Below are 112,335 nucleotides of genomic sequence, written 5' to 3' on the forward strand. Positions count from 1 at the left end.
CCTCGGTAGCGAGCTGCTCGAGGAAGACATCGACCTCAGCGGGATCGTAGCCGCGCTTGGCCTCGGAAAACGTCTGAGCCTGAATGTCGGCGGGTGTGATTGCCATGAGCACTCCTTTTCATCGCACGCAGGACCTTGCCCCGCTTGCGCCTAGACACTGCATCCTAAACGATTATACCTATTACCAGCCGCGACACGAGATTCAACGCAAGAACCGCAATAACGGGAGAGAAATCGAGGCCGCCCATCGGGGGGATAAACCGACGGAAGAGGCCCAGATAGGGCTCGCAAAGCGATTGAAGCACCATGCCGATATCGTGCACCAAGCTACCCTCGCGGATCGGGAACCACGAGAGCAGGATGTAGACGATGATGAGCATCTCGTAGAAATCGACGAGCGTTACGACGAGCTGCGCGACCGAGTAGGCGTTCAAGGTGAAAGTCGGAATCGTCAAGCACCCCCGCCTATTTGAGGAAACCGTCGTCGCGGAGCTTGGTCAGATCGGAATCCTTGACCTCGCAGCCGGCGGGCAGCACCATGAACACGCGGTCGCCCACCTCCTTGACGGAGGCGCCGAGGCCGCAGGCGAAGCCATAGCTGAAGTCCAGCACGCGCTTGGCCACCTCGGTGCGCACGCCCACGAAGACAAGCGCCACGGGCTGCTTGGTGCGCACGCGACGCACGACGGTCTCAACGTCGTCGTAGCTCTCCGGGCGCAGCACGTATGCCGGCAACTGGGGAGTCGCGTTCAGGATAGAACTTGCATGCCGGTCGATGGCAGCAGCTTCGGGAGCCGGGGCGGCCGCAGCGTGCTCACGCACCGAGGCAGCATAGCTCGAGGGCGTATCGTAGGCCCCAGGACGATAGGAATCCTGGCTCCGGGCGGGAGGATTGTACGTGGTGGCATGACGGTCCGCATCGCCCACGAGCTGGCCTGAGCGCGTGTAGACCGCGACGGACTCCGCCTCGCCGCGACGGGTCTGCCCGAGCATGCCGTTCGAAGACTCTGCGGGCTGCGCGGCATAACCGCCGCTATAGCCCTGCGCACCATAGGCATCTTCCGCGGTCTGGTAGTCGTCCTGATAATCGCCGTCATAGTAATCGTTATAGCCGTCACCCTCGTCATAGCCGTCTTGGCCGTAGGAAGCTTGACCTTGGCCGAAGGGGAGCCGACTCTTGATGTCGTCTAAGAAGCCCATCTCTCAACCTCTCTGCATGCTGCGATTCGTGTACGGTTGCAGGTCTGAGTTGGCCTGACCTGCTTATCGTACCAGAACTGCCCTATTCTAGGCCCTTGTACCCCGCAAGATGCGGCAACGATTCCTAAAATACCCCTCCTAATGCAATGTTCACACTCATGCTGGGCCACATGCGCATGCGCCCGCGTGCAAGGAGCGGCTATGCGCCTAGGCGAGCGCGAAGGACGGATCGAACGCGACCCTACCGAGCCTGATGAGCGTGGACCCTTCCTCGATAGCAGCCTCGAAGTCCTCGCTCATACCGCAGGAGAGCTCGGCAAGATCGACCGAGGGGTAGGATGCGGCCAACTCGTCGCGCAGGTCGCGTAGGCCGGCAAACGTCTCGTGTGCGCAGCGAGCATCTCCGCGAGGAGCCATCGTCATGAGACCGGTGATGCGAATGCCCGGGAGCTGCGCAAGCTGGGAGAATGCATTTCGCAGATCATCGGGGGCAAACCCCGACTTCGAGGCCTCGCCCGACACGTTCACCTCGATGAGAACCGGCTGCGGGCCGGCCAGCTCCCCCGCCTCGACGCGGCGTGCGGCACGGGAGGAAACCGCCTCGGCGAGGTGAAGCGAGCTGATGGAATGGATGCACGCGGCGCGACCGAGCACGGCGTTGATCTTGTTGGTCTGCAAGTTGCCGATCATATCGAACCTAAGCTCGCGAGCATCGGCACCGGCAACGCACCCGTCCTCGCCGGCGAGCACGGAGAGTCCCTCAAGCTTACGCACGAGCTCCTGAGGCCGATTCTCGCCAAAGAAGCGATACCCCGCATCGATGGCGGCGACCACCTGCGGCACGTCGACCGTCTTGGAGACGGCCATCACCTTCACCGAGCCGGCCTTGCGCCCGCTCTGTGCAAGCGCCGCATCGACCCGCTCCATGATCGCCTCGCGCCGACGTGCGACGGCCTCGCGATACGCATCTAGCTCAGACATACCATGCACCTCTTGTCGTCGATAACCTCCCCATACTACCGCAGAGCGCGACCCTGCGAAGAGGATCGCGCTCGAACGCGCAATGTTTACGGTTTTGAGGAGCACCGCCTCCGCATGGAGGTACGCGCGGCGTCTGTTCGGCGGGCGAAGCACTCAGGTGCTTACTCAGCCGGCATGGCTCTTGCGGCGCCTACTCAGCGGACACGACCCCTGCGACGCCCTTGATGAGCTCGCGCACGCGTGGATCGAGCTCGTCGCGCGGGATGCGCGCCACGCAGAGCGCATCGGATGCTGGATCGAGAAACGCGCCCTCTCCCGCCGGAACCCTCATCCCCTCGAGCTCGTCCTCATCGAAGGTGGCGATTTCCATCTGGTTCCACCGCTGGCCGGTGAGCAGGAACAGGATGCGCGCGGCTGCGTCGATGCTGTACTGCGCGCACCGGTCGAGATAGCGCGACGCCATGATTACGCGGCGCAGGTCGTCGTATGAGCTGTCGTCGCTCCCCTCGCCGAGATCGATGGCCGACATGCGATTGTACGAACGGAAGAACTCTTCGTAGATGCCGTGAGCAGACTCCTCCTGCTCGCTCAGCTCGCGCAGAAGGCCAAGGTCGTTCAGCACGAGCACCGAGGCGGCCGTTCCCATGACCCTATAGACGGTCTTCGCCTCTTCCTCAACGAGCTCGATAAGCTCTGCCGGAAGCTCGATATCGGCCGAGACCCGCAGCTTTGCCGCACGTGCGGTGCGACGGACCTTATCGCACATGCGCTGCAGGCAGAAATCGGTATAGATGATGGTCTGGAGAAGCCTGAAATCCGATGCGACCGGCCCTTGGGTAGCAATGAGGTTGTAGCAGACCGCCTCGAGGTTCGCGCAGCGCGCATCGATCTGATACGTCTTCTCCCGCGTAGCGCCCGCGAGCTTCTTGTCTCCCGAGATGAATGCGCGCACGGCATCGTGGAGGGCGAGGTCGATCGTCTCGTAGATCGAGAGCATCTCGTGGCGTGCCTCCACGAGCTGGCGATGGTACAGCTTTCGCATGGTCTACTCCTTACAAGCCAAACCGAATACAAGCAGGTCAAATACACCAGGGGCGGCAGCGCGGCCCGGCTCGCGTAGCGAATCGCCGCAGGCGGGCATGGCGCAATGCCCCCACCTCACTCTACGTGGCGCATGTAAGGAATGTGTAAGGAGCCGTTCGGCACCCGGCAAACGGTCGGGGGCACCGGGTCAGCGCATCACCGCGACCGCAGCATGACGCCCGCAGGAGCCGTTCTCGGCACGATAGGAGTAGAAGCGGTCGTTGTGGCGAACGGTGGAAAGACGCGTATCAAGAACGGACCCCTCCGCCAAACCGGCACGAACGAGTGCCTGCGTGATGGCGCGCGAAAGGTCGAGCATCCGCGGGCCCGATGGGTTGATATCGGTGAACCGCTGGGAGAACTGCTCGATAAGCTCAGCGGAGACCTCGTACTCATCGCCCAGGATGTGCGGGCCAATATATGCACGCATATCGCTCGGTGCGCAACCCGTGGCCTTGCCCAATGCACGCGCCGCCGTTCCGGCGATTTCCGCATACGTACCCCGCCAGCCCGAATGGACGACGGCGAAACCGCCCGGGCAGACAACGATCACGGGAACGCAGTCGGCAAAGCACAGCAGCACCGGTACGCCCGGAACGGTGCACACGACGGCATCGGCGCCCGCAGCGGCCTCAGCGCGAGCCTCACCGAGCGCTGCTGCATCCGAAGAGGACACGGTCACAACACGGTCGCCGTGGATCTGGTTGGGAACGATAAGGCGGTCGAGCGCCTCCTCGCATCCGAGCGCTGCAAGCACGCGGCGCCGGTTCTCCTGGACCGCCTCGGGCGCATCACCCACATGGCTTCCCAAATTCAACGAGGCGTAAGGGGGCTTCGAAACTCCGCCCGTCCGCTCGGTGAATCCGAATGCAACCGGGCCTTCGAGGGACCCCACCAACGCAACGCCCGTATCGTCTACCAAACGTTCAAGCTCCTGCATAGCGCCTCCCCAAGCGCGAGTCCCTGTGTTCTGTTCATTCTACATGCCATCCAGCGCGGCGGCCCATACGACATCCCGCGCAGACTTCTACAAGGCAGCTCACACGACATCTCTTGCGGCGACCTACGAGGTAGCCTGCATGGCACCTTATGCGGCGGCCTACACGACATCCTGCATGCCGAATTACGCAATAAGGAGAGAAATTTCGGCTCTTATTGCGTAATTCGGCATGCAACTTTGAAATAGGATCTCTCTCGCGCCCGCCGAGCTCGTTCTCCAGGCGCGTTCGTGAAGCTCGTACGCCGGGCTCTTCCGTCCGCCAGGCCTGTTCGTCAAGCGTGCCCGCTGGGCTCGACCGCCGGCATCTTAGTCGCTCTCGGGCGCGCCCGGTTCCCTTGGGAGCGCAAGGCCATGCCTTTGCTCGATACGAGAAGCGCCGAGGCAATCAGCCCCGGCGCTCATGCAATGCAACCAATTGTGCCGATGCAGACGAATCCGCCCGAATCCGCGATGCAGGCTAGAAGTTGCCGCGCTTCAGGAAATCGGGAAGCTCGAACTGGTCGTTACCAAAGTTCGGAACCTCGGTGCCACCGATGGTGCGCGTCGAAGAAGGCTGCTTGCTCTGCTGAGCGGGCGCGGAAACAGGCTCGCTCTTCTGGGTGCTTGCCTGGAAGAGCTGGTCCTGACGGCCCACGTTGGCATCGGAGAAGCCGGTGGCGATGACGGTGATGCGCACCTGATCGCCGAGCGACTCGTCCACCACGGTACCGAAGATGATGTTCGCCTCGGGGTCGACGGCGTTCGCCACGAGGTCGGCGGCGTCGTTGATCTCCTGGATGCCGAGGTCCTTGGAGCCGGCGATGGAGAGCAGCACGCGCGTGGCACCATCGATGGAGCTCTCGAGCAGGCGGCTCGAGATGGCCTGCTGGGCAGCGTCCACGGCGCGGTTGTCGCCGGAGGCGGTGCCGATGCCCATCATGGCGGTACCGGCCTGCTTCATGATGGTCTTCACGTCGGCGAAGTCGAGGTTGATGATGCCGGGCACGGTGATGAGGTCCGTGATGCCCTGGGTGCCCTGGGAAAGCACGCCATCGGCCGTGGCGAAGGCCTCGAGCATGGTGGTCTTCTTCTCGGCGATGTCGAGCAGCTTATCGTTCGGGATGACGATCATGGTGTCGACGCAGTCGGCCAGGGTACGGATGCCCTCCTCGGCGCTCGCCTTGCGCTTGCGGCCCTCGAAGGTGAAGGGCTTGGTCACGACGGCCACGGTCAGCGCGCCGATGTCGTTCATGGCGATGTCGGCCACGATGGGAGCAGCGCCGGTTCCGGTGCCGCCGCCCTCGCCGCACGTGATGAACACCATGTCGGCACCCTCGAGCGCCTCCTGGATGTCGTCGCGGCTCTCGTCGGCAGCCTTGCGGCCGATCTCGGGGTTCGCGCCGGCGCCCAGGCCACGCGTAAGATCGGTACCGATGTGGACCTTGATGTCCGCATCCGAGATCGCGAGCGCCTGCGCGTCCGTGTTGATGGCCACGAACTCGACGCCGCGGATACCCTCCTCGATCATGCGGTTGACCGCGTTGGTTCCGCCGCCGCCGACGCCCACCACTTTGATGACGGCAAGGTAGTTGCTGATCTCGCTCTCGTGCATGTCGGTCCTCCGAATTCGGACTGCGGTTCCGGGTTAAACTCTAACGTTCAAGTTTACATTAAACGTCGAGGTAAATCGGCATATCTTTGCACAAAAATGCAGTTGGAGTCAAATGGACGGAGGCGAAAATATGAAGCTCGCTGCATATTCGCAGGTCGGGCGGGGTGACATCATGCAACGCGGATTTCAGGGTGCGTGCTCGACGCGCAACGCCCCTCTCACAGAACACCACGGAGACACGGACGGGTCTGGGCGCAGCGCGGGTCACAGGACGGCGTTCAGAGCTTTGATAGACGCTCATCGCACCTGCTGGGCGTTTCTTGCGCCCAGCGCGGACACCCGGCTCCTCCCCGGGCGTGCTGCGGCAGCCCGGCGCACCCCGCACGGACACCCGGCTCCTCCCCGACGTGCTGCGGCATCCCGGGCGCCCCGCATGCACCGCAGTAGCCCAGCGCTCCCAGAGTGCACACGGACGCGAGGCTCCTCCCTAAGCGCTCGGCGCGCTACGGTATGTCGGGCTCTCGGGGTTGCGGACATCGATATACGTGATGCCCTGCACCTGGTCGAGAAGCCCGGTAACGACCCGCTCCTTGAGCGAGACGTCGGTAGGCTCCCCGAGCGCGACCTCGATGCCATTCGAAAGGAAGACGGAGATGGCATCGACCGACTCGAGCGACAGGTAATCGATCTGCGCGAGGAAGTCGCTTGAGAAGCCGCTTACGTACTCCAGCCCCGCCGTGATGACATCCGAAGAAACCTTACTACCTTCTGAGGGTTCGACATCGGATGCTATGTCGGTGAAAAGCACCGCACCGTCCTGGCGTGCAAGCGCCAGCGCGGCGTTGAGGCCGGTTAAGGTTTGCGTACCGTCGGCGGCACTGCCATCGGAGCTCGAAGCGTTATCGGCCGAAGCTGCGTCGGAGCCCGAGCCGCCATCGGCTGAAGCCGTATCGGAATCTGTGGAGGAGCCGCCCTCGGCATCACCGGCTGCATCCGAATCTGAAGATGCTCCGGAGGCATCCGCGCCGTCACCGGACGACGAAGCGTCGCCATCCGTGCTGTCAGAGGAAGCCGCATCGCCGCCCGCACCGTCAGAAGAAGCAGACGCGTCTGCCGAGCCATCGCTCCCCTGCTGCAGGCTTGCCTGCGTGCCCGCCGTGCCCGAAACGACGTTCCCCTCGGCATCTACCGTGACCGACAGCGAGATGGGCGCGATCCAGGTACCGCTCGCATCGATTGCCCAGGCAACGTCGCTCGAGGTGATATAGGCGATTGCAGCGACCTTGTACTCAACCGGCGTGATGGTGATCGTATGCGGGAACGTGCGCTCGATCTGCACGCTCTCGACCCAGGGATTCTGCTTGAGCGACGCCTCGATCGCCGATGCATCGTAATTGAAGAGCGTCGAACCCTCGGGAACGTCCACCAAACGCTCGACCGTATCCTGCGTAACATGCTCGCTGCCGTTCACGACGACTTCCGTCACCGAGAAGATCGGCGAGTTGGTAACGACCACCCCGCCAACGACCAGCACCAGGAGCACCGCAGCGACCACCGCCACGATGCGCCCCGGAATCGCGACAGCAGGAAGCTTGATGCGACCGAGCGCGGAGGCAAGGCCTGCACGCCCCTCGCTCGCACCGCTGGAAGCGCGCACGGCGCCGCGCTTCGCAGTTCCAGAAGGCTTCGGTGAGGGCTTCAAACGAGAGGCGCCCGAAGCGCCGAGCTTGGAACGAGATGCGGGAGACGCTGCCGCCGGCTGGCGCAGCGGTTTGCGCCCCGCAGCAGGACGCGACGAGACGGACCCCGCAACAGAGCGCGACGAGGCCTTCGCCGCAGGCTTGGGGGCAAGGCGTGACGCTCCCGCCTGCCGAGCGGCGGCCTGTGGCTTGACGGAAGCCTTTTGCTTGCCAGCTGCTCGGGTACGCGGGGCCGCGGAGGGCGAGCTCGCCTGGGCACGGGGGCGCGCAACGCCGCCCTTGCCCCCTGCTCCCATGCGGGGAGCGGAAGCCCCACGGGCAAAGCCGCCGCCGGTAGAGCCCGACCGCTTTGAGACGGGCTGCTTTGACGCGCGGGAAGCGGGGCGCGAAGAAGGCGAGGGGGCCTTCGCGCGCGCCTTCGATGAGCCCGCTGTCGAGGCACGACGGAAGGTCGGCTTCGACGCATTAGAAGCCGAGGAACTTGACTTCCGTTTGGAGCTCAACGCCATACGTCTCTTGAACCTTTCCGCGCACTGTTCGAATCACGTTAAGGACGTCCGACGCCGTAGCCGCGCCCTTGTTCACAATAAAGTTAGCGTGAACGGGAGACACTTCCGCGCCGCCCACGCAAAAACCCTTCAATCCACAATCCTCGATCAGTTTGCCCGCGCTCCCATCGGGAGGGTTGCGGAACACCGAGCCGCACGACGCCGCGGCCATGGGCTGCGTGCGGCGCCGCCGCGAGAGATAGCGATCCATCTTGGTACTGATGTCCTGCTTCGATGCGGGCGTGAGGCCGAGCGTCGCCTCGAGCACGATCTCTCCCGCAGGCAGACTGCACGAGCGGTACCCCCAGGCGATCTGGTCGTGTTCGTAGCGGCAGATCCCCGTACCAGGCCGGTACGTCATCACGCTCTTCACCACCGAGCCGATCCACTCGTCGCGCGTTCCCGCATCCATGTTGATGGCGCCGCCGAGCGTGCCGGGAATGCCCACCGCGAACTCGAGCCCCGAAAGGCCCCTCGCGTAGGCATCGTTCACCACGCGCATGAGCACGGTCGCGGCACCTACCGTGAGCGTGCAGCCGTCCTCGGCGATGACCGTGCGGCCGAACTCGCGCCCCAGCATGATGACCACCCCGCGATAGCCATCGTCGGAGACGAGAATGTTGGACCCACGCCCCATGACCACCCAGGGCACGCCTTCCGCGTTTACGGTTTCGATGGCGCGCCTCAGCGCATGGTAGCTATGGCACGTCACGAGAAGCGACGCGGGCCCGCCGATGCGGTAGCTCGTATGGCGCGCGAGCTTCTCGTTCTCGAGCACGTCGGTATCGAGCGCCCCGATGAGCGCCATAGAGACGTTGAAGAGCCCCATAGGGCACTCACTACTCCTTGTTGGTGAGGTAGTCGATGAACTCGGGGCCCACCGTCGTCACGTCGCCTGCGCCCATGGTGATGAGCAGGTCGCCCGGCTCCACAATATCGCTGAGCGCCTCGAGAAGCTGCATGCGGCCGGGGACGTAGGACACGCTCTTTCCAGGATGGTGTGCGCGCACCGTATCGGCGAGCATCTTGCTCGTCACGCCGGGAATGGGCATCTCACCCGCGGAGAAGACGTCGATGAGCACGAGCTTGTCGGCATCGGCGAACGCGTCGGCGAAATCGTCGACGAGCGCCTGCAGGCGGGAGTAACGGTGCGGCTGGAAGACCACGTCCACGTTCTTGAACCCAAGGCCGCGCGCCGCAGCGAGCGTCGCCTTGATCTCGGTGGGATGGTGACCGTAATCATCGACCACGGTGATGCCATCGATGTCGCCCACGCGGGTGAACCGGCGACGCACGCCGGCAAACCCGGAAAGCGCCTCGGCGGCAGCGTGCGCATCGAGTCCGAGCACCCATGCCACCACGAGCGCCGCGGTAGCGTTGAGCAGATTGTGCGTCCCGGGATTGCTCTTGATAACCACCTCGTGGGTCGCGCCGTCGGGAAGCGTTACCGTACAGGCACCCTCGAGAGCATGCTCGTGCGCATGCGGGGTGCAGACGACATCATTCGCCGCATCGGTGCCATACGTGACCACGCGACGGCCCGTCGAGCGGGCAAGCTCGGCAACATGGGGGTTGTCTCCGCAGACGACGACGGTACCCTCCTCGCCCACGAGCGACATGAACTTCGCAAACGTCTCCTCGATCTCCTCGAGCGACGAATAGTGGTCGAGATGGTCGGCCTCGATGTTCGTCACGACCACGACATCGGGATCGAGATAGAGGAAGGAGCTATCGGACTCATCGGCCTCGGCAACGAAATACTCACCCTGGCCGTTCCGCCCGTTCGTATCATAGCCCTCGACGATGCCTCCGATGAGGAAGCTCGGGTCGAGCTTCATGCGGTCGAGCATCGTGGCGACCATGGACGACGTCGTCGTCTTGCCGTGAGTCCCGGCAACGGCGATCGTCGTGTACCCCTGCCCGAGCTCAGAGAGCATCTTGGCGCGCGGCCACACCGGAATATCGAGCTCTCGCGCGCGCATGAGCTCGGGGTTGGTCTCGGGGATGGCGGTGGAGACGACCACGACATCGGGTTTCACGGCATCGATGGTGGCGGCGTCGTGACCGATATGGATATCAACGCCCGCGCGCGTGAGCTGGCGAATATAGCGCGAGGTCTTGAGGTCGGAACCGCTCACCGCATAACCGCGCTCGTGAAGCACGAGGGCGATGCCGCTCATGCCCGCCCCGCCTACGCCGATAAAATGGACGCGGAACGAGCCGGGGGCTTTCGGGGTGTCTACCATGTGGGGTTACTCCCTCTCTCTGGTCTGTAGTTCGACCCATTGATTGTAGGTGACAATCGCCGCCATGACAAAGGCGACACGCGACGCCCACGCCCGGCGGCACGATATGCGCCGGCCACGCGCCGCACCGGGATATCGCTGCGCGAGCTGAATCGATGCAGAGCTGCCAGCGCCCGCGTGGAGCGAGAGCCTGGCGAGACCCTATGCGAGCGCCTCGAGGGCGTCGGCGAGGTTCTGGGCGGCACGGTCCTGCCCAAGCCCCTGCGCGGCAGCGCGCATACGCTCGCGGCGGGCGCCGTCGGCCAAGAGGCCCAGCAGGGTGTCGGCGAAATCCTGGGAGTCGATCTGGGCATCCGGGCAGAGAAGCGCAGCTCCCGCGTCCACGAGGTAGCGAGCGTTCGTCGTCTGGTGGTCGGCGGTTGCATGCGGATAGGGAACGAGCACAGCGGGCACCGCAAGGGCAGCGATCTCGGCGATCGAGGACGCACCGGCGCGAGAGAGCACGAGGTCGGCCGCGGCGAGCACGTCGCCCATATCGTCGATGTAGGGGCGCACGCTGTAACGGGCGGCCTCCTCGGGCGCGAGCGCAAGCGCACGCACGGTATCGTCATAATCGTCTGCACCGGTGGAATGGAGCACGTAAACGTCGTCCCGTGCCAGCAGGTCCCGCTTAAGCGATATCAAGCGCTCGTTGAGGTGATGCGCGCCGAGCGACCCGCCGAAGGCAACGAGGAGCGTCGCGCCGTCTGGGACATCGAGCGCGGCGCGACCGCGCGCACGATCGCCCGCGAGCACCGATGCACGCACGGGATTACCGGTGAACTTGATGGCGGAAGCCGGCGCACCATGCTTCTCGAAAACCTCGGACACGCTCGGTTGGGCGATGGCGATGAGTGCAGCGCCTTTCGCCGACTGCTTGTTGGCAAGTCCGGGAACAGAGTTCTGCTCATGGAGCGCGTAGGGTATGCCGAGCTTGGCGGCGGCGCGCACGAGCGGCAGCTCGATATAGGCGCCGAACCCGATGACCACATCGGGGCGAAGCGATGGGTCGCGCTTGAAATCGCGCACGATGCGCCCCTCCGCGCGCGCGAGGTGCATAAGCGCGGTGATGAGCGTCCAGGGCCGTTCCCGGTCGAAGCCCGTCACGTGCACGGGCGTGAAGTCGAACCCGGCCTCGGGCACGAGTGTGCCCTCGAGCCTGCGGGACTCGCCGTAGAACCGCACCGTGTGCCCGCGGCGCCGGAGCTCCTCTGCAAGAGCGAGAGCGGGGTTCACATGCCCGGCGGTGCCGCCTGCGGCAATCGCTATGTTCAGGTTAGCGGCCATGGGGCCCCCTTCTCTTCGATGAGTCATCGCCACCATCATAGCGCCTCTGGGGACCGCGCGAGCGCAAGCGGTCGGCGGGATCTGCCCCAAGGTTCACACGCTCATAGGATCCACCGCGCTCAAAGGATTGCGTCCTGCCCGAAGAGGGCCGGGTGTTCCGAGTGGCGCGGTCTGCCGCACCGCCGCCGCGGCTCGCGGAGCCCGTGCGGCCAGCGCGTCCCTCCGAGCGCCCCATCGGCCGGGACCCTTCACCGGGGGCAACAAAGCCGGTACCGTCGACCACGCTGAAGCCTTCATGCCGGCGCGAGGAGCGCGGGCGGGCGGCGCCAGCGGTGCTCCCCTCGATGGCTCCGGAATCGCCGCCATCTGCCTCGGGCGCTCCCTCCCCCATCACGCGGAAGCCTGCGCGGCGGGCGTCGTAGACCGTCTTTGGATTGCTTTCCAAAGAGACGCGCATGATGAGCCCGGCAAGCGCGAGCATGCCGATCATCGCAGAACCGCCATACGAGATGAACGGCAGCGGCTTGCCCGTCATGGGCGTGACGCCCAAGATGCCGAGCATGTTAACGAGGAACTGGATCATGAGCATGACCGAGCAACCGGAGGCGATGAGCCTTCCCTGAACCGTGGGCGACTGGCTTGCGATCTTGAGACCCGCATAGATGAGCAGGGCGAAGACCGCGAAGAAGATGGCGACGCCCACGAACCCGAGCTCCTCGCCGATGATGGCGAGGATGTAGTCGTTGTGAGCCTCGGGGAGGTAGTTGTACTTCATGGTCGAGTTGCCGATGCCTCGGCCGAAGATGCCGCCCGAAGCGAAGGCCATGATGGCGAGGGTCGCCTGGTAGCCATCTCCGTACGGGTCGGCCCAGGGGTCGCTCACCGTGAAGAGGCGTGCGGCGCGATAGCTCGACGAGAAGATGAGCGCGAGCGCCAGAAGGCCGCCGATAAGCACCACGAGCCCCAGAAGCTTGTAGGAAAAGCCCGCGAAGTAGCACATGACGAAAACTGAACCCGCGATGATGAGGCACGACCCCAGGTCGGGCTCGAGGATGATGAGGATGAGCGGCACGGCCACGCAGATCGCCAGGAACTTGATCATGGTCCAGGTGTCGATGGATTGCTCCTCGTAGTACTCGTGCAGAATCTTGGCCGCCGTCATGACGACCACGCTCTTGGCGAACTCCGAGGGCTGGAGCTGGCCGATGAGCGGCAGGCTGATCCAACGGGTGGCGCCACCCACGTTCCTACCGAGGACGAGCACGGCGGCGAGCAGCAGCATCATGGCCCCCCACGCCCACCACGCCAACGGCGAGCGCATGGTGGCGAGCGATATCCGCGAAAGCCAAGCCGCAAGCGCGAGTCCAGCCAGGATGAAGATAGCCTGGCGCTCGAGGAAATAGGTCGAGCTGCCGTATTCACTGAGCGCCTCGACAGACGAGGCCGAGTACACCATGAGGAGGCCGAACGCGAGAAGTGCCGCGAGGCATACGATGAAGACGAGCCGGGGGCGCATGATGCGCGCCGGCACGCCAGCGATGAGGCGCTCTCCGAGCGCGGAGTGCTCCCCCGCCTCCCGGCGCGCGCGGCCACCCATGCGCCCGTGGCGCCGGGAGCGCTTCTCATCCGACGCATCCGCCGATGCACCGGTTTGCTGCCTTGGTTCCTCTGCCATTACCGTCCCTATCGGTCTTGCCGTAAAAACACCTTATGCTGACTCGGCATCCCGCCCGAGTGCCGCCACGAGCTCCTTGAAGGCGCGCCCGCGCTCCTCGAAGCCCGAGAACTCGTCAAACGAGGCACAGGCGGGAGAAAGCAGGACCACGTCGCCCCGTTCGGCAAGCGAGCGGGCCACATCCACGGCGTCAGCGAGGTCCTCGGCCTCGGCAACGTCGATATCATGGCGGCCGGCTGCCTCCACGAAGGCGTCGAGGAAACGCTGGCGGGCATCGCCGAAGCAGACCACAGCCCTCACCGTGGAATGCACGACGTCCTCGACGAACTCTTCGAGCGGTGTACCCTTGTCGCTGCCGCCGAGCAGCAGCACCACGGGCTCGTCGGGAAAGGCAGTGAGCGCCTTTACGACGGCATCGGTGTTGGTCGCCTTGGAATCGTTGATGTAGCGCACGCCGTCGATCTGCGCGACAGGCTCGATACGATGCTCGAGAGCCGTAAACGAGACGAGCGCCGCGCGGACGTCCTCGTCCGAAGCGCCGACCCACAGCGCAGCTGCAGCCGCTGCGAGCGCGTTGAGCTCGTTGTGCGCGCCCCGGATGCGAAGCTCGGCGGTGGGAACCAAGCGGTGCTCCACGCCGTTCAAGCGCACCACAAGCACGCCTTCATCGCAAAACGCCGCCGAGGCGGCCCCGGAATCATCATGCGAAAGCTCGCAGACGGCAGCACCCGTCGAGCGCGCCGCAGAAAGCGCAGCTCGGGCGCCCGCGTCTTCCACGCACACAACAGCAAGATCGCCGGGTTCCTGATTGGCGAAGATCTTGCGCTTAGCGGCGGCATAGGCGTCGAGCGTGCCGTGCCACGCCAGATGGTCGGGCGTGATGTTCATGAGCACCGCGACGCGCGGATGTAGCATGCTCGTCGTTGCCAGCTGATAGCTCGAAAGCTCTGCAGCGAACCAAGAGCCGGGAGCGCGGTCGTCCACGGCAGCGATCGGCGCCAGGCCGATGTTGCCCACCGCGACCGAGGAACGGCCGGACTCGCTCAAGATATGGTTGACAAGCGAGGTCGTCGTGGTCTTGCCGTTGGTGCCGGTGACAGCGATCCAGTGCTCGGGCGAGAGGCGCCACGCAAATTCGGGCTCGCCCATGATGGCAAGCGCATGCTCGCGGCCGCGGGCGAAGAACGCGGAGAACTCCGAGATACCCGGGCTCGCCACGCATATATCGTAGCCACCCTCGACCAACTCTGTCCCGAAGACGAAGCGCACCCCTGCGGCCCCGAGCGCATCCGTTTCGGCGGAGGGGGTAGAAGCCGCCCCGCCATAAACGGTAACCGAGCGCACGCGCTCACCAAGGTGCGCCGCGCCCCAGCGGGCAACGGCCAGGCCCGTAGACCCGAGCCCGAGTACAAGCAGGTCGAAGGTTTCTGGCAGCAGCATGAAGAACCACTATCCCAACTGGAAGAAGACCGCGAGGCCAAGCGCGCCGAAGGCGGCCGCGATGATCCAGAAGCGGATGACCACCTTCGTCTCGGCCCAGCCCTTCTTCTCAAAATGATGATGAATGGGCGCCATGAGGAAGACGCGCTTGCCTGTGAGCTTGAAGCTCACGACCTGGATCATGACAGAGAGCGTCTCGATGATGAAAAGCCCGCCCACGATGAGCGACACGATCTCGGTGTTGGTCATGACGGCGACGCAGGCGAGCGCCGCGCCGAGCGCGAGCGAGCCGGTGTCGCCCATGAAGATGCTCGCCGGATAGCAGTTGAACCACAAAAAGCCGAGGCAGGCACCCGCGCAGGCGGCACAGAAGATGGTGAGGTTCGAATCGTTGCAGATGAAGCACACTGCAGCCATCACGAGCATCGCGATCATGGACGTTCCGCCCGCAAGGCCGTCTAGGCCGTCGGTGAGGTTGACCGCGTTGGAGAGCCCCACGATCAACAGCCAGGTAAAGATCATGTAGAGCCACGGGATATGGAAGGGTTCACCGGCGATATCGACTGTCGTGGTGAGCACGCCGAGGTCGACGGAAAGGCCTCCCGGGAACCGCACGACGGGCTCGACGCCGCACCAGTTGATCGAAAGAAGGCAGAAGAGCACGCAGATGAGGGTGAGGCCGATCATCTTGGCGTGCGGGGTGAGGCCAAGGGAGCGCCCGTGGGTAACGGAGGTGAGGTCGTCGATAAGGCCGAGGACTCCGGTAGCCAGCGTGGCGATGAGCACGAGGGCAAGCTCTGCGGTGAGCCTGCCCATGACGAGGCAGGTGATCGCCAGGGCGACGAGGATGACGACGCCACCCATCGTGGGGGTGCCCTGCTTGATGAGGTGCTGCTCGGGGCCGTCGGCGCGCACCTGCTGTCCAAAGTGCTCGATCCTCATGACGCGAATCCACAACGGCATGATCACCGCGGCGATAACCGCTGCGACAGCGAGCGAGATGAATGCCTGATAGGTTGGATAGGCAGCGTTTCCGAGCATTAGCAGACCTCCTCGACGAGGCGATCGAGCCCCAGGAAGCGGGAGCCCTTCACAAGCAGCGTATCATCGGGGCGGAGCGACTGCCGAACGAGTTCCGTAGCGCGTGCGGTATCGCCGGCAATCGCGACGGAGCGGGCGGGCATGCCCATGAGGCGCGCCGCAGCGGCCATCTCCTCTGCGCAGGCCGTGCCCACGCACACGAGCAGGTCGGGCTTCTTCGCTGCCGCATAGGAGCCTACGAGTGCATGCAGGCGGGGCCCTTCTTCTCCAAGCTCGCCGATCTCACCGAGAACGGCGATGCGGCGGCCGGAGACGGGAAGCATCTCGAGGAGGTCGAGCGCCGCAGCCGTGGACTCGGGGCTCGCGTTATAGGTGTCGTCGATTACGCGGGCACCGCACGCGGCACGACGGAGCTCCTGACGGCGGCCGGTGATCGCCAGGCGCTTGAACGCCGCCTCCATCGTCGCGGCATCGATACCCAGGCGCTCCGCAAGGGCGGCGGCGAGCACGGCATTGGAGACCGATTGCGCCCCGGTAACCGCCAACGTGATGCGCGCGGACTCACCGGAGGCGAGCAGAAGGTCGAAGCTCGGATGGCCCTCGACGTCCAGCTCGATATTCGACGCGCGAACCTCGTCGTCTGCGCCCGTCCCGGCAAGGACCACCTCGACCGCCGCAGGAAGGGCGAACTCGTCGCGAATGAATGGCGTGAAGTCGTCCTCGCCCGAAAGCACGAGCACGGGAGCGGTACCGGGCACCCCGGCCTCGGAGCCGCTTGGCACGGGCCTCATGCCCGAGACGATCTCTGCTTTAGCGCGCGCGATGTTCTCACGGCTCCCCAGCATGCCGATATGCGAGGTGCCCACCTTGGTAATCACCGCCAGCGAGGGCTCGGCACATGCAGCAAGGCGCTCGATCTCGCCACGAGCGTTCATGCCCATCTCGAGCACGAGCACCTGCGTATCGCGCGGAGCACTCAAAATCGAGAGCGGCAAACCGATCAGGTTGTTGTAGTTGCCCTTCGTGGCCCAGACGCGGAAGCGAGCGCCCAGAAGCGCCGCCAAGAAGTCCTTCGTCGTGGTCTTGCCAATCGACCCGGTAACGCCCACGACGGTACAGGCGAGCTCGGAACGGTAGACATGGGCAAGGCGCAGGAGGAACTCCTGGGCATCGTCCGCTACCAGTACGGCGCAACCGGCCGCTTCCGCCTGCTCGAGCAAGGTGTCCTCGGGCGTCCGGGTGAGCACCACGGCAGCCGCGCCCGCACTCACCGCCTGGGGCGCGAAGTCGTTCCCGTCAACGCGCTCACCAGAAAATGCCACGAACAGGCCGTCGCGCTCGACAAGGCGCGAATCGATGAAGCAACCCCGGCAGATACGGGCGGGGTCGCCGGCAACAACGCTGGCACCCGTAGCTCCCGCGATAGTCTCTACGGTGAACTCAAACATGCAATCCCCTCAATCGAGTTCCATCAGCTGCGTATTGTACCGTAGCGACCAAGATGCCCGGGCGCGCCGGCGCGGAACGCACAAGGTGTGCAAGCTCGAGCGCGGACCACCTCGCCCCGAGCGCAGCCAAGCTCGTGACACCCGGCGGCACCGGGCGCGGCCGCACACTCACTATGAACGCGTTCGCTTGACGCCCAGCACCGAAAGCGCTTGCTCCATGATGGTCTTGAATGCCGGCGTGGCGGCCGAGGAGTGGTACGGCGTGCCGTCGAGAGTGATGTAGGCAAGGGCCGCCGGCTCGCTTGTCGGGGCGAACCCGATGAAGGACGACATGTAGTTACCCTTCTGATAACCACCGGACGCGTCTGCGCGCTGGGCGGTACCGGTCTTGCCCGCAACGTCATACCCCTCGATCGCAGCCCCTGAACCGGTTCCCTCGTCCACGACGGTGATCATCATCGATTTCACGAGCTCGGCCGTCTCGGCGCTGATGGCGCTCGCCTCCCCGTCGCTCCAATCGAGCTCCTCGCCGTGCTTCGACTTCAAGAAATGCGGGGTCGTCATGACGCCGCCGTTCGCAATGCCGCACACCGCCCGGGTGACCTCGATCGGCGAGACGGAAATGCCCTGCCCGAAGGACATCGATCCCAGGCTCGAACCGTCATACTCGCTGCGCTCGCGCACGATGCCGGTGGACTCGCCCGGAAAATCGATGCCCGATTTGGTCCCGATGCCGTAGGCGTCGAGGTACTCGGCGAAGTTATCCGCTCCGATCTTCTGGCCCACGAGCACCATGCCCGTATTCGAAGACCTCCGCATGATCTCGCGGAGCGTCATGGTCATGGCATAGTCGCGGTCGTCGATGTCGTTCACCCAGTCGTCGCCGACCTTGACCTCGGCCGGAACGTCGAAGGTGGTGTCGGGCGTCATGAGCCCCAGATCGATGCCCATGCCGCTCACCAGCGTCTTGAACACGGAGCCCGGCTCATAGGCGTCCGTCACGACGCGCAGGTTCATGTCGGCGGAGTTCGTGTTCGCCAGATCGGTCTGGTCGTACGTGGGGCACGAGCAGCAGGCGAGGATCTCGCCCGTCGCAGGATCGCATACGATGGCCGATCCGTAATCCGCGCCCGAGCTCTCGACCGCGTCGGCAAGCGCCTGCTCCGCGACGCTCTGTATGTTCACGTCGAGCGTGAGCACGAGGTCGGTGCCGTCTTTGGCAGACACCTTCTCGTAGGCGCCGCCCGCGATATAAGAGCCATCACGGGCCCGCTCGCGAACGATGGAGCCGTTCGTGCCCGTGAGCACATCGTCGTAGTAGCTCTCCAAACCGGAGACGCCCTCGTTGTCTATGTTCACCACGCCGAGCACCTGAGAGGCGAGCGTGCCGTACGGGTACACGCGCTTCATGGTCTGCTCGAACTCGATGCCCTTGATGCCGCGCTCCGAGAGCGCATCGGCGATATCCTGGTCAACCTGGCGCTTGATGTAGACGAAGGTTGTGTCGCGCGTGACCTTCTCGCGGCACGCCTCCTCGTCGACGCCCAATAGTTCGACGAGGGCGCTCACTGCCTCGTCGGCATCCTCCACGAGCTTGGGGTTGGCGTAGACGTTCTGGCACTCGACGCTCGAGGTGAGGACGTTCCCGTTCCGGTCGTAGATGGTGCCACGCTTGGCGAAGAGGGTCTGGCGCGAGAGGCGGCGCTCGTCGGCGCGCTTCCGGTACGTTTCGGCGTTCACGATCTGGTAATCCGCGAGATTCCAGAGGCCGAGTGCCATCCCCAGGCCGAGCGCCCCCATCACGACGGCGCGTCGCGGGATTCCCTCGTGGTCAAGGTCGCTATGAAGCAGGTCGACCTGCGGGCGCGTGCCGCGGGGAGGCCTTCCGGAACCTCCGCCGCCCCGGGTGCCACCCCGTGCCGGGCCGAAGGCATCGGAACCCGAGCCGCCTCGCGCTGGGCCGCCTCGCATCATCCCGCCTTCATGGCGCACCGCGCCACGGGGGGAACTGCCGCGGGGAGAACCGAAAGCCTGCCCTGAACGACCGGCATGGGAACGGGACCCACGCTGCGACGCATCGCGCGGGGCCCCTCCCCGAGACATCGATTCATATCCTTGATTGAATGCATCACGACGCGGACGCGACGAACCTCTGCGGCTGTACCGCCCGTCGTCTCGTCCGCTCCCGGTATACCGGTCGCGCGCCATTGCTACCTCCCGGGACCTATTGGGCTGCGTCGGCGCTCGATGCCCCGGACGACCCTGCATCTGCAGCATCGGTGGCTGCCGCGCCGGCGCCCTGGTCATCGGTTGAACCCGCCTGCGCGGAGGCATCCTGGCTCAGATCGAGCACCGTCGTGTCCTCCGGCTCGACCATGCCGAGCGTTCCGGTTGCAAGATCGCGGATGCGCGTATCGGCTCCATAGACCGAGTTCATGACCTCAAGATTCGAGCTCTCGTCCTGCGCCGTCTCGAGCGAGCTGTTAAGCGCGGCGTTCGTGTTGAGCACCGATGCCGTAACGCCCGCGATGGCGACGCGCGCGATGCCGATAGCGAAGAAGAGCGCGACGAGCACGCAGAAGACCTTCACCACATGGGTGAAGACAGGGCTCACGACCTGGTTAGCCTCGCGGCCCTCACCTGTATAGACGTCGAAGCGCGGGCGCTCAGCGGGCGCCGCGCCCGTTTCGGGGCGAGCTGCCGGAGCTGGCATCGCCTCGAAGTCGTAGGCATACGCCGCATTGGAATCGTAGTACGCCATGGTACGCATGCCTCCCATCCCGGTGCGTTAGTGGTGCGTTTACGGTACGTTTCTGGTGCGGTGCGGGATGGAACCTAAGATAAGCGGGCGTTGCGCTCACAAGCGCTCGGCCACGCGGATCTTGGCAGATCTCGCTCGCGGGTTGCGCCCGACCTCTTCGGTCGTGGCAACCAGCGGTTTTCTCGTCAATACCTTGAGTGTCGGCACGTTTCCGCACATGCAGACCGGAAGTTCCGGCGGGCAGGTGCAGCCCCGGCTCCGCTCCTGGAAGACGTGCTTCACGATGCGGTCCTCAAGCGAGTGGTACGAGATGACGCAGATGCGCCCTCCCGGATTGAGCCAGCGCACCGCTGCCTCGAGGCCGCGCTCGAGAACATCGAGCTCATGGTTGACCTCGATGCGTATCGCCTGGAAGCTCTTGCGCGCGGGGTGATGCCCGTGTCGGCGCGCCGCCGCGGGAATCCCCGCTTTGATGGCCTCGACGAGCTCTCCCGTGGTCTCGATGGGACTGAGCTGCCGACGGCGCACGATCTCTCGCGCGATCTTGTCGGCGAACTTCTCCTCACCGTATACGCGAAGGATCCGGGCGAGGTCGGCTTCGTTATAGGTGTTGATGACCTCAGCTGCGTTTAAAGGGTTGTTACCCGGGTCCATACGCATATCAAGCGGGGCATCCTCGTGGTACGAGAAGCCCCTTCCAGGGATATCAAGCTGCGGACTCGAAACGCCCAAGTCGAAGAGGATGCCATCGATGCCGGGCACCTCGGCCCGGCACAGAAGCTCGTCAAGGTCACCGAAGTTCCCCTTCAAGAGCTTCAAGGGCACGCCCGGCGCCTCTGATGCAAGGCACGTACGGGCGGCGGCGAGTGCCATGTCATCCTGGTCGATGCCGATGAGGAGCCCCTCCTCGCCCACCTGCGCGGCCATCTTCACAGAATGGCCGGCGCCGCCGAGCGTGCAGTCGCAGACGGTGGAGCCCTCGCTCAGGCGAAGCGCTTCGAGCACTTCCTGGAGCATGACGGGTTCATGCCGATATTCAGGTGTCAACGTAGCCATGTCCGTTTGCTCCCGGTTACTCGTCGAAGAACAGGTCCTCGTCCCCTTCATCATCCGCATCGGCTTCAGCCCACTTCGCGCGATCCCAGATCTCGAGATGGTCCCAGTTTCCGACCACGGTGACCTCGCGATTGAGGCCAGCCTTCTCGCGCAGCGTCTCGCTCAGACCAATACGCGAAGCGGAGTCGATATCCATCGGCGTCGCCCGCGCCATGATCTTGCGCATGAGCGCCTGATCCTCGCGCTTGCGGGAATTGAAGCCTCCGCGCTTTTCGAAGAGGCCCAGTGCCCAATCCTCGAACTTCTCGTTCGAGAACACGTACAAGGCATCGACGTCCGGTGCAGGCAACACGTACACATGCTCGCCGAGCTCAGAGCGAATGGCAGCAGGCAGGGATAAGCGGCCTTTGGCATCGAGATTGCGCTCGAACGTCCCGGCAAACATCTCTGCTGCGCCCTCCTCTCGGTTACTCGGTTAGGGCTCGTACGGGGAACCACCCCGGCTGTCGACGCATTCAATAGTATGGTTTGAAGCGATTTTTAGCAACATTTTTTCCCACTTTCTCCCCCACCGGTTCCCACGCCTCCACCAACGGACACCGGCTCCCCAAATGGGGAACCAACCTGAGCACGACATATTGTGTTTGGATGACAGCGGGCGCCCTACCGCTTGATGGACGAGCGGCAACCCTAACCTTCAACCTCACCTTGAGGCGATTTTTCCGCACGATGGAGCGGGCGTGCGCAAGATATGAAGACCGCAGGTCGGCTGTGAAGCTTGCACTTCCGGCTCTTCTCGCACCGCCCGGGTGTCCAGCGCAACGAGACAGATTGACCCGGCACGACTGTCTCGTGAGACAGATTGAGACAGATTGACCCGGCACAACTGTCTCACTAGGCGCGGGGATGGGCGGCGAGGTAGACCTCCTGCAGCTGGCTCCGGTCTAGGTGCGTGTAAATCTGCGTGGTCGAGATATCGGCATGCCCCAAGATCTCTTGCAGCACGCGAAGGTCGGCGCCGCCGGCGAGCAGGTGCGTCGCGAATGAATGCCGAAGGGTGTGCGGATGCAGCCCCTCGATGCCAACGAGGCGCCCGTAGCGCTCGCACGTAGCATGCACCGACTGCCGGGAAATGCGCCCGCCGTTCTTGTTGAGGAACACGGCAGCACTGCCGCGTCGCGCGCGGTCATGCGCCGCGAGCTCCGCCCTCGGGCCCGCGAGGTATGCCGCGAGCGCAGCACGCGCGCTCCCCACGATGGGCACGACCCGCTCTTTAGACCCCTTGCCGAACACGCGCATGAACTCATCGTCGAGATAGAGGTCGCGCAAATCGAGGCCGCAAAGCTCGCTCACCCTCAATCCGCAGCCGTAGAGGACCTCGAGCTCAGCCCTATCGCGAGCACCCGCCGACGTTGCGGGGAACGGCTGGTCGAGCAGGGCGCGGGCATCTTCAACGGAGATGAAGTCCGGCAAGCGCTCCTCTTTTTTGGGCAAACGCACCGACGCCGTGGGATGCGCGGTCGAGAGCCCCTCGCGCGCCATGAAGGCATGGAGCCCCTTGACGGCGGATAGGGCGCGCACGATCGAGGCATCCGCGTAGCCAGCATCTCGCCGCGCCGCCACGAATGCATCGATATCGCGCTTGCTCACGGCATCGGGCTCGTCTATGCCCCTCTCGCAAAGGAAGCCCAGATACGCCGCGAGGTCGCGCCGATAGGCGGCGAGGGTGTTCTTCGCCAGATTCCGCTCGACCGCCAGCGAGGTGAGGTACTCCCCCGCCGCCTGTTCGAGCGCAGACGGCGCCCGGCCCGCCTCGCTGAAGGCGGAACCAGGCGCCGAACCGACGTTTCGCTCGCTATGTCGAGGCGCGACCAACGCCCTACGCCACGGGGGCGTTCTTGGGCGTGACGTCCAAGCGGTCGATGCCCTCGTGATAGCCCACCGCGGCGCGCGTGAACTCGCGGAAGAGCGGCTGCGGGCGCGTGGGGCGGCTCTTAAACTCGGGGTGCGCCTGCGTGGCAACGAACCACGGGTGTACGTCGCGCGGCAGCTCGATCATCTCGACCAGGCGCTCATCGGGCGAGATGCCCGAGATATCGAGCCCAGCCCCCTCGAGCTCATCGCGGAAGGCGTTGTTGAACTCGTAGCGGTGGCGGTGGCGCTCGTACACGAGCTCCTCGCCATAGGCCTCGCGCACCAGCGAGCCCTCGGCAAGCTTTGCAGGATAGGCGCCCAGGCGCATAGTGCCGCCCTTCTCCGTGACGTCCTCCTGAGAGCTCATGAGGTCGATCACAGGGTGCGCGCACTCGGGCTCGAACTCGGTGGAATTGGCGTCGGCGAGGCCCGCCACATCGCGCGCGAACTCGCAGACCGCGACCTGCATGCCCAAGCAGAGGCCGAGATACGGGATCTTGTTCTCGCGGGCGAAGCGGGCCGCGCAGATCTTGCCCTCAAGACCGCGCACGCCGAAGCCGCCGGGCACCACGATGCCCGATGCATCGCCCAGCACCTCCTGGCACGAATCCCAGGTAAGCTCCTCGCCATCCACGAGCTCAACGTCCACATGGCGGTCGTAGAAGACCCCTGCGTGGCGGATGGCCTCGATCACCGAGAGATACGCATCGGGGAGCTGGGTGTACTTGCCCACCACGGCCACCTTTACGGCATCTTCATGATGGTTGGCGTGGTTCTTCTTCTCGAGGAAGGCATCCCATTCGCTCATGTCGCGCTCGCGCGGATCGAGTCCCAGGCGCTCGCAGACGCGCAGGTCGAAGTCCTGCTCGGCAAACATGCGCGGCACATCGTAGATGGAGGCGCAGTCCTCGTTGGTGAACACGCAGTCCACATCCACATCGCAGAAGCTCGCGATCTTAGCGCGAATGGCATCGTCGATCTCGTGGTCGCTGCGCAGCACGATGATATCGGGCTGAATGCCAAAGCTGCGAAGCTCCTTCACGCTATGCTGCGTGGGCTTGGTCTTGACCTCGTGGGCGGCGGCGATGTAGGGCACGAGGCTCACATGGATGTAGCAGACGTTCTCCGCGCCGGCGTCTTTCTTATACTGGCGAATGGCCTCCACGAAGGGCTGGCTCTCGATATCGCCGATCGTGCCGCCGAGCTCGGTGATCACCACATCGGAGCCGGTCTGCTCCTCGATGCGGCGGAACTTGTCCTTGATGGCGTTCGTGACGTGCGGAATCACCTGCACGGTGCCGCCCAGGAAGTCGCCGCGGCGCTCGCGATGGATGAGCGAGCGGTAGATGGCGCCCGTGGTGAAGTTGGAGTCGCGGGTAAGGTTCTCGTCGATGAAGCGCTCGTAGTGGCCAAGGTCGAGGTCGCTCTCATAGCCATCTTCGGTCACGAAGACCTCGCCGTGCTGGAACGGGCTCATGGTACCTGGGTCCACGTTGAGGTACGGGTCAGCCTTCTGCATGGTGACCTTGTATCCCCGGCTCTTGAGCAAGCGGCCGAGCGACGCGGCGGTGATACCCTTTCCGAGCGACGAGACGACGCCACCGGTCACGAAGATGTGCTTAGTCATTATGTTGTACCTGCGCTTCCCGTAGTAGAACCTCGGCCGCGCACGCGGCGCTCTGTACGGGATTCCATAGTAGCACTAGCCTCTGCGCGGCGGCGCTCCGGAACGGAATTAAATCAGTCGAAACAACCGGGTAGCCACACGGTCAACGAGCGCAGGGCTATGGGAAACGAGCACGATCCCCATCGACCGCTCGCTCGCGATGGCGACCACCTCGCGCCAGAGCTCCGCCTGCGTCACCGCGTCGAGCATAGCGGTCATCTCGTCGCATACGAGGTAGCGGGGCTCGGCGATGAGCGCCCGCACGATGCAGAAGCGCATGAGCTCACCGCCCGAGAGCTCGTGCGGGAAGCGGTCGAGCCATGCCTCGCGGATTCCGAAGCGCTCGAGCAGGCCGGTGTCGCGCACGGCTTCGAGGCGCGCGGCGGCGGAATGCGCGGCGGCGGAGCGTGCGACGCCAAGGCTCCCCGCCCCGCTGGAACCACTTGCACGGGCAGCTGCTCGCGGGGGCACCCCTTCAGCCAGGCTCCTGCCCAAACGCAAAAGCGGATCGAAGGCCTGTTCGGGATGCTGCCAGATAAGCTGGACAGGCCGGGGGCCGCGCAGGCGGGAACCCCGCGAGCCGGAAGCTGCGGGCACACGGTCGCAAGCGCCCTGGGCGCGCGCCGCAGGCACGCCATCGCAAGCAGCACGTGCGCCGCACGCGCGCACCACAGGCACGCCGCTGCGGGCGGCGCGGGCGCGCGACAGCTCAATGCCATCGACGAGGACGGCTCCGGCATCTGGGCGCAGATAGCCGGAAAGCACCCGGCAGAGCGTCGTCTTGCCCCTGCCCGAGGGAGCCGTGAGCGCCACGCGCTCGCCCGGATCGACAACCAAGTTCACGTCATGAAGAATCGGCCGGCCCGGCACGTAGGAAAACGAGATATCGCGCGCCTCGAGACTCATCGCTCTCCCCCCTCTTCGTCTAACGCAGAAAAGCCGTGCTCCGGCATAGCATGCCAAAGTGCGCGCGAGAACGGGTGCGCGAGCAGCTCGGGAGCGGCAAAGCTCGAGCAGGCGGTCTCCTCGACCACCGTTCCGTCGCGAAAGACCGCCACGCGGTCGGCAACACTGAGCGCAAGCTCCAGGTCATGCGTGATGAGAAGCACGCCACCTCCCCCGTCGGCAAAGGACCGAAGGTCGTCGAGAGCATGGACGGCAAGATCCATGTCGAGGCCCGGCGTGGGCTCGTCCGCCACGATAAGCTGCGGATCGTCCATGATCGCGCAGATGAGCAGCACGCGACGCGCCATGCCGCCGGAGAGCTCGTGCGGGTACATGCGCTCGACCTCCACCGCCAACCCATAGGCGCGGAAGAGCTCGCGCATGCGCTCCATGCGCTGCCTACGGCGCTCCCTGCCCGCTCGGCCCCGGCCGCAGGCACCCACCACCTGCTCGCCCACGCGCATGAGCGGGTCGAGGTTGTTCACGCTTTGCGGCACGAGTGAGATGCCGTGCCCGCGTAGACGCGCAAGGTCGGCGGCGTCGCAGCGCTGTCCCTCGAACCACATGGCTCCCGTCACGCGCGCATTGGGCTCGAACAAACCCATGATGGCATCGGCCAGAAGCGTCTTCCCCGAGCCGCTCGCCCCCACGAGCGCAAGCATCTCCCCCTCATGCACCGACAGGGTAAGGTCCTTGATGACGGGGGCGTCAACCTTCTGCGCCCGAAAATAGGGTGCGGCGGGATCGTACATCTTGAACCCGACCGAGAGATGCTCGACGGAGAGAAGGTGCCGGCCCTGCGGATGCCGCGAGCCCGAGGCATGACGATGGTGATGATGGAACTCTGCATCGGTATGCATCAGCCCTGCACCCCCTCGGGCGACACCATGCGCCGAAGCAGCGCGCCGGCGCGATCGAACATGAGCACCACGGCGAGGAGGGCCAGACCCGGGAACACCGCGAGCCACCAGGCGCCCGAGGTGAGATAACCCATCGCTTCGGACAAGATCACGCCGATGGCGGGCTGCTCGGGCGACAGTCCGAATCCGAGGAACGTAATCGAGGCCTCGTGCAGCACGGCATGGGGAAAGAGCAACACGAGCCCCACCAGGTACTGCGGAAGCACATGGGGTACGACGTGCGTGAAGGCGATGCGCGTAGGCGATACGCCGAGCGCGCGCGAACAAGAGATATAGGGCTGCTCACGAAGCTGCAGGATCTCGGCGCGCAGCACGCGGGCAAGGCTCGGCCAATGCGTGACGGAGATGCCAACCATGACCCCGAGCGCCCCGCGACCGAGCGCATAGCTGATGAGGATGAGAAGCACCATATGGGGGATGCCCATCGTAAGGTCGATGAGCCAGCTCACCACAGCGTCGACCCGGGACCCACCGAGCGCGGCGGCAGAAGCGAGCGCGAGCGCGATGACGGACGAGACCGTCGCGGCGACGAGCCCCACGACAACCGAGGTCGAAAGCCCTGCAAGCGTGCGCGCGAGCATGTCGCGGCCCATCCAATCGGTTCCGAAGGGGTGGTCGAGCGAGGGGGCAAGGTTGCGCGCATCGAAATTCGTCGTCGAGGCGGCGTCGGCAAGCATGATACCCGCGATCACGACCGCGCAGAGCGCAATCGCAACCCCCGCCGCCATGACGAGCATGGCGCGCCTGCCGCTGAGCGCCCCCGTCGCCGCCGACTCGTGGAAAACGGTGAGCGACGGGTGGTCGTGATCTTGAACGAGGCCGGGAGCATCCGCCTCAGCCTGCCTGCAACGCTGTGCCTCGCCGTCTTCTCGCACCGTCATCGCACCTCCTCCCGCACGCGCGAACCCAAACGCGGGTCCACCGCGCCATACAGCAGGTTTGCGAGCGCGTTGCCAAGAAAGACAAGCGCGGCCGTGGCGAGCGCGATGCCTACGAGCAGCGGCGCGTCTCCGCCAAGGCCCGCCGTGACAGCCGCCTGCCCGAGCCCGGGATACGAAAAGACCTGCTCCACCAAGATGGAGCCTCCCACGATCTCGCTCACCTGGGAAAACTGCAGTGTAAGTGCAGGAAACACGAGGTTGCGCAGGCCGTGGCGAAAGACGATGGACCGAAGCCCCTCGCCTCGCGAACGCGCGAACCGCACATAATCGCTCCCCAGCACGTCGATGGTCTTCTCGCGCGTGTGAAGCGCCACGTTGGCTATGCCTGTAAGCGAGAGCACCAGCGCGGGAAGCACCATATGGTAGAGGCGTGTGGTGAGCGGCACCGCGCCCGTAGAGCCGATGGGAACCGAGAAGCCCAGGGGAAACCACCCGAGGTAGACGGCGAACACCATGAGCGCGATGAGCGCGAGCCAGAACGTCGGCGTGGCCGAGAGCACGTAGCAATACCCTCGCACGAGCCGGTCGAGCCAGCTGTCCCGAAGCGCGCCGGATGCGATCCCCAGCACAAGGCCCACGGCGCCCGCGATGATCCACGACGCCGCCAGAAGCAGCGCGGAGCTCGCGAACCGCTCGCCCACCACCTTGGCAACCGGCTCGTTGAAGCGAAGGCTCTCGCCAAGATCTCCCTGCACGGCATCGCCCAGCCACGAGAGATAGCGTTCAACGACGGGCGTGTCGGCGTCCCACCGCTCCGCCAGCTGCTCCCTGCGGTCCGGGCTCATCGCTGCGTATGCCGCCTGTCCCACATTGGCCTGCACGGGATCGATGGGCGAACTTCCCACCAAGAGGAAGGTCAGAAAGCTCACCGCCAACATGAGCAGCGCGAAGCGCGCAACGCCGCGAGCGACCGAGCGCATCACGACCATTCCCAGCGGTCCACGTTGTTCACAAGCGACCATCCGTGCCCATGGGGATGCGGCTTCTGGTCTGCCACGACGAGCCCCTCGCGCTTGAAGTAGAGATGGTCGACGTTGGCAATCCACGCCCACGTTGCAGCGCCCTTGGGCGCGAAGCCGTTCTCGCCGTCCCAAGCCGCGAGCTGCCAGTACGTGTAGGAATCCTCGATGTTCTGCTGCGTCAGCGCCTCGTCGAGATGGGCATCGATCGCCGCGTTCTCGTAGCACGCGTAGTTACCCCAGCCCGTAGAGTAGTTGAGCGCATACACCTCGATGGGCGAGTTGGAACCCCACCCCCAGAGGACCGGCTGCTCGTACTGGTGGCTGTAGATCTCGTCCCAGCTGCCACCGCGCGGGCTCGCATCTATGCCAATCTTGGCAAACTGGTTGGAGAGTTCGTTGGCGATCGCCTGGCGCGCCGAGTCGTCCGAGGAGTACCAGATATCGAACGCAGCGCGCACGCCGTCCTTCGCGCGCACGCCATCGCTGCCTATAGCCCAGCCGGCATCGTCGAGCAGGCGCGCGGCCAGGTCGCGGTCGAGCTCGACCTTCATGTCGTCGCTCGACCACGGCATATCGTCGCTTACGCTGTAGGCAGGCTTGCCATAGCCCGAAAGCACGTTCTCGATTACCGCATCGCGGTCGATAGCGTAGGTGAGCGCGCGGCGAACCGAGAGGTCCGAGGTCACGTCGTTACCCATGGCGTAGCTCGTTCCGCCCTCGGACTTCGTGCCACCGGCAGGCTGCGTGGGCAGCGAGATACCGCGTGAGTCGACCGTCGCATAGCTCACAAGCTCATAGCCGTCGAAGCTCTGCTGGGCGTGCGTCGCGTAGGTATACGCGATGTCGACCTCGCCCGCCTGCACCGCCGCAAGCGCTGCGTCCTCCTCCATGAACACGACGACCACGCGCTCCATGAGCGGCGGCTCGCCGTAGTAATCCGGGTTGGCGCTGAAGATCGCCTGCTGGCCGCGATCCCAGCGCTCAAGCATGTAACGGCCCGACCCTATGGGAGCGGAGCCGTATCCATCGCCGTAGGCGTGCTCCGGCACGATGCCCAGCACCGCAAGGGTGTACAGGAGCGCGTTGTAGGGCTTGTTGAGATGGAGCTCCACCACCGTATCGCTCACGGCAACCGCCTCGTCCACCATGGAGAGGTCGCCCTCGAAGGTGTCGCTTTGGATCGCGGAATTCACCGTGAACGCCACGTCGGAGGCGGTGAGCGGCTCCCCGTCGGTGAACGCGACATCGTCGCGAAGCTCGAAGGTCCAGGTCAGCCCATCGTCAGAGCAGCTGTAGCTCGTCGCAAGGTCGTTTACGAACTCGAGGTTCTCGTCCGTGGTGATGAGCGTCGACTGGATGAGCGGCTCGTGCACGTGCTCGCCGCACCCCCATGCCACAAGCGGGTCGAACCCTGCCGCTGGCTCGCTTCCCGCGTTCATGGCGACGATCACCTGGCTAGAAGCGCCTTCGGAACCAGACCCGGAGGGTGTAGAGCCGCCTTCGCCCGCGCCCGCCGTGCAGCCGCTCAGCAACGCCGCAGCGCCCGCAGCACCTGCACCCGCTATAAATCCACGACGCGACAGCATGCCGCTGCCGTGCGCCTCTTCGTTTATCATGAGCATGCTCCTCAGCTCCTCTTGGTAGTTCACGTAGACCGAGTGTTACGAATTGCTCCATTCGTGTTACTCTTGCTCCATCCTACCACATTCGCTGGAGGCATCCCAGCCGCCGGCATCACGCGCGCAGGCGGCAACGACAGCAAAACGGGTTTGCAAGGCCCTATACATCGAGATAAGCAAGCAGGTCGTCGCGCTTATTGGAAACCAGGCCATCGACCGTTGCATCGAGCGCGCGCCTAAGCAGGGCGCCGATACGGGGGCCGGGCGCCACACCAGCAGCGATGAGGTCCGCCCCGCTGAGGGCCAAGGTTCCCACGCTGTATGCCTCGTTGTTAGCAAGCAGCTCGCGCACCATCTCGCGCATGCGCTCGATATCCTTCACGTAGTAGAAGCACGACGGAGCCTTTCCGAGCGTATCGGCGCGCTTGATATCGAAGAGCTCGTTCATAAGGCGCGGCGTATCCAGGCCCGCCCCCGCGAAAAGCCCCATAACGCGCAAGAGGTCGCTGCGCTCGGCGCTCATGGGCCGGTCGTGATAACGAATGAGCAGGCATGCGTCGCGCATGACCTCGCTCGGGCACGCAAGGCGGTGCATGATCTCTCGCGCCTGCTCCGCCCCGCGCTCGGGGTGCCCGTAGAAGTGGCCGCACCCCCGGTCGTCGAGCGTGAAACATGCCGGTTTGGCGATATCGTGCAGGAGAGCCGCCCACATGAGCGAAGGCGATGGGGCGGCCTCGGGGCCGGCGCCATCCACGCTCGAGAGCGAGAGCTCGCCCGCCACGGTAAGCACGCGGGCGATATGGTCGTATACATCGAAGGCGTGATAGCGGCTATGCTGGTCAAAGCCACGGCAAGGTCCCAGCTCGGGAATGGCCGCGCACATGATGTCGGGATACCGGAGCAGGGCATCTCCCGCATGGCCGGTTGCAAGGATGCCATCGAGCTCCCAGCCCACCCGTTCGCGTGCCACCGCGTCGAGGAGGGGCGCGCACGAGGCGAGTGCGGACGCCGTCTGGGGCTCGACCACGAAATCGAGACGGCAGGCAAACCGCACGGCGCGAAGCATGCGAAGCGCGTCCTCTTCGAAGCGCCGACGCGGCTCCCCCACCGCCCGGATCATACGGCGGCGAAGGTCTCCCACACCGTCGTATACATCGAGCAGGCCGCGCGTTGGATGCCACGCCATCGCGTTGACCGTGAAATCGCGGCGGGCAAGATCGTCCTCCACGCGCTGCGCAAGACGAACAGATTCCGGATGACGCCCATCGGTGTAAAAGCCGTCGAAACGATACGAGGTTACCTCGATACGCTCTTTGCCCCGCACCGCCGTGATGCCGCCGAATTTGATGCCCGACCGAACAACTTTGAAGCCTTCCGCTTTGAGGGCGGCTTCACTTTGCTGCCAGGTTCCCGAGCAGCAAATGTCCACGTCGTGGCACGGAGCGCCTCGCAGCGCGTCGCGCACCCAGCCGCCCACGATCCACGCCTCGAGCCCTGCTCCCTCAAGAGCGCGAAGCACCTCGAGCGCCGTTGCGGGCGCAGGCGTTCCGTTCAGGGCAGGCTGCTCGACGGCAATGCTAGGCGCCGCGCCGGTATCGATATGTAAGCACTCGTCCATTACACCCCATTCACGTTAACAGGTACAGTATACGGTGCCGTGGCGAATTGGGCGCTCATCGTTTTGCGCTTCAAGTACCCCGCGCGCGGTCTCATGCGCCACGACCTGCACCCACTCGTCCTAGACCAGTTACCGAGCGTACCGACACAGACGCCAAAAGAAAGCCCCCATGCCGAAGCACGGGGGCATCGAACATCCTCAACGAGGCGTTAACGCGCGAAGACGCGTCAGCAGGTGCTAGCGCGGAAGCTTGCGGACGGTCACGCGCTTGCTGTACTCGTCCACATGGCCGAAGTCGCCCAAACCGACGCTCTCGGCAACGTTCGCGCCCGTGGCCATAGCGAGCTTGAGCGCCTCCTCCACGTTGTCGCGATCCTTGTACCACTTGAGCAGGAAGGCAGCGAGGGTGCAGTCGCCGGCGCAGACGGAAGACACGAGCTTGATGTTGAACTCGCGCTTGGCGTACCAGATGTCCTCGCCATTCGAGAAGTAGGCGCTGCCGCGGCTGCCCATGGTGAGCAGGACGTTCTGCACGCCGGCCTCGTGGGCGAGCGCAAGGGCGCGACGGGCGTCGTCGTCGGTATCGATCTGGACACCGAAGATCTCGCGCATCTCATGATGGTTCGGCTTGATGAGCAGCGGGTGCGTGGAGCAGAGCGTCTTAAGCTTGTCGCTCGAAAGGTCGAGCACCACGTCGGCACCGCGATCCTGAGCATGCGCCACGACCTTGTCCAGGAAGTCCTTGGAGGCCTTCGGGGGCAGCGAGCCGGAAACAATCAGGCAATCGAGGTCGCCGGTGGAGTCGAGAATGCGGAAGAGCTCCTGCTCGTTCTGCGGGGTGATCGCGGGGCCCGGGTTCAGGATGCCGTGCTCGGACTGGCCGTCGTTGAAGTAGGAGTTGATGCGGGTCACGCCATCAATCCAGACGGGGCGGCAGAGGCAGCCCATGTTCATGGTCTCGTCGACCACGTACTTGCCCGTGAAGCCAGCGAAGAAGCCGAGCGCCACGGAGTCGACGCCGAACTTCTTGAGCGCGAAGGACACGTCGAGGCCCTTGCCGTTGGCGGTATAGCTCGCCGAGAAGGAGCGGATGTTCTCGTTCGGAACAAGCGGCGGGCAGGAAACGGTCATGTCGACCGCGGGGTTAGCAGTCAGCGTATAAAACATAAGACAGCTACCATCCTTTCATACTAATGCTGCATGGCGCATAGCTTAGGCGCGCCATGCAGCAAAATCAAGCGTCGCGACCCGGATGCTTACCGAGACTTAACGCAGCCGTGCACGGTGGTAGAAACGCAACCGGATGCGGGCAGGCAACAAGCCTAGCGCGCGGCCTCGGTGAGCGCGGCCTTGACCTCTTCGGCGGTCTCGAGCTGCATGACCTTCGCCTCGAGGGCGTCGGCGTCGGCCTTCGTCCACTGGGAGATGACCTTGCGGGTGCGCAGGACGCTCGGCGCGGAGACCGAGAACTCCTCCATGCCCCACGAGATGAGGAGCGGCGTGAGCAGCGGATCGGCAGCAGCCTCGCCGCACATGCCCACCATGATGCCTTCCTTCACGCCAGCCTGGATGATGTTCTTGATGGCGCGCAGGACCGCCGGGTAGTACCAGCTGTAGAGGTAGGCGACCTTGTCGTTACCACGGTCGGAGGCCATGGTGTAACCGGTGAGGTCGTTCGTGCCGATGGAGAAGAACGCGGACTCCTTGGCGAGTAGGTCGGGGATGTTGGCGGCGGCGGCCGTCTCCATCATGATGCCGACCTCGATGTTCTCGTTGAACTTGTAGCCCTCGGCGCGCAGCTCTTCCTTGCACTCCTCGACGAGCGCCTTGACCGAGCGAATCTCCTCGACGCAGGTGACGAGCGGCACCATGATCTTGATGTCGCCGAATGCGCTCGCGCGGAGAAGCGCGCGCAGCTGCACCTTGTACTCATCGGGGTTGTCGAGGCAGTAGCGCACGGCGCGATAGCCCATGAACGGGTTATCTTCCTTCTGGAGATTCATGTACGGAATCTCCTTGTCGCCACCCACATCGAGCGTGCGGATGATGACCGGAGCGCCCTTGAGCGTGACCGCGGCCTTGCGGTAGGCCTCGAACTGCTCGTCCTCGGTGGGGAGCGACGTGGCGTCCATGAACAGGAACTCGGAGCGGAAGAGGCCGATCGCCTCGGCGTCGTGGTCGACGGCGCCCTTGGCGTCCTCGGGGTTGCCGATGTTGCAGGCGAGCACCTTCTTCTCGCCGTCGGCCGTGACCGTGGGCTTGCCGCGGAAGGCCTCGAGCGCGGCCTTCTCGGCCGCGAAGGCGGCGGCGCGCTCCTGGTAGTCGGCAAGCTGCTGCTCATCGGGCTCGTTGATCACGTGGCCGTTGATGCCGTCGACAATGGCGACCATGCCGCTGTGGAGGGCGCCGCAGGCATTGGAGACCGAAAGCACCGCAGGGATCTCGAGCGCGCGGCAGATGATGGCGGAATGCGAGGTGCGGCCGCCGACCTCGGTGACGACGCCGACGACGTTCTCCTTGTCGATGGTGGCCGTCATGGACGGGGTGAGGTCATGCACAACGACGATGCTGCCGGCCGGAAGGACGGAGAGGTCGACGACCTCGCGGCCGAGGAGCTCGGCCAGGATGCCGGTGCGGATGTCGGCGATGTCGGCGGCACGAAGGCGGAACATCTCGTCGTCCATGGAAAGGAACATGTTCTCGAACATCGTGCTCGTCTCGACGAGGGCCTGCTCAGCGCAGGTGCCGCCGTCGATGGCGGTGGTGATGCCGTCGGTCATGCCGGGATCCTGGGCGAGCATGATGTGGCCGCTCATGATCTCGGCCTCGTTCTCGCCCACGGTGATCTTCATGCGGTCGGCCTGGGCCTGGGTCTTGGCGCAGAAGGTATCGAGGGCGGCCTGGTAGCGAGCCTTCTCGGCAGCGGTGTCCTCAACCGCATGCGGCTCGAAAGACAGGTCGGGCTCGGCGGCGACAACGACGGTACCGATACCGATGCCCTCAGATGCGTTAACTCCCTCGTACATTTTTATCCTCTCTCCATTGCCGCGGGCGTGGCCGCGCGGCATGCGGATATGTGAAAGCGCAGGCACCGACAGGGCACCTGCGCTCACCATATGAACTCAGTTGTTGTGAGATCCGTTCAACACGAGATGGACGGCAACTGGGCTACTCGCCAAGACCGCTCTTGATGAGCTCGATGGCGGTGGTGAGAGCATCGGCCTCATCGGCGCCATCGCAGCGGATCTCAACCTCGGTGCCGCAGGGGATGCCAGCGGCCATGAGGGCCATCGGGGACTTGCCGTTGACCTCCTTCTCGGGGGTGACGACGGTCACGTCGCAGGCAAACTTGCCCATGGTAGAGGCGAAGAGGCCCGCGGGACGCATGTGAAGACCCTGGGGGTTGACGAGGGTAACCTTCTCAGAAACCATACTTGTCTCCTTTTTCTGGATGCCCACGGCGGGCCCACCGCCATGGGGTACATCAACGACTCCCCTAGTGTACCCCATACCGCGCCAGTTGGTATGGAAAAACGGATGAGTGGTTTGGGATGTTGCGGGGCGGGTGCCGTGGCGGCCTATTAAGCTGCCTCACGCCTCACCCTCGGTCACTACGCAAGCAAATCCGATATATCAAGCAAGCCGCTCTTTCCGTGTTTCTTGTGGTACGCACCGATGCACCATACGAGTTCGTCGACATCGGCCCAGTATTTCTCAAGCTGAGCAAAGCTCTTGCTCAGCCCCAATTCCGCCTTGCAGAACTGGCTAACTTTAAGCTGCTTATCTTTCCGTCTCGCGGCATCCCATCGACTTTCAGCGTCCTCCTTTATTACGGCAAGCATTTCAATTTCCGGCCTCGTTACAAAATCAAAGGGAATAACGCGCCCATGATACGATCGATCGGCCTTTCCCGTTTTTGCCTCTTTATCAACAATGCGTGCAAGAACAAGCTTGCCATCCCCCGCTTCGGACGGATAGTCGTACCGAAGGAATCGCGCGATAATGTCCGCCGGCTTCCTCAGCCTCGTATATAGCTCAGCAGTTCGGCTGTCCTCGACAAGATAATCGCTCTGCGCCAGCAGTCTCTTCCCTTCAATAAGGCGCTTGACCACGACCGCCTCGAACGAGCCCTCGCAGCTAAGCAGCACGTAGTGGCTCGCCAGCTGACTTCTGACATAAGATCTATCCACGGACTTCCTCCTTCACATAATCGCGAAGGCCTCTGACCAAAGGATATGAGGGGTTTGTTCCCCGAATGAGGTTGGAAAGCAACACCTCGCTTTTCTTGTTTTCTATGCGATGCATTCGACTCGAATACTTGATTACGCTCGTTTTGCACTCTTGGTCTCTTACGAGTAAGCACAGATTGTCTTTCCGATGGAGTGTGTCTAAGAGCTCGGGATAGTGCGTAGTAAAGACCAGCAAAGCTCCTCGTGGATTAGTTACCGGTGATGCAAACAAATCGAGGATGGTCTCCACGAGCGTCTTATTGAGGTTGTTTTCAATCTCATCGACAACAAGATAGCTTCCCTCCCTGAGTACCTCAATGGCATTAGACACAAGCTCGGTGCCCACAACAGTGCCCGCGGAAAGCATCCTTGATGCTGCGGCCTTGCTCACAGAGCGCTCCGGTCGACCTTTAAATTTGAGACGGTACACGTCCGCTTCGTCATTCCATATAAGATGCTCAACGCTCGGATCAAACGCCTGGACAATCGCAGTGGGAAGCGTGCCAGAAGCAAGGCCCCCCACACGCGTCCGAACGTTAGTTTCGGAGTCCATCACGGTCCTTGCAATGCTCACCCCGTCTCCAAGGGCATGCAGCACGTCTTGCGACAGGGAGCTTTCACCGGAACGCGTCGCAATAAGCTCGCAATGAGATCTGAAGTCGCCGAATGTTGCAAGCTGCTTCTTCGGCAGCCTTCCCTTCTTGCGTCTCCAAAGCTCTTCATCCGTAATACGCGCAGCAACGCCATCCCCCTCGTCAAATAGCTCAAAATGAGACTTAAGGTAGTACAGGCCGCCGCCACTCCAAAAAATAGACTGCACGGAAAAGGATTTCTCGAGGCAAGCAGGAAAGGCGGTTATCTCCGGACCAACGCCACGCGCAATATATCGACCTTGTAACGCAGCAAGCGAGAAAAGCAGCAGTTTGAGCAGCGTTGTTTTTCCAGAAGCGTTCACGCCACCAATTCCGAGCAGATTGAGGGAGTACAACGAAGGGATATTCCCAACCCTTGTCACCTCAACAGGAGATCTTGAATCGTCCGCTAGCACCCGATCGGTTGCGTACAAATCGATAACGAAGCTTGAATCGGAAAAAAGGGAGTCTCCCTGAATGCCAAGTTTTAGCAACCGCATTACTTCACCTCCGTTTTCAGTCTTAAACAGACTTCTTGTTTAAAGTATAGCGATTGAGGCGTGCAGCGGAAAGAACAACCTGTTCATAACGAGAGATTCGAATCATGCTTTAAAACCCGATTGCTTGCCAATAGCAAAAAAGCGGCTCGAGACATCTCTCAAGCCGCCCTATTGATAGCCGGTGCGCCCAGGGGGATTCGAACCCTCGACCTTGAGATTAGAAGTCTCCTGCTCTATCCAGCTGAGCTATGGGCGCATGCGTGCTAGCGCATGGATGATTATAGCCTATGGACGAGGGCGCAACGAAGACGGGCACGAATCCTATCAAGCACAGTGCTGGAGCCGTATCGCTCAACTTGCGAATCAACGTTTTCGAATCGGTCATGCTCAAATCTGTTGCTGGCATGCTAGCGCGAGGCGCGCCACTCATGCGCCCGCGAAAGCATCCAGCGCATGCCGAGCACCGCGAAGAATATGAACAGCGTAGCCGATGAATAGAGATACCGTGCCCTCGCCTCAAACAGTAGCTCGAAGACGATAAGCATGAGCATAGCGAGCGAGATGACGAACGTGAACGTCATGAGGCCATGCGCCATCCCGCTCTTTCTGTTCAGGAAAGAGTGGGTGCAGCTGGAAATAAGCCCGACGAAACAACATGCCAGCACCAGAATCCAAACAAATTGGGCATAGGTGCGCCATAGGTCATAGTTGGCACCCTCGGGATAATAGAAGGAGCGGACCAAAGATGCGAGCGCACTATCAGATTCAGGGGGCAAATAATCAAAAAAATGTCCCTCTTGGCCCCATGCGAATGTACCGTCGTTGAAATTCGTCATAAGTTTGTCACCGAACAAACCAGCAAGTCCAACAGGCCCGTATTCCTTGACACGATCAATGACGACCTCGAGATTACCACTTGAACGAGACGCTGGATCGTCGAACGATCCAGAGAATGTTACATCCTCTTCCCAGTAAACACCTCGAGAATCGGGGTTCATGCCCATCATCAGGAAATGCGTCATTCCAAATTGAGCATCCTCATCAAGCTGAGAGGTCCACGGAGCAACAAGCGCACCTACAAGCGAAAAGGCGACCAAGCCACCAACCAAAAGGGCGACAAGCGAGGCACTTGTCTCCCCAACGCATTCTGCACGACGCTCCCGAACAGCGCGTACGATTGTGAATCCGAGCCGAACGAGCAACAAGAACCCAACCGCAAACAGCATGAAAAGAACCTGAGGTTTGATCTTGTAACCAAGCACGCCAACAAGACCCATTAGGGCAAACAATACGACCCGCTTCGCGCCTTTGGAACGATGGGCGGAAATGAACAGGTACGCAAGCACAGCAGGAACACAAACGACGATCGCATCAGAGTACATAATCCCCGCCCAAGGCGAGGTCCATATCACAAGGATACAAAGTAGAAAGCCTGCCAGGCCCCAAGTGCGCGAGGTAGCCATCGACAGAGTTCGATACACAAACCACATTGCCAAAGCGCAGGACACACAATTGAGAATCGAGAAGATAAAAACGAGTCCATCAAGGGTAGAAAAGCCGAGTGCCAACGCGATGCGTCCACACTGCCCCGCAATCCAGAGCAGAAAGAGGTTATTCGGATACCTCGAGAGATAGCTTGTAATGGAAAGCGCCCCATCATTCGCTATATTCCAAGCTTCGGTTACTATAACTCCCGAATCCCAGCCAGTCACAAAAGCGTAGTAGCGGCAGAGCCGAATCTGCACCACCAGCAGCAGCAAACATGCAATACCAACCGCAATATCGATGGCTTTTGGTCGATGAGCAACAAAAGCTGCCAAGCTCTTGCCAAGGCGCCCTGAGCACACCGCCACGATAAGGGCAACGAATGCGCAAGCTGCAATCAGCAATGCCCAGTTCGGCATCAAGAACACAACTTTGCACATGTACGCCATACCGCCGGCAAGAATCACCATGCCGAACAGGGCTACGCCGATAGCAAGCGCGGCAGCACCCTCCGACAGCATACCCAATGTGCAAAGTGCACGTGTACCAGGAGCAGAGCTCAAGGGCTTGGCATGCTTGCCCAGCCTCGTCGACGCCATTACTCAAGCACCTCATCGACGATGTAGCGGGGACGCCCTTTTGCCTCCAAGTACGTCCTACCAACGTACTCACCAACGACGCCCAGCGCAATCATAATTAGACCGCCTACGAGCCAAATCGAGACAATCAAGCTCGTCCAGCCAGCCACAACGCTCCCCATGATAAGGCTCGCCAGCGCATAGAGAATCATTACCACACTCACAATCACCGCTAGGACGCCGATGAGTGTAATCAGGCGAACGGGTGCAATTGAAAAGGACGTAATGCCTTCCAGGGCGAACGAGACCATCTTCTTAAGCGGGTATTTTGACTCGCCAGCGAAACGTTCGCCACGTCGGTAATACACCTTAGCAGTCGCAAAGCCCAGCGAAGGAACGATTCCACGGAGAAAGAGGTTCGTCTCCTTGAATTCCGAAAGCGCCCCAAGCGACCGCTTGCCCATGAGCCGGTAGTCAGCAGAATCCGATACCATCTCAACGCCTAGGAAGCGCATCAAGCTATAGAACGCCTCCGCGGTAGAGCGCTTGAAGCGCGTATCGGTATCACGATTGTTGCGAACACCGTAAACAATCTCCGCGCCCTCAGCATGGCGCTCGATCATTTCGTCGATCGCGTTGATGTCGTCCTGTAGGTCCGCGTCGAGCGAGATCGCGCAATCGCATCCCTGTCGGTAGGCATGCATGAGTCCTGCAAACAAAGCATTCTGGTGGCCCGCATTATGTGCAAGCTTGAGCCCGCAGAACACCCCGGGGGCCGCCGAGACTCCGTTGAGATTCCCGTCATGCAAGGCTGCGATTTGACGCCAGGTGGCATCGCTGCTGCCATCGTCTACCAGCAGGATGCGACTCCCGCCTGAAACCATTTCTCGTGCAATCAGGGAGTCCAGCTTGGCAGCAAGACGTTTGCTTGTTTCAGGAAGCACTTCTTCTTCGTTATAGCAGGGCACAACAATCCAAAGCAACGGTCTCATCGCGCTCAAAGCGCAGGTCTTCCCAATCGCCGAATTCCCATTCACGATATTTGACACCCTCTCCTCAAACATTGAATGCGACCCTTAGCAAGACGCATCCACAATGTGAATCATTGTACAGCAGACAGTTTGTTTACTCCCCCAACCCGAAATACGCGCTCTCGGGATCAAACGCCGGGTTGCCATAGGGGTCGCCCTCGGTGAAGACGCTTGGCCAGGCTTGGATGAACATGCCCTGCTCGCGCTTCCAACGCACAAGCTTCTCCTGGTCAGCCAATTCACGCCCCCGCGAAGTGAACTCATAGTGATAGAGCTCAGTATACGGCGTGCAAACAACGAGATATCCGGCCTCGCGCACGCGCAAGCAGAAGTCGACGTCGTTGAACCCCACGGCAAATGCCTCGTTATACCCGCCCACCTGCTCAAACACAGAACGGCGAACCATTTGGCAAGCCCCGGTCACGGCGCTGAAGTTACTGGGGCGAATCGCGCGTCCGCGATATCCCCCGCGCTTGGGCGGGAAATTCTGGTTTACATGCGCGCATGCCTGGCCCGGTCCAATCAACATTCCGATATGTTGCGTCAACCCATCGCGGAAATATAGCTTGGCGCCAACAACGCCCACCTCGGGACGCTGGAGGTAGCCGAGCATTTCCTCGATGGCATCTGGGCTGATAAGCGCGGTATCATTGTTAAGCAGCAGCAAATATTCACCAGAGGACGCCGCAACGCCGAAGTTGATGAGAGACGAGTAGTTGAAACCCTCGCCCTTCCATGTCACGATGCGCACGCGACCAGCACCACGCTCGATCAGGCGATCGTAGCAGGCAAAGGTCTCGGGCTGCTCGCTGTTGTTCTCAACGATTACGAACTCAAGATTATCGTAGGTGGAATGCTCCAAGAACGACGCAACGCATTCCTCAAGCATATCCGCATGATCGCGCGAGGGGATCACGACACTCACCAACGGATGCGGCTGAGGGAGCTCGTAGCGAACGCGATACACGAAAGGCTCGCCCGCATCCTCAACGGTAGCTGCAATGCCTCGCTGGACAAAGTGCCGCTCTAAAGCAAGGCGTCCGGCCGTATGCGCATACGGCTTGCTCTCCGCAGAATCCCCCGCCGTCGAACCGGCATGCATGCGCCAGTGGTAGAGAACGCGCGGAATGTACTTGAACTTCGCACCGGCGGCAAGCGCGCGAAGCGTCAGGTCATAGTCCTGCGCACCTGCCACATCGACCGATGAAAGCCCGATCTGATCCAAGAGCTCGGCACGCACCGCCAAGAAGTGCGTCACGCAGTTGTGGCTATAGAGCAAGTCAACATCAAGCGCACTCTTAATGACCGGCTGACAAAGCAGGCCGTCCTCACCGATGTGGTCCTCATCAGAATAGAGAACGCTTATTCCTGGATCAGCCTCCAGCGCGGCGACATAGCAATGAAGTGCATCGGGCTCAAGTAGGTCATCATGATCCAAAAACGCAATGAGCTCACCGCGGGAGGCTTCGATGCCCGCGTTTGTGTTGGAAACGATGTCGGTGTTCTCAGAGGAAGCAATAATCCGAATACGATTATCGGATGCCTTAGCAACCGCCTGGGCAACCACACCGTCCTCGGGAGACCCGTCCACCAAAAGGAGCTCCCACCGCGCATAGCTCTGAGCCAGCACGGAATCAATCAACTCAACCAGGTAGCTTCCATTCGAACGGAAGCAAGGCACCACAATGCTAACCAGTGGGGACAGGCCACGCTCCGCCGCTCGCTGCGTGGCAAGCTGGCCCGGTGTTGCCCGATGCCGCTCAAACCACCGGCGATATACCTCATCATCTGCGCAGGCATCGCTCATGTAGGCATCAGAGGCACCCCGAAGCGCATTGAAGAAGCGGCCGTCGAGCGAGCAAAAACCCGACGCAACGCGCCCAGATGAATCCTTGGCAACAAGCACGAAGTCTCGCGGAGAACCCTTTACAAGCACAGACAGGTACAGACGATGCAGTCTTACGCCATCCTGTGTCAGCAGCCCGGGCTGGTACTCAAATACATGCGAAGTGAACTCAAGCGGCTCGCCGTCAGCGCCATACACGGCAAGCCCGGGCTGGGCGTCTGCATCGCCCTGCCAATCAATCCGGATACGCCAGACATCGTCCTCAGCACCCTGAAAACCGTGGTCAAACGCAAGGCAGTACCTATCAGCACAATAATCACGATCAAAGTCACGAATAGCGGCGCAGAGCGACAGCTTGGTTCGATACGCAAGAATCGACGCCACCTTAAGAGCATCAAACCGCACGGGGAACGAATCGATGACAGTGCCATGCTCTAGTATCTCAACACGGGCAACCCGGCTGTTGAGAAACGGCATAACGAGGACTTTATACGCGAACGAGGCGTCGAGACCAAGCTCGCGAACCTTCCGATACTCCAAAGCAAACAACGATGCCGGAAGCTCTCGCTCGCCCACCAGCAAGCGAGCGGAGCACGCGCCCTCCCCCTGCGACGCAGGAATACGCAGCAGCGAATACACCTTTCCCGCGCTCCGGCAGGAAACCAGCCGCTTAATTCCCATGCGGTCCCCTTAGCAATCGCTTTGCCGCTCGTCCAGCGGCGCGCTTCCTTCCATACCGATAGCGATCAAACGCAAACATCAGGCGCTCACGGTGCGCCGCGCCCTTCAGCTCGCCCACATCAAACGCAGCGTCGATCAATGCGGAAACCGCTTGTGGCATATCGGCTCGCGCCGCGTCAAGCAGTTCTCGATACGGCGCAAGCATTTGACCCGTTGAAGCAAAGATCTCGTCAGCGGATGCAGGGGCAAGGTCGAGCGCATCGTACAAAACAAACGTGCAGAGCCAGAACGCCATATCCGCGGCATGCTCATGCAAGAATCCCGCCTGCTGCCAATCGGCGAAAATGGCACCGGCAATCGTCACGTGTTCCATGAGGCGCTTCCCGGGCGTAGCGCGCAAACGGTCCATCAAGGAACCTGGGCGGCTCACGCGATAGTCATACAGCTTGTCAGAGATAAGCGCCGTCTTGCTCGAGCGCGGATACACCGCAAACGCAAAGACCTGGTCCTCGCCAAAGCGAAGATCTTGCTCAAAGGCGATGCCAGATTCACGCAGGAAATCAGTCCGGCATGCCGTACGCCAAGAAAACGGCAGCGAGCTCTCCCTCAGGACTAAGTCCATGCTGAATGCATCGTACACCACGTCCCTTGGGCTCAGCACATGCTCGAGCCACGGGTAGCCGTCCTCGGCCGGATACGGATTGGCGCCAAACGTAAGCACGTCAGCACCCGTCTCATCCAAAGCAGCAACGATGCGCTCGCAAGCATTCGGCGTGTAGCGATCATCAGAATCCAAGAAGCTCACGTAGGGTGCCGAAGCGGCATCAATGCCGGCATTGCGCGCAGACGATAGCCCGCCGTTCGGCTTATCGATAATACGGATACGTGCATCGCGATCGGCGTACGAAGCAAGCACGCTGCGCGACCCATCGGTCGAGCCATCGTTTACGCACAGAATCTCAATGTCGGAAAGCGTCTGCACCTCGAGCGAATCAAGGCACCATGGGAGGCAATCTTCCACGTTGTACACGGGAACGACCACAGAAAGCTGCGCCATTACGCTCGCCCCCGGCTCTTTTCGGCAAGCACCTTCGCAACCAGGCGCACCCCACCCAGCCGATAATAATGCTTGAAGGTATTCAGCTTACCCGGCTTCATGAGCTCATCGTGCGCCGCACCGAAGCCCTTAGGGTCGCGAATAAGGGCATGCAGGTCCGCTTCCGTCCAAGCCGGGAACAGCGAGAAATCAATGTTCCCCTGCTCAAGATCATAGGCAAACTCCTGCGAGGCGCGCTCTAAGAACTTCGTCCCCAGCTCCGGCGCAAGGCGCTCATAATTCCACATGTAGCTGTCGTACTTCATACGGCTCTTGATGGCCTCAAGCCGCTCGCGCAGGTCAGGATGCTCACACAGGAACCGTTCAATTTCGGCGTACTCATCGCAAACGCAATACACCTTGCCAGGCGAATTAACAGATGATGCCTCGTTATCCTGACGATAGCTCAGCACAGGCTCATCAAGGAACACCGCGCGCTTGGCAAGCGCCAAGGTTTTGAAGCTGAACGAGCAATCCTGATACGCAGCGCCCGGAGTCTCCAAAAACCTCACACCATGCTGCAGCAAAAACTCGCGCTTATACACCGCAGACCAGATCGATGGCTTCTGATAGAAGATATCCGGTTTATCGAGTGGGCAATAAGCGCCAGCAATATCTGCGCTAACGACCTGTCCGCGCTCGCGACGCTCGGATGGAACAGACCAATAGAACCAGAAATCGGCCTTCGCCATATCCGCCGAAGCGTCCTCCGCGGCACTCACCAGATGCCCGAGCGCATACGGCTCAAAGAAGTCATCTGACTCCAAAATACCAATGTAGGTTCCACGCGCCTCGTCCAATCCGCGGTTCATCGAAGCGCCGTAGCCGGAATTCTTCTTATCGATGATGCGGATGCGCTCATCACGCGCGGCATACGCGTCGAGGATCTCTGGCGAGGAATCCGTAGACCCATCGTTGATGCAGATGACCTCGATATCCGACAGCGTCTGCGAAAGCGCCGAATCCAAGCATTGCTCAAGATAGCGCTCAACGTTATACACAGGTACGAGCAAGGAGACCTTAGGTGTCTGCATCGATGCCATGCGTTCCTCCGCCTCATTCACAGAAACGGGCCCGGATACCATCCGAGCCCGCATACGTCCATCAAACTATATGCTTACTTGCTTGAAATGAGGCTCATATACTCCTTGAGCTCCTCGTTCCAAGCGGGTGCAGCGTAGCCCGTCGCTTCGATTTTAGCAAGGTCGAGCGCGCTGTGGACAGGACGGGGCGCGATGGGCCTGCTGGCGCTCGCGTAGTACTCCTCGGTGGAGACGGGTACCACGGCGGCACCGTTGCCGTTGCGCAGCTCGAACACCCGGCGGGCCACCTCCGCCCAGCTCGCGGGCTCGCCGGAGCCGGTGCAGTTGTAGGTGCCATAGGGCGCGGAGCTATCGAGCAGATGGAAGATGGCGCGAGCCATGTCCGCCGTGAAGGTGAGGCGGCCGATCTGGTCGTCTACCACCGTGACGCGCCCCAGCGCGTCCTCGGGGTCGGCAACGCGGTCGGAGAGCCCCGCCATGGTCTTCACGAAGTTCCTGCCGTCGCCGATCACCCAGCTCGAGCGGAGGATGTAATGCGCGGGGCAGCCGGCCACGGCGATGTCTCCCGCCGCCTTGGACTGGCCGTACACGCCGAGCGGGCTCATGGGCTCATCCTCGGCGTGCATGTCGCTCGAGCCGTCGAAGACGTAGTCCGAGCTCACGTGCACGAGCGTGATGCCGTGCTCGGAGCAGGTCCGCGCGAGGAGCGCGGGGCCCGTCGCGTTCGCCTTCCAGCAGGCGATACGCCCCTCGTCCGTCTCGGCCCGGTCGACCGCCGTGTAGGCGCCGCAGTTGATAACGGTCCCGTAGAGGCTCCAGTCGTACTGGCCGTAAGCCGCCGCGTCGGACATGTCGAAGGTGTCGATGTCGCAGTAGTCGAAGGTCGCCGCGAGGCCGCGCTCCTCGGCGAGCGCGCGCACGGCGCGGCCGAGCTGGCCATTCGCGCCCGTCACGAGGGTGCGCTTCGGCTGCATGGGAACCACGTCGCGGAGGTACGGATGGTTCTTGTCCGCCTCGGAGATCTCGCACTCATCGAGCGGGATGGGCCACTCGATGGCGAGCTCCGGGTCGGCGAGGTTCACGAAGGTGTAGGTCTTCTTGAGCTCGGCGGACCAGTGCGCGTCCACCAGGTAGGTGTAGGCGGTGCCGTCCTCGAGCGCCTGGTAGGAGTTGCCCACGCCGCGCGGCACGAAGATCGCCTTGGAGGGATCCAGCACGCAGGTGTAGACGCGGCCGTATGTGGGGCTGCCCGCGCGCAGGTCAACCCACGCGCCGAAGACCGATCCCGTCGCGACGGAGATGAACTTGTTCCACGGCTCGGCATGGATGCCGCGCGTGGCGCCGGCACTCAGGTTGAAACTGATGTTGTTCTGCACCCAGCGGAGGTCCGGGAGCCCCAGGCCCTTCGCCATCTTCTCGCGCTGCCAGTTCTCCTTGAACCAGCCGCGGCTGTCGCCATGCACGGACAGGTCGAGCACCTTGAGGCCCTCGATGCCCGTCTCCTCGGCTCGAAGCACCTTTTCGTACTCGATATTCGCCATAACTCTCTACCTCCATAAGCTGGCACGCATCGCTCAAGCATAGCCCGCTGCGGGCGACCCGCCCGTGCACTCATCCCCACGATGCGGCGGGCGGGTCATCCGCAGCGGGCTCATGTCTTCCCTACTGGCTACTGCCCCTGCGCGGCGTACTTCGCCTCGGTGGCCTCCTTGGCGGGGCGCCACCAGGCCTCGTTCTCGCGGTACCAGGCAATCGTCTCGGCGAGGCCCTCGGCGAAGTCGGTATGGGCCGGCTCCCAGCCGAGCTCGCGGCGGAGCTTGGTGGAGTCGATCGCGTAGCGGCGGTCGTGGCCGGGGCGGTCGCGCACCCAGTCGAAGTCGTCCTCGTCGCGGCCGAACGCCTTGAGGATCTCGCGAAGGACGGTGATGTTGTTCTTCTCGCCATCGGCACCGATCAGGTAGGTCTCACCGATGCGACCGCGGGTCAGGATGGTCCAGACGGCCGAGCTGTGGTCCTCGGTGTGGATCCAGTCACGGACGTTCAGGCCGTCGCCGTAGAGCTTCGGGCGCACCCCGTCGATGATGTTGGTGATCTGGCGCGGAATGAACTTCTCCACATGCTGATACGGGCCGTAGTTGTTCGAGCAGTTGGAGATCGTCGCCCTCACGCCGAAGGTGCGGTGCCACGCGCGGACCAGGAGGTCGGAGCTCGCCTTCGTGGAGCTGTAGGGGCTGCTCGGGCGGTACGGGGTCTCCTCGGTGAAGCGCGCCGGGTCGTCGAGGGCGAGGTCGCCGTAGACCTCGTCGGTCGAGACGTGGTGGTAGCGGACGTCGTACTTGCGCGCCGCCTCGAGGAGCGCGTAGGTGCCCTCGACGTTGGTGCGAAGGAAGGGCTCGGGGTCCGCGATGGAGTTGTCGTTGTGGCTCTCCGCCGCGTAGTGCACGATAGCGTCGTGCCCGGGGACGAGCTCGTCCAGGAGAGCGCGGTCGCAGATGTCGCCCACCACGAGCTCGACGCGGTCCTCGGGCAGCCCAGCGATGTTCTCCGGGTTGCCGGCGTAGGTGAGCTTGTCGAGCACGGTCACGTGCACACCGGGGTGGCTGTTGACGACGTGGTGCACGAAGTTGCTGCCGATGAAGCCGCAGCCGCCGGTGACGATGATGTTCTTGGGCTCGAAGGTATCCTCAGACATGATTCTCCCCTGTTAGTTACTTTCATCTACATAAACGTAGCCAGCATAATCCTGACGCTGATGGAATATGCAAACGATGTACACCGTATCTTCCTTCACCAGATATAGAACCACATAGCTCATGATGGCAAAAGACCCATAGCCCGCCTCAGCCAAACTGGTATCGGGACAGAGTGGCCGTGAGAATGGAAACAGCTGGATGCTATGCGCTCGCGCGTCAAGTTCGTCCATGAACTTCAAAGCAGCTGCCGGCGAGCCCGCGTCGCGAGCAAGATAGCGTACGATGTCTTCTTCATCGCGTCGAGCAGATTCCAATATCTCGAGCTTATAGGCCATACTTCTCCCTGAGTTCACGAGAGAATGTATCGTAATCGCTATACTTACCCTCAGCCAGTTCTCGCTCTGCCTGGAAAACAATATCGTATAACTTCATACGGGCCAGCTCCTGCTTGATGCCCTCGTAGGCATCACTCGTCATGACCACGAACTCGTCTCGGCCGTTCTTCGTAACGGTTACGGGACCGTCCGCGTTGCGGACGGTCTCGCTGAACTTTGCCGTATCCTTCATGTCGCGTACGGGAACGCAGGTAGCCATAGGAACCTCCTCGTCATTGTGGCCTTATTGTACCACGCTCGACGAAAAGCTATTTGAGTGACTGCTTGACGTACGCCCCGTCGGCCACCTTGCGCAGATGCGCGCCGTAGACGCTCTTGCCGTAGCGCTCCGCACAGGCCACGAGCGTGTCGCGGTCGATCCAGCCGTTCTCGTAGGCGATCTCCTCGAGGATGGAGACGGGCGTGTCCTGAGCGCGCTCCACGGCGCGCACGAACTCGCCGGCTTCGTAGAGCGACTCCATGGTGCCGGTATCGAGCCAGGCGTAGCCTCGCCCGAGGGTCACGACGCTGAGCGAGCCGTCCTCGAGGTACATCCGGTTGAGGTCGGTGATCTCGAGCTCGCCGCGCGCGGAGGGCGTGACCCGCTTGGCGCGCTCGGCAACGTCGCCCGGGTAGAAGTAGAGGCCGGTGACGGCGTAGCTTGACTTGGGGCTCTCCGGCTTCTCCTCGATGGAGACCGCGCGGCCGTCCGAATCGAACTCCACGACGCCGAAGCGCTCGGGGTCGTCCACGTGGTAGCCGAAGACGGTGGCGAGGCCCTTCCCCGCGTTCGCGACGGCGCGGCGAAGGTGCCTGCTGAGGCCGTTGCCGAAGAAGATGTTGTCGCCGAGCACGAGGGCGCAGGGCTCACCCGCGATGAAGTCCTCGCCGATGAGGAAGGCCTGGGCGAGACCGTCCGGCGAGGGCTGCTCGGCATAGGAGAGCGAGATGCCGAAGTCGGAACCGTCGCGCAGCAGGCGTTGGAAGTTGGGCAGGTCCGTCGGCGTCGAGATGATAAGGATGTCGCGGATGCCCGCCATCATGAGGACAGAGAGCGGGTAGTAGATCATGGGCTTGTCGTAGACCGGCAGCAGCTGCTTGCTGGTCACGAGCGTGAGCGGGTACAGGCGCGTGCCCGAGCCGCCGGCGAGGATGATGCCTTTCATGCGAAGCCTTTCGTTCGAGAAGCCACGAAAACTGCTCTAATCATAGCCGCATCGCGCCCACCCGTTCACTCCGTATGCAATAAATCAGGCTTCCTCGATAATCCAGCCATCAGCGGAGACTCTCGGACAACCTATGACTCACCTCACGGTTCGGTATGCCAAGCGTATAAACCCGACTTTCACGATCATACGCCTTAATCGTCACGTACCCGGTCTGGTACAAAATCGCCAATGGAGAGGACGCTGCCTCTATAGGGACGTCGAATTCAGAGGCAAGGACATCTCGCTCCTGCAAGTCGGCAAGCTGCCAGCCTTGCGAAGAGATAAGCTGGAGCAAAAACGTCGGGGTGCCGGAGGCATACCAATACGACCCAATTTCCCCTTGTGCAAACGCATAGAGCAGACTGAACGGATTGTAGATGTCGGGCGAGGGTTCGCAGAAATGGTATCCGTCGTAATGGTCTTTGAGTCGAACCGCAACAGAATTGGTTTGCTCCCCCATCCGCTCTGCCAGCAACGCAATGTCTTGCTGCATCTCGCCCATCAACTCGTCCTGCGTTATGCCGCACAACGCCGCATAGGCGGGCTCCCTGCTTATATCACGCAAGTTATTAAGTTCGCTGAATATGCCCAGCTGGCTAAACTTCGTTATGCCGGTAAGAAACACAAATCGCAGGTGCTCGTCGCACGCCTTGAGCGGCATGAAAAACTCGCGCATGACCTCTCGAACCGGCTCGAGTAAATGAGGCTCATCGATAACGTTGAGCAAAGGGGCGTCGTATTCATCGACGAGCACGACAACACGGCAGCCACTCTGTTCGTGGGCGCGCTCGATGAGCGAATGCAGGCGGCCGCCGAGTGTGGTCGCTCCATCGGTGCCAAACCGTCGCTCCAGACGCTGCAGAGCCTCCGAGAGGCCGGCTCTCAGCTCATCAACGCTCTTTGTCTTGATAGTGCTCAGGTCGATACGAAACACCGGATACGAAACCCAATCGCTTTCAAGCGCGGCGACCTCGAGGCCTTCGAACAGCTCCTTTCGCCCCTCGAAGTACGACTGCATGGTAGAGACGAGTAGCGACTTACCAAACCGACGGGGACGGCTCAAAAAGAAGGCCTCCCCGCTTTCGTGAGCAAGGCGGTAGACGAAGGCGGACTTGTCGATATACACATACGACTGCTCGCGAATCTCGCTGAACGTTTGAATCCCCGCGGGATAACGTCGCTCCGATGTCACGGCCATTGGTAACCCGCCTTTCCTTAGAGCCTTTCGTTCAATATAAAGTGTTTGCATGATTCGGTGCAGCAGCGTTGCAACCCCCAGTTCTAAGCGATCTATTTACCTCCACGCTTTTCCCGAAATCATTTTACTTTCATTTTATGTTCTACGTATAATGAGAGTGAAACGATGGAGGTGGTCCGTGGACACTAAGATGATGGCCGACATTACAATCGAGGTTTTCGGGGATACTATTGAACTAGGAGACCCCTCGTTCATTGTGGCAAAAATACCGCGCATTGCATCGGAGAACTTTTACCTCAGAGACGCATGGCTCGGCGATGAGAAAGAGAATGCCTTCATCGCTGCCATAGCGACGGATTACCCCTCCCTCATTAGTTCGAGAAACCTCGTGGCAGCAATAGGTGCCATTGATCCCAAGCCTGTCGTCATTTGCCTCGAATCCATTGACTCCGGCCTTCGAAACGCATACTACAAGGAGGGCATATCGTTTGCCTCTGAGGATGGAAACGCTTACCTGCCTTTTCTTAAGATACAGCAAACCCCAGCCGCAACGCGACGCAAACCGGAACCCCTCTCACCGCAGGCGCAGCGAATCGTTCTCAATCTCATCGCAGGTAGGTGGGATGGCCATTCCGCATCGGAGCTCGCTGAACTTACCAACAAGAGCAGAGCAAGCGTTACCAAGTATCTCAAGGAGATTGAAGCGATCTGCCCTTCTCTCTTGAAAGCCTCATGGCGAGTCCGCGCGCTCGGAAACCCTGGATATTCAAAAGACGAGCTACTCGACATGTTTGAGCCTTATCTCAAATCCCCCATTAAAAGGGTAATTCGGCTTTCGCATCCGACCACCATCGATGAGCTGCAGGCCCTGCAACCAAAGTTCACCGGAATGAGCGCACTGCCGTTTTTCTCTGATTTGGCGCATGACACGTCGCAGATAATGATCATGATTGACCAAGAAGGCGCAGCTTCGCTACAAGCAAAGATGGGAAGCGTGTGGAAAGAAGTCGCCTGGAATGAAGAGCCTGCGTTCGTCATCGAAGAATGGACGTACCCCCTCGATGCCACATCGGATCGAAGCACCGCCGCAACGGGGCTCGCGTGCGTTGACCCCTTTTCACTCTACGCAGAACTTATCAATGATGAGCACGATGACCCACGCATACACGATGCAATCGATCAATTGAGGGAGCAGCTATGCCAACAGTAAACGGAATCGAGGCGTTTAGGGACGCCATGGCCAGCCATAACGACGAATACGTCCTCATCGGAGGCGGAGCATGCAGCATCCTATTCGATGCGGTGGGCGATTCATTCTGAATGACGAAAGGCCTCGACATTATCGTGCTGACCGATGTCAGAGGAGGCAGCGGATTCGCGGGCGACCAGTAGACGTTCCTCAATTGCGCACAGCGATAAGGCCCCCTCTAAAAACTATGAGTTCTTCGAAAGTGAAAACTGAGATTTCCATTCTTCAATTGCGTCAAGGGGTAAATCGATGTGCGTTTCCTGGGGAGAATTAATCCACTGCTCAAGCGCACCAGAATGAATCTTTGAGCGTTCGAGCACCGGAAGATTGGTATCGGCACCAATCTGACGAGCCCGGTTGTCCACCGTAATAACAAGCGTCCTATGCGCTTTGTTCAAACAGCGAATACCAGCGTGAAGTCGCGTGCCAACGTAGTCAAGATCAGGGTCAGCAAGCACAGCGTCAAGATCACGAATACTCGGTCCGATGAGTTCGAATTCATTCAAATCAACAATTTGACTCAAGCACCAGTCAATGTCATGACTGCCCTGCACCCAGATCGTAACGTGTTCATATTCTTGTTGAAGAATCTTCAACATTTCCAAGTCTTCTTCTGGAGAGAAGCAGTAATCGGTAATAGATGTCAGGACCCGTCTCCCCTTCTTCTTTGGTATCTGTGATAGCAGCTCGGGCGTAAGGCTCCACATGGTTGGACATGCAGTATTGACAACATTATTGAAACCGATGCTGTTCAGATATTGTTTTGCCCGTTCGTCACGAACAGAGTGCAGCATGTTTTGAGAAAGCAACGTATGGTAAAGCAGCTTGGTATACAGAGACGACTCTTGTTCAATGCCCACATCAGACAGTCCTGTCCCGAGCAGGCAAACGTTCTGATAACTGTGCAGATCATTCGGAAGCGCCCATTGGACCTGTTCTTCCATATTTTTCCAAATGATATTTGTTCCGCAAAGAATCTTGACCTTGTCCGCCAGGCGCTCGCTTTCCTCCACGTAATAGTGAGTGGGGATTCGTTTGAGCCCTACCCCTCCCCAGAGGGAAAAGCACACGGAATCGCAGGCTTGCATGATAATCTGGTCACCGCTGTTCTCACTGCCAAGAGCAGTGTCAAGCAGCACAACATCAGCGGCAGAAGCATACTCCGCACGCCTTCGGCGCATTCGGGCGCTGAGAACCCTATGCCATCTTGATATTCCGTCCCGTTCCATTCTGCCCCTAAAAGTCGAATCTCCATCTACGGTCGGCAAGCTAAACTTAACCCTAAGGACATGCCTCAATGCGACCCGAGCCGTAAAGCACCGACTTCGATATGATATTTGTTAGAGGGGTCTACGAATAGCCGGACGTGAAAAGACCATGACGCTTGAGAGGTTGAAATGGAAGGGAAGAGAATCGCCTGGTGCACTCCGCTGCCATCAAAAGGAGCAGGGGGCTTCAGAACAATCATTCAGAATGCACGCGCACTTGAGCGTTGCGGCTGTACGTCCGACTTCTACTTCATCCCGAATTTAAACAGGCCTGCAGACGAGAACCAGATAAGAGAATGGCTAAAAGATTGGTATGACTATGAGCCTGATCACGTTTACTCTGGGGAGGTCTACTTCGCGGAAACATACGACCTCGCCATAGCAACAGCGTGGGACACAGCAGCTTTTGTCGCTGATCAAAGCTGCAAACATAAGGCCTATTTCGTCCAAGATTACGAACCTATGTTTTTCCCCGTTGGTACGGAATATCTAGAGGCTCAAGAATCCTATTCGCTTGGACTCACCCCTATCACCATTGGTAGATGGCTGGCAAGACAGTGCCAAAAGATGTGCGACAAAGAGCCATTTGTTACCGATTTCGGTGCTGATCTATCAGTTTATCGGCAGCTAGACACTTCAGAAAAAAACTATGCTATTTGCGCAATTTACCAGCCAGAAAAGCCCAGGAGAGCAAGCACCCTCCTCCTAGAAGCCCTTGCCATTGTTAAAGACATGTGTCCGGAGCTTACTATTTACCTCTTCGGAAGCGAGCAAGCTCTACCAGCCAATTCACCTTTTGTTAACCTAGGGATTCTTCCTATCGAACAATGCAACCTGCTTTACAACTCTTGTTTGTGCGGTATTTCGATGAGTACATCAAATCCTTCACGTATCCCCTTCGAAATGATGGCATCAGGCCTACCTGTCATAGATTTGTTGCTCCCAAACAACCTTTTCGATCTGCCTTCTTCGGCAGTCAAGCTTACAAAACCAAACGCCGCTTCGCTAGCAGGGACGATAGTTGATTTGCTTAAAGACAAGCAGCAACTAAAGGAGATGTCGATTGCAGGCCCAGCATATATGCAAAGTAGAAACATTGAATGCGAGGGGATTCAGTTTGCATCGGCATGCAAATCAATTCTTGAGGATGCCCCCTCCACCCATGTTGAGTATCAGCCAATTAATCGCGATGTAGAGTCCAACGCAAACGAAATAATGAATATCCTTGCAAGAGACAAGCGAAGGCAAGTGATAAAAGAAGCCGCGGTCCAGGCCCGACCCGCCTCATGCCCGAGCAAGCAACTGCATATCTCACTTACAGGAGTTAACGACCACCCGCTAGAAATAAGAGTAGCCTGTTGGAGCGACCCCCTTCAAAAAGATATTGTTTGGGAGTACATGACCCCTCATGAGGAAAAATGGGAATGCAACGTTCTACTTTCAGAAATGAAAAGCCAACCGTCTCTTTTTCACTTTCATTTCTATATCAAACATAGCGACAGCAAAGAGCCGGAATTTTTTGTCTCATTTGATAAGCCGTTGATTTTGCTTCCTGTAACAGTAACATCGAGAGAGGACTTTCCCACTGAATGCAGGATACCAATTGCGGGCAGCTCGAACCGAATGGAGTGCACCCTGAAAGCAATTTGTCCACAGCTAGAACACGGAAAGCGAGCGTCGCAAAAGGAGCAGGATGACACGCTCCAGCCGCACCGGAGCCTTTCCGGCGCAATGCGTCACGCGGCACGAAGCCTCTTCGGTCGCAGAAGATAGACCGCATAGCTTGCTTTCAAATTCGGCACCGCCGATCAAAGACCGACGGTGCCGATTAAACTAATTGAGCCCGCCCAACCAGTCTGCCGCGCGTCAGCGCCGGACACAAAACAAGCATCCCGATCATTTTTGTAGAATCAGATCCTCGATTTCAGAAATAAAAGGATACGGATCGGGGCACTCAAGGTAGCTCTTCAAGACGTTTCCACACGTCGCCTCGCTTTTGAAATCAGAGCAGATGTCATGAAGCGCGGAAGACACTTCATGAGGTGTCGCACGATGCAAGGAAGTAATATTAGGGCTAAAGTACGACAAATCCTTGCAATCGTATTGATTAGTCACCACTTGGACCCCGAATGCCGCCATCTCCAAAGGCGGATAGCTTGGATGAGGGGAAACCATCAGCGAGAGTCCAGCATAGGACTCAGAAAGCAGGACAGCATAATCATCAAGGCTCAATTTACCTACGGAAGATAAGTACCGGCCTTCGGCGAGAAGCACCGGCGGATGTTGCTCGCCAGCAGACAGGAAATCCCACTGCTTGGCAGTTTCATCCGTTTTAATCCAACGACGCAGGGACTCGACAACAAGCTCAAAGGCATTGCGCGGCGTGCCGGGCCTGCCGTATACGAGCACTTGCTTGCGCTTTGCCACTAATCCGTGATGCTCACTAAGCTTTTCGGCCAATCTCTTATTAAGAAATGGGTCGAACACGTACTCTCTCTCGAAAGATATATGATTGTCAGCAAAATAGCTTTTAAGCTCTCGTGAGTTAAAAACGGCAATAATGGGAACATCGCTTTGATAAGTCGACTTAGCCAGCACGTATTCTGACGACCACGCATAAAAACCTGGCTCATAATCCTGAATGAGATAAATCAAGGGGTTAGTTTTGATGCCATCGCACAGACCCTGCTGACGCAGCGCCTCATCTTGGAAGCAGTAAGCCGACCACCAAGAGGTAGCAATGAACCAATCATTCGCTGACACAGGAAGGGAGCTGCGCTCGCGCTTGCTCGCAGCAACAACCTGTTTTGGACAATCCGAATCATTCCCCAGCTCAATAATAGAGTAGTCTGGAAATCGCTTTGACACGTCACCGGAACGGGGGATACTGTCGAGAACTATAATCCGTGCGTCTATATTCGTATCAGAGATAATCCTTTCAAAAAAATTGAGCGCAGTGGAGATGCCTCCAAAAACATCTTCTTGATTAACCGACGGAATCAATAAGTTGAGCCTAGCTGAAACAGGCCTCGTGGTTTTAACGAAGCTAAGGGGTCGAATTGCTGAAAGCTCCACCCACATATCATCGCGCGCCTCACGCACCATTCTCTCTTTTCTAGAAATGACACGAGGCTCACACGACAGGTAGTCGAGATTGCGGTTATAGTAGGGATCTCCAGAAGCAAGATAAGGGCGATACATTGCTTTAGAGAGTCTAAAATCGACCTCAGGAATATCTTTGGCATCACGGGTCTTTGACTCATAGTGAGTCAATCTAACCTGAGAATCATATAGGTTTCGCATCCCGAACTTTGTCGCGCGAAGACAAATCTCAACATCGCTTCCACAGACGATGAATTCTTCGTCAAAACCACCAATCTGGTTGATAGTATCGCGTGAAAGAGCCATACAGGCACCGGTAACTGCGGAAACATTACGCGAAACCATAGGCGATATATAGGGGTTGCCGTTATGAACCGGCGGCATTCCCTTGTAGACATGATCTGCCCATCCACCCATTCCAATTACGACGCCAGCATGCTGGATTGTTCCATCAGGATAGAGCAGGAGCCCACCAACCGCTCCAATTTCTGGCCGCAAGGCATTTTCAACAAGCCTTGTAAGCCAATCACGTGTCTGGATTGTCACATCGTTATTCAAGAAGACGAATACGTCTCCGGTTGCCTCACGAATCCCGTGATTATTGAGCTTCGACCAATTAAATTGGTAATGCGCAGGAATAACGCGTAGATTATCGTGTTTAGACTGAATCTCATCAAAGTATTGCTTTGATTGCGGATCAACTGAATTGTTGTCTAGAATGATAATCTCGAAATTCGAATAATCGGTCATCTCGAAAATACTCGAGATTGCCGCATCCAGGTCATCGATATGATCCTTGGTCGGAATAATAATGGACGCTCTGGTTTTCTCCGGGATAGGATATCGGACATCATAGACGAACAGGTTTTCCGTCTCGCCTACACGGCACTCCCCCAAACCATACCGCTTGTTCAAGTAATCTTGAATTGCGGCTTGGCCCGCGATTTGGGCATACGGTTTCGAATCGGGATTGCTCGCCGTTGAGCTCTCGATAGCCCGCCACGAATACAGCACTTTAGCAATGTGCTGGATAGATTGCGTTTTAAGCATCATCCGCAATAGCAAATCATAGTCCTGGCTGCCATTATATTCAGACCGAAAACCACCCACTTCGTTGAATAGGGAGCGACGGAAGGCAAGCAAATGGCCGACGTACATTTGCGAGAGGAGGAGATCCGGCGACCAATCAGGTTTATGCAAGACGGCCACACGCTGATCGTTCTCGTTTATCACATCGTTATCGGAATAAATAACATCCGCATGAGATACTGATGCGCAAGCAAAGAGCTCCTGAAGTGCGTTTCGTGCGATCATATCATCGTTGTCCATAAGGACAACGTAATCACCGGAAGCGAGAGAGGCTGCGGCGTTTGACGCTTTGGAAATACCCTGGTTCTCATCAAGAAGAGTGACTTTGATTCTGTCAGATTGCTTTAAAAGCAGATACTCCCTTATTCGATGATCAGAGGAGGCATCGTCAGCTATGCACAGCTCCCAATTGCGGTAAGACTGATTCTCAATAGATTCAACTGCCTTGCTGAGCCATTTAATATCAACGTTATACACGGGCATGACGATTGAGAACGTCAAATCGCCCTCAATCGTACCAGGCTCGGGCGCATCTTCTGGAACGTCGACATTATTAAGCACGAGCTCTTGATGGAAACGATCGTGCAATCCCACCAGCCCATATTTAACGCCATACTTAGCGGCCTTTATGAAGCTACCCGGCTGATTGGAGGCCAGGTTTAAAAGGCGTTTCGCTGTATCGATTTTGCTCATCAACAACTCCAAATATGCTCTTAATGTAAATCAAACGCCATAACTATATGACGATTTTGGCATCATCACCAACAGACCCCAGAACTCCTTTGGGAAAGGATAACTCATGTCGATTGATGAGGCCTACATCCGAAAAAGCAATGATTTGCAGAGGGCAGTTGCATAACACTTAATTTGCATTTCTATACCATAGCCAAGCGTTCTGTCCTGTTTCCCGCTTCAGAACCAGGTGATTATGTAAACGTTGCAACTGAAGCTAATCGACGCGAGGCATGCAAGACATTCGGTCGCCCGCCGTCTCTGCTAGAATGGCCTCAATTATTCCCGAGAACTTGAGGTATTTATGGTAATCGAGTCTCAGCACTCTTGGAAATCTTTTTCCTTGCAGGGTTTTTCGAAGAGAGAACGCATGGCTGCGATATTGCTTGGCGCTTTGACGGCTATAGCCATCGTAATCTGCGCTGCATCACATGATATATACGCGGCAATCTTTTATGCCCTTGTGCTTATATTCCTTTATTCCGCTTCAATAAGAACGTACTGGCTATACTCCCATCAACTTTTCCAAACGTATGGAGCCTCTAAAACCCGCAATATCTTCGTCGCGATCCTTGCCATTTCCATTTTGCTTGGAGTGGTTTTAGAAGGATTGACTCTGATCGGAAGCCCTCTCTCTTCGCCCCCGCAATTGCCCAGTTGGAATCTTAAGCGTCTTGTCGCTTTCTTTTCGCTGTGCTTTTTCGTTAGCACCTACGCATTCGCTCACTTCCTCTCGCAAACAAACAATTACTCCCAGGCCAGCATCTCAAAATGTAATGTATCGTCTAATTTCAAAGCGCCATTAATCGCCGCATTTCTTATTGTTGTCGTTGCTGCCGCAGCGCTGTTGTCGGGCATTTTCCCATGGAGGCTATCAGAATCGGTTAATAGGGTATTATTCTTAGCAATTTGCATCCTAGTTGTTGTCATAACTCTAGTTATGCTTAAGCAGAAAGGGTCGAATCGCCCTGAACTCATCTTCTTGACTGTAGCTCTGGTGAGCGGGACCTTTTTGTGTTTTGCCCTTCCCCCAGTTACTGCCATCTCTCCAGACGATCAAATTCACTTTGATCGAAGCCTCGGACTTTCCTATCTTGGAAGAAGCGAATACTCCGACTCAGAAATCCAGCTTGCCAACGTTCCTTGGGTAATTGACAGCGTCGTCCAATTTAATGATTTGGACAAAGTAATTGACGAATTGGATTCCAGCCATTCGAAGGCTATAGAAACCGGTAACCTGCACGCCCTTGATGGTTTCTATTCGCCTGTCGCCGTATCCTCGCTTCTCAACATTGCCTTTATCGGATACATTCCCTCAGCAATAGGCCTATGGCTAGGTCGTTTACTCGGCCTACCGCTAACAGGCATAGTTATATTGGGACGATGGGCAAACCTTCTTTCATACTGCGGCGTCTTTTATTTTGCAATTAAGAATATTCCGAGCAAAAAGACACTTATGACAGTTATAGCGCTGCTGCCAACCAGCCTCTATTTGGCTTCAAATTATTCATATGACCCCTGGGTGATTTCCATGTTGGCGCTAAGCTTCTCAAATCTTTATAGGGAACTCTCAAAAACAGATAAAGCGATAACTCTTGACGGTGTTGCCACCGTCTGCTTGCCCATGTTGCTCGGTCTTTGCCCCAAGGCTGTTTACTTCCCCGTCATTGGGCTATTGTTCCTTTTCCCAACGTCCAAGTTCCCCTCCCCATCCCACCGCAGAGTCTTCTTTGCAGGCGTGGTAATCTTTGGGGTTCTAGTTGTCAGCACATTCATATTGCCGCTATTTTTCTCTTCTGCTGCGATAGCAGGAGACGCACGTGGTGGAACAGATGTTAATTCTGGAGAGCAAATTGCGTTCATAATAAGTCACCCGATTGACTTTATAAAGACGCTCGTGGCATTTCTAGTCGACTACATCTCGCCCATTAACTCGGATCAGTATTCGATATCCTACTTTTATATGGGCACCCTTAGCACGGAGGTCAGGTGTTTTGCAACAATCCCGTTTGTCCTACTAATAGTCACAGCGCTCTTTGATGGACAGGGGACAACTAGACTTAACGCTGGTGCCATCGCATGGGTCCTGTTTATCGTTGCCTGCACTCTCGGTCTCGTCGCCACATCTTTATATCTTTCATTCACTCCAGTTGGGCTCAACTGGATTAATGGATGCCAAGCCCGCTATATACTTCCGGTACTATTTTTGCCGCTCGCTCTTATCAGAACAAGCAAGTCGGATACCAAAGGGGCTAAACCCGTCTCGATTCGGCATGCTCCGATTTTGACTGTGGGTGCATTATCGATAATATGCAATTTGGTTCTTGTTATCGCTCCATAGGAAGACCAATGAACTGTGGTTTATGAAGCCCCACCGGAATCCATAAATCACAGTTCTCAGCAATAGGAAATACGGCTCGCCCATCATCGAGTTAGTGAAGAACCAACCCGTACCAACTTTGACATACACACACCCTTTGCTACAAATCTCACTCTCTTTAAATTCGATGAAAGCAAAAGATGGCCCCTAGACATTGCATATGCCATCAAGTTATTGCAACGATTCATCGTCTCTCAATGCAAGCTCTTGAACAAGCAAATTGAACTTATCTCGCAGCTGAGCAAGCTTAACCGTCGTTGAAAAATCATGCATTACCATGAGTGCAATAACTGCGAGAAATACTAAATTCGAGGGTGATTCGAACCCAAATAAACGAGAAAGGGCGTAAGCGATCTGCGGAAAGACAGCAATTAGCACAAACCCAAACGCTAGCAACAGCCAGAATACCGAATCAAGAACTTGAAGTTGAGACTTTCTCAACTTCCTGACAATAAACACCAAAACCAAAGCTGCAGCCGCAATTAATAGAGCGCGGAGAGTAAGAGACATTGCCATCACCTAAACCACTGAACGAATAGAATCGAAACGCAGGCTCGAACCATATATGCTACGGATTTGGATAAGTTGAGGTAACTCTCCCCTGCTTGACGTTCTCTCATCTCAACCTGCACCTCACCAACCTTCGCCCCCTTGCGAATCAAGTATGCAAGCGACTCCGGTTCGGGGCTCAAATCTTTACTTGCTGCAAACTCCCTGATCATTCGGCTGTTATATAGCCTTAGACCAGAAGTTGGGTCCCTCACAAGATTCCCAGTGGTCAACTTAATGAGGGCTGTAATAAGACGGGATCCCATCATACGAGCTGAGTGCTCTTTCTTTTTCTCAACATAACGAGACCCAATAACAATATCCAAGTTGTCTTGAACGGCACGCTCTAACAATGTTTCCAAATACTCTGGTCGATGCTGCCCGTCAGCATCAAACTGAACAACATATTTATAGTTGTGCCTCAGGGCATACTTCATGCCAGTTCGAAAACCTTGAGTTAGTCCAAGATTAACGGGCAAATCAATAAAGCAATAACCGTTTTTTATGCAAATCTCACGCGTTCCGTCAGTTGAACCATCATTAACAACAACAAAATCAACGTTTTCTGTTCTCTCAATCAGCTCCTGAACCGTCGCCTCAAGAGAGCCTTCCTCGTTATATGCAGGAATAATTGCCAATAAACTGCTATTACCGCTCAAAATACTTCTTCCCTCTATTCCCTTCGTGCTTCAGCTACAAGTCTCTTCCAGCCGAATCTACAACAATCAATTTACTGTGTTCAGCTTCTCACTCGCCGAATAAACACGGTTCACCAATCGAGCGATTGACCTTGGCCAGAGCATTTCCAGAATCGAAAGAGTTTCTGCAGTCCGTATATCGTCCTCTAAATTCCTAGACGTAGCGGATCCAAGATATATTCTATGACCAACGAGGCGCTCCTTGATGTAAACAAAACGCCCGCTACAAGAAGCGAGATTAACCCATGTTTTATAGTCGCAGCTATCTTTCAAGGTCGTATCGAACACCGAGTCGCCAAGCAGTTCTTTATTAAGCGTGACGGCTGGGCAACAGATAGGACATCCGAATCTGAGTACGCTCTTCTTTATAAAAGACAATTTATTGAGACTAGATAGCCGAAAAGGATGATTCATTACTCGCTTTACACGTAACATCAGATTAGATTGCACAGGGCGGTCGTTTCTTATCTCATAATAATCTGAGAACGCAATCAAAACGTCCCGTAGTGGATACGCATTAAATGCAGAAAGAATCTCCTCCAAATAGGTTGACTCATAATTATCATCTTGGTGAACAATGGTAACGAGTGGCGTGTTTGCACAGTTATATCCGTAATTCCAGTCATCGCCAGCATAATGAGGCGATGGATTGACCACCATCTCGATCTGATGCTTATTGCATATGGCGCGAATATACTCATTGGGAGTCGACGTTGACACCAATATGGAGCTTTTAGTCGACTGCCGCTCTAGAGACGAAATCGTCTCTTCCAGATAATGATTTTCCTTATACGCACAGACAACAAATGTGTGGTCTGAAGCAGAATAACCTGCAGCTGTAGAATTCATGTTACCAATTTGCCTTAACCATAATCTGAAGAATCTTAGTATTGTCTCCCCATACACCCGGAGAATCATACGGCCTATCAGGATACGCTCCATACTCTAGTGAGATGCGCAGATGATTATCAGCGATGAAGCGTTCCATTCGCTCACCAAGCGACATCGGTGTCCCAGAACAGCAGTTAATTATTCCCAATACGTCATCTTGTAAAATCGACGCAACAATCTGCTTGGCCAGCTCTTTTACATCGAGAAAGTCGTATTTGTTCTTACCTGAAGTGAATGGAAACGTCTCCTGACCGGCAGCATCAGCACGCAGAAGCTTTCCGAACACAGACTGAGATCCAAAATCATCTCCTGTTATATAAAAGCCCCGAAGCCATTGAGCCTTAACGTTCATTTCGTCAGCAAGAAGCAGAAAAGCCTCCCTCAACGAGTTTTTAGCAATCCCGTAAAGGCTCTGGGGGGCACATGGAGTACCATCCGTAATTGGGCCCTCCCAGTATCCCACCTCATGCATACTTCCCATGACTGCAATGTGCGGAACTCCCTCATCCATAAGGAGCTTCAAAAATGCAAAGTGCGATGATAAATCAATCATATGGGATGGATGGTTGTGGAAAAACCCATTCCTCCAAGCCAAGTGCAGGCATACGTCAGGCACGCACGGAAGGCTATGCAACCAAGAGCCAGCATCAGCGAAACTGCCCACGATATAGTTCACATTAGACAGCTTGCGATCATTATCTATTTGGGTATCGAGCGCATACAGGGTTACCCCGGCTTCCTGCGCGAGAACTCGAACCACATGCGAACCAATATAACCAAAGGCCCCGGTTACCAATATATTTTTCACCTATAACCTCCTGCCCATTTTACTCTGTAAATCGTATCGTAATATCACCGTCTGGCACCTCAGGTGATTGCAAAAACAAACAAACACAAAAGCGGGAAGTCATGAAGAACCTCCCGCTTAACCTTTAACAATTAGATGTATGAACTATCTACCTACAGCTCGACCATCTAAATGTAATCTAACCGATGAACGGACGCAAAACTCCTCTTGGAGTCCCATTCCTATACACGTTTGTAATATGCACATCTCCATTTGCAGCTTCAATTATCTGGTCATTTCCTAAGTAAATTGCAACATGTCCAGGCCAGCTCACAATATCGCCCCTTTGACGTTGGGAGAAGCTCAGCTTCTGGAACTTGCCGTTATTCCACATGTAGTTAGCATATGCACTATGCCAACCACCGGAGAGACCAAGATAATAATGATCCCATGGATTCATTGGAGAGAGATCCATGCCAGTTGCGTACAGTGCTTGCATGACCAGTCCCGCGCAGTCAACACCAACACCAGGTGCGCACGAGTAGTCCCATCGATACGGCGTACCAAGATAATCCATAGAACGAGTGATCATGGCGTTGATGCACTCCTGCTTTGTGGCCTTATAAGAAATCGTCGACTCGCTTCTATAGCCAAAGATTCCCTCGCCCTGATGTGGAATGGCAACCGACTTGTTAGATACCTGATAATACCCAGCAGGATTTTGGAAGCCGATGTAAGGATATGTCGTCAAGCTGGCATTAATTGTCGAACCAGGGGCCTTACTCCCCTTTGGCAAAGCAATCATTTCAACGGACTGAACCTGGAGACTCAAGTTGGTTGTTCCAGCAAGAGCTCCATTTTTAGCCCAGCCCAGCCATCCAAAATCATTTACATAGACCCGGTACCAGATATCAGCGTAATTCTGTAAATCACCAGTAAAGCTCACCTTGATTCCCGAGAAGATAGCAGACTCAGAAAATGGGCCTGCATCACCACCGTCGACTTTTTGGTCGGTCCAACCATTTCCGGCAGCATATCCTTGAAACTGAACCGAGCCAGCCACAGGAGAATCCACAATCGATACGCTCAACGCATTAGCACCGCAGACGATAGAGCCGTTCCACGTGGATGCCTGTGCGCCATCAGAAGCGGCAACCCAGCCGCCTCCACCTTTTCGAACCGAATAACGGATCGACACGCGGTCTAATGCGGTCGACGCGGAAGCATACAACTTGGTGGACCCCGCATAAGTCGCCCACGTTCTCACATTATAGGTACCCCACTCGCCAAAGTCAGCGCCGGCCCGGACGTTCGCCGCCCAGGAGCCGTCTGCCTGCCTCTCGGCCTGGTACCAGCGGGAGGAGCCGGAGGGGGCGACGACCTCGAAGGCCACGTTCTTCGGGCTCAGCGTCCACCCCGAGGCAGCGAGCTCGAAGGAGGCCCCGGAGGCGGAGGCCTCGACTGAGGGCTCCGCCTCTTCCGCCGTCACGCGCGCAGACCCGTAGGACGCCGTCGAGCGCCCGTAAGTAGCGAACACGGTCGCGGTGTACTCCCCCCATTCGCCGAAGTCCGCGCCGGCGTCGGCTGCGGCCGCCCAGGACCCGTCGGACTGGCGGTACGCCTGGTACCAGCGGGAGGCGCCGGAGGGGGACCTGACCTCGAAGGAGACGTTCTTCGCCTGGAGCGCCCAGCCCGAGGCGGAGAGGGCGATCGAGCCGTCCTCGATCGAAGCGGACGCCGAGATGTCGCCGGCCGAGAACTCAGCCGAGGCGGTCGCCGTGACCGACGTGAAGCCGCCGAGCGTCGCCCAGGCCCTAGCGCTGTAGGAGCCTACCTCCCCCATGTCGGAGAACGCGGGCACCTCGGCCGTCCAGGAGCCGTCTTCCTGCCTCTCGGCCTGATACCAGCGGGAGGCGCCGGAGGGGGCGACGACCTCGAAGGAGGCGTTGGAGGGCTCGGCGCTCCAGCCGGAGACGGAGAGCTCGAGGGACTCGCCGGAGACCGCCGCGGACGCCTCGACGTCGCCGGCGGAGAGGGAGGCGGAGCCGTTTGCCATAACGCGCGTAGATGATCCGTAGGTGGCCCAAACCTTAACGCTATACTCACCCCAAGCTCCAAAGTCCTTCAAGGCCGAAATACTTGCCGTCCAGGAGCCGTCGGACTGGCGGTACGCCTGGTACCAGCGGGAGGAGCCGGAGGGGGCGACGACCTCGAAGGCCACGTTCTTCGGGCTCAGCGTCCACCCCGAGGCAGCGAGCTCGAAGGAGGCCCCGGAGGCGGAGGCCTCGACTGAGGGCTCCGCCTCTTCCGCCGTCACGCGCGCAGACCCGTAGGACGCCGTCGAGCGCCCGTAAGTAGCGAACACGGTCGCGGTGTACTCCCCCCATTCGCCGAAGTCCGCGCCGGCGTCGGCTGCGGCCGCCCAGGACCCGTCGGACTGGCGGTACGCCTGGTACCAGCGGGAGGCGCCGGAGGGGGACCTGACCTCGAAGGAGACGTTCTTCGCCTGGAGCGCCCAGCCCGAGGCGGAGAGGGCGATCGAGCCGTCCTCGATCGAAGCGGACGCCGAGATGTCGCCGGCCGAGAACTCAGCCGAGGCGGTCGCCGTGACCGACGTGAAGCCGCCGAGCGTCGCCCAGGCCCTAGCGCTGTAGGAGCCTACCTCCCCCATGTCGGAGAACGCGGGCACCTCGGCCGTCCAGGAGCCGTCTTCCTGCCTCTCGGCCTGATACCAGCGGGAGGCGCCGGAGGGGGCGACGACCTCGAAGGAGGCGTTGGAGGGCTCGGCGCTCCAGCCGGAGACGGAGAGCTCGAGGGACTCGCCGGAGACCGCCGCGGACGCCTCGACGTCGCCGGCGGAGAGGGAGGCGGAGGTCGAAGTAACTGAAATCGTAGTAAAGCCAAATGTTGCCCAAACAGAAACCGTGTATGTCCCATATGAGCTGAAGTCTTTGACTACACTAGGGTTAGCCGTCCACGACCCGTCAGACCGTTGATAAGCCTGATACCATTTCGTAGTTCCTGTCGACGAGGTAACAGCAAAGGCCACATTTTTAGGCGCAGTCGTAAAGCCAGATGTTGACAATGAAAGAGCATTACCGTTTGCCTGTGCCGAAAGCGTAACAGAGCTGCAATCCGGCACCCCATACCACCAGTTAAGATCTACGTTCCCCGATATACCAGAAACGCTTCCCGTACTCGTATACTGCCACATTGAGTAGCTTCCCGTATATGTACAGGTAGAGTTATACTGGGCCACCCAACGGTCCCACTTATTGAACGTTGAGCTTGTCAGGTAGTTGCGCCACCAGTTTAAGTTTGCGTACACGCCAACGGTGTATCCATTTGACTCAAGAACGGAAGCGAAGGAGCTCGCCATATCCGCAAATGTCTGCGCCCCACCCTGGATTTCACGATAATTGTTGTTATCGTCAACACCAGCGGGACGATGAGTGCTCGGATTCTCGTTTTCAAGATCGTAGTAAACAGGGAGTGACAAGTCGCTTGGGCTCACGCCAGCCTGCTGAAGGCGCGTAACCGTCCCCTGGCCTTCAAGTTTCGAACTTGCAGCATCCCACGCGTAGCTGTAAACGTAAACTCCGAATGGGACTCCATTTGCTTTGCAGCCTCTAACGTTGTTTACAAACTGCTTGTCAAGTGCAGAATCGCCATATCCCACGCGCAAGACAGCAAAATCAATACCGGCAGCTTTTACCTTCGCCCAATCAATGGTTCCATTCCACGTACTTACGTCAACGCCTTGGGCGCTTGCCCCAGACGGAGGAGTACTCATCGAATATAGCGAGACACCAGGGTTGACGTCAGTGCGGACAGTACCGTTTTCAAAGCGCCATGAATTCGCCATTGATTCATCGGCGGACAGCCCGGTGCTTTGGCTTGTCTCCTCATTGGCGGACTCTTCCGCGTCCGCAGCATTATCAGAAGCATCGTTGGAAGGCAGGTTCTGCACACCTGCATCTACGCTCGCCGACGAACCGTCTGCGCTCGCAGAATCGTCTGTGGAGTCATCCGCATCGCTTGAACCCTGGTCATTGGGTGCAGAGTTGCCGTTGTCACCCAATGGGCTCTCAGACCCATCAGCCGGCTCGCCAGCAGAATCTGGCGAGCCGGCAACCGAAACATCTTCCTGGCCCAAGGTGCTTGCATATATCGCAATCGGCTGCATTATCGACAGCCAACACAGCAAGCCAGCTAGAAAAGCGGCAACAATCCTCTTGGATCGCAGCATCTAAACCTCCAACGCCCTTAATTGACGCAGCGACATTCGCGCCTGCATCGTATTGTACAACGAGCGAGTTTAGCCCCAAAGGACAATGGCTAAAATGAGTTTAATCCAGTAGCATGATTTATTTTTGATCGAATAACGCCCGCCACGCTTGTCGCACGCTGAACAATTGAGCGACGATAAGGAAAGCGGACCAGCAGTTCCTCTATATCGGCCTCACTGGAAGCAAGTAATGACATGAACTCATCCCTATTCTCCCCAGCATTCGCTGAAAATTCCAATGACGGGTTCCCCCGCTTGATATCGTTGTAAGCAACCACAAAGCAAGACAGACTACTGCCTACCTCTTTGATTGCCTTGGACCCACGTTCTGTATGCACCACGACAGCAGAGGTTCCGTCGCTCCACTTTGCCATGGGCTTCAGGCTCCAAATACCCCAAAAATCGCAAAGCGTTATATCGCTTCCGCAGCAACATTTTGCCTTGCAGGAAAAACAGGATGGGCGCAGCGAATCGTTGCACAAAAAAGACTTCATGTACCAATCATTAGCTGCTAGGCGTCTTTTCGTTCTGCCGTTGCCATATACATATACACTGAATATGACGACCAACCTGTCGATTTATCGCGGAAGCGGACATCGACAAGCTTTTCATGGCACGTATCCTCCTGATAGGCTTTCCATAGTCTCCACAGCTTAGGCGATGGTACTCCGTGACAAACGACTTCAGCCAAAAGGAGTTCTGGAACATCAGCAAGTATGCCTAGAAAGCCACGCAAACCGGCAATTTGGCATGCGGTGCCGGAAAATAATACGCGTCTATGCTCGTCAAGCGCCTGCCGTATCGCAACATAAATCCAGCTATCAATGGAGCTCTGCACGTATTTGGAAGACTGCAGACGGGGCAAATCGCCAATAGAATCAATTAAAATGTGCCGAACCGTTAAATCATTATCGAAAGCAGCACCGACTACAACGCCACCCTGCTCAAGAACATTCCGAGCGAGCATACCGAAAACTCCGCCAGAAGAAGACCGAGCAAGCTCCTTCCTATCTTGTGCAACAGCCCCGCAGCACGAAACAACTTCGTCCTGCTTTCTCAGGTTAATGGCGGGACAAGTGCGGTCGCACAAATGGCAGTGCAAACACCGCTCTGCATCAATCACAGGATGGATGAATCCCTTTTCATCCTCCTGCATCTCAATGCAGGAGGATGGACAGGATGCAGCACATGCACCGCATCCAAAGCATTTCTCGCCAAGCTCTGCAATTCTAGCTGTGGGCTTCATGCGCACTTCCTAAATTCCGTTAGCTAATACCTCAACGTCAACACCCGGCATGCTCTGGCGAATATGCTCAGCGAATCGGCGCCTCTCTTTAGCTAGAACCGAATCTATCGCTTGCATGCTAACCGTCGCCTGTCCGTCAAAACACTCGTCGCCGAAAACTGCGTTCTGCAGTCCAAACGTCTGCGTAAGCGTTGCGAGTCTGGAAAACAGATTTGAATACCCCCCCTCGACGAAAAATCGTAACTGGAGTGCCCATCAATATCGAAAACACCGAAGCATGATACGAATCTGTAATAACACGCGCCGCACCATCAATCAGCGCGATAAACTCTGCGGGCCCCGCATCAACTTCGCCGTCGCGCGCCTTATCACTCAACGAAATCTGAACGGCATCAAGCTCGTCCAAAACTGCCGAAATGTAGGCATCCTGCTCTACCGATCTATCGCCTAGCAAGTAGGTGAATACATAAGGCCGATCCGGGACCATTCTTCCACAAGCGACCGACCTCCATGAATTTGCTGTGACCACAAGCGTTGGATCAACAAGAACGGTAGCATCCTGGCCCGTAAGTTGCTTAATGAGCTCTGCTCCATCTCTCTCACGAACAGAAAGTCTGTCGAATCCACGCAAACCCCGAGATATTTGACGCCTAGCATAGGGTGAAGAAAGGGAGCTCATCCCGATGCTCGGGGACAAAGCAACGCGCTGGTCCCGCTCAGCAAATTGTAAAAACATCCAGCGATAACAGTCGACGTAATTTGGATTCCAGACCTGGTCACTCCCTACAGAAAAATAATCAAATTTCTTGCGTAACTGATCAAGCGGCACGTCGACTGAACGCGTTGGAATGAGGGCAGAAAACGATCTTAGTTTTTCAAAGCAAGTGCAACGCCACCGAGTGGTACGCCTCGTAGGGCGTCCTCCATCCGAGGCGCTCGCGCGGTCTGCGGTTCAGCTCATCGTACACCATCTGGACCTCCGCCTCCGGCACGGCGCCGAGGTCGCCGCCCTTCGGGAAGTACTGGCGCAGCAGGCCGTTGGTGTTCTCGTTGGTCCCGCGCTGCCAGGGGTGGTGGGGCAGGCAGAAGTAGCACTCCGCGCCGACGGCCTCGGTGAACAGCGCGTGCTCGGCGAACTCCTTGCCCCGGTCGAGCGTGACGGTCTCGCAGGGCCTGCCGCGCATCGCGGCCACCATCGCCTCCCTGACCGGGCCCTTCCGCTTCGACGCCGCCTTCCCGCCGGCCAGGAAGCCCGTGGCGCGGTCGACCATGGTGACGAGGCACGCGCCGCCCGCGCGCCCCGCGACGGTGTCGCCCTCCCAGTCGCCCACTCGCGAGCGCCCGTCGGCCTCGGGAGGGCGCTCCGAGACCTCGTGCGATATCTTGATCCTGCCCCGCCTCTCGGAGCCGTCCCGGCTCCTGCGGCGCCTGCTGCGGCGCCTGAGCCTGGCGGACGCCCTGCGGCCCCCTATGCAGCGGTCGAGCCTGCCCGCGGCGACCTCGCGGTAGATCGTGGTGTCGCTGACGGCGAGGTCGGGGCGCTCGAGGAGGATCCTGCCCTCGAGCTGCTCGGGCGACCATCGCCCCTCGAGGACGCGCGACCTGACGAGCTCGAGCCTCTCGGGGTCGTCGAGCAGCCGGGGCCTGCGGCACCGCTCCCTGCGCGCCTCGTAGCGGCGCTGCGCGGTCGAGGCCCGGTAGAAGCGCTCGCACGAGTTGCGCCGCAGCTCCCTCGACACCGTCGACTTGTCCCTGCCGATCTCGCGCGCTATCTCGCCGACGCGGCGCCCCTCGCGGCGCATGCACATGATGTCCTCGCGCTCCCCGATGGTAAGATGCTTGTACCGGCCCACGGTCGCCTCCTGATGATGTTGTCGTCGCAAGCACCATCGTATCAGGGCGCCGTGGGCCGTCCCAGTTCGGGGCCGTTGCACTTGAAATGAAAAACTAAGATTGAAAGGAAGCCTTTCGCTCTGCGCTCATGCGCTCTTCAGGATGGGTAGCCTCGCGTGGAAGCAAAAGGTTTGCCGCAGTGTTTCGCAACGCAGCAGGAAAATCGACCCTGTCGTACACCAAAGTCTCTTGATGACACCCAATTGCACCATATATTTTTGACACAGCATAGTTCTGCAGCCTATTGCCAAAGTTAAAATTGCCGACCATGGTAACGATACCAACAGATGCACCCATACATTAACCCCCGAGTCATTTTTGGTTTCCCAACCGCGTATTTGCGTCCTTTCTATGCCTTTCTCCTATAATCGCGATAGAGCAAAACGAGCATGAGGATGGCTCCTGTGCCATAAGCAGCAATTCCGCAATAGCTCACTCCATTCATTCCAAAAACACTGACCATCGGCACAGATAAAAGAAGAGATACTGCCGTGGCAGCGATATTGCCAGCCAGACTAGCCGCATAGTCGCGAATCGCAATAAGCAAGTCGTTGGCAAAAAACGAGAAGCCCGTAACAAACGTGCAGAGAACGGCAGGGATTAAGAGGAGCGAATAATCCGCCATATCGGCCCCAAAAATTAGCTCGAGCGCGAAACGGCCAAATACGGCAAACAAAGCAATGCAGGCCACGCCAACGAAAACAATGCCAACGACGACCCTCTCAATGAGGCGCTTGGCAGACCTCTTGTCCTTGTTGTATTTCTCTGCAAACGTACCTAACAGGGGTGTATATATAAATTGAGCCCCAACCTGTACCACAGTAGCTGGAGAGGCAACAGAGGAATATATTCCCAACGCAGAAGCGCCGAGCGACACCGCAAGATATTGGCGCGGAACAGTAATAACGGCGCTTGCGCAAACCGTAGCCATCACGATAGGAAACAATCGAACGAGCGTATTGGCAGCCACACGCAGCTTAATGACAGGGCGCAGGGAACAAAACTGCCGCGTTTTTGGAATATCCCAAAACAACCCAACGGCGACATTAACGGCCAACAGCCCAGACGCTGCAAGCAGCAGAGAGTTTGTCAGCAACAGCGCAACGCAAAACGCTACAAGCCCAAATACTCCTTGAAGAGCATACGAGATGCCAATATAGTCCATGCGCATGGCTCGCTGGTCAACCGCATGAAGACCCTCTAAATACGTAGCAACCAGTTGCGAAACAAGGTACATGCTGATTACGGGCAGCGCGGTCATCGTACATGTTAAGGCCGAATAAACAACACCGCCCACAAATGAAGAAAGCATCGTGATTATGCGCAATCCGAGGTACTCACCCACACTGCGCTCACCAGATACGTCCGTCACATGAATGGTACGAAGTCGATACTCAGCGAACGGGATCACCATGTTGCAAACCGACATGGAGAGCGAGAGAACCCCCGCAGCATCAAAGCCATGCGAAAGGCGCACCACAGCGACCGTAAGCAACCAGTTACATACAAGCCGAATCATCGACCCGCATGTGTTTAGAATCATGTTTTGCTGCAGAGATAGTCTTTTGACCACAACTTCAACCCTTAATATGTACGTCTCCCTGATAACAACAACGATAGCAATCGTATCAAGCTCGACAGTAAAGAGATAAACAAACACCTCAGGTCAAAAACAACACACTAGGCTCGACCGACGATATGCCGTAAAGCCTGAACACTCAGTACGCTAACTGCATTTCTCCCAACGAAGCGTTTCAAAATTGTACTGTTTGATAATCCTTGCCGGACTTCCAGCCAAAATGCAGTAATCCGGAAAACGCTTCGTTACAACCGCGTTTGCCCCTACGATACTCCCATTCCCCACGCGCGAGCCCATAAGGACACAAACGTTTTCTCCGAGCCAGACGTTGTTACCAATTTCAGTTGGACTTGTAACCAGCCTCCTTTTTTCAGGATGCGTCGAGGGACTCTCTGCAACCGTATCCCCATGGCTGCAATCGGATATAAAGATATGAGAAGCAAAGAGACAATTATTGCCGATACGCACTTGCTCTGCGGCAGCGATGTGAACGCTGTCGCCTATGTGACAATTCTCGCCGATAATCAGCTTAGGCATCGTATCGCCTTTTTCTCCAAAGGTCTCAAGCCTGCAGCGATAACCCGTACGAAATCCCTTGCCCCACGTAATGCGGGGCAGACCACGAATATATATCGGCCTCCGCAGCAACGATGCATTGCGGTAAAACACCCTCGTTACGACTAAAGAGTACGCCGTCTTCACTAATTCGCTGAAAGAGTAATAGTTATCAAAAACATACATGGCTGGCCCCCTACCTTTCATGGGCAACACATTGCAAAAAGAAGTCGTCGCAAAGAGGGAGCTCTGGGGCATCGTACCTGTTGAGCAGCTTCAAGGCAGGTTTATAAAAAGGCGACCTCGCAACCATATCCCGTACCTTGAATCCTAAAAGAGCACGAGATAGGTTGGTCCCAAAAGGCCGACGTCTAGCCATCTCTTGATACAAATGCATATGATCAGAATAAAGACGTTTTCTAGAATCGGCGCTGCCGCTTGTAGAAATACCGGTCCCCCACTCATACCAGTAAATAGGTTTTTCATAATGGAAGATCGGATATCTTCCCAATGCTAGGACTGTAGTAAAGTCTTGGCAGTAATCCACGCCGTAATCTTCACTCAACTCAATTAGTAAACTCCGATAGATGTCTGTCTTATAGAATTGAGCGGGTGCTGGAATCCAGTCGGCAGATTCCATCTGAGCCTTTAGAGCCTTTGCAGCAGCTGTGTCATCAGATGCTGCCGGAAAGACAAGAAGCTCAGGATGCTGGGGTGCCCGGTAATCCGACTGGACATATGACCCGTTTTCAATTTGTCGAAACCTGACTATATCGCCAAAGCCCACGCTAGTATCTTTATCCCGGCAGAAAGCAAGGATGTCACGCAGCGTATGGGCATCGTGGAGAATATCGCCAGCATCTATGGTCTTCACATACGGTGCGCGAGCCTGCCCCAAGGCATTTGCTAAGTTGCGCACTGTCTTTAGATTGGTCTTATTTCGAATCAACGTATAGTCTGAAAAGCCGTGTTCTCGAAACAATCGTTGATATTCATCTGAATAATCACAGCGGGAGTTATCGTCAGCAATTATGAGCTCAAACACCACATCGCGCTGAAGCAAGGCAGACACTATACTGTGTCGAATGGTTTCGAACGACTGATTGTAGGTCGTTATGACAACGGAAATATCCAAAGTTAACCAGCTCCGTGATACAGCGTTCTACAGATAGGCAAGTAAAATGATATAGGATTTTATCAAAGCAGAGTGTTGAGGTTGTGCGTAGGCAAATCGGAGATTTTGTCTGCCAGGAATCGACCTGGCAATTGTTCAGGGGGTCTGGATCATTCTGCCTCGCGATGCGAAGTGAGGGCGAAAAGCGCCGGATTCCCACCACGACGAAAAACTCTTGCTACAGCACGCTACTTTGCCGCACCGACACTATGACCTCTCGGATGCTTTCTCGACCATATGCTGCCAATTTCGAATATGGCTCGCCCATCCGGCGACGGCACGGTTTGCAGGGGATAGTGGGCTTGTCGCTAACCGCAGACACGAGCAGGCGTCTCCGCGCACACAATCCCCTTCGCCCGCAGAATAGGTGACTGGCACCCTTCTAGACGCAACAGCCGGGTTCGAATTACACCAGTCGCTTCCCATCGGACAAGCTGCAGAGGTCTATCGACCCGACAATCCGTGAGGTCAAAAGTCGCAACGGTCGCGTTCGCCCTCACCGCATGGGGCCTCATCTCCTATGTTCTTACATGGGCCCTTCGGAGCTCCGGACACGAGACGCTCGTCCTTGTCGTTGGCATCCTCCAGCGTTTTGTCCCCACGGTCATGATTCCCGGATCGGGGTACTTCGCGTATTTTTGCCTCGGCTATTTCTTTCGGCGGTTCGCGCCAAGTACGTCGGGCGCCACGCGCAAGAAGCTTATCGTCATTGGGTTGTGTGCCTGGGTAATCGATGTTGCCTGCACCTACTTTGGCGTCGACCGATTCGACCCGAACTTCCCATGGCTCTTCACGACTATCGCCGTGCTGTTTTTGTTTGACCGCATTCGCATTACGAATGTAGGCGCACAGCGCGCCTTTGCATGGACCGGACGGCGCTCGTACTCCATCTACCTGCTTCAATACACGGCAATCGCAATCGTCGCGCCATTTGCATACGATACGCTGCTCGCCGGCGGCATTGGTGGCCTCATTGCTCCTATTCGACTGCTTGTGTGGGTTGGCGTTGTTGTGGGGTCGTACGCGCTGTCACTTGCCGTGGCGTCTCTGGTTGATGCGACGCTGCTCAAGCTGGTGCAGGTGGGGTATGACGGTGTGGCGAAGCGGGTGCTGCGGCGAATTCAACTAGTACGCTAGCAGGTGCGTTTCCCCAAGCTCGATATAGAAAGATATGCCGACTAAAGAAAGCAAAGTGCTTAAGACGGGTTCAACTGGTGCCTTCGAGCAAAGTACTTATTCCAGCACAAATACAATTATGCCAGCATGGCTATGCGAACCCTTGAAACAAAGCAACGCTCCTCCAAGATGGAGAGGCCAGCCAGACACAACCTACCACGGAGGAATCGCAGATGCACTCTGTGATGGTGCAAAAAAACGAAGACGTTTGTCACCGATGACACGAGCGCGTCAATCTCGGCTTCAGTCGTCGACGTGCCCGCGCCTTCAAGGTTCGACGCTCGCTGTTCCAGCCATGCAACACGGCGACAAGGTGTCAGCTCAAGTCGACGAGGTAAGCCACAATGAATCGCTATCCGAGAACTGAGAGCAATCTCATGTCGCGATATCCGGGGAACTCAGTATCACTGCGCATGGAGCCTGTGTGCGCAGCATACCCTTGCTCAAAGCGCATGAGGCAATCGCAATGGATGGCCTCGGTGACTGCGCGCCGCGCTACCAAAATAATCGAACCGGCACGAACGGACTCGACACGGTCAACGCTCCGTAGGATAGGGTGCGCTCGTTACGCTCGCGATTCAACAGGGTTTCGATTAGACGCACCCTGCGCTACCTACGGCAGATCTACCGAGAGGATTGAGCTGAAAACTCAAATGCACCACACGAGATATTATTGCGCGACCATGTCGTCGTCGGCCGATGCGGGACTCACCGTCGAGCGCTGAAATCCTAAGCCTGATCACTTTAAGAAACCTAGCAAACAAAGGAAACCGCATAGGGTTTATCGCGCTAAGCTAACGGAAACATAGAGCATTTATCATCATCGCCTGGCTACTTAATTTGAATGTGTGTAGAATAACCAATCTTCCCAAGCTAAGTGGCAATTAATACTCCTGTCCCGTCGATGATACGCTCGGCCAGACAACGAATGAGCGGAATTTCTTTTGACAAATCTGACTCGTGCAAAAACGGCCTATAAATACCTCCCCCTCCTTGCTTGCTATGAATAATCGCGTTCCTGACTTTGTATATTCTGTTGGCGATCAGCTTTATTACATCAGCGCTGTCCCAATCTATTAGAGGAGCGCTGGGCTCAAACACAACGTGAACGGACCTGTAATAATCTTTCCAGTCAAATTCATCGCTCGCAAGACCGGATAACAACTCAGAAATATCAAGGTATTCTTGCAGGAGAAAAACGAGCTCATTCTTTTCATTGCCATAGCCAGCTTGCTGCTTGCCTCCCGCCTCCTTTTCAATCATTTTAACTATTTCAAACAGGCAGTCTTCATCGAACGAAAAATCAACTGCAGCAAGTTTGTCGCGCAGCTTCTGTGTCACGCCACGCTTATATGCCAAATTGAAAAAACGTTCGAGCACATGATAGAAGGAGAGAAAACGAACGTAGGGGTCTTCGGATGAAAGCGCAAGACGATAGTAATCAACTGCTTCTTTATCGTATTTTTTACGTGGCGGGGAATCTAGCGTTCGTCGATGTGTGACACCAGTCCTCAAAACGCGGCGGTATAGAAACTCGTCGGCGTCAGTCACCCTCCTAATCGCTTCATCATTGCAGTACATATATTTGAACTCAAAAGCAGTTGCCCGATCACGGGCTGTAGATATATTACTTCTACGAGAGAAATCGATTCCAATGCTGCGAAGGCCGACGAGGTAGGGCAATAATACCCTCCAGTCTCCATTGCAAGCAGAAAAAATGTCGCTGTCGAATCTTGGACAATCAAAACGATAGCGCATTCTATGCATTTGAAACACATAGCGACTTGGTGAATGAGGATGCGGCCGCTCATCGCTGCCTCTCAGATACTTCAATATGCAGAAAAGACAGTATGTAAGGCTGCTAATACCAATCGAATATGTCACTTCTCCATCGTCAAGCGCCTTTCGTTCCATATATCTACAAGCCCTTCTCGCAGGCCTAGGAGATTCGATATCGGCGTAGCACTCATAGTGTTTTTTCTCTGAAAACAGTTCCATGCCGCTCGAAGAATATTGCGCTTTTTCTGCAGCAAGCAATTCTTTATCAAGTTCATCGCTAGATATTAAAACCTCGGCCGATTCTAAACTGCCATATGAAGAATTCCTTATCCGGCGAGAGTCAAGATGGATCTTGCAAGAAAACAATCCATCCTCCCCAGGGAGGTCATCCTTAATTCCAAAATATGACAAGACGAAACTCCTTGCTCTGCCATGCAAAGCATCGATTGATTTCGCGTCCTCGCAATTATCCACGCTCACGACACCCCTTACTCAGACTTCGCTCAACGCCTCGCATATCACAGATAGGAGACAGACGGCTTCTATCCTAAGCCATCGCCATCTGATTGAGTGGCATGGAAACACCGAACGATACTGTTCACTTTGCGCTAAACCTCCGTTAGCATAACGCGAATGCGGCACAACTCCTTATATGTCTGCGCACCCCTCTACGATTGATTGTGTTTGGTCCAGCCAACCTCATTTTACTTCGACCTACTAACCCCGTAAGCCTCCACCGTAATCACAATATCTCATTGAATCGATTTTATCGATTCAATGAGATAAACTATCAGATATGCCCAAGAGCAAGGAGGCTGCATGCTTATTAAACTTTCTTGCAATAATTTCCGCTCCATCGGAGTCGAGCCCATCGAACTCGACATGGTTGCATCAACAAAAATCAAGATGCACAGGGACCACATGCGTCCTCTTCACGACAACGCATATGCCCTGAGAAACGCCGCGATCTACGGCGGAAACGCTGCCGGAAAAAGCAACATCATTCGCATCCTTTCGCTTATGCAGTCCGCCATCACAGCCGGCTCCATCCCCCAAGAGGCTGCTCAGGAATACTGCCGTGCGGGCGCGGGGCTCGCGGACCAGGAGTCTGTCTTTGAGCTTCAGTTTGAAAAAGACGGACAAGTATTTGACTACGGCTTTAGCTGCATACTGAGCAAGCTGAGCATCCAGTCTGAATGGCTCTATGATTTAGGCGATGCACCACGCTTGCTCTTCGAACGTTCTTCGGATGGTTCCGCCTCCTTTGAAAATGCTTCCAACACCGATGAAAGCGATCGAGAGGGGATGCGCCTCAACATCTATGCTTCTGATTTTGCCAGTCAGGCAAGACAGAATCCCTCGCTTCTGCTGCTCAGCACCATTGGACGCGGCAAGCCTTTTGAGCCAGGCTCTCTATTGGAAAGCTTTGCCCGAGCGTGTAGCTGGTTCACTGAGAACCTTCTCATCATTGTTGCGGGACAGCCCTCCCCTACCTCTGAATTTTATCGAGACAGCGCAACGCTTGATCAAGTAGCAGAGGTTCTCGCCTCTTTCGATACCGGCGTATCGGCGCTGGACAAACAACCCATCAGCCTTGACGAACTCAACAAGCGCCTTGATCCCGGCCTGCTTATGACCATCCGCAGCTTCATGGCGCAAGGCGCACAAAATAGCCCTAAAAACAGCTATCTCATTACCGCCCGAACGGGAAAGGAGTTTGTGGGAATCGAGTCGGAAAATGGCTCTGAGCCCCAAGCCTCGCTCCTTGAAATTCAACACAGCGGCTCCCAATCGCTGTTTGATTTTGGAGACGAGTCGGACGGTACTCAGCGCCTTTTTGACTTCATGGACATACTCTTTTCCAAGAAAACCGATGCCATCTTTGTTGTCGATGAAATCGACCGCAGCCTTCACCCCATGCTAACGCAGCAACTCATCCGGCTCTTTAACAAATCTCACACCAACGACACCTGCCAACTTGTGTTTACGACCCATGAAAGCGCAATCATGTCGTTCAAATACCTGCGCAAAGACGAGATTTGGTTTGTTGATCGAAACGAAGATGGAACTTCGCACCTCTATGCTCTCGACGATTTTACTCAAGTCGGAAAGGTGAGGACCGATTCGTGCATCGATAAACAATACCTTGAGGGCCGTTACGGCGGCGTGCCGTGCCTGTCTTCCGTTCGCGCTTTTGCCGCCCTTAACCAAGAGGAGGCTTGATGCCATGCCGCCTCTTATCGCATTAGATACCTGGAATAAGCGGACGGCCCGCCCCGAACTCAAGCCCAAATCACTATGCTTCTTCATCGCAGAAGGCGCCAACAGCGAGCTCTGGTATTTTACAGAGCTCGCCATACATCTGGCAAAGCAAAACATCCCTGAACGCATTGAGCTCAAACCGATCGAGCGCACGGAAGACGACCAGAACAAGTCTCACCCCCGTGCTTTGCTTGAACAGGCTAAACGCATTAGAAGCGACGGATTTGGATTCGATAAGGAAACCGATCGCATCGTTGTTGTGTTCGATACTGACATTTACAAGGGAAATGATAAGCAATTTCAAAAGGACCTGCAGGCATTCTCAGGTGTGGCCGAAGTTGCTGTGACCAACCCGAGCTTCGAATTATACCTTCTGCTTCACACAAGCGATGCATATGAGACGCATATCAAACCGCATGAGAAGGACATTCTCGCAAACGATTATGTCAAGGGAACACACCGGAGATACATCAGCAAGCTCGCCAACGATGTGTTGGGCATGAACACAAAGAAAAATAAGGGCATTGCCGAGCTAGCACACCATTTTAGCCGCGCCATTGAAGAGGAGAATCATCTGAATCAGGATTCTTCGACGGCTATGGGCAAGCTTACAAGTAATATAGGAAAAACCATTCAAGGAGTTATCGAAGCGGGAAAAGCGTGACGATGGGGCTTGGGGGCAGACGAAGTAGCGGTCTCTGCTGTAGGTTCACCCAACACGGACGTTCCCACTGACGCCTTCATCAAGATGTGTGAGCTAGTCACGTTGATTACGCCCAATATGCCAATATGAATCAGCGCGTCTTTCTGCAAAGACGGATCAGCCTTTACCCCCAACGGCCCCATCGTTCTTTTGAGGGGCTCGAGATGTTAATTGAGCCTATAGAAGCCTTTCGAGCAAGATAGAGCAGCTTTGGGGTAACGAGGCTGCTTTATGTGACCCCGATGCTGTGGCATGTTCTCCCCTACAGAGCTATGGGGTCAAACCCTCAGCCACATTCCTAACGATGCTCATCTAGACCTGTAAACATGCCCGCATAAAATCTGCCGCTCAATATCACACCTTGCGCAAAAAGAGATGCTAGACCGCCTCCACCCTCTGCGCCGTCGTCCATTGAGGGGGCAATCCTATATGGTAGCAGTCTAGCGTTCGCCCCTTCAGCGCCTCGATACAGCCGCTTCCCCTTCGTACCCAACTCGTACCGCAGGCATCGCGAAAAGCAATTTCCACAGTTGTAATTACACCCATTCCGCTTCCATCGGTAGGCAGCCATACACTCCATGAGCCCGGATTTATTTGGGAAATCAAGACTCTATTTTTATAATCTACTGGTGCATTCTCCCCTCTAGCTGCTGGACCCGCACCGTACATACCCACGCAACTGATTATCACATCGTATATGGGAGCTTCGCTGTTATTGCTGATTACCACCGAGCGATAGATTGAATGTGAGGTGGATGGAGCTGTATGTGACCCAACATCTTCAAACCACGCTGCAACACGATCGGCTTGCAATCGAAGCTCTCGTTCTATACGTTGTGTTCGCTCTTGATGTACTTGATGCAGAGAAATTACAACCCCGGCACCGGTCGCAATCGTGGCGGCCGCCTGAATGATTAGCTCTATCAGTTGAAAATCCATCAGCGTATCGCACCCCTCCGTTTGCTTACCCCAGTCGTACTGGGGATTATCACAATAGCAGCCACGACCGTAAATACAGACTCGCAAGCAACAGTTTCAGCTCCGCCGATAAAGACCAATCTAACAGTCAGCCAAACGGGTGATAGCTTCCGCCCTCCCGTGGCATCCTCTTCCCAGCCAAACGTAGAATTTGCCCGAGCGCCCACCCGAATCTTTGTTTGGCGACATTCCCTCCGGGCGGGCGTTCGGGCAGATGGGAAGACCCGCCATGAGATGCCCGAGCCTTTGCATGACGCCGTCCGCGGACGCATGGTCCGCGAGGAGGCCGGCTCCGGCATCCTGGCAGAGGCGGCCGAGCTCTACCGGCCGAGCCCCGCGTGCCCCTCGTACGGGAAGCCCTCTCCGTGGAGGGATGGCTCGACCGATGCCGGCGTCCGGCGCTGGCGCTGCCCGCGCTGCGGCGCGAGGTTCAGCTCCCTCACGGGGACCGTGCTGGAGCACTGCAAGAAGCCGCTCGCCACCTGGGTCGACTTCGCCAGGCTGACGCTGTTGGCAGTGCCGCTGGACGCCTGCGCGAAGATGTGCCGCATCAGACACCAGACCGCTTAGGAGTGGCGTCACCGCCTCTTCGCCGCCCGTGGACGGCTACCAGAACCGAATCGTCCTCAGGGGAGCGTCTGGATCGACGAGACCTACATAAACGACACCGACCTCTCGAAGGACTATGGCGAGGGCCGCAAGCGCGGCCTCTCGAAGCGGAAGCTCTGCATCGCGGTCAGCATCGACGCCCGCAAGGAGCCGGTCGCCGTCGCGTGCGAGCACGGCAGCCGTCCTCGGTGCGCTTAAAAAAGCGATGAAGCCCCACGTCGCGAAGGGGGCGACGCTGGTCCACGACAAGGAGCGAGCTCATAACGTCCTGGTCAGGGAGCTGGAGCTTGAGGACGAGACCTACAAGGTCGACGTCCGCGACCCCGTCTACCTCGAGCAGATGTCCCTGGTGAACAACCTGTGCTCGTGAATAAAGCGCTACCTGTGGCGCTTCACGAGCATGGACCCCGAGAACCTGCAGTCCTGCCTCAACCTCTATGTGTACCCGTTCCGGATCAAGCGGGACGACATGCGGTGGCCCTGGATCGTAAGGGTGGTCCGCCATCTGCTCATGGCCGATGCGCGCTTTCGCAGCTCGCAGCAAGGAGGGAATCACCCGTTTGGTTGACTGCTAGAATAATTTAATAATTGAACAATACTATTTATCGCTCCAATCGTACAAAAAGAACGAGTATGCCCATTCGGCAACATAAATCGAACCAAAGGAAAGGATTCGAGTTTTGGCTGACAATAAGCCCGCATCTCTTTTGACTGGCATCGATGTCAATAACGTCGTTGATTCATTGAGAGCGAGCGTTACTCCCGAGACAGAGATTCCCGACTACAGTTCGTATCTGCCAGACATGAGGTCAACCTGGCACCAGCTTGTGATTATCGGCAACGGGTTCGACCTGGCATGCGGGCTCAAGTCCGACTTCAAGAGCTTCTTCGAACCGAGGCTAGAAAGACTGCAGGCCATTGAGCGCGAGGGCTTCTCGGGCGGCAAGAGCGCAGGCTCTCGGCTTCGCGAGGCGGGGCTTACCGCATGGGACATCATTTTGACCGATCGCAGCGGCGACAACTGGTACGACGTTGAGGGAGCCATTGCAAGATGGGTACGCCCGCAAAATCCTCCGCGTCATCTCGACCTGCTGGATAGCGTCTTCAGCCTTGAGTTTGGCGACAAGAAATCGCCGTTCGGCCTTCTCGCTAAGTACCCTGCAGAGAGGCGCGTGCGTCGCTACCTCGTTGAGAGAGGATTCGGGCTGGGAGACGAGTACAGCCGTGAAAATCTCGACAAGCTGATGCTCGACGAGCTGCACCGGCTCGAGGACGAGTTTGACGCGTACCTTACAAAGCAAGTTGAGCAGACCCCGCAATACCCGAAGACAGCACGGCAGTTGCTCTGGGAAATCATCAAGCGTGGCGTGCCAAACGCAGACGACTTCCGTCCCGATCTCTCGGTTCTCAGTTTCAACTACACCGGACCGAAGGAAATGAAATACAACAACAACCGAGCAGTATCCTATGTGAACATCCACGGTAAGCTCGGCGACGGAATCGTCTTCGGCATTGATGGTAGGGGCATGATGACAAACCGAAGCGTCGCGCCGTTCACGAAGACCTACCGTCTCATGGCCATGGGCGGCCCGCAGCACTACGAGGTGCTACCCGGTGATGTCGATCTGATCAAGTTCTTCGGTCACTCTCTCGCAAGCGCGGACTACTCGTACTTCCAGGCGATATTCGACTCGATCGACCTCTACGACGGCGACGCCTGTTTAGCGTTCTACTACCGTCCATATGCCGAGAAGAGCGACCTTGAGGTCAGGACGGACATGATGAACCGCGTGACAGAGCTGCTTTCGACGTACGGGCAAACGCTCGACAACGCGGACCACGGAAACAACCTGATCCACAAACTCCTACTCGAGGGACGCCTCTCTATCGAGCGGATTTAGAGGAACAAATACCTGAGGTAAACCTTTTTGACCTCGGGTATTACTTGTTGGAGCAGAGGAAAAGCCGCCATCTCGCTTCTCTTGCATCGCCATGGCTCATAGGACAAAAGTTCTTTTCATGCAATCCAGGTGATACGCGAGTATCTCTTTCGCCAACGACGCAGCCCATTTACGAAATATGCTTCATCCATTTCTACTTATCCGCGATGAATTAAATAATTCACGATAAAATAATTTAGACACGATAGACTATAGAAGAGAGACGGAGGCACACTATGTCACAAACGCTTATCAACCCCTTCCGTCCTACACCAGGTGCCGAACCTCCCCAACTAATCGGACGAGAAAACGTAATCGCAGATTTTCAAAATGGCCTTGTGGGTGGCGTTGGCGCCCAGGGAAGGCTCATGCGTATCACCGGTCCCCGTGGATCGGGCAAAACGGCGCTTCTCACTGAGCTTGCCCAAATCGCGCGCGATGCGGGATGGAAAACAGTAAGCGTATCGGCGGGCAAAGAGCTTATTAACGATGTTATTCACGAGCTTTTGCCCCAATTCCAAATTGAGAAAGCGAATATCTCCGGAAAGGCCCTCTTTGCATCCGGTGAGGCAAACATCAAAACCAAAACCCCAACGCTACGCGACCTGCTTCGAGATGCGTCTGAAAAAGACTGTGGCGTACTCGTAACAGTTGATGAGATTCAAGACGCCCAAGAGGAGGATGTGCGACTCATTGCCTCGACCGTGCAACTACTCACGGGAGAGAAAAGAGATGTCGCGTTCGTTTTCGCAGGCCTCACAACGGGAGTAATGGACCTCATCAACGGCAAGGCGATGTCATTTTTACAGCGAGCTCAGCCCGAGGATCTAACAGAAATCAATAATCTTGAGGTCAAGCTATCGCTAAACGACAGTTTTAGAGAATCAGGCCTGTCGCTTGAAGGAGACGAGCTTGATCAAGTTGCAAAGGCAACCCACGGATACGCGTATCTCATTCAACTCGTCGGTTTTTATGTATGGGATCGCGCAAATAAACACAGAAACGGCTCTACAACGGTCTCGAACGAGGACGTCGAAAACGGAATCGCCCTAGCAACAAATCGTTTTCACGAAACGGTACATGAGCCAGCGATTTCAAACATCTCGCAAAAAGCGATGGAATATCTAATTGCCCTCGCCAACCACGATGGAGCAACTTCCACAAAGCAGCTTGCGACTGAGCTTGGCAAAAAGCCCAGTTCAGTAACGTATGTCCAGAGGTTGCTGATACAACGGCAAATTATCGAACGCACCGCCCGCGGATACGTGGACTTTTCTATCCCCCTCCTACGGGAATACCTTCGAGAAGCCAGGGATGAGATCCTTGAACGCTATGGTGAATAACGCCCGCGCAGCAGAAAGATATCTTTGTCCATCTGCTACCGTGCTTCAAATTCTCCAAAATTCACCCCTTGCGCTTCAGGGCATTGTGCCGTAGTATATCTATCCGCACGCGGGTTGCCGCGTGATGCCACTGGGATGTCGTCTAATGGCAGGACAGCGGATTCTGGTTCCGTCAATGGGGGTTCGACTCCCTCCATCCCAGCCATAATGGCCCGTTCGTCTAGCGGTTTAGGACGCCGCCCTCTCAAGGCGGAGATCACCAGTTCGAATCTGGTACGGGCTACCAAAGATTGCACGGCCCCAACTTCGGTTGGGGCTTTTTCGTATGCTTCCGCCTCCTGCAAACTCAATCGTCTCTCACCACGCCCGCGCACAGCCCGGCAGGCTCAACCGCCGCCCCGTTGGCCAGAACGCAACCATCCACGCCATCGCGGCGAACGCGCTGCACGCGCTCCATCGTCCATCCGCTTAGCGGGTGGGTTTTGGCGCGACACGCTGTGCGCGACGCACAGGCTAAAGCCTTGCTTACGCAAAAGCGGGCACGCGCGAAACTCGCACGCACCCGCTTAACCCTCTTGCAAGCGTACGCTATCCCCTGGCCCAGACGTCCATGACGACAAGCAGCCGAAGCTCCATCGCGCTACTCGGCGTTGTCGTCCTTGCGCCGCTTCAAGCCAAGCTTACCGGCAGCGATGAACGTAGCTCCGAACGTCGCCGCACTCGCCCCCGCAAAGCCAGCGAACATAACGAGGTCCGAAGTCTGCGGCATGCGGCCGCCCGCATCCTCAGCAGCCCCCTCGGTAGCCTCATCGGAGCTCTTCTTCGCATCCGGGTCCGCGTCCCTTGCATCACCGGAAGCATTCTCGTCCCCGTTGGAAGACGTCGTCGAAGGCTCCTTCTTCGAAGCGGTCTCATCGTCCTGCTTCGCCGCATCCGTTGTTGCACCGTTCGCACTCGACTCATCTTGGCCGGTGCCGTCGGACGATGCGTACTCCTTCGCATCCTCACCCGATCCGGCATCGTCGGATGAAGCGTCACCCGCCGCACCGTCGCTCTTGTCTGCGGAATCGTTGGCATCAGCCCCATTGGACGCGTCGTTCGAAGCGCCGCCTGAGGTGCCGTCGTTAGAAGCATCGTTGGAACCGGAGCCGCCCGCAACCGAATCATCTGCGGCCCCGTTCGTGGAGCTGCCCCCGTTCGTGGAGCTGCCCCCGTTCGAAGCACCGCTGTTCGCCGACCCGCTGTTCGAAGAACTGCCGCCGCTTCCGCCCGCGGTATCGCCGCCAGCAGTAGCTCCATTGCTCGGAGCATCGTCTGCGGAGCCCGATCCGGAACCAGCCGAATCACCGGCAGGCCCCGCGCCGTTCGAGCCGGAGCCGGATGCCCCGTCATTCGAGCCACCAGCCGTGCCGCTATTCGAACCGGATCCCGTGCTATCCCCGGCGCCCTCGTCCGAACCGGAATCCGAACCAGAGCCCGCGCCGGCATCGCCCGCCGAGCCGCCCGCATCTCCCGCAGAATCGCCGGCCGCTCCATTGGTCGCATCGTCGGTCGAACCTGCCGCGCCGCCCGCCGCCTCGTCTTCCGCTTCATGCAGCGAGATAAATGCCAGGCAGTCGTTCAGCTCGTTCTTGTAACGGTCCTTCCAGCCCTTGTAATACTGGGTCTGCGAGCTGTACTTCTCGATGTTGTCGGTCATCTGCGCGGAAAGCGCCGCCACGAACTCGCGATCGGTCATGTCGTTCGAGAGGTTCGCGCCGCAGAGCACCTTTTTCACGCCGCGGGTGCCCCACATATTGGACAGACCCCACACCATGCCCTTCACGCAGTCCGCGCGGCCAGACATGTCGATCCCCAGCTCGCTCTTCAGCCAGCGCTCGGTCGGCACATAGTAGCTATTGTATGCATACGCATCCTGGAAGGCAGAGAACTCCGCCGGGTCGGCATCGTATGCGGCATACCAGGCACTCTGCACGAGCTGGCCGAGCTCGGTCAACGTCTTGCTGCCGCTATCGTACATAGACGAGACGCTTTTGACCTCGCTCCCCCGGTCGATCACGGCCTTGAGCATCGAGTACTTCGTGGGATTGGCGTTGTACACCTGGGTAAGGAATGGAATGAGCGAGTAGCGGCGGTCGAACTGGTAGTAGCCGAGCGCGTTGTAGCCATCGCCATAGCTGAAGCCCTGGCGATAGTTGCTGTGGCTCTCGTACTTGGTGAAGTACTTCATCTCGCTCGAGACAGAGACCGAAGAGAGGCTCGAGCTGCTCGCCGAGCGCGCGGAACGCGCCGAGACGGCAGGGGCGCTCTCGTAGAAGTCGGCCTTATCGTAGTCCGCCGGTGCGGGAAGCTGCTCTGCCGAATCGCCTGCGGCGGAGTCGGCACTGCCGGCCGCGGCAGTGCCGGTTGCAGCGGCATCGGCGTCTGCGGAAGCGCTCGGCTCGGCAAATGCTGCGGTGGTTGCCTGCACGGCACCGAAGGTCAACGTGAGCGCAAGGCCCGATGCTATAGCGATGTGGCGGGGCTTCATGAAGCTCTCCAATCTGCGGCTCCGAGGAGCTGGTGCGGTTAAGGTTTCATTCGCAGTACGCGAGAGGCTCCCAGTATGCCAAGGGCCCAAAATGCGGGTCAAGGCATTCACACGAAGCTTAAGGAAGTCAATTAAGGTTGAAGTAGAGCTTGAAAGTGCCGGGCCCCCTATTTTGGAGGCGCCACAGCGGCAAACTCAACCAGCGCACACAGGAACCGTGAGGCCCGGACGAAAGGTTCCCGGGATACTCTGAGATGAGACAGTTAAAATGAGACAGTTGTACCCGGCACAAGTGTCTCTGTTCCCTGAGATGAGACAGTTTCACCCGGCACAAGTGTCTCGCTCCGGGGCGAGGCGGCGCGCAAAAGCGTGACATGCCCCCGACATCGCTGCCACGGCTGGACGCGCGGAGCGAGAGCCGCCTAATCGATGCTCAGATCGATCTCGGGCACGCGTGCAAGGTCCGCAAGGGTGACCCCGTCCACATACGCCTCGATCGCCTCGTCGAGCCCGGTCCAAAACTTGACGGTGGAGCAGAGATCGGCTCGATGGCACGCCCCCTCGAGCCCTTCGCAGGCAACGGGGGCCGTGGTGCCCTCGGCAGCACGCAGGATATCGCCGGCGCGAATCTCGTCCGCCGGGCGCGCGAGCGCATAGCCGCCGCCCTTGCCGCGCACGCTCGTGAGGAGCCCCGCATGCATGAGCGGGCGCACGAGCTGCTCCAGGTACTTCAGCGAGATGTCCTCGCGATCGGCCACCTCGCGCAGGGCGATCTTGCCCTCGGCATCACCGAACGCCGCGATGTAGATCATGAGGCGGAGAGCGTACCGCCCCTTGGAAGAAATGAGCATGCCGCCTCCTTCGAAACAATGAGACAAACGTGCCGGGGCAAATTGTCTCACCCTGCCATCCCGTGACACCGGAAGACCCGGAGCCGGGGCCCGCCCAGGCCTCGTACCCCGCTCATCCCGCGTGAAACATAATCACCCGGTATTTCACCCAGTGTTTTTGCTTCACCGGCCTTGAGCTCCGAAATCCTAGTGGATTAGTGGGAATTAACCTTGACTTCGAGCGCAATCATTTTATCGTTAATCCGAGATAATTCCTAGGATTAACATCCGAGTTCACAGCAAGGAGAAACCATGTCCCAGACCCCGCTCCTCTCCATCCAGGGGCTTGCCGCCGCCGTGGACGAGAAGACCATTCTCCACGGCATCGACCTTACCATTCCCGCTGGCGAGACCCATGTGCTCATGGGCCCCAACGGTGCCGGCAAGTCCACCCTCGGCCACGTGATCATGGGCGACCCCGCCTACACGCAGACCGCCGGCACCATCGCCTTCGATGGTGAGGACATGACCGAGCTCAGCCCGGACAAGCGCTCCCGCGCCGGCGTCTTCCTCTCCTTCCAGGCACCGGTCGAGATTCCCGGCGTGCCGCTCTCGAGCTTCCTGCGCGCCACCATCGCCGACCGCCCCGGCCTGGAGATGCGCGGCAAGGAGTTCCGCCGCCGCATGAAGGAGCTCTGCGCGGAGCTCGACATGCCGCCCGCCTACCTCAACCGCGAACTGGGCGTGGGCTTCTCCGGTGGTGAGAAGAAAAAGGTCGAGATGCTCCAGCTGCTGCTCCTGCAACCCAAGCTCGCCATCTTGGACGAGACCGATTCGGGCCTCGACGTGGACGCGCTCGGCGTGGTGAGCCGCGGCATGGAGCTCTACCGCAAGAGCTGTGACGGAACGCTCCTCATCATCACGCATAACACGCGCATCCTCGAGCACCTCGACGTCGACCGCGTGCACGTGATGGTGAACGGGCGCGTGGTGCATGAGGGCGACGCTTCGCTCATCGACTGGATCGACGAGCACGGCTTCGAGCGCTTCGAGCAGGAGGCAGCGGGCGACAGCTCCGACGCCGAGCTCTCCCCGGCCGACCTCTCCGCGGTCATCGAGCGCTAGGAGGCGGCCGTGGCAAAGCAACGCACCGAGGTCGCGGACATCGACCGCACCCTCTACGACATCGTTGATAGCGAGGAAGGCTTCGAGCGCCTGGACAGTGGCCTCACGCCGGATATCGTGCGCGAGATCTCCGATCGCAAGGACGAGCCCGAGTGGATGCTCGACTTCCGCCTGAAGTCGCTCGAGACCTACCACAGGATGCCCAACCCCACCTGGGGCCCCAGCATCGCCGGCCTCGACATGGACCACATCGTCACCTACGTGAAGCCCAACACCGACCAGCAGGCAACGTGGGACGAGGTGCCCGACGACATCAAGAACACCTTCGAGCGCCTGGGCATCCCCGAGGCCGAGCGCAGCTACCTGGCCGGCGTGGGCGCGCAGTACGACTCCGAGCTCGTGTACCACAACATGCAGGACACGGCCTCGAAGATGGGCATCGTCTACTCCGGCATCGAAGAGGCGCTCCACGAACCCAAGTGGGAGGCGCTCATCCGCGAAAAGTTCATGACGCTCATCCCGCCCACGGACCACAAGTTCGCCGCGCTCCACGGCGCGGTGTGGAGCGGCGGCTCGTTCGTCTACGTGCCCGCCGGCGTGAAGCTGGACTTTCCCCTCCAGAGCTACTTCCGTCTGAACGCCAAGGGCGCGGGCCAGTTCGAGCACACGCTCATCATCGTGGAGGACGACGCCGACCTGCACTTCATCGAGGGCTGCTCGGCGCCGAAGTACAACGTGGCCAACCTGCACGCGGGCGCCGTGGAGCTCTTCGTGGGCAAGCGTGCGCACCTGCGGTACTCGACCATCGAGAACTGGTCGAAGAACATGTACAACCTGAACACCAAGCGCGCCCGCGTGGACGACGAGGGCGAGATCGAGTGGATCAGCGGCAGCTTCGGCAGCCATGTGGGCTACCTCTACCCCATGAGCGTGCTGAACGGCCGCAGGAGCCGCTCGAGCTTCACGGGCATCACCTTCGCCGGCGCGGGGCAAAACCTCGACACCGGCTGCAAGGTGGTGCTGAACGCGCCCGAGACGAGCGCGACCGTTGAGACCAAGGGCATCTCCAAGGGCGGCGGCATCCAGACCTTCCGCAGCTCCGTGGTGGTAACGGAGCGAGCCGAGAACTCCGCCGTGAGCGTGAGCTGCCAGTCGCTCATGCTCGACGACCAGAGCCGCTCGGACACCATCCCCGCCATGGACATCCGCGCCAAACACGTGGACGTGGGCCACGAGGCCACCATCGGACGCATCGGCGACGACAAGGTGTTCTACCTCATGAGCCGTGGCATCTCCGAGGAGGAGGCGCGCGCGATGATCGTGAACGGCTTCGCTGAGCCGGTGGCCAAGGAGCTGCCGCTCGAGTACGCCGTCGAGATGAACAACCTCATCAAGCTGGAAATGGAAGGGGCGATCGGCTAGATGGATTCCCTGACGATTAAGCACGCCAACGCCATGCCCGCCCCCACCTGGGGCTGGCTGCGCATGAACGATACGCAAATCGAGATTCCGATGAGCCTGGCACCCGGAGGCTCGATGGAAGTTGACGCAGAAGACCGCCTGTTCGACCACGCCATGAGCTTCGAGGGCGCGGTGGCCGAACTGCAGGCGCGCCTCGACGCGGCACGCGCGACGGCGGACGAAGACAGCACGGGCGATGACCGTGCCTGCGTGCGCGCTGCACTGGCCGAGAATGCTGCCCGCAACGTCGCGGCAGGCGGCGCAGCCGAGATGACCGGCACGGCTGGGACGGCTGAAAGCGGCTCCGCCAGCGCTCCCACGTCCAATCTCGAGCTCCCCGCGCTCTCGCGCTACCAGAAGCGCGCCTCGCTGGAGGAGGCCGCGCTCGACGTTGCCACCGCCTTCGAGACCGGCATCGGCGCAGACGCTCGCGCCTATCTGAACTTCCTCGCCCGCGAGACCATGGTGCTCGCGGCAGCGAAAGACACCCAGGAGCGGGCAACCATCCGCGTTGAGGCCGAGGCTGGCGAGGCTGCGGCAGGGAGCATCGACGTCGTTGCCGCACCGGGCTCCACCTTCGACCTCGTCATCGCACTCGACGCGACGGCCGCCATGGGCGCCGACGACGCCGCCGCGGCGCTTGCCGGCACCACGCTCCGCGTCTTCGCCGGCTCGCATGCCCGTGTGAACGTGACCGTCTATGCCCTGGGTACTCCCGCTGCCAAGCTGCTGGACGACGAGGGCTACGTCCTCGACGAGGGCGCGCGCGTGAACGTGCGCCACGTGGTGCTCGGCGGAGAGCTCACCGTCACCGGCCTTGCCGCCGACGTGCGCGGTGACACCGCTCGCCTGGATATCGACACCCGCTACCTCGCTTCCGGCTCTGAGCAGCGCGACTTCAACTACGTCGTTCGCCAGCGCGGACGCAAGACGGTGAGCAACATGAACGCCAACGGCGTGCTCACCGGAACCAGCAAGAAGGTACTGCGCGGCACCATCGACCTCGTGCACGGCTGCAAGGGCAGCGAGGGCTCCGAGCAGGAGACCGTCCTTCTGGCGAGCGAGGGCGTGGACAACAAGACCGTGCCCACGATTCTCTGCGATGAAGACGACGTCGCAGGCAACCATGGCGCCACGATCGGGCACGTTCGCCCCGAGCAGCTCTTCTACCTTAAGAGCCGCGGCGTGTCCGCGGAGGCCGCCGAGGCGCTGTTCATCCGCGCCAAGCTCGAGGACGCCGCGCTCACAGCACCCGACGAGCGCATTCGCGCCTCCGTCCTTCGCCTGGGCGAGGCCCTCATCCCCGGCTTTACCGACGACATCGACGCACCCAAGGAGGATGCCGCATGATTGACACCGAGTCCGTAGCCTGCGAGTCCTGCACCGCGCCCGCACCGGGCGTGCTGGATGCCTCCGACGCCGCTTCGCGCGCCTGGCCGCGCATCGACATCGAGACCAACCCCTTCAAGGCAGCGTTCCCGCTATTCACCCAGCATCCGGACATCGCCTTTTTGGACAGCGCCGCCACCGCGCAGCGACCCGCCTGCGTGCTGGAGGCGCAGAAGCATTTCTACGAGACCATGAACGCCAACCCGCTGCGCGGACTGTACTCGCTTTCGGTGGAGGCGACCGAGGCCATCGCCAAGGTGCGCGCGCAGATCGCGGGCCTCATCGGCGCCGTTGACGAGGCGGGCAAGCCGCGCGCAAACGAGGTCGTTTTCACGCGCAACACGAGCGAGTCGCTGAACATCGTGGCGAGCTCCTTCGCGCCCACGGTCCTCGAACCGGGCGACGAAGTAGCCATCACCATCATGGAGCACCACTCTAACCTCATCCCGTGGCAGCAGGCATGCCGCACGGCGGGTGCCAAGCTCGTCTACCTCTACCCCACCAAAACCGGTGAGCTCACCGACGCCGAGATTGCCGAGAAGATCGGCCCGCGCACGAAAATCGTGGCGTGCACGCAGGTGTCGAATGTGCTCGGCTGCCGCGTGCCGGTCGAGAAACTCGCCGCTGCCGTGCACGCCCGTGGTGGCTACCTGGTAGTCGATGCCGCCCAGTCCGTGCCGCACATGGCGGTCGACGTGCGGGAGCTGGGCGCGGACTTCCTCGCCTTCTCCGCGCATAAGGCGCTCGGCCCCATGGGCGTAGGCGTGCTGTGGGGACGCATGGAGCTCCTGGAGGTCATGCCGCCCTTCCTCACTGGCGGCGAGATGATCGACTCCGTGACCGAGCAGGACGCCGTCTGGGCTCCCGTGCCCGAGAAGTTCGAGGCGGGCACGCAGGATGCGGCAGGCATCTACGCCACGGGCGCAGCGCTCGACTATCTGGTGAACCAGGTGGGCTATGACACCGTGCAGGCGCGCGAGCAGGCGCTCGTCCACTACGCGATGAGCCGCATGGTGGAGCTGCCCTATGTGGAAATCATCGGCTCCATCTACTGGGACCGCCACCACGGCGTCATCAGCTTCAACGTGCGCGGCGTGCATCCGCACGACGTGGCGAGCATCCTCGACATGCAGGGCGTGTGCATCAGGGCGGGCCACCATTGCGCCCAGCCGCTGCTCACCTGGCTCGGCGTCGAGAACCTCGCCTGCTGCCGCGCGAGCCTCGCGTTCTACAACGACAAGCACGACGTGGACGCCTTCATCGACGGCCTCGAAACCGTCTACCGCACCTTCAACTAGGCTGAGTCAAAATGGGACGGGGTTGTTTTGACTCAAAATGGGACGGAGCTGTTTGGAGCAGCAGCTTTTCAGCCCCGCCCCGATGAGTCATTTTAACCCCGTCCCAAAATGACTCGTTCCAGCACGCACGAAAGGACCCTTCATGGGCAATATCTATACTTCGACCACCTTCATGGAGCACAATTCGCACCCGGACTACAAGTACGAGATGGATGCTCCCACCCATAGCCACGACGGCATCAACCCCAGCTGCGGAGACGAGCTAACGCTCATGCTTCGCATGGAGAACGGCGTGATCGAGGAAGCAAGCTTCACCGGCCACGGATGCGCCATCAGCCAGGCTTCGGCCGACATCATGGCCGACCTTATCACCGGCGAGACCGTAGAGGAAGCCAAGCGCCTCTCTGGGCTGTTCCTCGCGATGATTCGCGGTGAGGAGCTCTCCGAAGACGATTTCGAGGACCTCGATGAGGCCGCGCAGCTCAAGGACATCTCGCATATGCCCGCCCGCGTGAAGTGCGCCGAGCTCGCCTGGCGCACCCTCGACGGCATCCTCTCCTAACTTGCAAAATCAGGACAGAGGGGATTTTGCATTTGGCCGCTAATGGACGCGCGCGACGATGCTCCTTCCGACGCCGGTCACGCGTTCCACTTGGTTGATAGTCATGCCGTTACCGCGCAGCTGGCGAATCACGGCGTCGCGCTCGGCACGCGGCAGCTTGCGAACTTCCATCAGGTGCGCGAACCCACGCGCCCGCGCAATCTCATCTGCCACGCGAATCGCCTCCGCATCAGAGAGGTGCAGCGAGCCCTCAAAACCTGCCTCATGGAGCTCTGCGCTCTCACAGAGTTCAACAAAGCCCTGTGGGCCATCCAATACATCAAGCACGGGTTTCGTGGTGCAGAGTGGCTCCTTAGTTGCAAGTGCGCCGCCCGTGTACTCGGCATAGCTGCTCCATCGATACGTTGACGCAGCCTCAATGCCGTCCTTTTCCGGGTTGATGTGGACGTAGCGCACGGCCGCCATGAGGTATCGCTCCGATTCGATAGGCTCGCTAAAGAACCGCTGTTGAAAGACGTGGCCGACATGCCCCGTTTTATCGTTGAAATACCGAGCATAGCCCGTGAGCAGCAACTGCATAGCGTGGCTTAGCTCGTTTCGTTGATCCTCAAGAAGCATGTGAACGTGGTTGCTCATGAGGCACCACGCCCAGATGCTCATGCCGGCATCAGATGTCCGCCGAGCAAGCATGGCCAAAAAGGCCTGACGGTCCGCATCGTCATAGAAAAGGACCTGTCGCCCGTTCCCGCGAACGACCACATGGTACACGCCTGTTTCAGAACGTCGCCGAGGTGCATTTGCCATACGCACCCACCTCCCCCGATTAGAGTCCTTATTCCCCAACGAGTCGAGAAGGGACGGGACAGGCGCATGCAAAATTCCCTCTGTCCTGGTTTTGCAAGGGACAGGCGCAGGCATGCAAAAATCCCTCTGTCCTGGTTTTGCACTGGTTTTGCATGAAAAAAAGCTCCCGAAGGAGCTCGAAAATCAAGTGGTGGACCGGCAGGGGTTCGAACCCTGGACCTTGGGATTAAGAGTCCCCTGCTCTACCAGCTGAGCTACCGGTCCACATATCAAGAAACAGTGGGGTGGGTACAGGGACTCGAACCCTGGACCTCCGGGACCACAACCCGGCGCTCTAGCCAACTGGGCTACACCCACCGTGTTTCCTCGCGCCAAAGCGCTTGACTATTATTGCAGGCCTCGCCCACGGATGCAAGTACTTTCTTCAAATTATTTTGGAGCATCCGTCGCGCCGCAGCGAGCCTGCTCCAGGGCCGCATGCACTGCGGTATGATAGATGCGCCGTGTTGGGCACAAGGATCATCACCGGGAGACCGAATGGATACGAACATGAACAACCTCATCGTCAATGACGAGAAGAACAAGGTGCGCGTAGTCGACGGCGTGAGCTATGAGCGCTATGGCGTGCAGACGCACGTGCTCGACAAGAGCGATGACATCTGCGAGGTTGCCCAGCGCTACGTTGGCCCCAACTGCGAGCCCAACGACGTGATCGTGCTTTCTGAGAAGGCACTCGGCTGCACCCAGGGCCGCGCCGTCAAGCTCACGGACATCCACCCGCGCCCGCTCGCGCGCTTCCTCACCAAGTTCGTCACGAAGACCCCGGCCGGCATCGGCCTCGGCATGCCCGAGACGATGGAGATGGCCCTTCAGGAGGTCGGAACACCCCGTATCCTGCTTGCTGCGGCCGTAGGCGCCCTTGGCAAGCTCGTGGGCAAACAGGGCTGGTTCTACATGGTTGCAGGGCGTAAGGCGGCGTCTATCGATGGACCGTGCTCCTACACCATCCCTCCCTACAACGAATATGTCTCTCTAGCTCCCGCCGAACCCGCTGAATCCGCGAAGAAGATCGCCGAGGCGCTCGGCAAGAACGTCGGCGTTGCCATCATCGACCAGAACGACCTTGGTGGCGAGATCCTCGGCGCCTACAACCTCCCCTACTCCAACAAGACGCTCATCGACATCCTGCACGATAACCCCTTGGGCCAGGCCTCTCAGCGCACGCCCTTCGGCATCGTGCGCAAGGTTCAGTAGCCGAGAAACGCGCACACGGGCGCTCACACACCCCGTCGCGTTCGCTCGTCCTTGTTTCCATACGCAGCCCTGCACGCCACCGCTTGACACATCCAGGCGGTGGCGTTTTTGCTACCGCCGCTATGCGACGCGATGCAAAATTCCCTCTGTCCTATTTTTGCATGAAAAAGGCCGCCGCTCGGACGAACCCGAACGGCGGCCTTTCGTAAAATTACCTCTGTCCTAATTTCACATTAGGCGTTGAGGGCGGCGTTCACGGCCACGGCGCAGGCGACGGTCGCACCGACCATGGGGTTGTTGCCCATGCCGATGAGGCCCATCATGTCCACGTGCGCAGGCACCGAGGAGGAGCCAGCGAACTGGGCATCGGAGTGCATGCGGCCCATGGTGTCGGTCATGCCATAGGAGGCGGGGCCGGCGGCCATGTTGTCCGGGTGCAGGGTACGGCCAGTGCCGCCACCAGAAGCCACGGAGAAGTACTTCTTGCCGGCCTCGAGGCGCTCCTTCTTGTAGGTGCCCGCGACGGGGTGCTGGAAGCGCGTGGGGTTGGTGGAGTTACCGGTGATCGAGATGTCGACGTTCTCGTGCCACATGATGGCAACGCCCTCGCGGACGTCGTCGGCGCCGTAGCAGTTGACCTCGGCGCGCGGGCCATCGCTGTACGGAATGGTCTCGACGACCTTGAGCTCGCCCGTGTAGTAGTCGAACTGGGTCTTCACATAGGTGAAGCCGTTGATGCGGGCGATGATCTGGGCGGCGTCCTTGCCCAGACCGTTGAGGATGACGCGCAGGGGCTTCTTGCGAGCCTTGTTGGCGTTCATCGCGATGCCGATGGCGCCCTCGGCGGCAGCGAAGGACTCGTGGCCAGCCAGGAACGCGAAGCACTCGGTGTCGTCACCGAGGAGCATGGCGCCCAGGTTGCCGTGGCCCAGACCGACCTTGCGGTCCTCGGCAACGGAGCCGGGGACGGTGAAGGCCTGGATGCCCTCGCCGATCATGGAAGCGGCCTCGGAAGCGGTCTTGGCACCCTTCTTGATGGCAACTGCGCAGCCAAGGGTGTAGGCCCACTTGGCGTTCTCAAACGCGATGGACTGAACGCCCTCGACGATCTCGCGGGGGTTCACGCCCTTGTCGAGGCAGATCTGCTCGGCTTCCTCGAGGGAGGAGATGCCGTTCTCAGCGAGGCACGCATTGATCTTCTCGATGCGGCGCTCGTAACCTTCGAAATTCACAGCCATGGTACTTTCCCTCCCTTTCTTCTACTCGTGAACCGGGAACACGTTCTCGACGGTATGGGTCTCTTCGTCGGTGCGCGGATCGATGTACTTCGCCGCGGCCTCCCACTGGCCATAGTGGCCCATGGCGCCGGCGACGGCCTCCTCGGGGGACTTGCCGTTCTTGAGGGCATCGGTGAACTTGCCGAGGTTCAGGAACTCGAACGCGATGACTTCGTTCTTGTCGTTGAGCGCCATGCGAGTCACATAGCCCTGAGCGAGCTCGAGGTAACGAGCGCCCTTGGCCTTGGTGCCGAACATGGTGCCAACCTGGGAGCGCAGGCCCTTGCCGAGGTCGTCGAGGGAAGCGCCCACGGGCAGGCCGCCCTCGGAGAACGCGGTCTGGCTGCGGCCGTACACGATCTGGAGGAAGATCTCGCGCATGGCAACGTTGATGGCGTCGCAGACGAGGTCGGTGTTTAGGGCCTCAAGGATGGTCTTGCCGGGAAGAATCTCGGAGGCCATGGCCGCGGAATGGGTCATGCCCGAGCAGCCGAGGGTCTCAACGAGGCACTCCTCGATGATGCCGTCCTTGACGTTGAGGGTGAGCTTGCACGCACCCTGCTGCGGGGCGCACCAGCCCACACCGTGCGTGAGGCCCGAGATGTCAGAGATCTCCTTGGCCTGAACCCACTTGCCCTCCTCGGGGATGGGCGCGGGGCCGTGGTATGCGCCCTTGGCGACGGGGCACATGTTCTCCACTTCTGCTGTGTACTGCATGCCTCTCCTCTCTGTTGTGCTTGAACTCGGCTGACCATGGCGAAATGGCCAACCGAAGCTGACATGCACATCTATTTTAGCGCGTCTTGTCCAGAGTGAAATCGGCGAGCGGCGCATTTTTCTGCTGAGTTGCCCGCGCGGCAGGTTGCCCGATGGGTCAAGCGAGTGAATGAATCGGGATCACCCGGTGTTGGCGATTCGCTCAGGATGAATCGGATCCGTCCGGCGTTGGCATTTTTGGCATTTCACGGCGGCGAAGGCGCCAGACGAGATAGGTGAGCAGAACCCCCGTAGCGGCACCGCAGCAATCAAGGAGCACGTCCGTTACCTGACCAGAGCGCCCGGCCACGAAGAGCTGAATGGTCTCATCGATCGAGGGAACGAGCACCAGTGCTAGGCAGATGGCGGCGAGGCGCATGTGCTCGGCGGTGTGCTCCGGATCGAATGCATGCGCCACGAGAACGCCCAGGATGGCGTATTCAGTAAAATGAGCGGTCTTGCGCACGAGGAAGTTCGTCACCCAATCGCTTGGCAGGCGCAAGGCATCGAGCGCACCGCGCACCGCCTCTACCACCGACAGGCTCAGTGAGCCGCTGCCAGAACCAGGCACGAGCGAATTTCCCCAGATGATGAGGACCATGATGATTGCAGCGAATAGCCACGGCTTAGAGAGGCGCAAGGCCTATGCCTCCGCTTGGAGACGCGGCATGGAAGCCGTTCCGCCCTGGATCACGCGCAGGTACTCGCGGCTCGAGCGCCGCACGCTCGAGGAGGGAACCTGGCCGAGCTCCTCTTCGATGAGGCTGTTCACATGCTGGTGCATCTCATTGGCGCGACGACCCTCGGCCACGGCCGCAGCGCGGGCCGCATCTGCCGGCGCGGCTGCCGGACGCATGTGACGGCCCACATACGGAACCGCCTGGGGCTCGGCGCCCTTGCTACCGGATGTGCCCTTGGCAAGGATGTCGAGTGCAGACGCCCAGATATCCTCGCGCCCCGCATAGCCCGCAGCTGCATTATCCGTTGCAACGGCCGCGTTCCCCGTAGCCGCGACAGTGTGCGAAACGACACCGGCCGGCTGCGCGCCTGCGGATACGACCGGGTAGGCAAGCTTGCCCGCGCCTGCGGAGCGAACCGCCCGCTCGCTTGCCGTGCGAAGGCTCTCCCCATCGATTTCGTCGAGGGAGGCAAGCGCCGCGCGCTGGGCCGCCTCGGTATCGAGTTCGTCCCTATCCCCCACCGACGCTGTCTGAGACGCAGGCACTGGGCTCTCGAGCACGGTTGTCGCGCTGGGAGCGGCGGGTTGAGCCACTGCGGTGGCAGGTTGCTGGTGCATCGAGGCGACGGCACTCGCAGCCGCCCATGCCGGCGCCTTGCCGGTGTGTTGAGCCGACGATGCTGATGCATCCTGAGCCGCCTTCGTCTCGCGCTGAAGCTCCTCGAAGGCGATTTGGTAAATATCCTTGGAGGTAGCGGCGTCGCAGCTGATGGGCGAGTCCTCGGACAGCATGGAATCGATATCTGCCCAGGCATCAGCCTCAGACATGGCATCCTGGGCGCGAGCGATCACCGGAACATCCTTGGGCACACGCCGGGTGCCGAAGAAACGCTCAAGATCGTCTTGTTCGCGCTGCTCGAACGCTGTGGAGGAGAAGGAAGAGGCGCTGGGCGACGAGCCCTCGGCGTCACCCTCCTCCGTAATGGCGTGACGACGCCCCACGGCGGACACAGCAGAGAGGATGCCAACACCCGCGAGCGCGCCCATCGTGAAGGGAAGGGCGAGCGAGGTCACCGAGCTGTTCGCATCCGGAAACGGCATGGTCGCAACATAGGCGGCAACCGGAACGGCGAACACGAACCCGCAGGAAAGACCTGCGTAGACCGCACGTGAAGTTGAACCAGAAGCTGCCATGGGCACTCCTTCATCTCTCGCTAGCTCGATTGCCAGCACCTACCAGCTATGGCTCGCTTGCGAAAAAATGATGACGGGGTTGCCGGGACACGAACTGGTCCCAAAAACAACGGAAGGTGGTACGGTTCATCTGCATTTTTCCGTCGCGATAGCTACTCGCTATTATGCGAGAACCTCCCATAGAATGCAAGGGAAGCCGCCGGGGGCGTGTGCGTTTCGCGTTAACGGCAGGATTCGACCGGCAGACGCGCTCGGGCTCAACGGCAAGATGAAGAGACGCGCGGTGCAAAGGACCCATGAAGCGACAGCTGCATCCCGCAAGCACCGCTTGAGAAGCCTCGCTTTGGGGAACAAGCAAGGAAAACGCAACCTGTGGATTGGAGCCGCCATGTCTCGCATCGCCATCGTCACCGGAGCATCGTCTGGCCTCGGCCGAGAATTCGTGAAGCTCATCGATGGCGGGGCGGCCGGCTCGATTGACGAGATCTGGGCCATAGCCCGCCGCGCCGACCGTCTCGACGCCCTCGTGCGCACCTGCAAAACCGCCGTGCGGCCCTTCTGCCTCGACCTCACCGACCCCGTTTCGTACGACGTGGTCGAGGCCTCGCTCGCCGAGGCGCCCGGCACGCAGGTGGCCCTGCTCATCAACAACGCGGGCGCGGGCACCTTCGGCCCGTTCGCCAAGCTATCGCGCGACGAGGTCGCCGACCAGGTCAACCTGCTCATGCGCGCGCCGGTGGAACTCACCTACCGTGCGCTTCCCTCTATGGGGCGCGGGGCGCGCATCATCAACGTGGCGAGCGTGGCTGCGTTCATCCCCCAGCCCGACCTTACGCTCTACAGTTCGGCCAAGCGCTTCATGCTCGACTTCACGCGCGCCCTCGATGCCGAGCTCGGCCCGGTCGACATCCACGCGACGGCGGTCTGCCCCAAGTACATGCGGACCGAATTCTTCAACGAACCAGGCGACGTGCGCGCCATGCAGCAGATGAGTATCGTCGGCTACGAACGGGTAACGGATGTTGCGCGCTCGGCACTCGCCGCGGCGCGCGCAGGCAAGAGCCTCTGCATTCCCTCGATCGACATGAAGGCGCTCTACGCGCTCACCCGCGTTCTCCCCTACAAGGCAGTCATCGCCGCGGAGCGCGCACTCGGCGTCATCTAGCGCCCAACCCCAGAGTGATAAAACGAACCCGGTTCGTTTTATCACTTCCGCGAAAATGAGAAAATGAACCGGGTTCGTTTTATCAGATTGGGTAGCAACACGCCCGTGCCGGCCACCCTAGTGCCACATGCCCTTGCGCTTGAAGATCCACGCCGCGATAAGGCAGGCGACAGCAGCCAACAGCGTCGGAAACGCCCAGTTATCGAGCAGCGGCACGCCCTCGAAAGGCAGGCCTACATTCATGCCGTAGAAGCCGAACACGATGTTGGGGATGGCCATCACGATCGTGATGACCGAGAGCACCTTCATCACGATGTTCAGATTGTTGGAGATGATGCTCGCAAACGCATCCATCGTCCCCGACAGTGTGTTGGAATAGATGTTGCACATCTCGATTGCCTGATGGATCTCGACGAGCACGTCTTCGAGTAGGTCCTGGTCGTCCTCGTACAGCGGGATGATGCGCCCGTGCATGATCTTGTTGAGCGTCACCTCGTCCGATTTGAGCGAAGTCGAGAAATAGACGAGCGACTTCTCGAGGTCGAGCATCTGGATGAGCTCCTCGTTCCGCACCGAAGCGTGAAGCTTCTCTTCCGTGGCAGACGAAAGGCGGTCGATGCGCCGCAGGTAAACGAGGTAGAGCTGGCTAATGCGCAGAAGGATCTGCAGCAGGAAGCGCGTGCGGAACCGCGTGTCGACGCCGCGCACGCGGCCGGCGGCCATGTCGCGCGTGATGGGGTTGTCGTAAAGGCCCAGGGTCACGAACAGGCTCTTCTCCGGGATGAACACCATCGAGAGGGGCATCGTGTCGTATTGGCGCGCATCGGGAGCTCCCTCTTCACCCGGAGCGACCGGGTAGTCGACGATGACGAAGGTCTGGTTCACGTCTTCGTCGTAATCGATGCGCGAGGTCTCCTCGTCGTCGAGGGCCGAGCGAATGAACTCCGGCAGCACGCCGAGCTCCTCCTCCAACCAGGTGCGTTCTTCTGGCGTGGGGGCGATCGCATTGACCCAGCAGCCCGATTCGGGCGCCTCGATTCTTTCGATGGAACCGGCCGTTGCCGTCTTGTAGCACTCGATCATCGCATACCGCCTTTCACACGTAGGTGGATTGGGGTGGGGCTGCTCCGCCGAATAGCAATGCGCGGCAAGCCCTCGGTGCACGATACCTCATGACGAGGCGCCCGCAGCGCGAAAGCTGCAGACGCCTCGCAAAAACTTGAAAACCCTTACCCCCGCTTTACCACCCGAACATGATAAAACGAACCGGGTTCGTTTTATCACTTTTAGAACTCGCCGTGGTCCTGGGCGCGCTTGGCAGAGCGGATGAGGAACTCCTCGTTCGTGTTCGTCTGCTTAAGGCCCTTGATGAAGGCTGAGGCGCAGCGCTCGGTGTTGGACATGTTGGCAAGCACGCGGCGGATGCCCCACACGAAGGGCCGCATCTGCGGATCGATGAGCAGGTCCTCGTTGCGCGTACCCGAAGCGACCGGGTCGATGGCCGGGAAGATGCGGCGGTCGGCAAGATCGCGATCGAGCTTGAGCTCCATATTGCCCGTGCCCTTGAACTCCTCGAAGATCACCTCGTCCATCTTGGAGCCGGTGTCGATGAGGGCGGAGGCGAGAATGGTGAGCGAGCCGCCGTTCTCGATGTTCCGTGCAGCGCCCAAGAAGCGCTTGGGCGGGTAGAGCGCCGCGGAATCGACGCCGCCCGAGAGAATGCGGCCCGAAGCCGGCGCTGCCAGATTGTAAGCGCGTGCGAGACGTGTGATGGAGTCGAGCACCACCACGACGTCTCCGCCCATCTCCACGATGCGCTTGGCTCGCTCGATCACGAGCTCGGATACGCGGGTGTGGTTGTCGGCGGGCATATCGAAGGTAGAGGCCACCACATCGCCCTTGATGGAGCGCTGCATATCGGTAACTTCCTCGGGGCGCTCGTCCACCAAAAGGCAGATCAGGTGCACCTCGGGATTGTTCGCCGCGATAGATTGGCAGATCTTCTTCAGGATGGTGGTCTTGCCCGCCTTGGGCGGCGAGACGATGAGGCCGCGCTGGCCCTTGCCGATGGGGCTCACGATGTCGATGGCGCGACCGGTGATGGAATCCTTACCATGCTCCATCTTGAGCTGCTCATTGGGGTAGATGGGCGTAAGGTCGCTGAACTTAGGGCGCTTGCGCGCTTCCTCGGGATCGAGCCCGTTCACCGACTTGATCTTCGACAGGCCGGGGAACTTGTCGCCGGGGCGCGAGGGGCGAAGCGTTCCCTCGATAAGGTCGCCGGCGCGCAGGCGGGCAGCTCGGATGAGGTTCGCCGGAACGAATGCGTCGTCGCGGCTGGGCATGTAGCCGTGGGCGCGGATATGGCCGAAGCCCTCGTGCGAGATATCGAGAATGCCGGTAATCTCGCGGAAGCCTTCTGCACGGGCATTGGCCACGTAGACTTCCTCAACAAGTTCGGCCTTCTTCTTGCCCGTGATGTCGAGATCCAGCTCGCGCGCTTTCTCGCGGAGCTCGGCGACCTTCATGGCCGCAAGGTCTTCGCGCGAGAGGCTTGGCTCGACGGGCGCGTTGCGGTTATTGCGTGCTTTGCGATTCTGCTGACGGTTGCGTCGATCGTTGCGCTGGTCGTTTCGCTGGTCAGCGGCGCGGTCGTTTCGCTGGGCGTGCGTGCGATGCGCGCCTTGGTCGCGCTTTCCACGCGCTGCCTTGCCCTCCTCGGCGGCATCCGGAGCATCGGCACTTTGGGGCGCGCGCTCATCCGCGGCCGCCTCGCGGGCATCGGCAGCCTGCGCCTCGGGGCCGGCAGAGGGAGCTTCCCCAGACGAGGCGGCGTCCTGAGCTGCTCCAGCGGCCTCGGCCGCGGCCTCGTCAGACGCGGTCCGGCGCTTTCGCGGCGCACGCTTCGCACCGTCGGCTGCAGCGCGGCGGGCACGGCCGGGGCGATGGTCTTCCACGGGTGCCGTACCCTCAGTGGTATCGGGGGTTGCGGGAGCTTCCGCCCGCTCGTCCCCCGCGGCAGAAGCCGCCTGCGCCGCCGCAAGCGCTGCGGCTGCGGCGCGTTCCGCCTCGACATAGGCCTTGGGCTTCCGGCCGCGGCGATGCGGGCGAAGCGCCGGGTCGACGGCAGGGGCCGCAGACACGGCGGCGTCATCTGCAGCGGGGACCGTCGCTGCATCTGCAGCAGCCTTGTCTGCGTCACCGGCGGCCTTCTTGGTCCTCTTCGAGGTGCTGCGCGGCTTGGCAGAAGCCTTTGCGGGCTCGCTCGCCTGCGCGGCATCGCCCGGAAGCGCCACCTCGCCAGAGGCAGCCGTAGCAGCATCGGCCGCATCCGCCGCCTTCTTGGTGCGGTGCGTCCGCGTGGCCTTAGCGGGGGCCGTCAGCGCTTCCTCCGCGCGAGCGGCGGCGCGGCGCTGCTTGCGAACGATCGACGCCTGCGAGATCTGCGCCAGGGCGCGCGCCTGCGCGACCTCGGCCGTCACTTCACCGGCCGCCGCCTTCGATGCGCTCGGCGCGTCAGGCTCGCTCGAAGCGGATGCCGGCGCCTTCTTAGCGGCAGGCTTGGCCTCCTCTGCCTTCTTCGTCGTACGACGGGCACGGGTGGTGCGGCGCGGCTTCTCCTGCGCCTCGGAAGCTCCTGTGCCGGAGCCGGTGGTGGTGTTCGTATCCTCTGCCACTATGCCTGTTCAACCTTCTTCCAGTCTTCCAAAAACGATGCAAGGCCGCGGTCGGTGAGCGGATGCTTGACGGCCTTCTTCAACGCGGCGAACGGAACCGTCGCGATATCGCAGCCCATGAGGGCGGCTTGGGTGATGTGATTCGGCGTGCGAATCGAGGCACCGATGATCTCGACCTCGTGGCCGAAATCATAGTTGTGGATGGCGGCGCACACGTTCGAAAGCTGCTCGACGCCATCCTCGGCGATGTCGTCAAAGCGCCCAACGAAAGGCGAGATGTAGCGTGCACCCGCACGGGCGGCGAGCAATGCCTGGGGAACGGTGAACACGAGCGTCATATTCACCGAGATGCCCTCCTGCGCCAGCGCATGCGTCGCTGCCAGGGCCTCCGTGCACACCGGAAGCTTGGCGACGATATTCGGAGCGATGCGCGCGAACCGGCGACCGTCCTCAATCATACCCTCCGTGGTATCGGCACAAGACTCAGCCGAGACCGGCAGGCCGTCGCACACGGCGCAGATGGCGCGCATGTGGTCCTCATACCCAGCAAGCGTACCTCCCGTCTTGGCGTACAGCGACGGATTCGTGGTAACGCCCGAGATGACGCCCCAGCTCACCGCCTCGCGAATCTCCTCGAGATTCGCGGTGTCGAGGAAGAATTTCATCTTCGACCTCCTAGTCTTGGCATTATGACCCCAGCTCGCAGCGACAATGCGGCCTGGCAGTCTACCCGAGCCGATATTCCTGGCAACCGATATGCCTGCGAAACATGCGAAAAGCAAATGACATGCGTATATGGCTATGATTTTGAACGGATATATGCTGCTTATGCGTTCGGCATGGTTGCAGTGTATCACAGGTGAGCAGCGTTGGTGAACGCGAGCAGACGATGTTTGAAGTCTTGAGAAACAGTCGCTTTTCGTGGAAACGGCTAGTCCGGCTACGCGCCGAGCAGCAACCGCTGGTACGCCCGGACGCCGCGCAGCAGCACGCGCTCATCAAAGTTGAAGGTATCGGCATGGAGCGGGATACCCGTTCCCGTTCCCAGCAGGAAGAACACACCCGGCAGGGAGCGCTGATAAAACGCGAAGTCTTCGGCTATGAGGAGCGGCTCGGGCACGCGCTCGAGCTCCGGTAGCGCCTGCGCGGCCTCCCCGAAAAGCGTCCCGTCGTTCACCACGGGCGGATACCCCTCCGAAAAGTGGAGGTCGAAGGTGCACCCCTCTTCATCGGCAGCAGTCTGCGCCAGCGCACGGACCTCGTCCTGCGCGCGAGCGAACATATCGTCCGAGAACACCCGGAGGCTGCCCTCCACGCGCGCCTGCCCGGCAACGGCGTTTCGCACCGTACCTGCCGTCATATGGCCAAAGCGCAGCAGGAACGGCTCGTCCTGCTCCAGTTTTCGCGAAAGCCATTTCGATCCCACCACGAATCGCGCCGCGGCCCCCAGGGCGTCCCGACCATCCTTCCACTTCGCGATATGGCTCGACACGCCGTGGAACGTGATGGTCGTCTCACTCGAGCGCGCGAGCAGCGGGCCAGGCCGCGACGCGAGGCTGCCCGCGGGCAAATCGGGCCAAAGATGCATGCCAAAGATGCGCGTAACGCGATAGCGCTCGAAAACGCCGCTCTCGCACACGCGCTTCGCGCCGCCCGTGGTCTCCTCCGCCGGCTGGAACACGAAGAGAACGTTCCGGGGAAGCTGCTCGGCCTTAGTGGTGCCGCCTGCGCCCCGCACCACGCGATCGACCCACGTGGCCGCCGCAAGCGCCATGGCCATGTGGCCATCGTGACCGCAGGCATGCATGCGACCGGGGTGCTCGCTCGAGAATGCCGCTCCGCTCGCCTCGTCGATGGGAAGCGCATCCATATCCGCCCGGATCGCCACCGTCTCGGCGCGACCGAGGTCGAAAAACGCGCATACCGCCCCCTTGCACGGCTCGAGGACATCGCACGAAAGCCCGCTGAGCACGCTGCGCACGTAGGCGATGGTCTGAGGCAGGTCATCGTCAAGTTCGGGAATGCGATGAAGGTCGCGGCGGTAGCGCGTGAGCTCGACGAGGAGCTCCTGGCCCTCGACGGAGCTGAAGAGGCCCTCGCCATCGGTGGCGGAGGCGTTCAAAGGCGGGCACGCGTGCGGCATGGCGATCACTCCCTACATAACGACCACGACATTGTAGCGTCTTGTAAACGCGCGCGAGGCGGTGGCTCGCCTGTGGCCACGTAGCGCACCACGTGTAACCAACCGGAAACCTAACGACAAAACGAGCGAAACGGGCCGGCTTCGCGCAGGCCTATGGTACAGTTGACGCACTTGATAGAGGCGCGGGCGAGATTGAGCGCGGGCGAGCCGGCAGGCAGCGACCCCGCAGCAAGGCGGACCCGCCGAACACGGCAACCGGGCGCGGGCGCCGTGTGGGCTTGCGGGGAACACTCGCAAGACTGTCTGCAAGCATGCAGGAGCGCTATCAGCCAAGGAGTTTGCCATGAAGCGAACGTTTGTCACGAAGGACCAGCTGGTCGACATCGCCGGCCGCTACCCTACCCCATTCCACCTCTACGACGAGGCGGGAATTCGCGCCAACATGGAAGCCGTGCGCGAAGCCTTTTCCTGGAACCCCGGCTTCCGCGAGTATTTCGCCGTCAAGGCCAATCCCAACCCCGCGCTCATCTCGATCCTGCGAGAATACGGCTGTGGATGCGACTGCTCGAGCTCGACGGAGCTCATGATCGCCCGCGCCCTCGATGTGCCCGGCCCGGAAATCATGTTCTCGTCGAACGACACGCCCGCTGCGGATTTTCGCCTTGCACGCGAGCTCGGCGCCATCGTGAACTTTGACGACATAAGCCATATCCCGTTTTTTGAACGCGTCGCGGGCCCCATTCCCGAAACCGTGAGCTGCCGATTCAACCCCGGCGGACTCTTCCGTCTTGCCAACGACATCATGGACAACCCGGGAGATTCGAAATACGGCATGACCGAGGAGCAGCTTTTCGAAGCATTTCGGATGCTTCGCGAACGCGGTGCCAAGACCTTCGGCATCCACGCCTTCCTCGCCTCGAACACCGTCACGAACGACTACTACCCCGCGCTCGCGCGCATTCTCTTCGAGCTTGCCGTGCGCCTGCAGCGCGAGACGGGGGCGCACGTTGGGTTCGTGAACCTCTCCGGCGGCGTGGGCATCCCCTACCGGCCCGATGAGCCCGCCAACGACATCCGCACCATCGGCGAGGGCGTGCGACGCGCCTTCGAGGAGATTCTCGTGCCGGCGGGCATGGGGGACGTCGCCATCTACACCGAGATGGGACGCTTCATGCTCGGACCGTACGGCTGCGTGGTCACGCGCGCCATCCACGAGAAGCGCATCTACAAAGACTATATCGGCGTCGACGCCTGCTCTGCCGACCTTATGCGCCCCGCGATGTACGGCGCATACCATCACATCACCGTGATGGGGCAGGCAGACGGCCCGGACAAATCGCAGGAGGCGGCCACGCGCACCTACGACGTCACGGGAGGGCTCTGCGAGAACAACGACAAGTTCTCCATCGACCGTAAGCTCCCCGAGATCGAAATCGGCGACCTGCTTATCATCCACGACACCGGCGCGCACGGGCACTCGATGGGCTACAACTACAACGGTCGCCTTCGCTCGGCAGAAGTGCTGCTCCGCACCGATGGGTCGACGGAGCTTATCCGCCGGGCAGAAACCCCCGCCGATTACTTCGCCACGCTCGACGTGCTACCCCAAGGACGCGCGTTGCTCGAACGCGTCGCCATTCACGAGACAGATGAGACAGATTAACCCGGTACAACTGTCTCATACTCGAGCACGTCACCATGCATGAGACAGATTAACCCGGCACAACTGTCTCATATCAACAGGAAGGAGCAACGATGGACGTGCGGCATCTTGAAGGGTCGATCGTCGCGCTCGCAACGCCATTCAACGACGACGGAAGCGTCGACTTCGAAGCGCTCGACCGCCTCATCGAGTTCCAGATCGAAAACGGCACCGACGGCATCCTCACACTCGGCACCACCGGCGAGAGCTCCACGATGTCGCATGAAGAGGACAACGAGGTCTGCCGCTTCGTGGTCGAGCACGTTGGCGGCCGCGTGCCGGTCATCGCAGGCTCGGGCTCCAACAGCACCGAGACCATGCTGGAAAAGAGCCTCGCCTACCAGAAGCTCGGCGCGGATGGACTGCTTATCATCACGCCGTACTACAACAAGGCGAACGAAGAGGGCATCTATCGCCACCTCGCGACCGTCGCAGACGGAGTCGACATCCCCTGCATCCTCTACAACATCCCCGGGCGCTGCGGATGCTCCATCTCGGCCGCGAACATGGAGCGGCTTGCTCAGCACCCCAACATCATGGGCGTGAAAGAAGCGAGCGCAAACGTCGCATTTGCCGCGAGCATCGCGCATCTCATTGGGCCCGAGTTCCGCATGTTCTCGGGCGAGGACGGCATCGCGGTACCGCTCATGTCGCTCGGCGCGAGCGGCGTCATCTCGGTCTGGGCGAATGTGCAGCCCGCGCTCGTGCATGAAATGTGCCGCGCCTACCTGGACGGCGACACCCAGCGCGCACGCGAGATTCAAATTGCCGGGCAGCCGCTCGTGCACGCGCTCTTCAGCGAGGTCAACCCCATCCCCGTCAAGGAGGCGCTCGCCCAGATGGGGCTCATCAAGGCGAACTACCGCCTGCCGCTCTGCCCGATGTCGGAGGGTGCGCGCAGCGGGCTTACCCAAGCTATGAAGGAGGCTGGTCTTCTTGCTTAGCATCGTTATCTGCGGCACGGGCCGCATGGGAACCCTCATCGACCGCACCGCCCGCGAAATGCGCGACGGCACGGGCGAACCGCTGTTCGAGGTGGTGGCGCAGATTGGCTTTGAGGTGAAAGAGCTTGAGACCGCCCCTGCTGCGGAGATCATCATCGATTTCTCGAACGTAGCCGCACTCGACGCTGTCGCCGGCTACGTGCGCAGGACCGGCACCGCCCTGGTAAGCGGAACCACGGGCTATTCGGATGAGCAGCTTGAGGTCTTGCGCGAACTGGGCAGCACCGCCCCCGTCGTGTGGTCGGGCAACTACTCCATCGGCATCGCGGCGCTCAGGCACCTTGTAGCCCAGGCGACGCGCGAACTCCCTGGTTTCGACATCGAGATCGTGGAGACGCACCACAACCAGAAGGCCGATGCGCCAAGCGGTACGGCAACGATGCTGCTTGACGAGGTGCGCGCAACAAAGGCTGAGTTGGGTGCCGGCAGCGTGAAGCCCGTGTACGGACGCGAAGGCCTCTGCGGTGCGCGCGATACGCAGGAAGTAGGCGTTCACGCCCTGCGCGGCGGCACGGTTGCGGGCGTGCACACGGTATCGTTCTTCGGGCCGAGCGAGGAGGTTTCGCTTACGCATCGCGCCGAAAGCAGGGAGATCTTCGTGAACGGGGCGCTCGCGGCAGCGCAGAAGCTCGTCGTTCGCGACAAGGGGTTCTATACCTTCGACGAGGTGATGTTCGGGTAAAGGTAACAGATGGGGGTTCCGGCCCCGTCGCCTGCTCGAGCAGTCCTGGCTCGCGCGAAGGCGCCACCGGTGCCTTCGGCTCGTGCGGAACTCGCATTCGACGGGCCGGAACCCCTCAGCAACGGCCACCCGATTACCTCGTGCAGATGCAAACACACTCGGAAGCTGCTGCTTCTGAGCCGCGCTCGCTAACAGAGAATTCAAGCAGAAAGGGTTATTGATGGGTGAAAACGTCACGAACATGAATGCTCAGGAAATCATCGACTTCATCGCTTCGGCTCCTAAGAAGACGCCGGTGAAGGCATACATTCGGGAAAAGCCGGGAGCGACGATCGAGTGGGGATCGTTGCGCGTGTATGGCTCTCCGGAAGGGCGCGTGGTCTTTGGCGATTGGTCTGAAGTCTCTGCCCTGCTGGAAGCCAACGCCGATGCGATCGAGCACTTCGACATCGAGAACGACTGCCGCAACTCCGCTGTTCCGCTTTTGGACCTCAAGGGCGTGAACGCGCGCATCGAGCCCGGCGCGATCATCCGCGACCGCGTCTCCATCGGCGACAACGCAGTCATCATGATGGGCGCGATCGTGAACATCGGCGCCGTCATCGGCGAGGGCACCATGATCGATATGGGCGCCGTCCTGGGCGGGCGCGCCACGGTAGGAAAGAACTGCCATATCGGCGCCGGGACCGTGCTCGCCGGCGTTGTTGAACCCGCAAGCGCCACGCCCGTCATCATCGAAGACAACGTGATGATCGGTGCGAACGCCGTGGTGCTCGAGGGCGTCCGCGTAGCCGAGCGCGCCGTGGTTGCCGCCGGCGCCGTGGTCGTTGAGGACGTTCCAGCCGGCGCTGTAGTTGCCGGCGTTCCCGCGCGCGTCATCAAGCAACGCGATGACAAGACCGACAGCAAAACCGGCCTCGAGGAGGGGCTGCGTCAGCTCTAGGGTGAGCATGCAAAAAAATGAGCAGGTGCGGAGAGGCCGACCGCGCTCCAGCCAGGCTGGAATGCGCCGCCGGCCTCTTCCACGCCTTTTCCCGTTCTCGCGCAAGTTCGAGGCTCGAACCTTCCCGCCGCGTGGATTCATGCGACAATAGAGGCTCTTTGCGCGGGCCGCTTACGCCCGCGCAGACCATCACCATCGGAAGGCCTCGTCCATGTTCAAAATCAACCACGCGATCCTGCACGTCATCGACCTCGACTCTGCAGTCAACGTGTTTTCCCAGCAAGAGCTTGAGCTCGAGACGCGCTCGACGCGCAATTTCGTGGCCAAGCACTTGCGCCGCGCCCGTACCGCCGACGACAACCGCCGCGGCACCTTTGCGGAAGAGAGCGCATTCGCCACGGAACTCAAGCGCTACTTCTTCGGCGAACGCGACTTCATCGACCTCTCGCTGCAAATCGCCGAGTTTCTTGGCGGCGAGCTCGCCCGCGCCGATAAGCCGGAATCCACCGACATTCTCGTTGCGGATTTCGAAGACGAAGACGACGTCCGGTGGTTTGCCATCCTGCTCATGACGAGCCGCATGGCATTCATGCACGAGGTCGCCGATCAAAATGGCTCAGTGCGCAACGACATCGCCCGGCATTACGCCATCCTACCCAACCCGTCACAGAAGATCTCGTCTTACGCGCTCGTGCGCGCGAGCACGCTTGAGGTGCTTTACCAGGACAAGAAGCGCAGCATCGCAGGCCAAGACACCATGCTCATCCCCGACGGCCTGCTCCAATGCGAGGCAGGCGTGTCCACCAAAGAGATCATCGACACCGTAACGCGCGTGGTCGCCGAGGTGGCCGAGGAGCACGGCGCGAACACGAGCGTGGCGCTCGCCATGGCGAAAGCGGCGATGGTCGAGCATGTGGAGGAGGACGAGGAACTTCCACCTTGGGATATCGTGGACGAGGCCTTTGAAGACGAGCCCGTGCTGCGCGACCGCGTGAAGGAAGCGCTCGAGGAAGAGCACCTGCCCGAGCGCGTTCCCGTCGAGCGTTCGCAGGTGCAGCGTGCCGCCGTTCGCAACCAGAAGATTCGCACCGATACGGGCATCGAGATCTCTTTTCCCGTTGAGATGGGAAAGAACCCCGAGTACATCACGTTCAAGAACGAGCCGAACGGCCTCATCTCGATCGAGCTGAGAAACATCGGAGCCATTGAGAGCCGATAGCTCCCCTAACCAAAAGTGAGACAGTTGTGGGGGGGGGGGGTGGGGGGGGTGGGGGGGGGAAGCCAAATGGAACCGCCCCCCACACAGAACCAACTG

93 protein-coding genes, 5 tRNA genes, 1 pseudogene and 1 riboswitch (1 of these 100 cut by a window edge) are annotated in these 112,335 nt (G+C 59.3%); of the genes and pseudogenes, 25 read left to right on the forward strand and 74 right to left on the reverse strand.

Going from position 1 to position 112,335, the window contains the following annotated elements:
- From GJE22_RS03925 to GJE22_RS04140, 44 genes are all read right to left on the reverse strand, one after another.
- Positions 1 to 106: the 5' portion of a DivIVA domain-containing protein gene (locus tag GJE22_RS03925; protein WP_144688134.1), read on the reverse strand. The gene continues 575 nt to the left of window position 1, outside the view; the window shows 106 of its 681 coding nt (coding positions 1-106); the start codon lies at positions 104 to 106; its stop codon lies beyond the left edge, outside the window.
- A gap of 58 nt (positions 107 to 164) precedes the next feature.
- Positions 165 to 455, reverse strand: a complete 291-nt coding sequence (locus GJE22_RS03930) for a YggT family protein (protein WP_019128175.1) — start codon at positions 453 to 455, stop codon at positions 165 to 167.
- A gap of 10 nt (positions 456 to 465) precedes the next feature.
- On the reverse strand, positions 466 to 1,200 hold the full coding sequence (gene sepF / locus GJE22_RS03935; RefSeq protein WP_144688133.1) for a cell division protein SepF: 735 nt from the start codon (positions 1,198 to 1,200) through the stop codon (positions 466 to 468).
- Between the two features lie 207 nt (positions 1,201 to 1,407).
- Positions 1,408 to 2,181 carry a YggS family pyridoxal phosphate-dependent enzyme gene (locus tag GJE22_RS03940; RefSeq protein ID WP_144688132.1) on the reverse strand — a complete coding sequence of 258 codons (774 nt, stop codon included), beginning with the start codon at positions 2,179 to 2,181 and terminating at the stop codon, positions 1,408 to 1,410.
- 190 nt (positions 2,182 to 2,371) lie between these two features.
- A complete protein-coding gene (locus GJE22_RS03945) occupies positions 2,372 to 3,223 on the reverse strand; it encodes a phosphate signaling complex PhoU family protein (RefSeq protein ID WP_144688131.1) in 852 nt (283 codons plus the stop codon).
- 189 nt (positions 3,224 to 3,412) lie between these two features.
- The gene (locus GJE22_RS03950; RefSeq protein ID WP_144688130.1) at positions 3,413 to 4,204 is read right to left on the reverse strand and encodes a polyphenol oxidase family protein; all 792 of its coding nucleotides are present in this window, start codon (positions 4,202 to 4,204) and stop codon (positions 3,413 to 3,415) included.
- A gap of 517 nt (positions 4,205 to 4,721) precedes the next feature.
- Positions 4,722 to 5,855 (reverse strand): cell division protein FtsZ, encoded by a 1,134-nt coding sequence (gene ftsZ, locus GJE22_RS03955; RefSeq protein WP_144688129.1) that lies wholly within the window; start codon positions 5,853 to 5,855, stop codon positions 4,722 to 4,724.
- Positions 5,856 to 6,342: 487 nt separating this feature from the next.
- Positions 6,343 to 7,851, reverse strand: coding sequence for a cell division protein FtsQ/DivIB (locus GJE22_RS03960; RefSeq protein WP_235895805.1), 1,509 nt, complete (start codon positions 7,849 to 7,851; stop codon positions 6,343 to 6,345).
- 169 nt (positions 7,852 to 8,020) lie between these two features.
- The gene (gene murB / locus GJE22_RS03965; protein WP_144688127.1) at positions 8,021 to 8,932 is read right to left on the reverse strand and encodes a UDP-N-acetylmuramate dehydrogenase; all 912 of its coding nucleotides are present in this window, start codon (positions 8,930 to 8,932) and stop codon (positions 8,021 to 8,023) included.
- A 10-nt stretch (positions 8,933 to 8,942) separates the two neighbouring features.
- Positions 8,943 to 10,349 carry a UDP-N-acetylmuramate--L-alanine ligase gene (murC, locus tag GJE22_RS03970; protein ID WP_144688126.1) on the reverse strand — a complete coding sequence of 469 codons (1,407 nt, stop codon included), beginning with the start codon at positions 10,347 to 10,349 and terminating at the stop codon, positions 8,943 to 8,945.
- Positions 10,350 to 10,550: 201 nt separating this feature from the next.
- Positions 10,551 to 11,675 carry an undecaprenyldiphospho-muramoylpentapeptide beta-N-acetylglucosaminyltransferase gene (gene murG / locus GJE22_RS03975; protein WP_144688125.1) on the reverse strand — a complete coding sequence of 375 codons (1,125 nt, stop codon included), beginning with the start codon at positions 11,673 to 11,675 and terminating at the stop codon, positions 10,551 to 10,553.
- Positions 11,665 to 13,350, reverse strand: a complete 1,686-nt coding sequence (ftsW, locus tag GJE22_RS03980; protein ID WP_144688124.1) for a putative lipid II flippase FtsW — start codon at positions 13,348 to 13,350, stop codon at positions 11,665 to 11,667. The genes murG and ftsW overlap by 11 nt, the downstream gene beginning before the upstream one ends.
- 33 nt (positions 13,351 to 13,383) lie before the next feature.
- Positions 13,384 to 14,790 (reverse strand): UDP-N-acetylmuramoyl-L-alanine--D-glutamate ligase, encoded by a 1,407-nt coding sequence (murD, locus tag GJE22_RS03985; RefSeq protein ID WP_144688123.1) that lies wholly within the window; start codon positions 14,788 to 14,790, stop codon positions 13,384 to 13,386.
- 9 nt (positions 14,791 to 14,799) lie between these two features.
- Positions 14,800 to 15,831, reverse strand: a complete 1,032-nt coding sequence (mraY, locus tag GJE22_RS03990; RefSeq protein WP_144688122.1) for a phospho-N-acetylmuramoyl-pentapeptide-transferase — start codon at positions 15,829 to 15,831, stop codon at positions 14,800 to 14,802.
- The gene (locus GJE22_RS03995; RefSeq protein WP_144688121.1) at positions 15,831 to 17,279 is read right to left on the reverse strand and encodes a UDP-N-acetylmuramoyl-tripeptide--D-alanyl-D-alanine ligase; all 1,449 of its coding nucleotides are present in this window, start codon (positions 17,277 to 17,279) and stop codon (positions 15,831 to 15,833) included. Before GJE22_RS03995 ends, mraY begins: the two co-directional genes overlap by 1 nt.
- Positions 17,280 to 17,450: 171 nt before the next feature.
- Positions 17,451 to 19,250, reverse strand: coding sequence for a peptidoglycan D,D-transpeptidase FtsI family protein (locus tag GJE22_RS04000; protein ID WP_328597177.1), 1,800 nt, complete (start codon positions 19,248 to 19,250; stop codon positions 17,451 to 17,453).
- Positions 19,251 to 19,503: 253 nt separating this feature from the next.
- The gene (locus GJE22_RS04005) at positions 19,504 to 20,040 is read right to left on the reverse strand and encodes a cell division protein FtsL (protein ID WP_144688120.1); all 537 of its coding nucleotides are present in this window, start codon (positions 20,038 to 20,040) and stop codon (positions 19,504 to 19,506) included.
- Between the two features lie 96 nt (positions 20,041 to 20,136).
- The gene (rsmH, locus tag GJE22_RS04010; RefSeq protein WP_144688119.1) at positions 20,137 to 21,096 is read right to left on the reverse strand and encodes a 16S rRNA (cytosine(1402)-N(4))-methyltransferase RsmH; all 960 of its coding nucleotides are present in this window, start codon (positions 21,094 to 21,096) and stop codon (positions 20,137 to 20,139) included.
- Between the two features lie 16 nt (positions 21,097 to 21,112).
- Positions 21,113 to 21,541: a division/cell wall cluster transcriptional repressor MraZ gene (locus GJE22_RS04015; RefSeq protein WP_019128157.1), complete on the reverse strand. Its 429-nt coding sequence runs from the start codon at positions 21,539 to 21,541 to the stop codon at positions 21,113 to 21,115.
- Positions 21,542 to 21,990: 449 nt separating this feature from the next.
- Positions 21,991 to 22,971, reverse strand: coding sequence for a tyrosine recombinase (locus GJE22_RS04020; RefSeq protein WP_144688118.1), 981 nt, complete (start codon positions 22,969 to 22,971; stop codon positions 21,991 to 21,993).
- Positions 22,972 to 22,975: 4 nt separating this feature from the next.
- On the reverse strand, positions 22,976 to 24,637 hold the full coding sequence (locus GJE22_RS04025; protein ID WP_144688117.1) for a CTP synthase: 1,662 nt from the start codon (positions 24,635 to 24,637) through the stop codon (positions 22,976 to 22,978).
- A gap of 108 nt (positions 24,638 to 24,745) precedes the next feature.
- A complete protein-coding gene (locus GJE22_RS04030; RefSeq protein ID WP_144688116.1) occupies positions 24,746 to 25,582 on the reverse strand; it encodes an ABC transporter ATP-binding protein in 837 nt (278 codons plus the stop codon).
- Complete coding sequence (locus tag GJE22_RS04035) at positions 25,579 to 26,481, reverse strand: ATP-binding cassette domain-containing protein (protein WP_144688115.1); 903 nt, start codon at positions 26,479 to 26,481, stop codon at positions 25,579 to 25,581. The genes GJE22_RS04030 and GJE22_RS04035 overlap by 4 nt, the downstream gene beginning before the upstream one ends.
- A complete protein-coding gene (locus GJE22_RS04040; protein ID WP_235895804.1) occupies positions 26,481 to 27,422 on the reverse strand; it encodes an ABC transporter permease in 942 nt (313 codons plus the stop codon). Before GJE22_RS04040 ends, GJE22_RS04035 begins: the two co-directional genes overlap by 1 nt.
- Entirely contained in the window at positions 27,419 to 28,402 is a 984-nt protein-coding gene (locus GJE22_RS04045; RefSeq protein ID WP_235895810.1) for an ABC transporter permease, read from the reverse strand. The genes GJE22_RS04040 and GJE22_RS04045 overlap by 4 nt, the downstream gene beginning before the upstream one ends.
- Positions 28,402 to 30,066, reverse strand: a complete 1,665-nt coding sequence (locus GJE22_RS04050) for an ABC transporter substrate-binding protein (RefSeq protein ID WP_235895803.1) — start codon at positions 30,064 to 30,066, stop codon at positions 28,402 to 28,404. Before GJE22_RS04050 ends, GJE22_RS04045 begins: the two co-directional genes overlap by 1 nt.
- A 157-nt stretch (positions 30,067 to 30,223) precedes the next feature.
- Positions 30,224 to 31,681: a CCA tRNA nucleotidyltransferase gene (locus tag GJE22_RS04055; RefSeq protein ID WP_144688113.1), complete on the reverse strand. Its 1,458-nt coding sequence runs from the start codon at positions 31,679 to 31,681 to the stop codon at positions 30,224 to 30,226.
- Between the two features lie 237 nt (positions 31,682 to 31,918).
- Positions 31,919 to 32,848: a 1-phosphofructokinase family hexose kinase gene (locus GJE22_RS04060; RefSeq protein ID WP_019128140.1), complete on the reverse strand. Its 930-nt coding sequence runs from the start codon at positions 32,846 to 32,848 to the stop codon at positions 31,919 to 31,921.
- Positions 32,849 to 33,003: 155 nt separating this feature from the next.
- Positions 33,004 to 34,707, reverse strand: a complete 1,704-nt coding sequence (gene ptsP / locus GJE22_RS04065; protein WP_144688112.1) for a phosphoenolpyruvate--protein phosphotransferase — start codon at positions 34,705 to 34,707, stop codon at positions 33,004 to 33,006.
- Between the two features lie 142 nt (positions 34,708 to 34,849).
- The gene (locus tag GJE22_RS04070) at positions 34,850 to 35,113 is read right to left on the reverse strand and encodes an HPr family phosphocarrier protein (RefSeq protein WP_019128138.1); all 264 of its coding nucleotides are present in this window, start codon (positions 35,111 to 35,113) and stop codon (positions 34,850 to 34,852) included.
- A 179-nt stretch (positions 35,114 to 35,292) separates the two neighbouring features.
- Positions 35,293 to 35,871, reverse strand: a complete 579-nt coding sequence (locus tag GJE22_RS04075; RefSeq protein ID WP_144688111.1) for a hypothetical protein — start codon at positions 35,869 to 35,871, stop codon at positions 35,293 to 35,295.
- Positions 35,864 to 37,042, reverse strand: a complete 1,179-nt coding sequence (locus GJE22_RS04080; RefSeq protein WP_144688110.1) for an AAA family ATPase — start codon at positions 37,040 to 37,042, stop codon at positions 35,864 to 35,866. The genes GJE22_RS04075 and GJE22_RS04080 overlap by 8 nt, the downstream gene beginning before the upstream one ends.
- 182 nt (positions 37,043 to 37,224) lie before the next feature.
- Positions 37,225 to 37,298, reverse strand: a tRNA-Arg gene (locus GJE22_RS04085).
- A gap of 151 nt (positions 37,299 to 37,449) precedes the next feature.
- Positions 37,450 to 39,126 carry a glycosyltransferase family protein gene (locus GJE22_RS04090; RefSeq protein WP_144688109.1) on the reverse strand — a complete coding sequence of 559 codons (1,677 nt, stop codon included), beginning with the start codon at positions 39,124 to 39,126 and terminating at the stop codon, positions 37,450 to 37,452.
- The gene (locus GJE22_RS04095; RefSeq protein WP_235895802.1) at positions 39,126 to 40,169 is read right to left on the reverse strand and encodes a glycosyltransferase family 2 protein; all 1,044 of its coding nucleotides are present in this window, start codon (positions 40,167 to 40,169) and stop codon (positions 39,126 to 39,128) included. The genes GJE22_RS04090 and GJE22_RS04095 overlap by 1 nt, the downstream gene beginning before the upstream one ends.
- 61 nt (positions 40,170 to 40,230) lie before the next feature.
- A complete protein-coding gene (locus tag GJE22_RS04100; RefSeq protein WP_144688108.1) occupies positions 40,231 to 42,663 on the reverse strand; it encodes a glycosyltransferase family 2 protein in 2,433 nt (810 codons plus the stop codon).
- Positions 42,653 to 43,720, reverse strand: a complete 1,068-nt coding sequence (locus GJE22_RS04105; protein ID WP_144688107.1) for a glycosyltransferase family 2 protein — start codon at positions 43,718 to 43,720, stop codon at positions 42,653 to 42,655. The genes GJE22_RS04100 and GJE22_RS04105 overlap by 11 nt, the downstream gene beginning before the upstream one ends.
- Complete coding sequence (locus GJE22_RS04110; protein WP_186297407.1) at positions 43,720 to 44,802, reverse strand: glycosyltransferase family 2 protein; 1,083 nt, start codon at positions 44,800 to 44,802, stop codon at positions 43,720 to 43,722. The genes GJE22_RS04105 and GJE22_RS04110 overlap by 1 nt, the downstream gene beginning before the upstream one ends.
- Positions 44,803 to 44,876: 74 nt before the next feature.
- A complete protein-coding gene (locus GJE22_RS04115; protein WP_144688105.1) occupies positions 44,877 to 46,343 on the reverse strand; it encodes a sugar nucleotide-binding protein in 1,467 nt (488 codons plus the stop codon).
- A 128-nt stretch (positions 46,344 to 46,471) separates the two neighbouring features.
- Positions 46,472 to 47,494, reverse strand: coding sequence for a dTDP-glucose 4,6-dehydratase (gene rfbB / locus GJE22_RS04120; protein ID WP_144688104.1), 1,023 nt, complete (start codon positions 47,492 to 47,494; stop codon positions 46,472 to 46,474).
- 12 nt (positions 47,495 to 47,506) lie between these two features.
- Positions 47,507 to 47,830 carry a type II toxin-antitoxin system RelE/ParE family toxin gene (locus tag GJE22_RS04125; protein ID WP_144688103.1) on the reverse strand — a complete coding sequence of 108 codons (324 nt, stop codon included), beginning with the start codon at positions 47,828 to 47,830 and terminating at the stop codon, positions 47,507 to 47,509.
- The gene (locus tag GJE22_RS04130; RefSeq protein WP_087185708.1) at positions 47,820 to 48,089 is read right to left on the reverse strand and encodes a type II toxin-antitoxin system prevent-host-death family antitoxin; all 270 of its coding nucleotides are present in this window, start codon (positions 48,087 to 48,089) and stop codon (positions 47,820 to 47,822) included. Before GJE22_RS04130 ends, GJE22_RS04125 begins: the two co-directional genes overlap by 11 nt.
- Before the next feature lie 49 nt (positions 48,090 to 48,138).
- Positions 48,139 to 49,035, reverse strand: coding sequence for a glucose-1-phosphate thymidylyltransferase RfbA (gene rfbA, locus GJE22_RS04135; protein ID WP_144688102.1), 897 nt, complete (start codon positions 49,033 to 49,035; stop codon positions 48,139 to 48,141).
- Positions 49,036 to 49,144: 109 nt separating this feature from the next.
- Positions 49,145 to 50,275 (reverse strand): ATP-binding protein, encoded by a 1,131-nt coding sequence (locus GJE22_RS04140; protein ID WP_144688101.1) that lies wholly within the window; start codon positions 50,273 to 50,275, stop codon positions 49,145 to 49,147.
- A 178-nt stretch (positions 50,276 to 50,453) separates the two neighbouring features.
- On the opposite strand from GJE22_RS04140, the gene GJE22_RS04145 reads away from it, so the two are divergent.
- Positions 50,454 to 51,485, forward strand: coding sequence for a hypothetical protein (locus tag GJE22_RS04145; protein WP_144688100.1), 1,032 nt, complete (start codon positions 50,454 to 50,456; stop codon positions 51,483 to 51,485).
- Positions 51,473 to 51,595 carry a hypothetical protein gene (locus GJE22_RS10165; RefSeq protein ID WP_268878517.1) on the forward strand — a complete coding sequence of 41 codons (123 nt, stop codon included), beginning with the start codon at positions 51,473 to 51,475 and terminating at the stop codon, positions 51,593 to 51,595. The genes GJE22_RS04145 and GJE22_RS10165 overlap by 13 nt, the downstream gene beginning before the upstream one ends.
- 114 nt (positions 51,596 to 51,709) lie before the next feature.
- Here the strand turns inward: GJE22_RS10165 and GJE22_RS04150 are convergent, their stop codons facing one another.
- The gene (locus tag GJE22_RS04150) at positions 51,710 to 52,753 is read right to left on the reverse strand and encodes a polysaccharide pyruvyl transferase family protein (protein WP_144688099.1); all 1,044 of its coding nucleotides are present in this window, start codon (positions 52,751 to 52,753) and stop codon (positions 51,710 to 51,712) included.
- Between the two features lie 168 nt (positions 52,754 to 52,921).
- Between GJE22_RS04150 and GJE22_RS04155 the strand changes: the two genes are divergently transcribed.
- Entirely contained in the window at positions 52,922 to 54,565 is a 1,644-nt protein-coding gene (locus GJE22_RS04155) for a rhamnosyltransferase WsaF family glycosyltransferase (protein ID WP_144688098.1), read from the forward strand.
- A gap of 123 nt (positions 54,566 to 54,688) precedes the next feature.
- Here GJE22_RS04155 and GJE22_RS04160 read toward each other — a convergent pair whose 3' ends face one another.
- Positions 54,689 to 57,676, reverse strand: a complete 2,988-nt coding sequence (locus GJE22_RS04160; protein ID WP_144688097.1) for a rhamnosyltransferase WsaF family glycosyltransferase — start codon at positions 57,674 to 57,676, stop codon at positions 54,689 to 54,691.
- A 409-nt stretch (positions 57,677 to 58,085) separates the two neighbouring features.
- Here GJE22_RS04160 and GJE22_RS04165 point away from each other — a divergent pair, with 409 nt between their 5' ends.
- Positions 58,086 to 60,056, forward strand: coding sequence for a DUF2142 domain-containing protein (locus GJE22_RS04165; protein ID WP_186297406.1), 1,971 nt, complete (start codon positions 58,086 to 58,088; stop codon positions 60,054 to 60,056).
- A 210-nt stretch (positions 60,057 to 60,266) separates the two neighbouring features.
- On the opposite strand, the gene GJE22_RS04170 is transcribed toward GJE22_RS04165, so the two are convergent.
- The 13 genes and pseudogenes from GJE22_RS04170 to GJE22_RS04225 all read right to left on the reverse strand — a co-directional run bounded on the left by GJE22_RS04170 (position 60,267) and on the right by GJE22_RS04225 (position 73,716).
- A complete protein-coding gene (locus GJE22_RS04170; RefSeq protein ID WP_144688095.1) occupies positions 60,267 to 60,605 on the reverse strand; it encodes a DUF2304 domain-containing protein in 339 nt (112 codons plus the stop codon).
- A gap of 5 nt (positions 60,606 to 60,610) precedes the next feature.
- On the reverse strand, positions 60,611 to 61,303 hold the full coding sequence (locus GJE22_RS04175; RefSeq protein ID WP_144688094.1) for a glycosyltransferase family 2 protein: 693 nt from the start codon (positions 61,301 to 61,303) through the stop codon (positions 60,611 to 60,613).
- Positions 61,304 to 61,369: 66 nt separating this feature from the next.
- A complete protein-coding gene (locus GJE22_RS04180) occupies positions 61,370 to 62,191 on the reverse strand; it encodes a glycosyltransferase (RefSeq protein WP_144688093.1) in 822 nt (273 codons plus the stop codon).
- Between the two features lies 1 nt (position 62,192).
- Positions 62,193 to 63,041 (reverse strand): NAD-dependent epimerase/dehydratase family protein, encoded by an 849-nt coding sequence (locus GJE22_RS04185; protein WP_144688092.1) that lies wholly within the window; start codon positions 63,039 to 63,041, stop codon positions 62,193 to 62,195.
- 178 nt (positions 63,042 to 63,219) lie between these two features.
- Positions 63,220 to 66,069, reverse strand: a complete 2,850-nt coding sequence (locus GJE22_RS10230) for an NlpC/P60 family protein (protein WP_328597178.1) — start codon at positions 66,067 to 66,069, stop codon at positions 63,220 to 63,222.
- A gap of 138 nt (positions 66,070 to 66,207) precedes the next feature.
- Positions 66,208 to 67,269, reverse strand: a pseudogene (locus GJE22_RS10290) (glycoside hydrolase family 25 protein); the annotation flags it as partial.
- Between the two features lie 89 nt (positions 67,270 to 67,358).
- Entirely contained in the window at positions 67,359 to 67,682 is a 324-nt protein-coding gene (locus GJE22_RS10170) for a hypothetical protein (protein ID WP_407923527.1), read from the reverse strand.
- Positions 67,683 to 67,819: 137 nt separating this feature from the next.
- Positions 67,820 to 68,554 (reverse strand): 4Fe-4S dicluster domain-containing protein, encoded by a 735-nt coding sequence (locus GJE22_RS10175; RefSeq protein WP_144688089.1) that lies wholly within the window; start codon positions 68,552 to 68,554, stop codon positions 67,820 to 67,822.
- Between the two features lie 136 nt (positions 68,555 to 68,690).
- Complete coding sequence (locus GJE22_RS04205; RefSeq protein WP_144688088.1) at positions 68,691 to 69,404, reverse strand: polysaccharide pyruvyl transferase family protein; 714 nt, start codon at positions 69,402 to 69,404, stop codon at positions 68,691 to 68,693.
- A gap of 25 nt (positions 69,405 to 69,429) precedes the next feature.
- Complete coding sequence (locus tag GJE22_RS04210) at positions 69,430 to 70,407, reverse strand: IS30 family transposase (protein ID WP_144688172.1); 978 nt, start codon at positions 70,405 to 70,407, stop codon at positions 69,430 to 69,432.
- A 389-nt stretch (positions 70,408 to 70,796) separates the two neighbouring features.
- Complete coding sequence (locus GJE22_RS04215) at positions 70,797 to 72,020, reverse strand: lipopolysaccharide biosynthesis protein (protein WP_218957887.1); 1,224 nt, start codon at positions 72,018 to 72,020, stop codon at positions 70,797 to 70,799.
- 153 nt (positions 72,021 to 72,173) lie between these two features.
- Positions 72,174 to 72,767, reverse strand: a complete 594-nt coding sequence (locus tag GJE22_RS04220; protein ID WP_144688087.1) for a DapH/DapD/GlmU-related protein — start codon at positions 72,765 to 72,767, stop codon at positions 72,174 to 72,176.
- Positions 72,768 to 72,777: 10 nt separating this feature from the next.
- Entirely contained in the window at positions 72,778 to 73,716 is a 939-nt protein-coding gene (locus GJE22_RS04225) for a glycosyltransferase family 2 protein (protein ID WP_144688086.1), read from the reverse strand.
- A gap of 501 nt (positions 73,717 to 74,217) precedes the next feature.
- Between GJE22_RS04225 and GJE22_RS04230 the strand changes: the two genes are divergently transcribed.
- A complete protein-coding gene (locus GJE22_RS04230; protein ID WP_154324096.1) occupies positions 74,218 to 74,892 on the forward strand; it encodes an acyltransferase family protein in 675 nt (224 codons plus the stop codon).
- A 912-nt stretch (positions 74,893 to 75,804) separates the two neighbouring features.
- Here the strand turns inward: GJE22_RS04230 and GJE22_RS04235 are convergent.
- Entirely contained in the window at positions 75,805 to 77,190 is a 1,386-nt protein-coding gene (locus GJE22_RS04235) for a methylamine utilization protein MauJ (RefSeq protein WP_144688084.1), read from the reverse strand.
- A 339-nt stretch (positions 77,191 to 77,529) separates the two neighbouring features.
- On the opposite strand from GJE22_RS04235, the gene GJE22_RS04240 reads away from it, so the two are divergent.
- From GJE22_RS04240 to GJE22_RS04250, 3 genes are all read left to right on the forward strand, one after another.
- A complete protein-coding gene (locus tag GJE22_RS04240; RefSeq protein ID WP_144688083.1) occupies positions 77,530 to 78,933 on the forward strand; it encodes an AAA family ATPase in 1,404 nt (467 codons plus the stop codon).
- Positions 78,934 to 78,937: 4 nt separating this feature from the next.
- Positions 78,938 to 79,636: an RloB family protein gene (locus GJE22_RS04245; RefSeq protein ID WP_144688082.1), complete on the forward strand. Its 699-nt coding sequence runs from the start codon at positions 78,938 to 78,940 to the stop codon at positions 79,634 to 79,636.
- Positions 79,637 to 80,887: 1,251 nt separating this feature from the next.
- The gene (locus GJE22_RS04250; RefSeq protein WP_144688081.1) at positions 80,888 to 81,223 is read left to right on the forward strand and encodes an IS1 family transposase; all 336 of its coding nucleotides are present in this window, start codon (positions 80,888 to 80,890) and stop codon (positions 81,221 to 81,223) included.
- Between the two features lie 36 nt (positions 81,224 to 81,259).
- Here the strand turns inward: GJE22_RS04250 and GJE22_RS04255 are convergent, their stop codons facing one another.
- Positions 81,260 to 81,436 (reverse strand): hypothetical protein, encoded by a 177-nt coding sequence (locus GJE22_RS04255; protein WP_154324097.1) that lies wholly within the window; start codon positions 81,434 to 81,436, stop codon positions 81,260 to 81,262.
- Positions 81,437 to 81,467: 31 nt separating this feature from the next.
- On the opposite strand from GJE22_RS04255, the gene GJE22_RS04260 reads away from it, so the two are divergent.
- The 5 genes from GJE22_RS04260 (at position 81,468) to GJE22_RS04280 (ending at position 84,831) form a co-directional block, all read left to right on the forward strand.
- Positions 81,468 to 81,632, forward strand: a complete 165-nt coding sequence (locus tag GJE22_RS04260; protein ID WP_154324098.1) for a hypothetical protein — start codon at positions 81,468 to 81,470, stop codon at positions 81,630 to 81,632.
- Between the two features lie 310 nt (positions 81,633 to 81,942).
- Positions 81,943 to 83,163: an AbiH family protein gene (locus GJE22_RS04265; RefSeq protein WP_144688080.1), complete on the forward strand. Its 1,221-nt coding sequence runs from the start codon at positions 81,943 to 81,945 to the stop codon at positions 83,161 to 83,163.
- A 275-nt stretch (positions 83,164 to 83,438) separates the two neighbouring features.
- Positions 83,439 to 84,545: an ATP-binding protein gene (locus GJE22_RS04270; protein WP_144688079.1), complete on the forward strand. Its 1,107-nt coding sequence runs from the start codon at positions 83,439 to 83,441 to the stop codon at positions 84,543 to 84,545.
- Positions 84,546 to 84,676: 131 nt separating this feature from the next.
- Positions 84,677 to 84,750, forward strand: a tRNA-Gln gene (locus tag GJE22_RS04275).
- 4 nt (positions 84,751 to 84,754) lie between these two features.
- A tRNA-Glu gene (locus GJE22_RS04280) sits at positions 84,755 to 84,831 on the forward strand.
- A 354-nt stretch (positions 84,832 to 85,185) separates the two neighbouring features.
- Here GJE22_RS04280 and GJE22_RS10060 read toward each other — a convergent pair.
- Positions 85,186 to 87,075 (reverse strand): ICP22 family protein, encoded by a 1,890-nt coding sequence (locus tag GJE22_RS10060; protein WP_235895800.1) that lies wholly within the window; start codon positions 87,073 to 87,075, stop codon positions 85,186 to 85,188.
- Between the two features lie 422 nt (positions 87,076 to 87,497).
- The gene (locus GJE22_RS04290; protein ID WP_019128114.1) at positions 87,498 to 87,926 is read right to left on the reverse strand and encodes an RrF2 family transcriptional regulator; all 429 of its coding nucleotides are present in this window, start codon (positions 87,924 to 87,926) and stop codon (positions 87,498 to 87,500) included.
- A gap of 291 nt (positions 87,927 to 88,217) precedes the next feature.
- On the opposite strand from GJE22_RS04290, the gene sufC reads away from it, so the two are divergent.
- From sufC to sufU, 5 genes are all read left to right on the forward strand, one after another.
- Entirely contained in the window at positions 88,218 to 89,030 is an 813-nt protein-coding gene (sufC, locus tag GJE22_RS04295) for a Fe-S cluster assembly ATPase SufC (protein ID WP_144688078.1), read from the forward strand.
- 9 nt (positions 89,031 to 89,039) lie between these two features.
- Positions 89,040 to 90,452: a Fe-S cluster assembly protein SufB gene (gene sufB, locus GJE22_RS04300; RefSeq protein ID WP_144688077.1), complete on the forward strand. Its 1,413-nt coding sequence runs from the start codon at positions 89,040 to 89,042 to the stop codon at positions 90,450 to 90,452.
- Positions 90,453 to 91,841: a SufB/SufD family protein gene (locus tag GJE22_RS04305; RefSeq protein ID WP_144688076.1), complete on the forward strand. Its 1,389-nt coding sequence runs from the start codon at positions 90,453 to 90,455 to the stop codon at positions 91,839 to 91,841.
- Complete coding sequence (locus GJE22_RS04310; RefSeq protein WP_144688075.1) at positions 91,838 to 93,178, forward strand: aminotransferase class V-fold PLP-dependent enzyme; 1,341 nt, start codon at positions 91,838 to 91,840, stop codon at positions 93,176 to 93,178. The genes GJE22_RS04305 and GJE22_RS04310 overlap by 4 nt, the downstream gene beginning before the upstream one ends.
- A 142-nt stretch (positions 93,179 to 93,320) precedes the next feature.
- On the forward strand, positions 93,321 to 93,740 hold the full coding sequence (gene sufU, locus GJE22_RS04315; RefSeq protein ID WP_144688074.1) for a Fe-S cluster assembly sulfur transfer protein SufU: 420 nt from the start codon (positions 93,321 to 93,323) through the stop codon (positions 93,738 to 93,740).
- 39 nt (positions 93,741 to 93,779) lie between these two features.
- Here sufU and GJE22_RS04320 read toward each other — a convergent pair whose 3' ends face one another.
- The 3 genes from GJE22_RS04320 to GJE22_RS04330 form a co-directional block, all read right to left on the reverse strand.
- The gene (locus GJE22_RS04320) at positions 93,780 to 94,544 is read right to left on the reverse strand and encodes a transposase (RefSeq protein ID WP_144688073.1); all 765 of its coding nucleotides are present in this window, start codon (positions 94,542 to 94,544) and stop codon (positions 93,780 to 93,782) included.
- A gap of 188 nt (positions 94,545 to 94,732) precedes the next feature.
- Positions 94,733 to 94,808, reverse strand: a tRNA-Lys gene (locus GJE22_RS04325).
- A gap of 16 nt (positions 94,809 to 94,824) precedes the next feature.
- Positions 94,825 to 94,901, reverse strand: a tRNA-His gene (locus GJE22_RS04330).
- Positions 94,902 to 95,081: 180 nt separating this feature from the next.
- On the opposite strand from GJE22_RS04330, the gene GJE22_RS04335 reads away from it, so the two are divergent.
- Positions 95,082 to 95,798, forward strand: coding sequence for a coenzyme F420-0:L-glutamate ligase (locus GJE22_RS04335; RefSeq protein ID WP_218957888.1), 717 nt, complete (start codon positions 95,082 to 95,084; stop codon positions 95,796 to 95,798).
- Positions 95,799 to 96,031: 233 nt separating this feature from the next.
- Here GJE22_RS04335 and GJE22_RS04340 read toward each other — a convergent pair whose 3' ends face one another.
- The 4 genes from GJE22_RS04340 to GJE22_RS10065 all read right to left on the reverse strand — a co-directional run bounded on the left by GJE22_RS04340 (position 96,032) and on the right by GJE22_RS10065 (position 99,704).
- Positions 96,032 to 97,036, reverse strand: coding sequence for a GGGtGRT protein (locus GJE22_RS04340; protein ID WP_019128106.1), 1,005 nt, complete (start codon positions 97,034 to 97,036; stop codon positions 96,032 to 96,034).
- Positions 97,037 to 97,057: 21 nt separating this feature from the next.
- Complete coding sequence (locus tag GJE22_RS04345; RefSeq protein WP_019128105.1) at positions 97,058 to 97,792, reverse strand: iron-sulfur cluster assembly scaffold protein; 735 nt, start codon at positions 97,790 to 97,792, stop codon at positions 97,058 to 97,060.
- Positions 97,793 to 97,994: 202 nt separating this feature from the next.
- A complete protein-coding gene (locus tag GJE22_RS04350; protein WP_235895799.1) occupies positions 97,995 to 98,471 on the reverse strand; it encodes a VanZ family protein in 477 nt (158 codons plus the stop codon).
- 3 nt (positions 98,472 to 98,474) lie between these two features.
- Positions 98,475 to 99,704: a hypothetical protein gene (locus tag GJE22_RS10065; protein WP_235895798.1), complete on the reverse strand. Its 1,230-nt coding sequence runs from the start codon at positions 99,702 to 99,704 to the stop codon at positions 98,475 to 98,477.
- Positions 99,705 to 100,092: 388 nt separating this feature from the next.
- On the opposite strand from GJE22_RS10065, the gene GJE22_RS04355 reads away from it, so the two are divergent.
- A complete protein-coding gene (locus GJE22_RS04355; RefSeq protein WP_144688072.1) occupies positions 100,093 to 100,869 on the forward strand; it encodes an SDR family NAD(P)-dependent oxidoreductase in 777 nt (258 codons plus the stop codon).
- 117 nt (positions 100,870 to 100,986) lie between these two features.
- On the opposite strand, the gene GJE22_RS04360 is transcribed toward GJE22_RS04355, so the two are convergent.
- From GJE22_RS04360 to GJE22_RS04375, 4 genes are all read right to left on the reverse strand, one after another.
- A complete protein-coding gene (locus GJE22_RS04360; protein WP_144688071.1) occupies positions 100,987 to 101,952 on the reverse strand; it encodes a magnesium transporter CorA family protein in 966 nt (321 codons plus the stop codon).
- A 203-nt stretch (positions 101,953 to 102,155) separates the two neighbouring features.
- Positions 102,156 to 104,546: a transcription termination factor Rho gene (gene rho / locus GJE22_RS04365; RefSeq protein ID WP_235895797.1), complete on the reverse strand. Its 2,391-nt coding sequence runs from the start codon at positions 104,544 to 104,546 to the stop codon at positions 102,156 to 102,158.
- Positions 104,546 to 105,211 (reverse strand): transaldolase family protein, encoded by a 666-nt coding sequence (locus GJE22_RS04370; RefSeq protein ID WP_144688069.1) that lies wholly within the window; start codon positions 105,209 to 105,211, stop codon positions 104,546 to 104,548. Before GJE22_RS04370 ends, rho begins: the two co-directional genes overlap by 1 nt.
- Before the next feature lie 275 nt (positions 105,212 to 105,486).
- Complete coding sequence (locus GJE22_RS04375) at positions 105,487 to 106,689, reverse strand: amidohydrolase (RefSeq protein WP_144688068.1); 1,203 nt, start codon at positions 106,687 to 106,689, stop codon at positions 105,487 to 105,489.
- 167 nt (positions 106,690 to 106,856) lie between these two features.
- A riboswitch (Lysine riboswitch) is annotated at positions 106,857 to 107,022 on the forward strand.
- 10 nt (positions 107,023 to 107,032) lie between these two features.
- On the opposite strand from GJE22_RS04375, the gene GJE22_RS04380 reads away from it, so the two are divergent.
- The 5 genes from GJE22_RS04380 (at position 107,033) to GJE22_RS04400 (ending at position 112,239) form a co-directional block, all read left to right on the forward strand.
- Positions 107,033 to 108,352, forward strand: a complete 1,320-nt coding sequence (locus tag GJE22_RS04380; RefSeq protein WP_144688067.1) for a diaminopimelate decarboxylase family protein — start codon at positions 107,033 to 107,035, stop codon at positions 108,350 to 108,352.
- A gap of 92 nt (positions 108,353 to 108,444) precedes the next feature.
- Positions 108,445 to 109,335 carry a 4-hydroxy-tetrahydrodipicolinate synthase gene (gene dapA / locus GJE22_RS04385; protein ID WP_144688066.1) on the forward strand — a complete coding sequence of 297 codons (891 nt, stop codon included), beginning with the start codon at positions 108,445 to 108,447 and terminating at the stop codon, positions 109,333 to 109,335.
- Entirely contained in the window at positions 109,328 to 110,077 is a 750-nt protein-coding gene (gene dapB, locus GJE22_RS04390; RefSeq protein ID WP_144688065.1) for a 4-hydroxy-tetrahydrodipicolinate reductase, read from the forward strand. The genes dapA and dapB overlap by 8 nt, the downstream gene beginning before the upstream one ends.
- A 220-nt stretch (positions 110,078 to 110,297) precedes the next feature.
- Positions 110,298 to 111,020 carry a 2,3,4,5-tetrahydropyridine-2,6-dicarboxylate N-acetyltransferase gene (gene dapD, locus GJE22_RS04395; RefSeq protein WP_235895796.1) on the forward strand — a complete coding sequence of 241 codons (723 nt, stop codon included), beginning with the start codon at positions 110,298 to 110,300 and terminating at the stop codon, positions 111,018 to 111,020.
- A 211-nt stretch (positions 111,021 to 111,231) separates the two neighbouring features.
- The gene (locus tag GJE22_RS04400; RefSeq protein WP_144688064.1) at positions 111,232 to 112,239 is read left to right on the forward strand and encodes a nucleoid-associated protein; all 1,008 of its coding nucleotides are present in this window, start codon (positions 111,232 to 111,234) and stop codon (positions 112,237 to 112,239) included.
- The last annotated feature ends 96 nt before the right edge of the window (positions 112,240 to 112,335 follow it).

This window comes from Enorma shizhengliae (assembly GCF_009676995.1).
GTDB classification, from domain to species: domain Bacteria; phylum Actinomycetota; class Coriobacteriia; order Coriobacteriales; family Coriobacteriaceae; genus Enorma; species Enorma massiliensis.

Coding starts and splice junctions, on each gene's coding strand:
- sepF (WP_144688133.1), bottom strand. CDS start 1,200: ATGGGCTTCTTAGACGACATCAAGAGTCGGCTCCCCTTCGGCCAAGGT.
- GJE22_RS03940 (WP_144688132.1), bottom strand. CDS start 2,181: ATGTCTGAGCTAGATGCGTATCGCGAGGCCGTCGCACGTCGGCGCGAG.
- GJE22_RS03945 (WP_144688131.1), bottom strand. CDS start 3,223: ATGCGAAAGCTGTACCATCGCCAGCTCGTGGAGGCACGCCACGAGATG.
- GJE22_RS03950 (WP_144688130.1), bottom strand. CDS start 4,204: ATGCAGGAGCTTGAACGTTTGGTAGACGATACGGGCGTTGCGTTGGTG.
- ftsZ (WP_144688129.1), bottom strand. CDS start 5,855: ATGCACGAGAGCGAGATCAGCAACTACCTTGCCGTCATCAAAGTGGTG.
- GJE22_RS03960 (WP_235895805.1), bottom strand. CDS start 7,851: ATGGGAGCAGGGGGCAAGGGCGGCGTTGCGCGCCCCCGTGCCCAGGCG.
- murB (WP_144688127.1), bottom strand. CDS start 8,932: ATGGGGCTCTTCAACGTCTCTATGGCGCTCATCGGGGCGCTCGATACC.
- murC (WP_144688126.1), bottom strand. CDS start 10,349: ATGGTAGACACCCCGAAAGCCCCCGGCTCGTTCCGCGTCCATTTTATC.
- murG (WP_144688125.1), bottom strand. CDS start 11,675: ATGGCCGCTAACCTGAACATAGCGATTGCCGCAGGCGGCACCGCCGGG.
- ftsW (WP_144688124.1), bottom strand. CDS start 13,350: ATGGCAGAGGAACCAAGGCAGCAAACCGGTGCATCGGCGGATGCGTCG.
- murD (WP_144688123.1), bottom strand. CDS start 14,790: ATGCTGCTGCCAGAAACCTTCGACCTGCTTGTACTCGGGCTCGGGTCT.
- mraY (WP_144688122.1), bottom strand. CDS start 15,831: ATGCTCGGAAACGCTGCCTATCCAACCTATCAGGCATTCATCTCGCTC.
- GJE22_RS03995 (WP_144688121.1), bottom strand. CDS start 17,279: ATGTTTGAGTTCACCGTAGAGACTATCGCGGGAGCTACGGGTGCCAGC.
- GJE22_RS04000 (WP_328597177.1), bottom strand. CDS start 19,250: ATGCGAGGCGGCCCAGCGCGAGGCGGCTCGGGTTCCGATGCCTTCGGC.
- GJE22_RS04005 (WP_144688120.1), bottom strand. CDS start 20,040: ATGGCGTACTACGATTCCAATGCGGCGTATGCCTACGACTTCGAGGCG.
- rsmH (WP_144688119.1), bottom strand. CDS start 21,096: ATGGCTACGTTGACACCTGAATATCGGCATGAACCCGTCATGCTCCAG.
- GJE22_RS04015 (WP_019128157.1), bottom strand. CDS start 21,541: ATGTTTGCCGGGACGTTCGAGCGCAATCTCGATGCCAAAGGCCGCTTA.
- GJE22_RS04025 (WP_144688117.1), bottom strand. CDS start 24,637: ATGACTAAGCACATCTTCGTGACCGGTGGCGTCGTCTCGTCGCTCGGA.
- GJE22_RS04030 (WP_144688116.1), bottom strand. CDS start 25,582: ATGAGTCTCGAGGCGCGCGATATCTCGTTTTCCTACGTGCCGGGCCGG.
- GJE22_RS04035 (WP_144688115.1), bottom strand. CDS start 26,481: ATGCATACCGATGCAGAGTTCCATCATCACCATCGTCATGCCTCGGGC.
- GJE22_RS04040 (WP_235895804.1), bottom strand. CDS start 27,422: ATGACGGTGCGAGAAGACGGCGAGGCACAGCGTTGCAGGCAGGCTGAG.
- GJE22_RS04045 (WP_235895810.1), bottom strand. CDS start 28,402: ATGCGCTCGGTCGCTCGCGGCGTTGCGCGCTTCGCGCTGCTCATGTTG.
- GJE22_RS04050 (WP_235895803.1), bottom strand. CDS start 30,066: ATGCTCATGATAAACGAAGAGGCGCACGGCAGCGGCATGCTGTCGCGT.
- GJE22_RS04055 (WP_144688113.1), bottom strand. CDS start 31,681: ATGGACGAGTGCTTACATATCGATACCGGCGCGGCGCCTAGCATTGCC.
- GJE22_RS04060 (WP_019128140.1), bottom strand. CDS start 32,848: ATGTTTTATACGCTGACTGCTAACCCCGCGGTCGACATGACCGTTTCC.
- ptsP (WP_144688112.1), bottom strand. CDS start 34,707: ATGTACGAGGGAGTTAACGCATCTGAGGGCATCGGTATCGGTACCGTC.
- GJE22_RS04070 (WP_019128138.1), bottom strand. CDS start 35,113: ATGGTTTCTGAGAAGGTTACCCTCGTCAACCCCCAGGGTCTTCACATG.
- GJE22_RS04080 (WP_144688110.1), bottom strand. CDS start 37,042: ATGCGGTTGCTAAAACTTGGCATTCAGGGAGACTCCCTTTTTTCCGAT.
- GJE22_RS04090 (WP_144688109.1), bottom strand. CDS start 39,126: ATGGCGTCGACGAGGCTGGGCAAGCATGCCAAGCCCTTGAGCTCTGCT.
- GJE22_RS04095 (WP_235895802.1), bottom strand. CDS start 40,169: ATGTTTGAGGAGAGGGTGTCAAATATCGTGAATGGGAATTCGGCGATT.
- GJE22_RS04100 (WP_144688108.1), bottom strand. CDS start 42,663: ATGGGAATTAAGCGGCTGGTTTCCTGCCGGAGCGCGGGAAAGGTGTAT.
- GJE22_RS04105 (WP_144688107.1), bottom strand. CDS start 43,720: ATGGCGCAGCTTTCTGTGGTCGTTCCCGTGTACAACGTGGAAGATTGC.
- GJE22_RS04110 (WP_186297407.1), bottom strand. CDS start 44,802: ATGGCATCGATGCAGACACCTAAGGTCTCCTTGCTCGTACCTGTGTAT.
- GJE22_RS04115 (WP_144688105.1), bottom strand. CDS start 46,343: ATGGCGAATATCGAGTACGAAAAGGTGCTTCGAGCCGAGGAGACGGGC.
- rfbB (WP_144688104.1), bottom strand. CDS start 47,494: ATGTCTGAGGATACCTTCGAGCCCAAGAACATCATCGTCACCGGCGGC.
- GJE22_RS04125 (WP_144688103.1), bottom strand. CDS start 47,830: ATGGCCTATAAGCTCGAGATATTGGAATCTGCTCGACGCGATGAAGAA.
- GJE22_RS04130 (WP_087185708.1), bottom strand. CDS start 48,089: ATGGCTACCTGCGTTCCCGTACGCGACATGAAGGATACGGCAAAGTTC.
- rfbA (WP_144688102.1), bottom strand. CDS start 49,035: ATGAAAGGCATCATCCTCGCCGGCGGCTCGGGCACGCGCCTGTACCCG.
- GJE22_RS04140 (WP_144688101.1), bottom strand. CDS start 50,275: ATGGCCGTGACATCGGAGCGACGTTATCCCGCGGGGATTCAAACGTTC.
- GJE22_RS10165 (WP_268878517.1), top strand. CDS start 51,473: ATGCCAACAGTAAACGGAATCGAGGCGTTTAGGGACGCCATGGCCAGC.
- GJE22_RS04150 (WP_144688099.1), bottom strand. CDS start 52,753: ATGGAACGGGACGGAATATCAAGATGGCATAGGGTTCTCAGCGCCCGA.
- GJE22_RS04155 (WP_144688098.1), top strand. CDS start 52,922: ATGGAAGGGAAGAGAATCGCCTGGTGCACTCCGCTGCCATCAAAAGGA.
- GJE22_RS04160 (WP_144688097.1), bottom strand. CDS start 57,676: ATGAGCAAAATCGATACAGCGAAACGCCTTTTAAACCTGGCCTCCAAT.
- GJE22_RS04165 (WP_186297406.1), top strand. CDS start 58,086: ATGGCTGCGATATTGCTTGGCGCTTTGACGGCTATAGCCATCGTAATC.
- GJE22_RS04170 (WP_144688095.1), bottom strand. CDS start 60,605: ATGTCTCTTACTCTCCGCGCTCTATTAATTGCGGCTGCAGCTTTGGTT.
- GJE22_RS04180 (WP_144688093.1), bottom strand. CDS start 62,191: ATGAATTCTACAGCTGCAGGTTATTCTGCTTCAGACCACACATTTGTT.
- GJE22_RS10170 (WP_407923527.1), bottom strand. CDS start 67,682: ATGGCAAAGTGGAGCGACGGAACCTCTGCTGTCGTGGTGCATACAGAA.
- GJE22_RS10175 (WP_144688089.1), bottom strand. CDS start 68,554: ATGAAGCCCACAGCTAGAATTGCAGAGCTTGGCGAGAAATGCTTTGGA.
- GJE22_RS04220 (WP_144688087.1), bottom strand. CDS start 72,767: ATGTATGTTTTTGATAACTATTACTCTTTCAGCGAATTAGTGAAGACG.
- GJE22_RS04240 (WP_144688083.1), top strand. CDS start 77,530: ATGCTTATTAAACTTTCTTGCAATAATTTCCGCTCCATCGGAGTCGAG.
- GJE22_RS04245 (WP_144688082.1), top strand. CDS start 78,938: ATGCCGCCTCTTATCGCATTAGATACCTGGAATAAGCGGACGGCCCGC.
- GJE22_RS04250 (WP_144688081.1), top strand. CDS start 80,888: ATGCCCGAGCCTTTGCATGACGCCGTCCGCGGACGCATGGTCCGCGAG.
- GJE22_RS04260 (WP_154324098.1), top strand. CDS start 81,468: ATGAAGCCCCACGTCGCGAAGGGGGCGACGCTGGTCCACGACAAGGAG.
- GJE22_RS04270 (WP_144688079.1), top strand. CDS start 83,439: ATGTCACAAACGCTTATCAACCCCTTCCGTCCTACACCAGGTGCCGAA.
- GJE22_RS10060 (WP_235895800.1), bottom strand. CDS start 87,075: ATGAAGCCCCGCCACATCGCTATAGCATCGGGCCTTGCGCTCACGTTG.
- GJE22_RS04290 (WP_019128114.1), bottom strand. CDS start 87,926: ATGCTCATTTCTTCCAAGGGGCGGTACGCTCTCCGCCTCATGATCTAC.
- sufC (WP_144688078.1), top strand. CDS start 88,218: ATGTCCCAGACCCCGCTCCTCTCCATCCAGGGGCTTGCCGCCGCCGTG.
- GJE22_RS04305 (WP_144688076.1), top strand. CDS start 90,453: ATGGATTCCCTGACGATTAAGCACGCCAACGCCATGCCCGCCCCCACC.
- GJE22_RS04310 (WP_144688075.1), top strand. CDS start 91,838: ATGATTGACACCGAGTCCGTAGCCTGCGAGTCCTGCACCGCGCCCGCA.
- sufU (WP_144688074.1), top strand. CDS start 93,321: ATGGGCAATATCTATACTTCGACCACCTTCATGGAGCACAATTCGCAC.
- GJE22_RS04320 (WP_144688073.1), bottom strand. CDS start 94,544: ATGGCAAATGCACCTCGGCGACGTTCTGAAACAGGCGTGTACCATGTG.
- GJE22_RS04335 (WP_218957888.1), top strand. CDS start 95,082: ATGGATACGAACATGAACAACCTCATCGTCAATGACGAGAAGAACAAG.
- GJE22_RS04340 (WP_019128106.1), bottom strand. CDS start 97,036: ATGGCTGTGAATTTCGAAGGTTACGAGCGCCGCATCGAGAAGATCAAT.
- GJE22_RS04345 (WP_019128105.1), bottom strand. CDS start 97,792: ATGCAGTACACAGCAGAAGTGGAGAACATGTGCCCCGTCGCCAAGGGC.
- GJE22_RS10065 (WP_235895798.1), bottom strand. CDS start 99,704: ATGGCAGCTTCTGGTTCAACTTCACGTGCGGTCTACGCAGGTCTTTCC.
- GJE22_RS04355 (WP_144688072.1), top strand. CDS start 100,093: ATGTCTCGCATCGCCATCGTCACCGGAGCATCGTCTGGCCTCGGCCGA.
- GJE22_RS04360 (WP_144688071.1), bottom strand. CDS start 101,952: ATGATCGAGTGCTACAAGACGGCAACGGCCGGTTCCATCGAAAGAATC.
- GJE22_RS04370 (WP_144688069.1), bottom strand. CDS start 105,211: ATGAAATTCTTCCTCGACACCGCGAATCTCGAGGAGATTCGCGAGGCG.
- GJE22_RS04375 (WP_144688068.1), bottom strand. CDS start 106,689: ATGCCGCACGCGTGCCCGCCTTTGAACGCCTCCGCCACCGATGGCGAG.
- GJE22_RS04380 (WP_144688067.1), top strand. CDS start 107,033: ATGAAGCGAACGTTTGTCACGAAGGACCAGCTGGTCGACATCGCCGGC.
- dapA (WP_144688066.1), top strand. CDS start 108,445: ATGGACGTGCGGCATCTTGAAGGGTCGATCGTCGCGCTCGCAACGCCA.
- dapD (WP_235895796.1), top strand. CDS start 110,298: ATGGGTGAAAACGTCACGAACATGAATGCTCAGGAAATCATCGACTTC.
- GJE22_RS04400 (WP_144688064.1), top strand. CDS start 111,232: ATGTTCAAAATCAACCACGCGATCCTGCACGTCATCGACCTCGACTCT.